Raw genomic sequence first — 103,666 nt, forward strand, 5'->3', positions numbered from 1 at the left:
TCGCCCACCTGAATGGATATAATGTTGGTTACAAGAAAGTTGTCGCCAACATATATTCTGGCATACATGCCATGTAACCCGAGTGATAGATTTTCGGCTGTAAAAGTATATGGAGCAGCTGTTGATGATCCCAAAAGATTTTTTCCATCATAAAACTCCACTTTAGTGATACCTGTTCCTGTTGTTTCTGCCAAAAGATTAACACTGCCGTTGGCGTAAGCCCTGTTAAAATCAGAACTGATGGTTCCGGAGGCATCAATATCTTTGCTGGTGGCCATGGTATTGGCAGGAACTAATAATTCATAACCATCGGAGAAAGTGACTGTTATCGGGCTGCTGGTGTAATTATGAGCCACATAGGTAATTTCGCCGTTTTTATCGAAAGCAACCGCGATTGGGTAATCAGCTGTTATGTTTGTATTTACAGTTCCCATCGCATTCATGTTGTGCAACCAGTGGTAGGTTTGTGCATCTGAAACACCGAACTTCAAAGTTCTATCGGGATACAAATTATACAAATCAATAGCGCCTTGCGGATCAATAAATGCCTGATACTCCCACATCACATCGTGCCACAGATTCGGATTTTCTTCATTGCTCAATATGCCGGTGTTGGCTTTTATCTCATTCCATAGCTTTTCAACATAAGCCTTGTTGTGACCAAGGTACAATGATCCTCCATGGATAGGGTACATTTCTATGCCATACGAAGCAGCTATATCAGAAGTCCAGAAAGTTCCATTATCATACGAATTGCCCCAAACGCGTGAAACCAGGCTGTATGGCTGATCGGGTTTAAAATTTCGATCATACATATCAAACCAGTATTCTTCAATTGCTGTTTGCTCTGTGGTGTATAGGTAGATACCCAAATCACGAATGGCGTCATTGCCGGTGATACTTCCCCAATGAATCAGCGAAGAGTTAAACTGCATACTTTCAGAAGTTGACTCCTGATCATTGCCTTGTGGAAAACTGGCAAAACCATTGGCCCAGCAATGGCCTGCATATGGACTAAAGTTACGTAAGAAAGGAAATTTATCATCGTTTCGATCCTGAGATGCGGCATCCCTGACTAAAAGGTTTATCATATCTCCCCATTGTTCAGCCCAACCGGGCTCGTATTGCTCCATAAAGGCAGCGGCGTGGATAAAATAGCCCCAGTGAAAATGATGATCGTTGATATTGGTATCCTGGCCATGACCGGCAGGGTATCCCAACATGGCTGACCAGTTACTATTATAATAGAATAAAAATGCTACTTCTCCGGATTGGTAAGTTAACCAGTCTTCCAAACGCTTCTTTATAGTGGCCACCATTTTATCCCTTGCCTCAGTATTACCCATCTGATCAGCAATACGAGCAGTTTGAATCAGTCGGTTCATCACCTGACCTTCGTTGTATGAGTCTGTCCAGGTGGCTAAACCATCATTTTCAATTAAACTAATTTTGTCCGCTAAATCAGAAGGGCTAAAACCTTCACTGTAATTGGCCAAATAAGGCAACGTCGGCAGAATTCCTTTAAAAGTGTTTTCAACACTGAAAGTATTACCGGCCAATGTTTTTAGTTCGCCTCTGACCGAAGGATAACTATCTCCGTTTGGTTGTGATGAGTCTGTGGCAAGATTAGCCCATTGATGCGGTAATAGACCTAAAAGCAAATCTGTTTCACTCCCCTCTTTTACTTCAGTTGCTACAGTAAAATCAGTACGCATTACTGAATTACTCTCATTAAATGACCAAGATGTGCTTGTGTTGGTAGGAAATACATAGGCATACTTCTTGTATTCCGCTGCAGTTGCAGGCACATCAGTCGTTGTTAGAGGCAGCATACACATCGACCAATAATTCTGGCCATTTAGATTTGATGTATAATCATTACCTGAGCTTGCCCAAGTACTTCCTGATGGTGCATATATAACAAAGTCGGCTCCGCTTGCCGCATCTGTTACCATTAGCATTTCATTGGATACAACTGCACTACCTGAGTTGACTGTAATTTTTACTACATCACCTGAACCCTTTGTGAAATAAAGAAATGGCATCCCAATACCGGCTGTTGCCTTCATATTATGGGTGCCATCATTCCAATCCATGGTCACAGTCCAATCGGAATAATCAGAAACAGTTGCCATGCTGGCATTCAGTGATTCAAGACCAACCACTATTGGAATCTGGTCGCCGTAAACACCCCATGGGATGTAGCTTACAACCAAGCCATCGTTTTTAGTTTGCAAGGCTAAAGGATAGTTAAACATATTGGCAGCATGATTCTCTTTAATCAGTTGTGACCACCATTCATTTGTTGGGACGGGTTTTCCAATGGTATTGCCCGTAAGCTGAGGTGATCCGCTGGGATAACCATTTCGTCCGGCTGCGTCAACACCTGGAAAAGATGTTGTATAACTTCCATTACCAATAGTAACAGTCTGTGCTTGAATATCAGGTATAAAAATATTTGCAATACACAGCATCAGAAACACTACTGTTACTTGTATACATCTGTTTCGAAGAATCATTAGTTGTAGATTTTTATTTTTTAATATTGGTTGAAACGATTTACGATTTCAGTCTCATTGCCAGGTATTTTGTAATGGCTGATTTTTGAAAGAATTGAAGGTTGGTTATATTCAATAAATTATTCTTAGGATGCCTGCTATCAATAGTTGACGATTAATTTCAGAGATTGTATTTACCTTGTTGTTTTGTATTTTAATAAATTAATAGGTGCTTAAATATAATTTAGAAATGTGATTGGTCGTTTGGATTAACATTTCATAAATTAACCCTAAGGCGGATACAATAATTTAGTTTAAGAATAAGGGAGGTATCAAAACCTCCCTTGAATGAAATATATTTAATGATTCTACTTCTTGATAATTTTTGAAGTCGATCCATTAACTGAAATAAAGTAAATACCTTTTGGAAGGTCTGCAATATTTACTGTACCACCAGATATTTGCACTTTTTTAGAAAGACTACCAGCAGCATTATAAATTTCAACAGGTTGTCCGGCTTCAGAACCTTGAATGTTTAAAACATCTATTACAGGGTTTGGATACACTTTAAGTGTGTTCACATTAACATGACTAATTGCAGTTGGAACATTTTCAGTAAGTGTAATGTCATCGAAAAGGAAAGTAGAGGTGGCAGAACCATCACCAACATTACCTAAATCAAATAAGAATGTAAGTTTAAAATTATCATTTGGTGTTCCTGAGAAATCCCATGATATTGTTTCCCATTCTCCTGTTTTTGTTGTGAAGGCTGGAACTTCTTTTAGCGTTCCTCCTTCGACTTTCATTGCAATTTTTGTACCAATTGGAGCTTGAGTAAAAACTTTCATTGAAATGATTTTATTGGTTGTGAAATCAATATTTCCACTTAAACCAAGCCAGCTGCCTGCCCAAACTGCTCCACCATTACGTACCATTTGACCTACTTTTCCCGAACCTTGAGGATTGTCAATAACTGTTGCAATACCTCCATCAAAATTATTGAAATCAGACGTTGTGGGAACAGATTCAAAATCAATAGGGAAGTTAATGTCAGCAGGAGGAACGGTTGGATCACCAATAACACCAGAAACATTATCAATATAGCTCACGCCATCAAAAGGATCATTTGCAAAGCCTGTAGAATAACAAGGGAAGAAAACCAATAACTTATATTGATCGTTTACTCCAACAGAAGTAAAATCAACTGTTACGGATTCCCATCCGCCACCATTTGTACTGAATGGAACTTCAACATTTCCACCGCCATTTAAAGACTGCTCCAGTTTCAGTAGAAAGTCCTGAGCGGATGCTGTGTAAATATCAAAAGTGATTGTTTTGGTTGATGTCAAATCAATGTAATTGGTAATTAATTGAAGTTGAGCGTTTTGCCACTTAAGGCCTGAGGATGAACTGGTAATTTCGCCAACTTTTCCATGTCCTGCTCCGGCAGGATCATCAACAACAGCAACAGAACTTAAACCACTATCTGCTTTCCAATTATCACCAACGGTAATATCAGATTCGAATGTTACTGGAATACTCTGAGCAAAAATTGTTGAATTAAATAATAAAACTAACAATAGACCTAGTAAAGCTTTTTTCATAATTCTTATTTTTAATTAGTTTCTACAATGATTTTGTTCTTTTTAATCATTGTTAACAAAACTATATCTGAATCTTTTTTTTGTGCTTTTTTTGACTACACTACCATTTACTTTGGACCTCATTATTACTACGTTTTTATTATCTAAATATTTTTAAATCAGATATTAATGACTTATTGCCTTATTTCATGTGCGATGGTTAATTGATAGTAAAATTTGTAGGTGATATTTTGAATAAAAAGCTCGATTAATATTGAGCTTAAATGAAGTATTGAGTAGTAGAGCAAACCTTTAGACAAAATTTATCAGATTGAATAGTAATGGATAATCTGAATCTATACCAATAGAATATAAGTTCTTATAGTTGGAATTGAATACAATATCTAATTCAAGTTGAGAATTTTTGGGAGAGTATTTTGTACTGAAAAATAAATACTAGTTGTTTTGAAGGAATTGATTTTTAACTACCTGAAAGGCTTTTTTGGGTTCTCTGTTAATTTTCACCAAGCCCCAGTACTCTTCGTTTGCAGTGCCGTCATAGGGTACACCACTACTATAAGGAGCAAATCCTCCAGGGGCTTGTGTATCCGGGTTGCCGGCTTTCCACCATTCGTCAATAAAAGAAAAAATTGTGAGACCGGAGCATATATCTTTTCTTGAAAATGTTTGTTTAAGAATATTTCTTAATGCATCAGCTTGAGCTGTTTCATTTTCTCCTTGTGTGTAGTTATCCCGAATGGTACTCATATAACTATCTGCACCAGCTTCTGAAAGGTACATTGGTTTTGTACTTAAACTATTCCATTCATCAAATACCTTAGCAGGATTATCCCATCTATACACATTTAGTCCCCAGATATCTATGTTTTTATTTTGCAAAAGAGTTATACTATCAGGCATTTCACCATGTGCTGTTGAAACAGGATGAGAAGGATCCGTTTCGTGTATAAGCTTTGCAGCATTATCCAATGCTTTGTACCAATTATTAATATCATTTTCAAACCATTCAGGATGATAATTGTATTCATTACCCAATTCCCAGAATAAGATTGCTTTATGGTTTTTATACTTCTTAATGTAATCGATAAAAGAACCTGAATGAATATCAAAAACGCCATTTTGGTTATATCCAAAACCTATTATGACTTTTATTCCTGCTGAATCAATTTTATCCAATACTTTAGTTGATGCTATTGGCGTATAGACTCGTATGGTGTTAATTCCAGCCTCTGTCATAAGCTTAAGGTCTTCTCTTAAATTCTTGAAATCTCTTGAAGTTTCACCTTTAGGTACTGGATTGTAGCATACTCCCTTAATAAAATAGGCTTTTTCGTTCAATAGTATTTGTCGGTTATCTGCTCTAACAATTTCTTTTTTTAGGGTTTCAGAACCTGTTAATATGAGTAAAGTGATTAAAAGTAGAAATTGAAATTTGAACATTTTTATAATGATTTATGAGTGAACGCCGGATATGTAAAGAAAAGTATCTGTTTGGATAAACTAATTTAAAGGATTACATAAACAATTACTTTTTACCTCACTTTTTCTACGTTTCAATGGAAGGTTCTTTATTATAGTGAAAGTAATTGTGATTTAGTCATCAGTAAATTTAAACTACAATACTTACTTTCTCATAAGTAACCATTCGGTTAAATTGATTGATGAATCGAGACCTATTCTTTTGCGTACTCTGTATCGTGCATTTTCCACACCGCGAACAGACATATTTAAAATTTGAGCTATTTCCTTACTACTCATATTCATTTTTAAATACGCACAAATCTTTAAGTCCTTGGGTGATAGGTTAGGAAATTCTTCTTTTAATTTCTTTAAGAAATTATTATGCGATTGGTCGAAACGTAATTCAAAATTCTCCCAATCCTGGTCTTCAATTTCATTTTCAATGAAGCTAATTAAACCATTTAGTTTTTTTGCAACTCTATCAGAAGCAAGAGAAGTGATACCGGATATTTTATCTTTTAATTCACTCAGCTTTTCATTTCTTAAAATTATTTGCATCCCAATTCCTGATAATTCCTCATCTTTACTAATCAGTTCTGCCTCGAGATTTTGTTCTTTTAAATGAGCTAATTCTAATTCTCTTAGCTGTAGTTGTTCATTGATAAATCTTTCTTTTTCCTTTTTAAATTTAGTCTTGTTAACTTTTAGAAATAGAATAACAATACCAGATAGCATGAAAAAATACAATAGGTATGCAAAAATGCTTTTATACCAGGGAGGAAGTATTGTAAAGCTAAAGGTTGATTCGTTACTAATTGACTGGTATATGTTTTTTGCTTTTACCCTAAATACATATTCACCTTCACTCAAATTTGTATATTCTTTAAATGACTCTGGTTTCCATTCTGTCCAGTCGTTATCAAAGCCTTGAAGAAATACCTGGTATCTAATATCGTTTGAATTTTCATAAAAAGCAGATGCATAGGAGAAAAGAAAACTATTTTTCGGAGAATATTTAAATTCATACTCATTATTAATGACAGTATCACATAAATATTCCAAGTTATCATTATAGATTAAGTTTTTACCTGGTTGAAGTTCAACTTTTCTTATCAGACAGTTCATTGGTAAAGAATGTATTAACCGAAAGTTAGAGTCATAAACAATAGCTCCATCTTTTGACCCGACGATCACTTCATCACTATTTGGGAAATAAAGATTTTCGAACCCGGGGATATAATGTTTGTTTAACTTATAAAATGGATTTTTATTAATTGAATAACTACCATTGGCATGTTTTGTAAGTAACCCGGTTTCACTACCCGTAATAAACCAAACATTTCCATTTTCATCTTCCTGTAATTTACGCCCTTGTTCCCAACCTATTAAATCTGATAATTCCTTATCAGGCTCCATTGTGTCTGATGTTTTATTGTATTTGTAATACCCGTATTGAGTACCAATCACTATTTGATCCCAAATTTTAAAAACAGAGTTATAGAAATTGGTAGGTAATCCTTTAAAACTATCATAGAAGGCATAAGAAGCTTTCCCTTCGAGATCATCTAAAGTAATACGAAATATTCCTTTATAACCGTGGGCCACCCAAATAGAATTGTCTGAATCGATTTCAATAATTCTGCTTGATTCGTTAAAACCATTGATTTTGGTTACATATTCATATTGATTGTTCTTCTTTTTGAATAGAACCAGACCGGAATAGGTTCCACCAATAAGCCATCCGGGATAATCAGGAAGTGTTTTTACCATCCATCCACCATCCTGATCAAAAAGAGGAACAATTTTGTTGTCAATAATTTGACTGAATCCACCAACATGCCCAATAATCAGTATGCTGTCAATAACATTAACCGACCAATTAATTTCGGGCAAACCAGGTAGTTTATTAAACTGATTCCTTCCATTGATCGGATTGGTTAAATCGCTAGTTGAGGTATATAAGACACCATTATGAGTTGCAAAATATAATTTGTCTTTAAAAATTGCAGTTGAGTAAACACCAATTGGATCTTTCGGATCAGGTATTATTCGTGAGAAAGGAGAGGCTAACTCTACTAAATCAATACCTTTTTTATTAGCAACCCATAAATTGTCGTTTTGGTCAGAAAACATACATCTTATTTCATGATTCTGAATGCCTTCTTTCGTTGATATCTGATTAATCAAATGACCATCTTTATCTAAAATACAAACACCGCCTGTTGATGTACCTATTGCATAATGACCATTGCGTCTTAAATGTCCGTTTAGTATATGACATTGATGATTAAAAATAACAGAGTTTGTCTGTAATGGATATACCTTATTATTTAATATGTAATAAATCCCGTTCTCATATGTGCCAATCAACAGTTGATCCTTCTTAAATGGCAATATAAAACGGATGTCCTTTCCTTTAAAAAAAGCACCTGCTTCAAATGGTATTAATTGGTCTGATTCTAAAAAATATATTTGTTCTTCATCATGAATGAGGATTTTCCCGTTTGCCTCAAAGATTCCGTTTATTTTTTTACCTGTTTGAAGAACATCAATTTTATGATCATGATAAATAAATATCGATTCCCGGGATTGAAAAATTACCCTGTTTTCCTGAAAAATAATATTAAAGATGATACCATAACTTTCATACCCTTTAGGTATGAGGTTAGTCAATGAAATAAAGTTTAAAGTTTTTGAATCACTACAATCAATGTAGCCAAAATCATCCTGCGCTCCGGCGTATAAACGATTATCTTTATTGATTGCCAATGATGTAATATTTGAACGGTTTGAGGCAATTTGAATAATATTCCAGTCTTGGCCATCAAACTCCAAAATACCAAATTCATTGGCAAAATACATTATGCCTCTCTGATCCTGAGTTATTGCAGAATTATTATTGGATACTTCATAATCATGTTCAGTGTAATTTGTGATAAATGGATGACCGGTTTTAATAGTGACAGCCTTAATTGATACTGAACTGAAAAGTATAAGTAAACTTAAAATATAGAACTTCATTATTACAATTAAAATGAACCTATTGGAATGATTCGAGCTGTAAGTTAATAAAGTTTTATGAATCCTTTAGTTTACAAAACAATTATACCGCATTCGTTAATAAATGACATTTGGGATGTTTAAGAAGATTGAAAATATTTATCTTTAATGATTTAAGTATTAGTAAATCAGCTCATTGATGGTGTGTTGATTTGGTTATGCTTATTTAATCAATAGAAAAATACTTACCAAAAGGGTAATGTACAAACTGATTTTCTTAAATAAAGAAGCAGGTAAAATTTGATTTAATCGCTTCCCAATAACAGTTCCAAGTAGTAATATAGGAGTTACATATAAGGAAGTGATCAGCATTTGGTTGCTTATCATTCCTAAATGATAATAGCCAATGATGGCTATTGTTGCCGAAACAATATTAAACCACGAGAATATCTCACGAAATTCCTGATTACTTACATTTGCCATATTCAGAAATAAGGCCAACGGAGGTCCGCTAACGGAGATGCTTCCGGTCAGGTATCCGATAAAGGCTCCAGCCAGCTTATACCATTTCTTTGAAATATTTAATGTGACGCTGCGGTTGATCAAGGTAATGATTGATAATAGAATAAAAAATACTCCTAACAGTTTCACCAAAAATCCTTCAGAAATTAATTTTAAAGTGATTACTCCAAGGATTGTAAAAACTCCACCATATATTATTAGTGTCTTAAACTGTTTATTCACCAGTTTCTTTTCTTTTTTCTGGAGGACAATCAGAATGGACGAAATCAGATTGCAGATCATCAATATCGGAATTAATTCTTTTGGCGAATACCAGATCATTAGCAAAGGCAATGATACCAATGCAAAACCAAAACCAGTGATGCCCTTCACTAGGCTGGCAAGTATTATAACCAGAAATCCTCCGACATTAAGCATAATTATGATGTTAAAACTATAAAAGAACCTACTCCAATTATTAACCACAATGTTATTCCCAGTACAAAGCTTCGATAGCCTGATTTTTTAATGCTTTCAAGTGAAAAACCTGAGCCAATTAAGAAAAGTGCCACTACAATTCCTCGTCTACCCAACCAGTTTAAATGAGTATAAGTTTCATTCATGGTAGGAAATAGATTAGCAATTGTAATGGCTAGGGCGAACAATACTATAAACCATGGGAAGTTAATTTTTCTTCCGCCCTCTTTCTTGTTAAATAGTGCAATAACTATCGATAATGGAATAATCCATAACGCTCTTATTAATTTTACTGTTGTTGCTATTTGTAAAGCTTCTGAACCGTAGGCAGCACCTGCACCTGTTACAGAGCTGGTATCATGAATTGCGATAGCAGCCCAGTTACCAAAAACCTCCTGACTCAGATTAAAATAATGACCAATAAATGGAAATATTAATAAGGCAACCGCATTAAGTATAAATACAACAATCAGTGCCATTGAACTCTCGTTTTCTTCACTTTTTAAGACTGGTGAAATGGCTGCAATAGCACTACCACCGCAAATGGCTGTTCCTGCGGAAATCAGCAATGCGATATTTCCTTTCACTTTTAATAAGCGTCCTAATAGAAGTCCGCTGGTCATCACAACTATTACCGAAATAGCTGTTTCAATAAAACCATTTTTTGATGCTTTGATTACTTCTGATAAACTCATGCCAAAGCCCATCAAAACAATGGAATATTGTAATACTTGTGGCGTATACTTATTAACTTTTTCGTGCCTGAAGCCTATGACTGATAATGCAATTCCTGAAACCAATGCTACAGCTGGTGTTATCATCGGAGTAAAACACAGGATGATAAAAAGAGGAAACAGAAATTGACTATATTTTTTGACATCCGTCATACGCTAAATTTTGAAACAAAAATAACGTTACGATATAATCAAAACAAATAGTAAAAATTTATAGTCAATAACTAAAAGTTATACTGATTAAGATGATTCATAAATAACTCTACTAAATGACTGGGTTGTCCCTGGTGAAGTGCAAAACGCAGTTTGCGGGGTATCTCAAAACCTTTAACCGATAATTGAACAAGCTGATTTAGATATATTTCTGTGGTAACCGCTTTATCAGATAAAACAGCAATGCCATCAAAGTCTTTTAAAAAGTTCTTAATGGCTTCTGTACTTCCCAGGTGTATAAGAGTATTTAAGTTTTCGATGCTTACACCATTATTTAGAAGTGCTTTTTTAATAACATCGAGAGTACCTGAACCTTTTTCACGAAGTACAAGAGGTATTTCTTTAAAATCAGCTAATGATATGCTTTTCTGTTTGGCATAAATGCTATCAGAACCTGTCACCACTATTAACTCATCATTCATAAATGGAAGGTACTTAATGCTTGATTGTGAAGATGCATTTTCAACCAGAGCCATATCAATCTCATTTTTCAGCAACAATTGCTCCATTTCAAATGAGTTCCCGTTTGAAAGATAAAGCTCAATTTTTGGATATCGTTTATGAAAACTGGCCATGGCTTTGGGTAGAAGATACTGAGAAATGGTTGAGCTGGCACCAACTTTTAACTCCCCAAGAAAACTGTCATTTATTCTGCCAATTTCAAATTCTAATTCTCTGTATTGTTGTTCAATTTTCTTAAGATGGCTATAGGTAAGTTTTCCTGCTTTTGTTAAATAAATTTTATTTCCCTTTCGATCGAATAAGGTAATATTATGTATGCGTTCTAATTCTTTAATATGTTTTGTAATAGCAGGCTGACTGATGAATAATTCTTCGGCAGCTTTTGAAAAGCTTAAGTTCTCAGCAACACTTATAAAAACTTTATCGCGGTAATCCATTCTTAATTTAACTAGGTAGTAAAAATACAATCTTTTTTAGGATTTGATCGTCTATATTTTTGATATTTTATTTATGTTATTTTATTTATGTTATATTATTTGATAATCATTATATTAACAATGAAACTAAGCATGAGAAAATTGTATGAATTTCCTTTGATAATATTGTAACCTTCTACCGTTCATTTCGAAGAAGGACTGTCAACTAAATTAAAAAAGTATAGGGGAAATGGTTAGATTTAAAAAGATGCAGAGTCAGTTATGGGTTACTCTGGGAGTACTGGTTCTAAGTATCATTCTGTTGGTTGGAGTTATCAATTATTACATGGTTCGAAATGCTTTGATTCGTGATGTGAGAGAAAAGCAGTTATTAAGTTTTGTTGAAGCTTCACAGAGTACAGTTCAATCGATGCTTGAAAAAGCACTTGAAACTTCCACTATATTAGCTGAAGATCCAACGATAAACAAATGGTTTATCAACAATGAATCCGATGATGAATTGAAGGATCTTGCATTGAAACGTTTGGATGATTTGCAAAAGAAATATGAATATTTCACAGTATTTGCAGTTAGTAATATTACCTATCATTATTGGCAGGAAGATTATAAATTATTGGATGTTGTTTCAAAAGAAGATCCAGATGACAGTTGGTTCTTTGGTTTTATTGACAATAAAGAAAAGGTAGCTTTGAATTTCGATTATAATCAGGAACTAGATCAGACTTTGTTATTCATAAATGTATTAATGGGAGATGGATCCAATCCTGTTGGAACTACAGGTGTCGGACTTAATCCTGAAATTCTTGTAAAGGAATTCCAGAATCGAAAATTAACTGCCAATAGTGACTTGTGGATGATTGATAGCAATGGTAAAGTGGTTATGGCTCAACATACCGAAGAAGTGAATTCATCCATTAATGAGTTTTTACCGGAAAGTATTGTAAAAGCTGTTTTAGGTGATTCGGAATCTGGTGTTATTGGTGATCAAAGCATTAACGGTACTAATAAAGAAGTAGCTTTTAGAAAAGTTGGTTCAACTGATTATAAGATTATTGCGGTAGCTCCAACTAATGAGTTAATTGATATTCTTGATCCAATCCGATATAATACCATGGTTTTTGGATTATTGTTTTTAGGTATTACTTTATTTATTGTAAGCTTTCTGGCAAAGAGTATTTCGAAGCCAATTGTTAATATTACAGGAGTAGCCAGGAATTTAGCAGATGGTCAATTAAATCAGAAGTTAGATAACAGGGTATTAAATCGTGTTGACGAGATTGGAGAACTGGGCAACGCTTTTGAATTGATGAAAATCAAACTTTCAGAAGTCATTGTAAAGGTTAGTAGCTCAGTAAATCTAGTTGCCTCGGGTGGTGAACAATTGAATTCATCTGCTATGCAATTATCTGAGAGTGCACAGGAACAGGCATCATCTACTGAAGAACTTTCAGCTTCGATGGAAGAGATGAGTTCTAATATTGAACAGAATGCCTTTAATTCGAAGCAGGCTGAAGAAATTGCACATCAACTATCAGAGGAAGCACAAAAAGGAGGGAATATCTTAAATGATGCAGTTAAGGCAATTATTGATATTTCTGAGAAGATTAAAATAATAGAGGATATCTCTAGACAAACTAATTTATTATCATTGAATGCAGCTATTGAAGCTGCCAGAGCAGGTGAGCAAGGTAAAGGTTTTGCAGTTGTGGCTTCGGAAGTGAAAAAATTGGCAGAAAGAAGCAGAGAGGCAGCTTTGGATATTGGTGATTTGTCAGGTTCTTCTGTAGAAATTGCTGAGAAAGCACAAGCTATTTTTAATGAGTTGGTGCCTCAAATACAAAAATCAGCATCTTTAACGCTTGAGATCAGTGCTGCTTCAAGTGAAATGGATAAAGGATCAGAACAAATAAATAACGCATTGATGGAGTTAGATAAGGTTACACAGGGTAACTCTCACGCAGCAGAAGGTATTTCTCAGTTAACTGATCAGTTTGCTCGCGAAGCTGAAGAGCTGCAATCAACAATTTCATACTTTAAAACCAAATAATATAGTTTTGATAATAGTTTCAGATTCGAGTAATATAAAAGTTTAAACGAATTGGAATGAAAGTATAATCTCCCGGATTACCATCTAGCATGTGATCCGGGAATTTTATTTTATCACGCTTCCTTTTTTCTTTGATACTTTTATTTTTGTTGTATGGATAAGCTAGTTGTTTTTGATCTGGACTTTACTTTGTGGGATGCCGGTGGTACCTGGTGTGATTGCACCAATCCACCATACAAAAGGGTAAATAATCATGTGGTTGATTCGTATGGTTCTCAAATCGTTTTGTATCCCGAAGTAAGAAGCATTTTGGAAGATTTGACGAGTGAGAATATAATAATGGCTTTAGCTTCAAGAACGAGTGCTCCATCCTGGGCTCGTCAACTTCTTGATTTATTTGAAATTGAAGACTTCTTTGCCTATCAGGAGATATATCCAAGTAGTAAAATAGCCCATTTTAATCAATTAAAAAAAGATAGCGGAATTCCCTTCAATAAGATGGTGTTTTTTGATGATGAAATGCGAAATATTCAAGAGGTTGGTTCACTTGGAGTGCATGCTGTGTATGTACGCGATGGAATAAATACTTCTATTGTAAAAAAGGCAATAGCCTCATTGAAATAGATAATTGAAAGATTTGAAGAATTTTGTCATTCGGGTAAAATGCCGACCTTTGCTTTACAATAAAAAGTGACTATGGCCACCGAATACAATCATATTGCAGAATTAACCAAAAGATATATCAATAATACCAACCGTTGTATTTTTCTGACCGGAAAAGCCGGAACGGGTAAAACTACTTTACTTCGCGAGATTACAGCAAATACACATAAAAATACAATTGTAGCGGCACCAACAGGTATTGCTGCTATAAATGCGGGTGGTGTCACACTGCATTCATTGTTTCAGTTACCTTATGGAACTTTTATTCCGGATAACAATATTCGTTTTTCTAATGAAACGTCAACGCAGATAAATACCCCGAAAAGCTTATTGAGTAAGATAAAACTTCATCAGGTAAAGCGAAATATGCTTAAAGAATTGGAGTTGTTGATTATCGATGAGGTAAGTATGCTTCGTTCCGATTTATTGGATGCCATTGATGCTATTTTGCGTTCGGTAAGACGGCAGCGCGACATTGCTTTTGGGGGTGTGCAGGTTTTATTTATCGGTGATTTATTGCAGCTTCCACCAGTTGTAAAAGAAGATGAATGGAGGTATTTATCCAATTATTACAATGGGTATTATTTCTTTCATTCTCTTGCCTTAAAACAACAGGCACCTATTGTTATTCAGCTTGAAAAAATTTACCGCCAGTCTGATGCACAATTTGTCAATTTATTAAATAACCTGCGCGACAATAAATTTACCAAAGCAGATGTTGATTTATTGAATAAATGTTATCAGCCCGATTTTGATCATTTGAGTGACAAAGGAAATGTTTTTTTAACTACCCATAATTACAAAGCTGATGATATAAATCGAAGAGCTTTGGGTGAACTTCCTGGTAAATCATTCGTTTTTAAGGCCCAAATATCCGGTGATTTTAATGAGTTTACTTATCCTATCGAAGAAAAACTGGTACTAAAGAAAGGGGCTCAGGTAATGTTTGTAAAGAATGATTACTCGGGCGAACAACGCTATTTTAATGGAAAGATTGGGACAGTAAATACGTTAAAAGATGATTTTATCGAAGTGACTTTTCAGGATGGATCACCATCAGCAATTGTGGAGACATATAGCTGGGAAAATAAACGTTTTTCGCTTAATGCTGAAACGGGTGAAATTGAAGAAAAGGTGATTGGAACTTTTACTCATTATCCAATAAAACTAGCATGGGCCATAACCGTTCATAAAAGCCAGGGATTGACTTTTGATAAGGCAGTAATTGATGTTTCGCAGGCATTTGCTCCTGGTCAGATTTATGTTGCCTTATCCAGGCTAACAAGTCTGGAAGGGTTGACTTTGACAGCTGCATTACCAACTCAAGGATTGGCTTGCGATCAGCAGGTAACCGAGTTTACCTCTCATGTTCAGCCAGCAGATACATTAACAAATGAATTGGAAAAGGCTACCATTCAGTATGTTTCGGAAATGGCCATGGATGCTTTTGATTTTGCATGGTTAAACAGTGGTTTGGCTTTTCATGTTGATTCGTATGATAAGGATGAGAAACGATCTGGAAAACAGCAATATAATCAATGGGCAGAGGATTTGTTACAAGAGTTTTTACCGTTGCGTAAAGTCGGTGATCAGTTTAAGCTTCAGATTAGAAAAATTGTTTTTGAGAATAAAACAGGCATGTTAGAACATCTTTATAAAAGAGTAGGAGATGCTAAAACATATTTTGAACCTCAATTAATGGCTTTATCAAAAAAGGTAAAAGAGCATGCTGAGGATTTGAAAGGAACTAAAGGATTAAAGAAATATCTGAAAGAATTGGATGAAGTAGATCGTTTATTCACCCGTCAGTTACAACATATATTTAAAGCCGAAATTCTCTTAAAATCTGCTATTGAAAAGAAAGAGGTTAACAAGGAATCATTAAAGGATATGCCTTTATTTGAGTCGACACAAAGTAGAACAAAAAGAAGTTCGACTAAACAGAGTAAAGAAACCAAGACTCCTAAAATATCGACCAAAGAAATAACCTACACTCTTTATAAGGATGGTAAAACCATTAAAGAAATTTCGGAAGAACGAGGTTTAACAGAGTCAACTATAGAAACCCACCTGGCACATTATGTGCAAATTGGCGATATAGATGTGTTTGATTTAGTAAGTGATAAAGTGGTTAAGAAAATTGTTAAGTACTGCAAAGAAAATGATATGCCATTGTTGAACGAAATTAAACATGCAATGGGATCGAAAGTTACTTATGGAGATATTAAGTTGGTATTGGCACATTTGAGTCAATAATGCGATTAGTTAATTTCTTTAAATATTATAGAGTTATTTATTTTTCCTTATAAGTGCCTATATTTACAGTCCCTTATATTATCTGACGATTTACGAAATCCAACTATGAAGAATAGGCTTCTTTTATTATTTGTTTTACTTCCTACGATTGTCTTCGGGCAATTGAACTACCAATATTATTCAAAAGCAGAAGTTGAATCAGATATTGATTATTTATCTCAAAAAGTTTGTGCCATTCATCCACTCATGTTAAAGGAAGATAAAATTAATTGGTGGAACAGTAAGGTACATGAGATTAAAAATGAATTGCCTGATAGTCTTACTCAGAATGAGTGCTATTTGTTGATGGCTAATCTAATGGCTCATTTGGAGGATGGACATAGTGGGGTTCAGATTCCTTTTGATCAACGAAAGATTTATACGGAAGCAGGAGGTTTGGTATTTCCGTTTTATGTAAAGATACAAGAAGGTTCAATGTATGTGGATTACTATTGTGGAAATGACTCTGCTTTATTTATTGGAGGAGAAGAGATTTTAAATATAAATGGCATTAATGTCAAAGAGATAATCGAGAGGATGGAAATTCTTTTTGGAGATAAATCTTCTTATTTAAGGCAAAAGCAGATTGCATCTTATTTTAGGTTTCTGATATGGATAGTTTATGGTTGGGAAGGTGATTATGATTTATTAATAACCAATAGTAAACATCGTATAAAACACGTAAAAGTTCAGGGTATTACCAGTGATGAGTTTTTACTTAATAAAAATCGTAATAGTCAGGTAAAAGAGAAACTTTTTGCATTAGAATTAGACGAATCAAATTCAATTGCCCAGATGACCATAAAATCATTTGGAAAACTGGATGAGTTTTGCACTTTTGCCGATAGTGCATTTACCTTAATAAATAGTAAAGGTATACGTAATCTCATCATTGATGTAAGAGATAATGGAGGTGGTAGAAGCGTAGTAGTAGATTCGCTAATGAATTATATTACCGATCAGAGTTATGCACAATATAAACTGATCGAAACAAGGGTAAGCGAGGAATTATTAAAATATTATCAACTAAACTATCCTGATAAGTACGAGATGCTAAAACAGTCAAAATCAGATAGCCTTAATCTGATTCCTGTACAAATAAAGATACCTCCTTTTAAGTCGAATCGTTTTATGGGAGACTTATATTTACTCATTAACAAAGGAACAGCCAGTGCAGCTTCTACTTTTGCCGGAGTCTTTAAGAACTGGAACCTAGGAACAATTGTTGGCGAAGAAACAGGAGGTAAATCAGAGTTCTACGGTGATTATTGGTTTCAGGAAACTCCGGTTACCAAAATATCATTTTTTGTTGCGCCTAAAAAGTTTACTCAGTTTGGCGGTGATAGCCCAGAAGAAGGAGTAAAACCGGACTATAACCTTGTTGACAAAAAAAATATGATTCTGAATTTCGCTTATGATTTAATCTTATATAATTAATTATTCAAGCTTGAATTCTCATTTCACTCAACTATATTTTATATTTTTTGTTCTAATTGACAGTTAAGAAAGATAGTAATAGTGAGGAATGCTATTTTAATGAATAGCGGATAAATAATATTGAAATGCAAAAAGATTACTTTTCATTTCCTAATAGTTTTACTAATATTTTACTCGAAATAAGGAGCTCGATTATTAATCAAGTTTGGATTGGGTTGGTAATTTTTATTTTGCCTATTACACTATACGATATTTACTTGTTCTGGGATGGTTTTAATATTCAATTTTTTTATAAACTTATTCAGGCTGTTATCATTATCGTAATTTCTATATGGAGGAATAGTTTTAATATCAGTTTTAAAGTTGGAGTTTTTTTGACTCTTCTTTATTTTTTGATTGTCTCAGGATTTTATCGATTTGGATTTTATAGTAGTGCAGGCATTTTTATTGTAGTTTTTGTAGCAATAGCATTCTTATTTCTGCGTTTTAAATTATTTGTTCTAACCGTTTTAATAATCTCATTTAGTTATATTTTTTTAGCATCATTATTTGTAAAAGGTGTTATAACGTTAGACTATACAAGAGCTTATTTTTCATATAGTCATTTAAATTGGATTGTTGATTTACTGATTATCTTTTTTATATCCTATGTTTCTGTTTTTTCGATGTTTAAGTTCTTTAATGCTTATAAGATTGAATTAATGAATCATATTAATACTGAAGAAAAGATTAAACATACTTTAGAGTACTTGCCTGTACCGGTTGCAACTTTTAATAAGAACCGGTAAATAACTATGGTTAATAAGGAGTATGAAAAGTATTTTGGATATAGTATAGATGAAACGCCAACCATTGAAGATTGGATGATTAAATTATATCCTGATGCTGATGAACGAAATAGGGTGTGGAAAGAGATATTAAATGAAGTTAAATCTTTTGAGGTTTTTCGTGAAAATGTCATTGAATATGAGATTACTACAAAATATAATGGTAAGAAAAATGTTCGTGCACATTATACTTTAACCGAAGATGAAGTCATATGCACCTTGATTGATCAAACGGAAAGGCTTAAAAAAAGACAGGAAATAATTGAAAGTATTATTACAACAGAGAAGAAGGAGAAAGAACGTATTGGTCGTGAGTTACATGATGGATTGGGGCCTTTATTGACAACTGCCAAAATCTATGTGCATAGTCTGAATGATGAGAAAGAAGTTAATGAGGAATATCTTAGCAGACTTAATCAATTGCTGAATGATGCGTTACATGAGTTACGAATGCTTATTAATAATGAGAGCCCACATATATTGAAACAATACGGTTTAGAAAAGGCCATACAAACATTTTTGCAAAATATTAATAGTGTGTCTGGTATTAAAGTTCACTTGGAGTCTTCAGCTCTAGAATTTAATAAGGAAATAATTGAATTTACACTGTATCGTGCTATTTTAGAGTTGATTAATAATACATTAAAATATAGCAAAGCCAGTCAAATTAGCATTAGTATCAAACAAATAGATGATAATGTTACTGTAACCTATTTGGATAATGGAATTGGTTTTGATTATTTTGAAGGAATAAAAAAGGGGAATGGTTTGAATAATATACACAATAGGATTGACAATGTTGGAGGCAAGGTTATCTTTGAAACAGAGCCAGGTAGGGGGGTGAAGGTTGTTATTCAAATGAATGTAAATAAAGATCTATGATTCGGATATTACTGGTTGATGATCACGCAATTGTAAGGGAAGGTATTAAGTTGATTGTTAATAAAATCAAAGATTTTATCATTGTTGGAGAATATTCTAATGGGTTGGAATGGATAAATAATTTTGATGCCGTTAAATCTGATATCGTTTTATGCGATATTGATATGCCTCAGATGGATGGAATTCAAGCAACTAAACAGGCGTTAGCAATGGATCCTGACCTGAAAATAATGATTCTTTCGATGCATATGGAAAGCGATTATTATTATGACGCTCTTTTAGCAGGTGTTAAAGGTTTTATTTTAAAACAGTCTTCTTCTACTGATTTAGAGAAAGGTATTCGTAGAGTTTTTAGTGGACAAACTTTTTTTTCTGAGGAACTGTTATACAAAGCCGTTATAGAGAATGAGGCTGATAGGAAAAAGAATAATAAAATTGAATTAAATGAAGATGATTTGATTTTGTTAACCAATATTTGTAAAGGATATTCGAATAAGCAATTGGCTGATGAATTGTGTGTTAGTATAAAAACCATTGAAAAGAATAAAAGTAAGCTAATGCGAAAAACTGACACTGTAAATAATGCAGGATTAATCGTTTGGGCAGTTAAAAGTAAGATAGTAAAATTATAACAATAGGGTTTACCCTATTTATTTTTAGGGGTATTCTTATATAGATTAGTGTTCTCTTCCAAACTATGCCATACTTCCATCGTTAAATTCAACATGGAAGAGAATAAAAATTTTTCAGTAATTATAGCTGATGATAATCAAGATTTTATAATTGGTCTTAAAATCCTTTTGTCAAAATTTAAACACCTACAGATAATAGGTGAAGCTAATTGTGGTATTGACCTTTTAAAGCATCCTAAATTATTCTTGGCCGATATAGCAATTATTGACATCAATATGCCTGATTTGAATGGTATCGATGTTGGTAAACAAATAAATTTTATAAATCCAAGAATTAAGTTGGTTGCAGTATCTCTTTATGAGGAAGAGGTTTATTTACAAGACCTAATTACTTCAGGTTTCAGAGGGTTCGTAAGTAAGGTTCATGTTGCGAATAAAATAGGCGATGTTTTAAATATAGTTAGTGATTCGCAATATGCATTTCCACATCAAATTAAACTAATGTCAGATAAATAATCAGGAGATAATTAAATATTTGAAAAAATGAATGAATTTATTAAACAAGGTATAATTGCCATTGCAACAATCCCTGTTGCTTATTTACTTTTAAGAATAATATTTCGTAAATCAATAATGTTTACGTTTAGTTTCTACATAGTATTATTTATTCTATTTATAAGTTATACATCCTATTTTAAACCTTTATTACAGGGTTGGCAATCCTTTATTGTTACGGTTATTAATATAACAATAGGATTTATTGTATTTAGTTATTTAAATAAATTGCTTCGTAAACCTTTGGATGAAGCTATCAAACAAGCAAATCATTTGGCAAATGGTGAAATCAATATTCATATTGAAAAAAGTGAATTGAAAAATGAGTTGGGTGTACTAACGAATTCACTATTTAATCTGAAATCTCAACTAATGACCATTATAACTGATACACACAAAAGTATTAGTAAATTTGAGGAATTGGCTAAACAGCTGAAAACTACATCTATTCATGTAACCAGTGGAATAAATGAGCAAGCATCTTCTTTAGAGGAACTTTCTTCAACAATGGAAGAAATGGCTAGTAATATAGCCAGTAACAATTTAAATTCTCAAAAAGCATCACAATATGCTTCAGAAACACAAGAGGAAGTTATTGCTGTGCACGATGCGTCCATGAAAAGTTTGACTGCAGTTTCTTCTATTGCTCAACAAATAAATATGATAACTGATATTGCTTTTCAAACAAATATATTATCACTAAACGCAGCAGTTGAGGCTGCAAATGCTGGTGCAAACGGAAAAGGCTTTTCGGTAGTTGCAGCAGAAGTTCGCAAACTGGCTGATAAAAGTAAAGAAGTAGCTGCATCAATCTCCAAAGAAGCTGAAAATAGTTTGCAACTTACACATTTTGTTGGTGATAGGTTTAAAGAGGTAGTGCCGAAAATAGAAAAATCAACTGAATCGATTCACGAGATATCATCTGCCGGTCTTCAACAAAATGCAGGAATTGAACAAATGAACGAAGCAATGCAGATTATATCACAAAAAGCTAACGGAGCAACTTTTATTGCAGATCAAATGATGAATAATTCGACTGATATTGAAGATGAAGTTATAATTATAAAGAAAAATATCTCCTATTTCAAAGTTTGATTAATTGTTTTACAAGGAAATTAGTATAAAGGTTAGTCTCGATCATTTTTGGGATTAACCTTTTTTGTTTTTTACAATTTAGTAAGCTTTATTTCATGAATAGTTGATTCATATTGTGTAATTTGCATTGTTGTCAATTACTGTTTATTATGAAATATATTAATCTAATTATTGTATTTTCTTTTGCGTTATCGTCTGTTGTTGGTCAGGGAAAAGAAAATTTAGTTGAGACAGGTACTTATCAAAAGACTGAATCTATTTTGCAGGCCAAAGGTTTTGTTTTTAACGATGCAAATAAGAATGGGGTAAAAGATAACAACGAGAAGGGAATTGGAGGTGTGTTGGTATCAAATGGAATTGATATTGTTAAAACCGATAAGAAAGGAAAATACGAGATACCTGTATCGGATGATGCGGTCATCTTTGTAATAAAACCTGCCGGATGGATGACACCATTGAATGAACATAATTTGCCCCAGTTTTATTACCTACGTAAAGAAAAGGGATCGCCTGATAATTATAAATATAAAGGAATAGCACCTACTGGAGAATTGCCCGATCAGATTAATTTTCCTTTATATCCGCATCAGGATTCTGACAATTTTAAAATACTTGTATTTGGCGATACGCAACCATATAATTTGGAGCAGGTTGATTTTTTAGCTGAGGATATCATAACAGAACTGGTTGATAAAAATGATATTCTTTTTGGGATGACAATGGGTGATGTGGTCGGAGACAATCTGGATTTATATAAACCACTAAATGAAACCATCAATCAGATAGGTATTCCATGGTATAATGTAATGGGCAATCATGATGTGAATTATATGTCGCCCGATGATAAACAGTCCGATGATACTTTTAAAAGGGTTTACGGGCCTTCAACTTATGCTTTTGTTTATGGTAAAGTGCATTTCATCGTTTTAGATGATATTCTTCATCACGAAGAAGTGGGTTCAACAAAGTATGAAGGTGGATTAAGACCAGAACAACTAACTTTTGTAAGTAATTATTTAAAAGAAGTTCCCAAAGAAGATCTGGTAGTGCTTAATATGCATATTCCATTTGATTTACAGGGAAGAAGTTTTCGCTCTGCCGATCAGGATCAATTATTTGATTTATTAAAAGATTTTCCAAACACTCTTTCAATTTCGGGTCACACTCATTTATTAAACAATTATTATTTTAATACAACTAATAGTAGCTGGCAACAAAATATGCCTCATCACCATTTTAATGCTGGCGCAACCTGTGGAAGCTGGTGGTGCGGATTACGTAACGAAAATGATGTGCCACATACAATGATGAGGGATGGAGTGCCCAACGGTTATGCTTTTGTCAATTTCAATGGAACGGATTATGTAATTGACTGGAAAGTCGCCGGAAGTGCTGAAGATCATCAAATGAACATATATGTACCACGAGGTGTAGTCGCACATTCATCAGATACAACATTACTAACCGTCAATTTCTTTAATGGTTGTGAACAGTCGCAATTGAGGTTTCGGATTAAAGGACAAACAAACTGGAAGGAGATGAGGAGTGTTGAAAAATTTGATCCTTATTACGAAAAGATAGCACAACGTTGGGTAAATTTTAAAAAGATTAATCTGGATAAAGTATGGTTGGCAGATTCAACACTGACTGTTCATGATTTTCCGGGATCTCCATTGATTGGGCCAGCTAATACGACTCATATTTGGGAGGCAAATATAGGAACTGATTTTGATGCAGGAAGGTATATTATTGAAGTAGAAGCAAAAGATCGATATGGAAGAATGTTTAAGGCATATCAATCATTACGTATTGAAGATAAATAGTATTCGAATGTTGTTATTAATGTTTTAGTTATCATTTGCTGCGACGGGAAGTTCCAGTGTAACTGTTGTTCCTTGTCCTGGTTCGCTTTCGAATCGTATTGAACCATTTGATCTTTTTACTAAATCACGGCACAATGCGAGGCCCAGTCCGGTACCTTTTTCATTTTTGGTACCCGGTTGAGATTCAACAATAATTGAATTTGAAATTTTATCTAATGTATCTTTCTTTATTCCTGAACCATAATCTTTTATTGACAATACTATCTTTTGATTTTTAATCAAAGTACTTATTTGAATTTCACCTTTAGGCTCTGAAAATTTAATAGCATTTGAAAGAATATTTCTTGTAATGGCCATGAAAGCATCTTTGTCAACAAATACAAGCTCGTCACTTTTTAGTTGAGTCTTTATTTTTATTTGCTTCTGTTCTGATGAAGGAAATACTTCAGAAAAAGCTTCCTGAATGAGTGTGTTGATTGAATAAGGTGAAGGATTTAATACTAAAGAGTTAGTCTGAGTTATTGACCAATGTAACAGATTCTCAAGAAGTTTATAGGTAGACTCAGATGCCAAGTGAATTTGTTTATGAAATTCTATCAAATCATCTTCCGTCAAGAACTTGCTATCTTCAACCAGAACTTTTGATAGTCCAATTAACACCGAAAAAGGTTGACGCAGATCATGTGCGATGATCGAGAATAGTTTATCCTTAGTCGCATTAGACACGGTTAACTCTGATAAAGCCTCTTTCTTAGCTTTATTTAAAGTAATAAGTTCGGAATTTTGATTTACAACTTCTTTATAAAGGTTATCGGTGCGGCTTTTTTCTTCAGCCAGTTTGGTTTTGTAGTAAAATTCTTTAAACCTCGCTTTTTCACTAAGAATACTAACAGCGATAACTCCGATATATATTACCAATGGGTTGATGAATTCAACAGGTTTGGCAGAGTATAGAGGTATACCGTAAACTAAAGCCAAAACGGATATGGTTAATGGTATTAAATAAACCAAAATTATGGAAAGAAAGCCTTTTATAAAGAAATATGAACCAACATTTAGCATTATGAAAGCTGTAATACCTGGATTTATTAGGTTATGCTTAATGGTGATGGAAATAATTCCTAATCCCATAAATAGCATACTTAATACATAGAGGTTATTACTAATAACAACAAGTTTTCTTTTTTGCTTAAGTGGTGAATATTGAATAACTATTAAGAAGATAATCATTACTATCGCAGGAATGCGTGTGTAAGTTAATTCCGGTATTTTACGAAGGTAATGATCGGTAAAGCAATAAGTTATAAATACTGTTAGCATAAAAGGCAGCAATACCTTATAATACTTAAGTATTAGTTGAGGAAGAAACTGATAATATTTTTCCAGAATAATCTTATCAGTTTCTTTATCAGAAAGATAAAATCTTCTGGCAAGACGTTTTAATACCATTTAAATATAATTCGATTTGAAACTGCGGCGTTGGGATGTCTTGTGGCATCAAAATTATAAAAAAATCAAATGGTATTTAAATTTATGGACTTTACTTTAAATTGTTTTGATTAATAAAGGTTTTACGTCGATTTTATGAGGCTATTCTTTTTTTACGAGTGATATTTTTGAGTTTTTAAGATTAGAAAAATCAATTGGAGCTTGGTATAATGCATGATGCAGCTCATTCAACATTTCACGCAATGGAAAATTGTCAGGAACTTTGGAGAAATCAATCTTATCGATGGCATCGGGGGTTGCATATACACCAGGTACCCAATGGTTAGGAGTCTTCAATTCTTTATAGCGATATTTTGCAAAGGCAAGCAAATCGTAACATTTCCATAGTTTACGCCAATGAAGAAGTAATGGAATGTCCAGTTCCGATGGATCCTCTTCCAGTTGGTAAGCGTCAAAAGATGCATAAGGATCATCGTTTATCATTTGATCAAGGTTGAATTTAATCTTCTGATCAGATTCTTTTAAAGGAACATGGGTTGGGAAGATTCCTTTCATTTCTTCAAAATGGGCTAATTCAGTCATCCCAAACGATAAAGTGTGAATGGCAGGATTACTCAAACAGAATCGGGCATTCCATTGAATAGGTGTAGTGTTGGGAATTGCTTTTTTTATTTTTTCAGGAGCCTTGTATAACTGACCACCTTTGTCGTTGGGAGAAATAATAAAAACACCCATATCTTTTTGCTGAGCTAGTTTTACTGCAGCCTCATTACGTTGATAGAAATAGTAATAGTGAAGATTAACAAATTCGAAATATTCAGTATTAATGGCATTTAGAATCGTTTGTAGAGGAGCATGAGTACTAAATCCAACATGTTTAATGATGCCCTCTTCTTTCATTTTAAGTAGCTCTTCAACCGGCCCACCTGATTTGCATGCAGATTTCAACAAATCGTCAGTGTTAATACCATGCCATGCGTAAAAATCAAAATAATCTGTTTTCAGCGTTTTTAGTTGTTCTTCAACCAGGCGTCGTGTTTCTTCTGCAGTATTCGGATTTCCTTTTGTCATCAGGTAATAAGAAGAGCGATCAATTTTTAGTTCATCGTTCAATGACCGACCAAAAGCAGTTTCACTTTTGATATAACCGTACGCTGTTTCAAAATGATTGATGCCACTTTTAATGGCTTGATCTACTAATTGATTACAATGATCCTGTGTATCAGTTGGAATTTCTTGTCTGGGGTTATCCCAAACATGCTTAAAACGCATTCCACCCAATGTAATCACACTAATATTCTTATTTGTTTTCCCGAATCTTCTGTATTCCATTCCTTCTTACCTGATTTTTGTGATGCAAAAGTACTTGAAACATCAACAAAACTGAAATATGAAGGTTCATATGTGTTATTTATTTGTGTTTATAAAAATCACTCTGTTATTTTTGTTAAAGTAAACTAACATCGACATTTATCATGCATATAGCTATAATAGGAACCGGAGGAGTTGGAGGATATTTTGGGGCTAAATTGGCACAGGCTGGTAATAAGGTAACATTTGTGGCCAGGGGAGAACATCTTAAAGCGATTCAGGATAATGGACTGATCGTAAGAAGTATTGATGGCGATTTTCGAGTGGAAGATATTAAGGCAACTGATAAGATTCTGGATATTAAAAATCCTGATTTAATTATTACAGCTGTTAAAGCATGGCAGATAAAGGAAGTTCGTGAGGATATCAATAAAATTATTCATTCTGATACAATGATCTTACCGCTGCAAAATGGAGTTTTAGCTGCTGAAGAATTATGTGAGGTGATTAATCCTTCCCATGTGTTAAATGGACTTTGTCGCATTATTAGTAAGATTGAGGCTCCCGGTGTCATTAATCATTTTGGAGTCAGGCCTGAAATTGTTTTTGGTGAGATGGATAAACCTGATAGCAAACGAATGAAAGGCCTTTCTGAATCGTTTGATAAGGCAGGTATTAATTATAAAGCCTCAAGAGATATTGAGGCCGATGTCTGGAAGAAATTCATTTCTATTTGTGTAAGTGCGCTGCTTGCAGTAACTAAAACAACCTATGGTGAGATGTGTGAATTAAAAGAAACACGTCAGATGATGATTAATTTGCTAAATGAGGTTTATGATTTATCACAAAAGAAGGGTGTAAATATTAAACCTGATTTTATTGATAAAACGGTATCCTTTATTGATTCCTTTCCATATAAATCAACTTCTTCTTTAACCAGGGATGTATGGGAAGGCAAACCATCTGAAATTGAATATCAAAACGGAACTGTTGTGAAACTTGCTCAGAAATATGGAATTGATGTTCCGGTTAACCGTTTTGTTTATAACTGTATATTGCCAATGGAGTTAAAAGCCAGAGGACTAGGTTTGAATGGGAGATGAATGTTTGAAATAAGGTAGAATATGAACAATTTTCCATGTTTAAAAATGGATTGACAACTAAAGATTTTGGGAAATAGGTAAGTTTATAACTAATCTAAGCTAACAAATTTCCAATGAAAAAAATCTACCTATTTCTGCTTTTGCAGGCCTCAATGTTATTTCTTACTATTAATGGTCAACAATTGGCCTTTCCCGGAGCTGAAGGATTCGGAAAGTATTCCGTTGGTGGCCGGTATGGTTCTGTTTATCATGTAACAAATTTGAATGATTCAGGAACAGGCTCTTTGCGAGATGCAATGAGTCAGAGTAATCGAATTATTGTATTTGATGTAGCTGGAGTTATCAAACTAAACTCTGTGCTAATTGCTAAATCAAACATATATATTGCTGGTCAGACAGCACCGGGGGAGGGTATAACTGTTTATGGAAACAGGGTTTCGTTTTCCGGAGCTGATAATAGTATTTGCCGTTATATGAAGTTCCGGATGGGAGAGAAGTATGGCGATAGTGGTAAAGATGCTCTGGGTGTTGCCAATGGCTCAAACATGATTTTTGATCACTGCTCAATATCCTGGGGACGCGATGAGACTTTCTCAGTAAGCTGGGATGGCAAGGGAACTGAACCAACCAATATAACTATTCAGAATTGTATTATAGCGCAAGGTTTGATGAGCCATTCTGCCGGTGGATTGATTCAGACAAATGGCGGTGTAACATTATACCGAAATCTTTATGTTGATAATGATACACGAAATAATAAGATAAAAGGTGTAAACCAATATGTAAATAATATGGTTTACAATTGGCGTAGTGCTGCGTATATCATGGGAGGAGATTCTGAAGGATTATCATATGCCAATTGTGTCAGTAATTATTTTATCAAAGGTCCTGATGATGGGAATGTTCCTTTAAGCGGAGCCAATGCTAACTTTAATATTTATGCCGATGATAACTGGTATGATGGAGATAAAGACGGAAATCTGAATGGTGCTCTGGTACCATATTCTGATTATGCGGGTGGTCCCACTTTTAAGGATGAGCGGTTCGACTATCCGGTTTTACCAACGATAACTTCACAGGAAGTACTTGAATCACTACTTCCAGATGTTGGGGCATCTTTACCTTGTCGCGATTATGTTGATTATTATTTGGTTAATGAGGTGAAGTCGCTTGGAGAGATGGGTAAAATCATTACCTCAGAAGAAGAACTTCCGTTTGGGGCCCCAGACGGTTGGAATTTATGGACAGGTGAAAGCAGAGTTGATACAGATGGGGATGGCATGCCTGATTGGTGGGAGAATGACAATGGTTTGAATTCCAGCTCAGCCTCTGATGCGATGAGTTTGGCAGCGAATGGATATACAAATATTGAGAATTATATTAATAGTATTGATGCTACACATACTCAGGCTTATCTGCGAAAGCCTTTAAATCTTCGTTTAGCCTCTTCAACACAAACATCTCTTACATTGGAATGGTATGACTATTCAGAACAGGAAGATGGCTATATTATTGAAAGGCAACTTAACGGTGTATTTACTCAGATTGGAACTACAAGTGTCAATGAGTTCGTATTTACAATTTCTGATTTACAACCCGAAGAGGAAGGTGTATTTAGAGTAAAAGCGTTCAATGCCAGTATTGAATCTGAGTATTCAACTGTTTTAACATGCAAAACAAAGCCTGTTCCGGTTGAAGTGTTGGATATCGATACTTTTGAAGAAGATATGAGCTGGAATGGAAATGAAAATCAGAATTGGAATACTGCTTCAGCTAACTGGTTGGCTGATGGTGCGCAAGTAAGTTATACCAATAATAGTTCTGTGCTTTTCGGCACGATGGAAGGAGATCAGGTGATCAATGTTTCAGATGAAGTTCAGCCTGCTGCCATAGTTGTAAATGCTGATAGTAACTATACATTTTCAGGAAGTGCGATTGCAGGAACAACATCAATGAATAAGACCGGATCAGGAACATTAACATTAACCGGTAGTAATAATTACACCGGAGCAACTGTGATTCATGATGGAGTAATGGAAATAAGCACTTTAGCTAATGGTGGAATAGCAAGTTCTATTGGTGCATCTCAGAACTATGATTTTAACTGGGTTTGGTTAGGAGGAAAGATCGATTATACAGGAGCATCGGTTTCTACAGATCGCAGTGTTGCTTTGGATGAAACAACTGAATTCTCAGTCAGAAACAGTAGTTCTACTGTTACCATTGCTGGTAATATTGGCGGACAGGGTAGTTTGATAAAATCAGGCGATGGAAACCTGGTTTTAACAAAAGAGAATTCATATATAGGTCAAACAGCGATTGTTGGCGGAACATTGGAATTAAATGGTATGACGGCTCTTACAAATACTGCTGGTATGGGAACATCGGGCAAGGTTGTGCTTGGTGGTGGAAGGTTGAAACTATGGGGTGGAGAGAGTGCCAATTATGAAACCTATACTTTTGATATGGAGGTTGAAGGTAATACAACCAGTTATTTCCAAATGGACAGAACCTGCTACCTCAAAGGTAATGTTAGTGGTCAGGGTATTCTTAATTATGATATTTATTACGTTCGTGAATACATACAAGGTGACTGGTCGCAGTTTAGTGGTACTTTATATGCCAATGGTTTAGGAACAACCAGCGATGGCAATCAGTTGATGTTGAATAATACAAATGGTATACCTAATGGAAGATTAGTGACAACCGGAACAACTAAAGTAATTTGTTGGAAAAATGCCAGTACCATGCGTTTGGGTGGTTTATCAGGTGACATAGGAACGAAATTATCGGGAGCTGATAAGCAAAACAATGCAGCCACCATGACATGGATTGTTGGTGGTGCCGGAACAGACGAAACTTTTAACGGTGTTATCAATAATGAGTGTTCGAATTACAAGTACAATGGAACAACAAGTATCGTGAAGGAAGGAACCGGATATTGGCGATTGACAGGTTATAATACCTATGCCGGAACAACACGTGTTACCGATGGGAAACTAATTATTAACGGAACACAAACTTCGTATGCCTATACTACGGTGGAAGGTGGAACTTTGGCTGGTACGGGTCGTTTATACGGGACGGTTATTGTACGGTCAGGTGCATCATTAGAACCTGGTGATGAGCGTATAGCAACTTTCAGGGTGGCCAGCTTAAATTTGAACAGTGGAAGTACTGCCAGCATGGATATTAATGCTACTGCGATGACATATGACAGAGTTAGTTGTACAGCTGGTGTAACTTATAACGGTATATTAAACCTAAATATAACAGGTCAATTAAGTGCGGGTGACTCTTTTACGCTTTTCACAGGTTCAAGTTATTCAGGAACTTTACAGGAGATTATTCCGGCAGTTCCTGGTGATGGACTTGAATGGCAATTCGAGAATGGAGTTTTATCAGTGGTTGCTTCAACCGGAATAGATGATTCAGATTTATCAGATATTCAAATTTATCCTAATCCTGTTGATGACATTTTAAACATCAATGTGGATAAAACATATGTAAATATTGAAACCAGAATTATGACTATAAGCGGTCAGGAATTGATAAAAGTAAGTAAAAAGGATAGAGGTGAGATCTCTATTCAGTTGGATCACTTAAAGTCAGGTTTTTATCTGGTTGAAATTATTGTTGACAAAAAGCAGCCTAGGATTATTAAAATTGTTAAAAATTAGATAGTTAAGAATTATTGATTCAAATGCAAAGGCCATTCTGAATCGTCAGAATGGCCTTTTAAGAAGAAGAGAGTAGTTATAATCAATGCTTCCACCACATAAATTGCGGTGAAGTGTTTAGTATGGTTTCATATTGATTTGCAATGTCAGCCCAGTCAATTAACTTAAAGTTTTGAGGTTTATCTATACCGTTTTCGGTATTAAAACCATCCTGGACAACTAAAAGTCCACTAGGAAAATCCCCACCTAATGCCATGTTTGTTACAGTAAGGCCATCGGTTTCTTCAACACCGTCAATTGAATTATTGCTTTTAATAATAAAGTTACCCAGGTAACGGTTATCGCCTTCTTTTTCAAAAATAGCGTACGAAAAGTTACCTTGAACCGAGCCAATCAGATAGCCTTTGTTATTGCCGGCATAATAAATATCCAATCCTTCCAGATCGTAGGTGATATTAACGTTGGTACTATCGCTGTTGGCAAGCATTGTCATTTGGTTATCGGCATCTTCTTCTGCACTCATCTTCCAGATGGCTTTGCCTTCTTCAGCTACATACAAAATGCCTTCCTCATCATCGGCAACCATGCCTTCACATTGCGACGATAAAGTGATGGTACGAACTACTGTAGTGTTTACTTTGCCCGATTTTTCGGTGATTTTGATTTGTTGAATGTTACCGTTTTTACCACAGATAAATGCATAAAAGGTATCTTTTCTGCGGCTGTAATACATGCAACATCCATATGCATCATCAATAATGGTTGTGTCCATAAGACTTGGTGAATCAAGTAACGAAATAAGGCTGTCAGCAGTCACCTCAAAAGCTACCAAACCATTTGATATTCTTTCTGAAGCTACAGCTATGGCAATACTTCTGTTGGCTAATTTAAAATTATACCTTAAATCAACATTGTTAACTTTTCCAGCCGGATTGAAAGAAACCAATTCACCTTTTAGATTGTAAAGTGCCAATCCTGATTTTTTATCAGTTCCAAGAATGCGAGATTCAGATGGATTTTCCTCATTATACCAGATAGCCGGATCATCAGCTGCATCTTCACCAGTTGCTGCATTAACCGGTTGAGTTTGAGCTTTAGGAGTTACAACTCTTTTAATTTGAGCTTGTAAAGCAAAAGCATTGGCTTTTTTAACCGAGTCTTCAATGGCTTCCAATTCTCCATCCATCTTTACAATAGTGGTTTCGATAGAGGAGGAGGTGTCGCTTTTATGACGACACCCCAATGTAATTAATATAAGTATTGCGAAAAATAATGTTGTTTGCTTCATCATTTCAATTAAAAGTTAAAACGAATACCGCCCTGCATTTTAATGCCGTAATACTCGGCTTGCATTGTATATTTTGTTTCTCCCTGATAGTAACGCAAAGGTTGATCAAGAAGATTGTTTACTTCAGCAAAGAACTTAAGATTTTTTGTAATATCATACGAACCGCTAAGATCTACCTGAGTTGCTTTGTCGTAGTAACGATCTTCGAATGCTTCGCCTCCGTACTCATCCAGGAAGTCGCTGGCATAATTTAATGATGCACGTAGGGTTAGTTTCTTGCTTTCGTAAAAGATTGAAGCATTAACAGTGTGTTCAGGTGTTCCAGGTAATTTGATATCTTCATCTTCACGATCTTCTAAATGTACATTGCTTACTGTGTTGTAATTGTAGCTATAGTTAGCATATACACCAAGGTGTTTTAAGAATCCCGGAAGGAAAGTCAACTGACGCTGAAAAGCAGCCTCAAAACCAAATAAATCTGCATCTCCTACATTGATCGGTTGGATGTATTCCCATCTTTCACCATCAATATCTTCGTAGGTTGTTTGCTTTTCAATAAAGTCAGTGATTCCCTTATAATATAATCCTCCAGATACCAGACCGATGGAAGTGAAATAATGCTCAATCATCAAATCCAAGTTCATTGATTTGGTGGCATTCAAATCAGGATTACCTAAGGCTACCTCTAAGTCATCGAGGCTATAATTGACATATGGTACCAAGTCGTAATATTTAGGACGAGCCATGGTATTGGTCCAGGCAGCTTTCAGTTTGGTGTTTTCACTTAAGTCATATTTTAACAAGATACTTGGAAGGAAGTTAGCATAGTTGCTACTTTCTTTATCAGTAGGTGTTAATTCATCATTGTCGGCATCGTAAATGAAACCAGAATACTCAATATTCGTTTTTTCGTAACGAACACCGGCAACGGCATTTAGTTTTGAAGTAATTTTTTGATCCCAACGAACATAACCAGCTGTTACATTTTCGGTAGCTTCAAAGTTTCCTGCAATTTCTTCCGGAACAGATCCTCCTTCAAAGTCAGCGCCTTTTAAATTAAGCTTTCCAACATATTCAGCAGAAACATAGTTGCCTGCAATATAATCTCCGGCATGAAAATTATCTTTGGTTTTATTAACCATATTAGCTGAGCTTGTTGCTTCTAAAATAAAAGCATCTTCGTCTGTAGGCTCATACTCGAAAAATTCGTTTTCGCGTTTTTTCTCTTTGCCTTTGTATTTGAAACCAAACTTAAGATTTGAATTATTCATAACTGGTAACTCAAAATCCATTTTAAAGTTTTTATCAATATCATCGGTATACTGAAACTCTTCAGTCAGTTCTTTAAAACCCCAGTTGCTGTTTAAATCCTTAGCATCTGCATCGTTAACAATTACGTTAGGACTATCCATATCGGTTAAGTCTTGACTAACACTCACATCTTTATAACGCATGGTTAAATAACGTTCGTTCGGACGATCTTCTTTGGCTTTTGAATAAGAAGCTTTCCAGTTGGCAGTTAAAATACCAAAGTGATGCTCACCCCCCAATGAAAAGTTAGTTGTTGACTGATCTTCTAAACGGGCATATTTATTATCTTCTGTACCAGCTTTTGTTTGACGACGAATTTCAGCAATCATATTTCCTTCATCATCTTCTTCAATGTCTTTGTATTGAAGTCGATAACGATTCTCCCAGTCTTTGCGATGGTTGTAAATTCCTTTGAATTCCAGAGTGTGATTTTCGTTGATTTCGTAATCGAAAGAAGCTGAATAACTTTGGCGCTCGCGTTGAACCTGGTAAGTTCTTACCTGAAAGTCAACCATATTTCCGTCTTCGTCCCATTCGGCTTCGATATTATCAGAACCCAATTGGTGGTTGAAATAAGATCCGGAAATAACCATTCCCAGTTTATCATTAAAGAAACGTTGTCCATACACAATTGATCCGATAGCCATTGGTTTTTGCGAAAGGAAATTATATCCGCTACCTAATGTACCAGAGATACGACGTGCTCCCGGCTTTGATCGTGTAACCAGATTAACAGATCCACCAATGGCATCACCTTCCATATCAGCAGTTACTACTTTATTTACTTCAATGGATTGCACCATGTCGGCAGGAATAAGATCTAATTGTACAGAGCGGGTTTCAGCTTCAGCGGATGGAACCCGATCTCCGTTAATAGTTACTGAGTTTAAATCTGGTGCTGTACCACGAATGTTACCAAAGCGGGCTTCACCCTGATCGTATTGAACATTTATACCAGGAATACGTTTCAGGGCATCGCCTATATTCGAATCAGGGAATCGTTCAACCTGGTCTGCAGCAATGATATTAGTAACATTAATACTGTTTTTTTGTTGGTTCAAGGCTTTTGTTTGTCCTTGCAACTGACCATTAATTTTTATTTCCTGAAGTTCAATCCCTTCGTTGAGTACAAAATTCGCTTGGGTACCAATACCTCCTTTAACTTCTATGGTTAAAGTTGTTCTTTCAAATCCAATGTAGTTAACGACTAAGGTGTAAATACCATCTTGAAGGCTTATTAAGCGATAAAAACCGTTGACATCCGTAATAGTGCCTATTTCTGTGTTGTTTTCAATGTAAACTGCAGCTCCTGGTAATGGAAAGTTTTTAGAATCGGTTACTCGTCCGTGAATAAATCCGTTTTGTGCATAAGTTGTGATGCTTACCAATATTAAAAACAGAGTAAGCCACTTCATTTTTTTCATGATGTTATAGGTTTAAGTAAATTCTCATGCAAATGTAGAGCGGCAGGATAAGCAGTAAATTAAGCAGATATGAAGTTTCAGTAATCAGAATACTGATTTAATGTTAAGATGTTAAAAGAAGGTTATGTGAACCAACAAGGTGATTCTGTTAAATGATAATATAATAAGATTATAAGGTAATTAAAGATTACTTAACATCTTGTTGGGGGAGTTTAGATAAAGACTTTTTAGAATAGAGATTGGTAATTCTGATTCTTATTAAAACGATGATGGAATTGAAATTTTATCTTCAGAACCACCTCTTCCTTCTGAAATATATAATCATCACAATGGTAAGGGCAATCATCAATATCCAAACACTCAGGTAGCCATATTTCCAACCTAGTTCGGGCATGTTTGTGAAGTTCATGCCATAAATACCGGCAACAAAAGTGAGAGGTATAAAGAATGTTGCTACAATGGTAAGGGTTTTCATTACCTGATTCATTCGATCTCCCTGAACAGAAAAGAAAAGATTAATATTACTTTCTAAACGAATATTTATCTGTTCGCATTCATCAATCAATGTCAGGCACAAGTCTTTTATCTCAAAATAATATTTAACGTGTTTGGGTTCAATCATTAAAAATTCTTCGCGTTCAATCATTGCCACAAAATCTTTGATCGGAGTCACCGTGCGCTTGATCTGGTAAATCTGACGTTTGAATGATTCGATATATTCCAAAAGATCAGGACTCAGGTCAACTTTTTTGGAAGTAATGGCAATATCATTTACTTTCTCTTCAATTTTGGCAATGGTTTTAAAATAGTTATCCAAAATTGATTCTAATAGTAGATAGAGTAAGTAATCGGTACCACGCTGACGGACAATTCCAATATCCTGTCTGATACGTTCGCGAATATGATCGAAGTGATCAGCTTTTTTCTCCTGGAACGATACCAGAAAGTTGGTTCCCAGAATGAAACTGATTTGTTCCAGGTTAACGTGGTTATTATCTGATGGCAGAATGGATTTTAATGAAAAGAACCAATAATCATCGTACTGCTGGAACTTAGGTCTTTGGTTTATATCAAGTATGTCTTGCAAGGCAAGCTGATGAATACCCAATTGGTTACAAATAAACTGAATGATTTCAGGTTCGTGTATTCCATGAATGTTTAACCAGTGAGATTGATGATCTTTAGCAAATTCTTTTACTGATTTGTAATCGTACTCAACGTCTTCTGTATAGCTTTCAGCATTGTAATCAAAAAGTTGAATGCTGATGTTTTCTTGTTGACCTTTGCCTGTGTATAATGCTATTGCAGGATTTAACTTTTTTCGGTTGAGTACTTGCATTGCCATTGTTTTGGTTCAATAAACTAACAATCAAATATAGGAAATGATTTTAGAATTTCGGCTAGAGTATGTAGTACAGAGTCCGTAGTCCGAAAAGTAGTGAAGCATTCTAAGATTATACATTTTTCTTCGGACTTTGTGCTTCGAGCTGTAGACTTAAATAAAAAAGGCCAACCCTGAATGAGTTGACCCTTTGAAATATAATTTGAGTTGTTACTCGTTAGTTATATTTTGAAGCACGAACAGCCTTAATATCTTCATCAGCAAGATACTCTTCAAAATCCATTAATTTATCAACAATTCCGTTTGGCGTTAACTCAATAACACGTCCGCAGGTTGTACGAATAAATTCGTGGTCATGAGATGCCATTAAAATCTGCCCCGGGAATGTTTTCATATTGTTGTTAAATGCCTGAATGGACTCCAGATCCAAATGGTTGGTTGGGTGATCCAAAATCAATACGTTTGGCTCTTCCATCATCATACGGGCAATCATACAACGCATCTTTTCACCTCCGGATAAAACAGTAGCATTTTTCTCAGTATCGTCATTTGTAAACAACATTTTTCCTAAGAAACTACGCATGTAATCTTCAGATGAGTCTTTCGCAAAATTTGCCAGCCAATCATATAATTTAATATCTTTTTGGAAAAACTCTGTATTATCCATTGGTAGATAGGCCGAGGTAATGGTTTGTCCCCAGGAATATTCTCCTGTATCTGGTTTTAATCTGCCATTGATAATTTCGAATAAGCTCGTTACAGCACGGTTGTCGCGCGAGATAAACACCACTTTCTCATCTTTTTCGATGGTGAAGTTTACGTCATTAAATAATTTCTGACCATCAATTGAATAGCTTAGGTTTTCAACTTTTAATATTTGATCACCCGACTGACGTGAAGGTTGGAAGATAATTCCGGGATAACGTCGTGTAGATGGTTGAATTTCTTCAATGTTCAGCTTATCAATCATCTTCTTACGACTGGTAGTTTGTTTCGACTTAGCCACGTTAGCACTAAAACGCGAAATAAACTCCTGAAGCTCTTTCTTTTTCTCCTCTGCCTTCTTATTCTGCATTGCCTGCTGACGAGCAGCTAACTGACTTGATTCGTACCAGAAACTATAGTTACCTGAGAAGTTACGAATCTTACCGAAGTCAATATCTACAATGTCAGTACATACATTATCAAGGAAGTGACGGTCGTGAGATACAACAATCACTGTATTTTCAAAGTTGGCCAGGTAATTCTCCAACCAAAGAACCGTTTCAAGGTCAAGGTCGTTGGTAGGCTCATCGAGTAACAGGTTATCCGGGTTACCGAATAAGGCCTGAGCAAGTAATACACGTACTTTTTCTTTACCCGAAAGATTACCCATGGTTTGGTAATGAAGCTCTTCTTTAATGCCTAATCCGCTTAATAATCCTGCAGCATCGCTTTCTGCTGTCCATCCTCCCATAGAAGCAAAGTCATCTTCCAGTTTGGCAGCTTTCATACCATCTTCTTCATTGAAATCAGGCTTTAGATACAAGGCATCTTTTTCCTGCATCACATCCCACATTTCTTTATGACCCATCAGTACTGTATTCAATACTGTGAATTCATCAAAAGCGTAGTGATCCTGCTTCAATACAGATAAACGTTCGCCCGGCTCCATTTTTACGGTTCCTCGGGTTGAGTCTAAATCACCTGCCAAAATCTTCAGGAAGGTTGATTTACCTGCACCGTTGGCTCCAATAAGACCATAGCAGTTACCTGGAGTAAACTTTAAATTAACGTCGGAGAATAAAGGTTTTTTGCCAAATTGAATGGCCAGATTTGATACTGTAATCATTGTTTATGCGTTTTTAAGCGGCTGCAAAATTAACACAATTAATTGACTTAATGAATTGAATGGTGTTAAGAAAGGCTAAAGATTTTAGTAAATAAGCAGTTAATCGAAATTAAAGTACAATTCAGGAATTGATATTTGTAAATTATAAAGTTATTGCAGCAATACTAAATTAGAAAATGATCAAGAATACTGCTTCTTAAGCAATATACTTTAATCGAAGATAAATGAATAAAAATGTACTTACTGAATCTTACTCTTCATCAGGCCAGATAACAACACCATCTTCATCATCAAAGAAAGGGCCGTACTGTATCTCTGTTAACAGGTCATTATCAAAAAATAGATTCAAACTGAAATCGTTATTAGTGGCTACCATTTGCATTGCACTACCATCTTCCGAAAGGTCTTCCATCTCAAATTCACCCAGATTAAATACTTCCATCTGTTCCATTACCTCTCCCTGACTTAGTCCAATTAAATCCAATCCTTCGAAAAGTACATCGGGTGATGCTGTTGTGATAGAAAGCAAACGCCAGTCGGCATCTTCTTCAAACGAAAGAGAAAGATCCTGATCATCGTAATGCCAGGCTTCCATGGCACCCGATTCATTATCCCCAGCCAATTTTTCTTTTTCACTTGGCTCACCCATTATTTTCAATACCTCGTCGCGATTCATTCCAAAAATTAACTGACCTAATCCTTGTCCAAGTGTTATTTCGTGCATGACTGTTTTTTTATTTGGGTCAAAGGTAAGCAATGGTTTTAAGATGTAAACCGCCTGTTGGCTTTTTTCTCAGCTTGCTTTTTTTTGCTGTTTAATCTTTTTTCAACCGACGATTTAGTTGGGCGTGTTGGTTTACGTTTTTTCTTTGGGGTTAAAGCAGCAGCCAACAGATTATAGAACCGTTCGGTTACAATCAGTTTGTTTCTTAGTTGAGAACGTTCTGTTTGAGCTGTTAAAATCAATTCTCCTTCCTGGTTGAGTTTGTTGGATAACTTATGCAGGAGTATCGACTTTTCATGCTCATTCAATAACTGTGATGATTCAATATGAAATCGTAATTCTACTTTTGAATTAACTTTATTAACATTCTGTCCACCGGGTCCACCACTGCGGGATGATGAATAACTTAGCTCCGATGCAAAGTCTCTGTTTTTAAGTCCTAACTCAGTCATCCGACTAATTTATGGGTTTAAACACTGAATCTTCGGAGTGCTGTAATAATCTCTTTTTGATGCGGATGTATAGGTAAACCATCAAAGGTGCAAATGTCAGTAACAGCCATTTGTTTTGCGACATCAGAATAAAATCGTAAATGCCGTGAAACAGGAATGGATAAAAAAATGCATTTATCAAATGATAGGTTTGTTTTTTACTGATAAAACGAGCCAGACCAAGATGATATCCCATCATAACACCAAACATGGCATGAGCCGGCACTGCGGTAAAGGCTCTTGCTAAACCTGTTTGAATACCGTTGTCGGTGTTTAATACATACATGATGTTTTCAATCAATGCAAAACCAAGCGATACAAAAACAGCATAAACAATGCCATCAAAACGTTCATTAAAATTTTTGTTTCGCCAAACCAAAAGCATTACGGCAGTCAGTTTAAAAGCCTCTTCCCAAAATGATGCCACAAAAAAAGCATCCAGAAATGCATTTGTCATCTGGTTGGTTTTTAAGGGGTGTAGAAAAGAACTGGTCCATTGTTCACCAATAATAATGGGGATGCAGATGATCATGCCTGCAATCAGCGATTTAATCAATAGTCCGAAAGGTTCCTTTTCGTACTTGTCGCGGTAATAGATATAAAAGAGTATGATTAAAACAGGTGCTGAGGCTATTAAAATAAGATTCATTCTAACGATAAAAGGTTTAACTTATAAGTTCGAAAATACAATTTTGAATCGATTTTATGCCAAATTATTTTCGAGCCATGTATGTTGAGGAATTTTTAATTTGCTGTTTCGGTTAAAGGAACCGATGCTATTTCTCAACTCTTTCTTTCAGTGTTCGATAATTAATTTTGCCAGTTCCCAGTAATGGTATCTCATCCACCTTTTCAATTCTTCTGATTTTGGCAATAGGTGCAACTCCATTGGCTATTAAATAATTATTAGCCTCTATAAGGTCAATTTCCTCGGTGGTAAACAACACTATATCAGCAGGCATAGTCTTATCACTTCCTTCAATAGCCAATACCTGTTCATCTTCTTTTCCATATTTCTCCAAAAGAATATGTTCTATGAAAGGAAGACTGATCATTTCTCCGGCGATCTTAATAAAACGCTTCAGGCGCCCTGTGATAAACAGGTATCCATCATCATCAAAATAACCTAAATCACCCGTTTTATAATATTGTTTGCCATCTATGGTTTTAAAAGGTCTTAGTTCAGGTTGGTTCAGGTATCCGGCAAAAACATTATCGCCGCTGATGTATATCATACCGGTTTCGTTGGGTGCCATTTTCTTCCCGGTTTCAATATCAACAATCAAACCTGACAAGCCTGGTAATAATTTTCCAACACTATTTATTTTTTGTAATTCAAAAGGATTCAATGAAATAACCGGCGAACATTCTGTAATACCATAGCCTTCCAGGATTAGTGCGTTTTGAGTCATGCTTTCGAATTTCTCTTTCAACTCCAGAGGCATGGCTTCGGCACCAGATATGGCATATTTTATCGATTTAAAAAAGTATGGCGTTCCTTGTGAAAGCAATAGCTTAAGAAAACCGGGGGTGCCAATAAGAATATTAGCCTGTACATGCTTGAGAACCCTCAGTACCTCACGTGCATCAGTAGGATTGGGAGTGTAGGCAATTTTAATTCCTGAAATCAGCGGTAAAATACTTAAAACAGTAAAGCCAAAGCTGTGGAAAGGTGGTAGAAATGAAAGAAATACCTCGTTATTGTTTATGTCTATCATATCGAAAGCTCCAGCCAGATCGCTTACAATGTTTTTGTGTGTTAGCGGAACTGCTTTGGGCAAAGCTTCGCTGCCTGAAGTAAACAGTATTACGGCTGTTTCATCGGGTTCGTTGATTTGTATTAACGAAGGGAAATACGATTTGATAACACCTTTCAGTTTTGTTAAAATGTCAATATTCGGAATTTCTCTTTCCAAAAGGATCAACTTCGAATGGATGCTTTCAGGCAACATCTCCTTTATTTTATCGATAAAGGAACCTGCAGAAAGGATGTTTTTAACTTCAGCGGTTTCTATGCAATGTTCAAGTACTTTGTTACCAACAGTCCAGTTAAGCATTACCGGAATCTTACCAGCCAGGTAACAGGCTCCAATCAGTAAGGTGGTACTTTGTAAAGCAGGTAACATTATACCCACATGCTTTTCGGGCACCTTGTCTTTAATTAATTCAGCTACTACGCATGCTTTTAAAAAGAATTCCTTACGGTTTGCTGATCCTAACATTGCATCGTAAGTAAACGGATCACTTTTATGCTTGCTGAAAGTGTTTACAAAAAGGTCTGATATACTTCTGTGAGGATTGATTTTAATGTTTTGGATCTGAGTTAGATTCTGATCCAGATTACATTCGGGCAAATCTGAATCACTCTGAAATTTACCCATTGCTGCCAAACATAAATCAGCAATAGTACGTATTTCGGTTATCTGAGGAGCTGAAAAAGTAGGGAAGTTGTTTTCTACTTCCGATAATATCTCCACTAAATTCAAAGAGTCAGCACCCAGATCAACCTGTAAATAGTCAGTTTCTTTTATTTGTTCTGACGGGATATCCAGAATTTCACCAACACATAAGCAAACCAATTTTAATGTGTCCGAAGGAATTGTTTCTTCCTCTGTTGCTTTTCTTTTGGCTTTGACTTTTTTCAGTGCATCTTTTATTATGGCAGGTAAATTACGGTTCAGTTTAGATGCCAGAAAATGTGCTTTGAGATAATTAACCGGTTCCTCGCCATGCAAATTATAAGTCTCTTCCAAAAATGTATTGAACTCTGATTTACCTATCTGACTGTTTGATTTTGCTTTTTCTGTTATGTTTTCAAATTCGATGGTAATCTTTCTTCGTGGCATAAAGAAGATTAGGTTGATCATTAAAAAGCCGATTGTTTTCAATATCATTCCAAAGAAACCAGGTGATTTACCTGTCCAGGCTTTTGACCATCTACTACCCCAAAAACCTCTTATACGTGCTGCTATCACTTCAACATCCTGTGGTAAATCTTTTACTACCCGGTAGGCACTTTGTTTGTTTAAGATCTTTTCGTACCCCTGGGTGGCAATATGACCACTGGGATAGATTACAATATTCTTTTTAAGAGAAAATCCATGATTCACAGAATGAACAATCTCTTCCAACACATTGGTATTACGACTACCTGCTTCCAGATCGCTTACCCGAACTGCACCCCATGACGAAAACATGGTTTTAGCCAGTGGCATATCATAATATCCTGATGTCACTACCGGAACAGCCGTTGTGTATTTATATAAATGAGCAAACAGTACAATAGGGTCCATGATTGCCTGATGGTTGGGCAGAATCAGTTTGGGAGATTGCTGACTGAATACTTCTTCACCTTTCACCTCAATTGTATAACGAAGGCTTAATATGGCTCTTAACCAACCAAAAAGTACCTTGACAATTTTTAATATAATTGGATGATGTTGCTTCATTTGTTGCAAATTACAATATTATTTTTCTGCATTTAATTGTCTGGCACCCGGTATCTTCAACCAGGTAATAAGGGTTATTAACCATATGATACCGGCAATTGTTGCAAATACTGTTACAGAATTAGTTGTTGATTCAACCAATCCAAATATCCCCGCTGATGCTAAAATAAAAGAAAACAAAACAAGGTTGTTATAGGCCAGAATGACTCCAAGTTTTCTTCCTTCTACTTTCGATTGAATAAACGAATTTAATGGTATTTTAAAAATACCTGCAAAAAAGGCAGTTAAAACAATTAAAATTGTAAATAAAGTTGTTGAAGGATTCATCAGATAAATGAGTGTTACGCTGATTCCCATTCCTAATCCTCCAATGGGTACCAGATACATTTTTAGTTTATGGTTTGAAATGACTCCTGTAACATAACATCCGGCTCCAATACCAATGGCAACCAACGCCATTATAGTTCCGGTTGCGGTATCTGATAGCTGCAAAACCTGTCGGCAATGAGGTATGATATTCATTTGTAAAAGAGATCCAATAGCCCAAAAAGTTGCCAATCCAAATATTACAGTGTTTAATCCTTTAACCGATTTACTCAAAATGTATGAATCACGAATAAATACAAGTGGATTCAATGATGTAGGTTCTTCATCAGGTACTGTTTCTTTGGGATGAATTTTTAAACTGGTTAACCAGCCTAATACAGCAAACAAAACAAGTGTTGTGCAAACAATAAGGATTCTATATTGGGCCAGCATCTCATTTTGGATGGTGTCCGACACAATTCCGGCTGCAAATGTTCCGATTAAAACTCCAATGAAAGTTAACATTTCCATGGCTCCTGTACCGTAAGGTATTCCTTCTTTTCCTCCAATGTCACGAATAATTCCGTATTTGGCAGGAGAAAACAAGGCACTTTGTAAACCCATCAGAAAAATGCCAGACATGGCAACAGGCACATTTTGCAGAATAAAGCCTACTGCGGAAATGAGCATGATAGGAATCTCAAATAGCTTAGCCTTCTGAATTATTTTTGCTTTGGAATGATCACGAGCCAATTTACCTGCTAATGGTGAAAAAAGGATATAAGGTATTACAAACAATCCTGAAGCCAGTGATATGATTATAGATTCTTTATCAGCAGCCAACCATGTTGTACCAATGAAAAATATTAGATATTTCAGATAATTGTCGTTTAGTACACCTAAGAAATTGGTTATAAATAAAGGTATCCATCTGAATTTAGAATGTTCCATAACATTTGTATTATGCTGCTAATGTTTTGTAGAGCAAGGCGACTAATGTTACAACCGCCTTGCATACTCAGCTAAAATATGAAATTACCCTTTAATATGCTTAGGCTTCTTCAGTATTAGCATCAGTTTTTTCTGAATGTTCAGGAAGATCTTTTTCTTCCTTGTCCAGCCAGCGCTTATTGATATGTGCGATTCCAAGAGTCAGTAAGCCAATAATCATTAAGAAAATCATTTTACTGATGTTGGCTGATCCTGACAGATCCCAGAAAAATACTTTGGCTGATGTAAATAGGATTACGATCGTTCCCAATATTCTGAATGTCTTTGCTTTTGTATGTGCTCCCCAAAGGAATATCAACAAAGCATAAACGATGTAAGAGATTGAAATTGCCAATGGTCTGCTGAAATGATCAATGTTATAGGCTGTCCATATATTACGTATCTGAACGGTAAATAAGGCCGCTACAATAATATTGGAAACAATGGCAAACAAGTTACTTAGTACCGGATTATCCTTCTGTTCTTTTTTACCCATGTAAAAACCAAATGCAGCCAGAATCATCCAGGTAAATGCACCCGCATTAATAAAAGGTATATACCTGATTCCCCAAATGGTAATCCATTGTACATCCCATGCTACGGTGAACCAGTAAATAATAAGCATCATCCAGGCTGCATAGCTAACATATCGTAGTTCGTATGATTTTACAAACTGACCGATGGAGTATGCTCCTGTAATGACCATAAACCAAAGAAGTGTGGTTGCAACATACTCCATTCCGTATATGTTCATAGGTTTAATGTTTGCTGCCGAAATAGCAAAAAGAACCAAACCTAAGCAAACATATATCAGTCCCGGGAAGATGTTTCTACCCGATAGAAGATACACAAATACAGAGGCAATCATAAAGGTAAAGCCAACTACCAACAAAGGAACCGTAAACGTGATATCAAAACTTCCAAGAATATAAATCGACCAGAAGATAAACAACATGGCATTTAGTAAACTCAAATAAAGGTTCCAACCGGTAAACTGATCTTTTTCTTTATGAGAAGCAAAAATAATTCCACCCATGTAAACCATAAACAATGTTGCAGCATAGAAAAATGGTCTGCCCCACGAAGTTGGATCGAAATAGATGTAATAGGTAGCATAGACCAAAACGGTAGCTACAAAAGTCATTATGCGAAGTTCCTGCCATTTTTTAGCAATACTCACATAAAGCGATCCAAGATTAATGATTAATACATAGCTGAATAAAACCATGTCGTGTTTTGCCTCAGCCTTCATTAAAATAGGAGAAAGTAATCCGCCCAGTACACTAATAAATATCAAACCTCTCAGTTCATATTTATAACTGATTAGTGTAGTAAGTGCTGAAAGAGCCAGAACAGAAATCAACATAACGTTGTAAGGCCAGTTTAAATCATCGGTAAAGGCTACATAGGTAAAGGTTGCATAAATAATGCTGATGCCTGAGCCTGCCAGAATCTGACATGTGTAAAGAGCGCTTTTGCGGTAATAGGTAAATCCGCTGAAAAGCAGGGTCACTCCAATGGCAAAGCCCGAAAGGACGCGAATCTCAGGAGGAAACCATCCGTTTTCGAAAGCAATTTTCAGGAAATATGTAAATGCCGAAAACAAAAACAGAATTCCCAGTGACGTAATCCAATGCTTTTTTATCAGGTCAATCATGATTAAAAATTTAGGTTACTACTTAATTGACGGAACAAACTTAGGCACGGTTTTACTGTTTATTCAAACCAACTTTGTTAATAAACGTACTTTTGAAAAGTGTATAAATATTGTAAATTGCATAATATATAATGGATATATAATGTCAATACGGACTTTTGAAATACTATAAATGGATGCCTTAGTTGAATTGATAAATACCTTTACAAAGAGTGATGTAAATGACTTCACATCCTTTATTCATCGGATGAAGCAGAAGGAAGGGCGCAAGGATTTGCAACTGTTTCAATATCTGTATAAAAACAGGGAAGCTTCGCCTAATGAGATAATCAAACATATCTATCCCGATGATAATAAAGAGGCTTACCATGCTCTTCGAAAGAAATTATATAAACATCTGAATGATTTTATTTATCATCAACAGGTTCGGAATGATTATACGTTAGAATCACAGATAAATGCCCAGGTGAGCATGGCCCGATACCTGAAAGAGCATAATATTATGGGATCGGCCTGGAAGTATTTGCAAAAAGCCGAAAAGATGGCGGTTGGGGCGGAACATTTCGCACTAGCCAATAATATAGTGAGTTTGCAACTGGATATGCCGATTAAGGATTTGAAGCAGGATTTAAAAACATTATTGGCACGTAAACAACGTTACTTACGTTTGGCAGTTGAAGATGAACATGCTGATACCGCCTATAAAATCATTAAGCATTTGTACAGAGAAGCCAAGGTTTCAACTGAAGATGTCGATCTGGAGAAAGAAGTGGAATGGATTTTTGAACAGTACCAGTTAAACAAAGCTCTTTCGAATCGTCCGTCGGTAGTTTACAAGCTAATGTCAATTCTACGAAGTGTGGCGGCATCCAACAAAGATTATTATCACTTCGAGCCATTATTGTTGAGTTATTATAATCAGATTGATGCGGAGGCAGCGGAAAAAAAATCGAACCGGGTGATTATGGCTCGTTTGCAATACATGGTTGCACATACTTTATTCAGAAATAAAAAATTTGCAGAGTCGATACAATACCTTAAAATATTGCGCGAAAGCCTGCGTACATTGGTTAAAACAGAGTATGTACGTATGTTGCCCAAGCTGACACAATTGTATGGTGCTAACTTGTTTTTTACAGGAAAAATTTCTGATGCCATAAGAATAGTTGATGCTAATTTTACAGAAAAACTGAGTATTCAACAGGAGGACAGTTTAAACCTCAAACTGAATCAATCGATCTATCATTTTTTTAATCATGATTACAGGCAGGCTGCCAAAGTGCTGGCTTCTGTTGGTCACTCCAATGCATGGTGTGCAAAGGTGGCAGGCATTGAATGGGTGGTAAAGAAAGATATGCTGGATGTGTTCATTCAGTTTGAACTGGGGCATTACGAGATTGCCTCCAACAGGGTAAGAGCATTGCTTCGACAAAAAGGTTTGTTCAGAAATCAACCACAATATGAAAGGGTAGAGGTTTTTATTAAACTAATCGGAAAGATTGTTGAAGATCCGGAAGTGGCTCAATCAAAAGATTTTTATGATGAGGTTGAAGAGTCGTTCGACTGGCAACCCATTGCCGAAGAAGATTTGCATGCATCGGTGTTTTATACCTGGCTGAAAGCTAAGTTGCTGGGGCGCGATTGCTACGAAGTGTTGTTGGAATTAATTTCCATTTACCAATAATAAACTGTTGCTTTGCAGTATGGAATTTGAATTGAATGTTCAGAACAGAAACAAGGAAGTGACCTTACCAAATGGAACTACGAAAGTGAAGATTGAAGTTTCGCGCAATAGTTGTAAAGATGTACTTCTGGAAGTGGTGGATGCTGATGGTCAGGCCAAAGGAAAACCTTTGGAAAAATGGTTGCCCGAAGTAAAATCCAAATCAATGAGTGGTATTCGGTTTATGATGAATGATTTCAGTACGAAGCCAATTGTGATTAAATTAGACATCAGGTAAGTGGTTAGTGTGTTGATTGTAAGAAATCAAAATGGTTTATTTCAAGATTCTTATTCGAATAGATTAAAATGAAATACGTAATAATTTTAATGGCAATTTTTTTAACGGCTTGTCAAAGTTTAACATACATCCAAAGCGGAGATATTCTTTTCAGGGGAAGGAGTAACGGAAGTTTATCATCTGCCATTGATGATGTGACTCAAACAGGGCATGACTTTCATTTTACTCATATGGGTGTTGTTGAAATGATAGACGGAAAGGTGATGGTTTGGCATGCTGCACCTGAAAAAGGTGTTGTCTGTGAAAGTCTTAAGCAGTTCAGCTCGGCCAATAAAGAAGATTCATTGATGATAGGTCATTTCAGGATTAATGGGATAAACCAGCAAAAGATTGATGAAGCATTAAAAATGGCTAAAAAATTTAAAGGACAGCCCTACGATTATACTTACATCATGGAAAGCGAAGGATTTTACTGTTCGGAGTTTGTATATACCCTGTTTGAAAAGGATAGTATCTTCACCCTCGATCCCATGACGTTTAAAGATGCACAAAGTGGCGAATATCATCAGGGTTGGATTGATCACTATGAAAAAATGGGGATTGAAATTCCGGAAGGAAAACCAGGGTGTAATCCTAATGGCATGGCAGCATCAGAAAGGCTTACTTTTTTAGGCTATTTATCCAACTAAACATACCAATAATGGCTTTGGAAACAGGAAGTATCAGTGTAATAAAAAATGAATTAAAGCGCTTGCCCAAAGAGGTGTTGGTCGATCATTTATTGCGTTTAGCTAAATACAAGAAAGAGAGTAAAGAGCTGCTGAGCTATCTTTTATTTGAAGAACATGATGAGGCTAATTATATAAAAGAGGTCAAGGAAGAAATTGAAAGTGAATTTGCGTCAATAAATTATTCGTCGGTGTACTATGCTAAAAAAGGGATTCAAAAAGTATATCGAATGGTAAGTAAATATATCCGGTATTCGGGTAAGAAAACTACACAGGTTGAATTGTTAATTCACTTTTGTAAGCAATTGAAAGGCTGTAAGGTAAATTACAAAAGGAGCAAGGTTTTAAAGAATTTGTATGACCGTCAGATAGTGGCCATTTCAAAAGCGATGAATTCACTACATGAGGATTTAAGATTAGATTACGAGAACGAACTGGAAGAAATTTTATAAAATGGGAATACTAAGAACCATAAAGAGCGATTACGAAATGTACGAAAACCACAGCCTGGAGTGCTTTGTGGCAATAGAACGTGATGATTGTAAGCAGATCAAAGCTTACCATAAAGCTAATAAAGGTAAAAAGCCCTTACCCAGTCAAAAAATAAAAGGTTACCAATTTATAATGGATGAAGAATTTGAGTCACTCAAAATTGACTTTTCAAAAGAAATGCGATTCGAAATCAGAGATTTGGTAAAAGTAAAGATGTAAAGTCTTTCTTTTATCCTCATCAATATTATTCATCTTTAATACATCTAACAGATAAACCGGTTTGTTTGAGATATGATTGTTGATTAACGGCCTGGTACGAATCAAATAAATAGTAGCCATAGGCATTTTGTTCATCAATCATTGTTGTACTCCAGAACATACCAAGGCTTTGGGCAGGATAAGAATAACCCTGTAAGGCACTTTGTCCGCCGCCAGGCAATGCTGTAAAGCCACTGCTGTTATTTGCATAATCATTTCCTGTTGCCCAATGGGCAGCTCCTGTTTCTTTTAATGCATTTCCTGCATTTTCAATTCCTCCCAGATATGTAAAAAGTGTTTGCCATTCAGTATCGGATGGAACATGCCAACCTTCGGGACAAACGTTTCGGGAATCAGTTATGCTATACCAATTATAAAGTCTTCCATAGGGAACTTCAAATTCAGATAAGTTCCCAAAAAAACACCAGGCGCCAGTTATTGTATTCTGCCATTCATTACCATCGCTTATATGCAGAATTTCATCACCATTGCTATATTTTGTTGTATTAAGATTCTCTGTCAGCCAGGTTTGGGTGCCAATGGTAACTAAAGAATAAGGATTACCATCGATATCATAAACAGTGGCTTCGGGCATAGTAAAAACTATTTCATTTCCATAACCTGTACCCACCAGATTTGTTGCATAACTTCTTAAATAGTAGGTTGTGCCCGGAAGTAAATCATGAGGGTCACTGTAAAAAGTGGAATAGATTAAATTATCTTCCGTTTTATTATCATCTATTGTTGGAGATGATTCAGTGCTCCAGCATACACCGGCATTATAAATGATACCTGTTGATAGAATATCACCACCCGTGGAAATGATAAAAGTGCCTGAGTTTCTGATTTCATGGGTTGTTAACTGCGGGTAATCCTTTGTCGTGAATTCAAAATTGGAACTGTAATAAGTTTCAGAGCCGGATATGGCATAAGCACGAGTGTAATATGTTGTACCCGGATTAAGTCCGGTTAAAGTGGTTTCAAAAATTCCGGTTCCGCTTCCCGATTCTAATTTATAATCGTTGATGGTAGGGTTGTTACTGGTGCTCCAGCACGCTCCTCTTGCTGTAACTGTTTGGTTTGATTCAACCCGGGCTCTCATAAAAGCTTCAGTGCCGGTAATGTCTCCAAAATCAATAATAGTTGCATAAGTGAACGGTAGAGGATCCAGTTTTACTGTAAGTATATCTCCATATCCAATACCAGCTCCATTAATTGCATAAGCCCTAATGTAATAGGTAATCTCCGGTTCAACATACAGTATTGTTTTAAAATCGGAATTTCCGGTTCCATCAATTGTATAAGAGTCTTTTACAGTTGGAGTATTACTTGTGCTGACACAGATGCCTTTCTGAAAAATATCCGTTCCCCCGTCATCACTTATTATTCCCCCACTAATAATAGTAATGCCGTCAACTATTTCTATTTGCTCTGTTTTTAGTATTGGTGGAAAAGGATTTTTAAGACAACCACTCATCAATGGTATGAGACAAAGCATAATAAGAAATGTAAATTTTCTGTTCGTATTGTCCTTATGTGGCAATCTGTGAGTAAGCATTTGCATAACTTTTAAAATTTGATGTGATAACCAATACAAACAGCCACTGGCAAAGGATCCTTTATTTCGAATCCAACCAACTCAAGATCATCTACCGCATCTTTATAGACCTTTGGTCGAATGGGTAAAAGTACTTCAAACGATAAAAATGACTTCTCTTTTAATCGGAATGTAGTGCCCAAACCTGTTGAAATACCATAATAAGTTGTTCGGGTTTCCATTGATTCGGCATCAATAATAAGGACCGTATTGTATCCATACATACCAGTTAAGTATGGGTTAATCTTTTTGTCAGATTTGAAGTTTAATTTAACTCCCAGGTTGTAACACACTCCATCCAGATTATATCCCAGCGAGCCAAAGATGCCTACAGTTTCAATTGGTCTATAGGTGAGTTGAGCCCCTATTCCACCATAACTTATTCCTCCACCAACACCTATATCACCTTTTATTGAAGTTTGAGCAGTTAAAAGTGTTGGTGTTAGAAATGCAATTAATAAAAGGCGGATAATAAACCTTTTATGTTGAAATTTAAATAGTGACCTTTTCATAATGAAATGGCTTTAAAGTACACTAAAAGTTAGTGAATAATTCTTCCGAAATCAAGATGTTTTGTGCATTCCAGTATCAGGAATATTTTGATAGATTGGATTGATTTATTGCAAAGATTTTAGAAACTATAAACTGTTTTGAACTATCACAATTAATAATTGTCTTCATTAGAAATTAATAAGAGTTTGGAATGAAAAGAATCGTATTAATAGTTGCCTCTGTATTCGGCGCACTATCAGTTGTTCTTGGCGCATTAGGTGCACATGCCCTAAAGAGTATTTTAAGTATAGAAAAATTGCAAAGTTTTGAAACAGGTGTACGTTATATGATGATTCATGCTTTGGTATTATTGATAATTGGTTTTGTTTTTGAATTCAAAAGCCGGTTGCAAAAAGGTATGGCATGGAGTTTTATAAGTGGTACTATATTATTTTCTGTTAGTATTTACTTTCTAAGCATAGCCGATTTAATTGGTTTACAATTAAGTTTCCTGGGGCCTATTACACCTGTGGGAGGATTATTGATGATAACGGGGTGGATACTTTTGTTGGTAATTTTATCTAAAACCAAACTGGGTGATTTAACAAAGTTGTAATTCATAAATATAAAACAACTATCCAACAGGCTAATAACTTTCTTGTCTAGATCTCTATTGTGCTATGAGAGCATATTTCGTAACTTTAATAGGGTATAAAAAGAAGGGTTAGATGAAGTGGGTTGTTTCAATAATACTCATCTTAATTGTTATTAATATTGATGCACAGCAGAGCGATCAGAGGTGGTATCAATCAAGATATAATGTTTCTTCTTTGGATGAACTTGGAATTGAAAAGTTACAGATTGAGAAAGATTATTACAGCAAGTACCGTAATGCCGGAGTTATCTTTACTATTCTAGGGCCGTGCATTTCCATTATTGGAGTCAATCAGGCTCTTAATGATTTTTCTCCATTCTCGACAGAAAAAAGTAGTGATTTAGAAAGTGCTGATGGTGTTATTCTTGTTGGCGCAGTTATGTTTATTGGAGGCATCTTAACGTGGGCAATATGTGGATCACGACATCATCAGATTAAAAAGTCAATGTTTAATCTTAATATGCAATTAAGTACTGTCAATGCAAATAACTCAATTGATAGCAATATCTTGCAAGTGGGATTTACCATCAGGTTTTAATATGTATTGCAAGTTTTTGCGAGTCGTTGTCTCACCTTAATATTTATCTTTGAGCAAAAATTAAAAGATGAGTATTGACGAGCGTTTGGCAAATACTAGTTTCCCGTTGCCTGCCATAAGACAGGTAAATATGGCAAAGCATCAAACAGGGATCAGTTTGGGTTTGGGTGAATTGAAGGGTTTTGAGATTGATGAGAGGATAAAACAATCAATGACTGCAAGTTGGGGAAATGGAGCAGCTTGCTATACTCAAAATGCAGGATTACCTCAATTACGTTCTGCGGTCGCACAACACCAGCAAAAAGAAGATGGATATAACTATACAGTCGAAAATGTTATTGTAACTATTGGTGTTCAGAATGCTGTGTATTCAAGCATAAAAACTCTTGCCAAACTAGGTGCCAAAAGAGTTTTGATTCCTTCAATACATTTTGGCATTTATAAAAAAATACCTTCTGAATTTGGTCTGGAGGTAAATACCTATCCATTAAATGATGATTTCAGTATCAATCTGAAGGAACTGGAAATCCTCTTGCAGAAGGATGATGTAATGATTTTGAATTCACCGTCTAATCCAACAGGTAAGGTGTATTCAAAGGATGAATTGATTTCTTTATCAGAACTGTTAAAGTATAAACTGACTGATGGTTATGTGATTTCTGATGAGATATACGGACAATTAGTATACGATGGAGAAGAATTTACTTCTTTTTCAAAATATTTTGACAGAACTATAGTGGTGGATGGCATTTCAAAAAGTGGAGCTGTGGCAGGATTACGTGTTGGTTGGGTTGTTACTCAGAATGAAAAACTTGCAAAGGCAATTACGTCAAATAATGCAACAGTTATCAGCACACCCCCTACACCTAATCAGTGGGCAGCAATTCCGGTAGTTAATAGCGAAACAAAAAATACTATTGAGAAATATAACAAGGTACTATTAGAAAATAGAGATAAGGTTGCCTTTTTTCTTGAAAAGATGAATATACCTTTTAACAAACCAAATGGTAGCTTTTATATTTTCCCAAAGGTATCATCCTTTTTGGGTGACAGAGTCAAAGAATTTTGTATTGAGACAGCCGGAAAAGAAAACGGGGTAGTGGTAATTCCCGGAGTAGCCTTTGGGGCTCCTGAATACCTTCGGATTTCTTTGGCTTCATTTGAATTGGAGGAAGGTTTAGTTCGACTGGAGAAGGCTCTGAAAGAATGGAAATAAGAGATAAGGATCGGATCTTGATTTACTTCTTCTAAATCAAGATTCGATCCTTTGAATAAAAATATTCTTATGCGTTGAAATGGTATAAGAAAACGATCTCGCCTTCGTAAGCAGGTTTACGACCTCCTTCTATTTCAAGCTTAATACCAATAGTTGCTTTAGTAACACCTCTCAGGTTTTTAGCATCTACAACAGTAGCTACAAGACGAACTTTGTCGTTTACTTTTACTGGAGCATTGAATTTAAGTTTTTCAATTCCGTAGTTAACCTGCATCTTTAAGTTTTGAACATCAACAATCTGATTCCAAAGGTGAGGAAGGATTGAAACTGTCAGGTAACCATGTGCAATGGTTGAACCGAAAGGACCTTCTTTTGCTTTTTCTTCGTCAACGTGAATCCATTGGTGATCCAAAGTTGCATCGGCAAAAAGGTTAATTTGCTCCTGTGTAAACTGGTGGTAATCTGAAATTCCCAATTCACTTCCAATCAGTTTTTCCAGTTCATCGAAACTTTTGATGATTACTTTACTCATCTTTTTTTATTTTGAACGTTGTTATTTCTATCATAAATATCAGCGCAAATATAGAATAATCATTTAAAATGTGCCTGATCATTAATACTTGAGGATTGAAACTGTCTTTTGTTTTATTAGCATACTGTACAGTAATTTTTTCGGTAAACCTTTATTTAATGGGGTGAATCCAATCTTTCGAAAACGTTTTCGAGTTGAGGGATTAAAGAATTTTAACTGAAATATAAGCTATTTAATACCTATTCATCAGTTTTGTTTTTTGTTGCCGCTCCTTGTTTGGTAAGGGATGCAGCAAGGGTGCTATTGTATGAAAGCTAGGAAACATGTATTGTACTCTTTTCCATTTCATCAACATGCTTTGTAACTTGCCAACTGATATTTACCCGAATCAGATTAATAAATAAATCCCGTTTGTATGAAATTCAGATTACTATTCAGCCTGATCTTAATTAGTGTATTCATTAGTTGTAATACGGCCCCAAAAACAACAACTGATGATTTTGAAGGAAAAGCTGTCGTATACCAGGTCTTTACCCGTTTATTTGGTAACACCAACGAAACCAATAAACCATGGGGAACCATTGAGGAAAACGGAGTTGGTAAATTCAATGATTTCACTGATAAGGCTTTAACCGAAATTAAAGAACTTGGAGTAACTCATATCTGGTATACGGGTGTTCCGCATCATGCAGTGGTTACTGATTATACTCAATATGGTATTTCATTGGACGATCCGGATGTGGTAAAGGGAAGAGCTGGATCACCTTATGCCGTTAAAGATTATTATCAGGTGGATCCTGATATGGCTGTTGATCCGGCAAACCGATTGCTGGAGTTTAAAGCATTGGTTGATCGTACTCATCAGCATGGTCTGAAAGTAATAATTGATATTGTGCCCAATCATGTGGCCCGTCATTACCAAGGTATGAATAATCCTGAAGGAGTTAAGGATTTTGGGGCTGATGATGATATTACAGTTGAATATTCAAAAGATAACAATTTTTACTATATACCTGGTCAACCTTTTGAGGTACCTGAACCTTTAAATGGATATTTGCCATTAGGAGGGGAGCAAAATAGTTTGGTAGATGGTAAATTTGAAGAGAATCCTGCTAAATGGACCGGGAATGGTTCAAGAAAAGCACAGCCTCACTTTTACGATTGGTACGAAACCGTTAAAGTCAACTATGGGGTTCGTCCTGATGGTACAAATGATTTTGATACTCTTCCTGAAGAATATGCTACGAAGGGTACAGAAGAGCATTATCAGTTTTGGAAGGATAAAAAAGTACCTGATTCCTGGATTAAGTTTCGTGATATAGCCTTGTTTTGGACTGATTTTGGAATTGATGGATTTAGGTTTGATATGGCGGAAATGGTTCCGGTTGAATTCTGGAGCTATATGAATTCATCAATTAAACATGCTAATCCCGATGCGTTTTTATTGGCAGAAGTATATAACCCGGGTTTATACCGCGATTACATTCAAAAGGGTAAGATGGATTATTTGTATGATAAAGTGGAGTTTTATGATACATTAAAGCATGTGATGCAGGGATATGGCTTAACTGATAATATCCCACAAATTCAAGAAGGTTTATCAGATATTGAACATCATATGTTGCATTTTCTTGAGAATCATGATGAGCAGCGTATCGCTAGTCCTGAATTTGCCGGAGATGCCGAAAAGGGCAAGCCTGCCATGGTCGTTTCTTCATTAATCAGTTCTTCACCAACTATGATTTACTTTGGTCAGGAAGTTGGGGAACCCGGGGCTGAAGATGCCGGTTTTGGTGATCCTTCACGTACATCTATTTTTGATTACATTGGTGTGCCACATCATCAGCGCTGGATGAACGGTGGTGCATTTGATGGGGGAAGACTATCTGCAGAAGAAAAAGCCTTGCGCGATTTTTATAAACGATTGTTGAATTTTACCATTAGCAGTGAGGCATTAATGGGTAAATACAAAGAGATTCATGATTATAACCGTAAAAAAGTGGAAGGTTATGATGCTAAAGTATTCTCATTTGCCAGATGGAGTAAGGATGAACAACTAATTGTGATTTCAAATTTTGATTCGATTAATTCAAAAACATTCTCTTTACAATTACCTGAAGATTTGATTGAAGATTGGGAGCGGACGGACAGTTTTTATATTTTAACTGATCAGCTTTATGGTCAGGAATATGAGATGGAAGTAACCGAAGGAATTGGTCTTATTGAAGTAGACTTAAAACCATTGGAATCGTTGGTTTTGAAAGTGGAATAGAATCTGATTAATAATGAAAAAGGCCGCGAACAGCGGCCTTTATTATGCTTGATATAATGTTTTAAAGACTTATTACTCCTTCTATCGAAGCAATTTGGTGTGTTACTTTAATAATGGCATCCGCATTTTTCATACTGGCTTTGCAGGTAATGGCTACATGACTGAAACTTTTGGTATGGTTAAAGCTTAATGAACCATGCTTGGGTAACATATCCTTAACCCTATCAACCATTCCATCTTTGTTTGGTACAATAAACTTAAACATATATAACATTGGCCATTTCTTGTTCTCAAGTAACAGCTCCCTTAATTTCTCATATCTTTCTATATCTAACGACATACTAATCTGATTTTTTGAGAGTGCAAATATATTAATTTAAGGTTTGATTGAAAAAAAGGTTCAACACCATAGGACATATAAAATGCTTGATGCGGATAAAATATGGTGATTAAACATTTTCTTTGATTTGCACATCAATATTGTATTCATCCAAAAGAGCCAGTGATTTTGAACATATGTTAGATGTGCAAATCAGGCTAACTTTATATTTGGGTTCAACCTGTTGAATAGTTTTTGCGATTTCAATAATTTTTTGAGCATCCTTTCTGATAATCCGACTTTTAATCAGTTTTACTATTCCAATATGGTTGTTGCCAAGCTCTTTTAACTGGATGCGTGTATGTAAACCGTAATATTTAGAATCGAGGTTCATATAAATAGTTTGTGATCTTAGTTTTGCTCTGATTATTTAATCAATATATTTTCAAAGGCTTGTCTGTTTCATAGTTTACTCTGATGATTCTCACTTCTGCCTAATATCAACAGACTCACTTTACTGATGTTGTCCGGAAATATAATACCACTTACCATTTTCCTTTACAAAGCGCGAGTTTTCATGGATCGTTTCTATTTTTCCTCCCTCCGAGAAATAGGCTATAAAAACCACCCAACCTTCGGTGTCATTCTCGGTGCCAGCAATACTGTTTTTAACTTCCAGCTTAATCCATTGTACCGATTTTGTCCAGCGCAGAATGTCTTTTCGTTCTTTTGTTGGACGAGTTGAAGGATGATGGCTGTTCATCAAATAATTAATATCTGCCAGAACATAGGCCGAATAACGTGAGCGCATTAATGCTTCTGCAGTAGATGCTGACTGTTTACCGGTTAATATGGGTTGGCAACAATCTTCGAACGATTTCCCTGAGCCACAATAGCAATTCGTCATTCTACTTCAATTAACATTGGATTCTTCATGATGCGCTCTTCCATATCGTCAAATTTAAAATACCATGAATCTGACGATACCACTAACTGTGTATTTTTTATTCCATCAACGATGCGATATAGTATTGAATGACTTGAATTTTTGAAAAAATCAATGGCGTCATCCACCATTATTAACTTAACCTTGGTTAATGGAATGCCGTTAATATTAACCAGTTCCTGTAAACGTTTGGTAGTTACAAAGAGTACATCCAAACCATCGTAAATTTCGTCTTTCTGATATTGCAATAAGCCATGGTCAAAAGCAACAAAACTGCGAAGTTCTAATCCTTTTGCCAGTTTTTGGAATTGCTCTTCAGCTTCGAATGCTTTTTCTTTTGATGAAACAATAACGATAGCTCTGGGAGCTTCTTCAAAAGGTTCTTTTAATTGTTGAATCAGGCCAATTAACAAAGCAGTTGTTTTGCCACTTTTTTCAGGCGCAATCAAAAATAAATCGGCGCCCGATTTAATTTTAGGTATAGCTAAACTCTGTATCTCCCGAGGTTCTTTATCTAATCCCAGATTAATAATATTTGAAACCAGTTCAGGAATCAATTTTTTCAATTTCATATTGGCCTGTTTTGCGGCAAAGTTAATAAATCAGTATTGAAGAAAGAAGTCTGGATCTATAGATGTCGAAAAGACTTTTATGTATTATTGATTGTTTTAATTTTCAATTAATAAAGTTTAGGGTACTACTACTTGGATCAGTTAATTGTATCTTACCTTGTGTCGATCAAATAAAAATTACAATAGCTATCTGTTTCTGTATTATATGATACGGTATTTTCTTTGACGACTCCAATTTTTTATCTCCTTAAAAGTTGTTGGATTACCAACAGCATTTGCTATTTTTGAAAGATTGACCAATTTCTAAAATACCGGATAGTGGAGCAAGCTAAAATAGACTATTTACAAAAGCAGATTGATCTTTATGCTAATGAGGAAATTAAGGCGAAGGGCAAAAAGCTGTACCTCGATGGTAAAGTCAATTACAGGCTGTACAATAAAGAAACGGATACATACATATACTCTGTAAAAGGAGGACAGAATTACAAAGTTCAATTGAGTAATTTGACTACTAATAATTTAAAATGTAGTTGTTCCTGCCCTTTTATCTGGGGTAATATCTGTAAGCATGGTATTGCATCCATCTATCATTTAATGGATTTTGGTGGTGCACAGGCGACTACACAGCTGTCAGATGTTAAAACAGAAGAGTTAAGTCTGCGCACTCCCGATGGTTACTTGCTCAAAGGATATAAGCAAATTACACTGGATGTTATTCGTGCCAATACTTTACCCAGTTTATTTAGTCGTTTTCGTTATGCGTATGGTTCTATCCAAATGGAAATTGGTGAGATAGAGAATAATAAGGTGGAGTTTGTGTTGAATTACGGCTACAAAGAAGATACAGTTTGGTTTGATAAAAAGGGTGATAGTGTATTTATCAATTCCGAGAATCAGACAACGGGAAGAGGCTTAAGTGAATCAGAGATTATCTGTCTGTTAAAAATAGCAAAGTGCAAAACTTCAGATCTTCTGGATGAACTGTTAAATCAGAAATACATAGATAACAGTCGTGAGTTAATGGAACAATATGGATTGCCATCCAATTCCAGTTTTCACCAGTTCTTTAAATTTCAGTTTCATCAGGATAAGGGATTGATTCCTGTAAACAAGGATACAACAATAGGTTTGTTGCCGGTTAATAATCCGATCAACAGCTTTTTACAACCATTAATCAGTGGTATTCAACCGCCAAAATTAAAGTTGCAAAGCACTGAGATTGATCTGAAGCAGGAGCGAGTGGTTGGTTTTTTAATGGAATTGCGTGAAGAAACTTCAGAATGGGATAAAGATCCGTATTTCGAAGTAAAGGCAATCATTGGTAAACCTAATAAGGCACGCACTCAAATATCATCAAATCTCGATTTTTATGATGGTAACGATGGCGCGTTCAATGTAGAAAAGCAATCCACTACCGATGAACTTCTTGCATTACTTGAGCAGGAAAAATTGAAGGATAATCCCTATGAGTATTATATGTGGCAGAGTAAGGTTATGCAATTGCTTGCTCTTGAGCCATATATTTACATGCAAACCAGCAATTCCTATAAAATCAGAAAAACTGATTTAAGAAACATAAAGATTGCAACCAAGCCAATCGATGCTTTTTATAAAGTAGTCGAAGACAGCGACTTTATCATGCTTCAGTTAAAGCTGAGGATGGATGGTAAAGTTTTGCCGAAGGAGGTGATTAGTCATGTTTATAAAGGTCAATATGTATATGAAATAAGCAATCAGTTTTGCATCCCACGTGATTTTAGGGTGGCTAACCTGATTAATAATCATTTGCACGATGTGAAAATGGTTCGTACCCAGAAAGCATTATTCTGGGAAAAGGTGGTTCGCCCGTTAGCACAACATGTAGAAATTGATTTTTCTTCAGGAGCATACGATGTAGAGGTTATCGAGCTTGATTTTCATAATAAAAGGGTTTACCTGAGTGAGAAAGAAAATTACCTGATTGTGACACCCGAGGTTGAGTACCATCACATGGTTTCTGTACCCTTGATAAATACAGGTGATATTTTAATTGAAGAAGATGGTAAATGGATTCAGTACAAACGAAACTTTGAACTTGAAGAAGGATTTGCTGAGTTTTTAAGTTCATTGCATCCGCAGTTTGAAGAACAGATAGCCGAACGTAAATTTTATCTGCAATTCAACGAGTTTGTAGATGGATTATGGTTTTACCGATTCTATGATTCGTTGGTTAGGAACGATGTGGAAGTGTTTGGCCTGAACGAACTGAAGAAGTTTAAATATTCACCCCACAAAGGTAAAATCAGTACTACTATATCTTCAGGAACAGACTGGTTTGAAGTGGATGTGCAGGTTAGCTTTGGAGATAACTTTGTACAATTGGCTGACATACGAAAGGCAGTTAAAAACAACCAGCGCTATATCCAGTTAAGCGATGGATCAGTGGGTATTTTGCCCAAGGAATGGTATCATAGGTTCGAAAAATACTTCCGTCACGGGGAGGTGCAGGATAATAAGCTGACAGTTTCGAAACTTGGATTCTCTATCATTGATGAATTGTTTGATAGTATCGATAACAATGATGTGTTGATGGAGTTAAGTGAGAAGCATCGTCGTTTATCAAATTTTACCAGAATTGAAGAAACCAGCATTCCAGAATCCATAACAGCAGAATTACGTCCTTATCAGAAAGAAGGTTTAAACTGGTTGAACTTTCTGAATGAGATGAAATGGGGTGGTATTCTTGCCGACGACATGGGTTTGGGTAAGACATTGCAGGTACTTACCTTTTTACAACATGTACTTAAGAAAAACAGAGATACCAACCTGATTATTGTTCCTACATCGTTGCTTTTTAACTGGGAAAATGAGATACGTAAGTTTGCTCCCGAATTAAATGCTTATTACCATTATGGTGTTGGGAGGGCAACTGATTCAAGCGTATTTAATGGGTATGATGTAGTAATTACCAGCTATGGAGTATTACTTCGCGATGTACAGATGTTGAGTAGCTTTCATTTTAACTATATTATTCTGGATGAATCACAGGCTATTAAAAACCCTTCATCACGCCGTTACAAAGCTGCTTGTTTGTTAAAAGGCTATAACCGACTTGCATTGACTGGTACACCTATTGAAAACAGTACTTTTGATTTGTATGCACAGATGAGCTTTGTGAATCGTGGTTTTTTGGGAGGTGTAACCGCTTTTAAAGAAAACTATTCAAATCCGATTGATAAGGATAGTGATGATATCCGGGCAGCAGAACTTCAGAAGTTGATCAATCCTTTTGTATTACGTAGGACTAAAGAGATGGTAGCAACCGAGTTGCCCGATAAAACAGAAGATGTAATTTACTGTGAGATGGAACCTGCACAGCGAAAGGTTTATGATGCTTATCGAAATCATTTTCGTAACAAACTGATGGGACAGATTGAAACAGATGGTTTGGCTAAGTCTAAGATGATGGTGTTGGAAGCATTAACCCGTTTGCGTCAGATTTGTGATTCTCCACGATTGTTAAATGATGAAAGCATTGATACCAATGCATCGGTTAAAATTGATGAATTGGTTCAACATATTACCGAAAAAACGGCCAATCATAAATTGCTAATTTTCTCCCAGTTTGTAAAGATGCTTGGCTTAATTCGCGATGAACTTCAAAAACGAAATATCAAGTTTGAGTATCTGGATGGACAAAGTTCAACCAAACAGCGTGAAGCTTCGGTTAACAATTTTCAGGATGATCAGGAACTACGTGTTTTCTTAATAAGTTTAAAGGCAGGAGGTACAGGTCTTAATCTTACTGCCGCTGATTATGTTTACATTGTTGATCCATGGTGGAATCCGGCAGTGGAGAACCAGGCCATCGACCGTTGCTATCGTATTGGACAGGATAAAAAGGTTTTTGCTTATCGAATGATCTGTAAAAATACAGTAGAGGAAAAAATACTGAAACTTCAGGAAAAGAAAACAAAGATTGCCAATGATATTGTTCAGACTGATGAAAACATTATGAAGAACATTGGGTTGGATGATATTCAGGATTTGTTTTCGTAATTAATCTTTCTTGGCATTGCAATTGTGTTACATGTAAGAGTAAAGTATTGTCCAGGCTATAACTGCTGATAAATGGGCAATTAAACTTTACTCTTCCTACTTAAATGTAGGATTTTTGGAAATGTGTCAAACAAAAATGTAAAACAGTAGCCTATGTCAATCGGAAATGCAATTAAATTTATTAAAACAGTTGATACAGACGATAGTTTTCGCAAGTCACTGTACCGTGTTAAGGGTGGTTGGGAAGGATTGAATAATTTTCTGCACCAGCGAGACCTGTTTTATTCACCTGATGAGTTTGAAGAGGCGTTTAATCACTTGCATACACAATGCCAGTTTGAAGAGCAGGCCGACAGATTATACAATGTTTTGAACCTATTAAAACTTGTATTGCAGGAGCAGTAAGCATTATTAATCTAAAAACAAATGGAAAATGACTAATGTAACATATCGTTCACTTACAGAAATTAAAGATTTAATTGAAGATTTGGGATTCGCCATCTCGTATCCGTACGATGATTTGATCTTTATCGACAGCAATGCATTTTTGGTTCAGTTCGATGATTCAAAGAAGTTTAGTTACTTCATTCATTTTAATAGTGAGTTAAAGGATGGAGCTAAAGAGAACCTTAAGCAACAATTGCTTGAGAGTAAGAAGGCCAAAAATCTTAAGATTGAATTTAAAGGAAGTTATACTATCAAACAGTCTTCTGAAGACGAACAGATAGATATTGTTTTTGGAAATTAAGTTGAGTAAAAATAATATGTGTAGGCCTCGGTTTTTCCGGGGCTTTTTTTGTGTTTACGTAATTGGATTGTATTTATATGGATCCTGAGCAATGGTTATAATTGATTGACAAAAATGTTTTTTGTATCTTTTAATAGATAAAGGCCGACGTACAGTGAACGGGGATATTTTGAACGACTAAATCAAATGTCATGAAAAAAAATCCATTTGTACTTGCCATATTTGTATTTGTAATTATTGTAGGTGCAGTTAATACCACTCTCAATGATTATTTTTTAGCTGGTTCACAACCCGGAGAATCAGGGAATTTTGAAAGTCCAAATCAATGCAACAACTGTCATGGAGGTTATGATCAGTTGGTTGAGCCGGTTTATAACTGGCGTGGGAGTATGATGGCACAGGCGGCCAGGGATCCTTTATATCTTGCAAGTTTGGTAATTGCAAACCAGGATGCTCCAGAGTCGGGTGATTTATGTATTCGCTGTCATGCCCCGGTTGGGTGGTTAAGCGACCGTTCGGAACCTACTGATGGTTCAGCATTAACCGATGGGGATATGGAAGGTGTGCAATGCGATCTGTGTCATAAGATAGTGAAGCCAACCCCATTAGGTGTTAATCCTTTTCCGGATGATGTCAATTATACTGATCAGACTTATGTGGCAGATCAGGATTACCTTTCAACTATAACAGATATTCCACCCCATGAAGGTAATGGTATGTATGCAGTACATTCCGGTGTAGATAAAAGAGGCCCATTTATAGATGCGACAGCTAAACATCAAATGGGATATTCACCCTTTCATTCTCAGGCAGCATTATGTGGTACCTGCCATGATGTTAGCAATCCGGTTTTTAACAGGAGCGAAGACGGTAGTTATGTGCCCAATCAGCTAAATCAATCTGTTTCTGACTTTTCGAAGTATACGATGTTTCCCAGTGAACGTACTTATAGTGAGTGGTTAATGAGTTCTTTTAATTCCCCGGAAGGAGTTTATTCCGAAGCATTTGGTGGCAATAAGGCTAATGTTTCTACTTGTCAGGATTGCCATATGCAGGATGTATCTGGTTACGGAGCCAATAAAAGTGGAACTCCATATCGTAATAATTTGCCATTACATGATTTTACAGGAGGAAATACCGTTGTTTCAAAAATGGTAGCCCAGTTATATCCTGATAAAATAGACCCATTAGCTTTGACTGCAGGGGAAATAAGAACCAACTACATGCTAAATAATGCTGCATTGCTTCAATTGGAACTTATTAATGAAGAGGATGCAATAAAGGCAGAGGTGATGGTGATTAATCAATCAGGTCATAAATTACCTTCAGGCTATCCCGAAGGAAGGCGAATGTGGATTCAACTTCAGGCTTTCAATGCATTGGGGGCGTTAGTATACGAATCGGGTGCTTATGACAATACAACCGGGGTTTTAACTAAGGAAAATACAAAGATTTATGAAATTAAGTTAGGAATGAGTGAAGATGTGGCAACACTGGCCAGTGAAGATGGAATAAAAGAATATCAAGCGGGGGAATCTTTTCATTTTGTTTTAAATGATATGGTAGTGAAAGATAACAGAATGCCACCCATGGGATTTACCAATGCCAACTTTGAAGCCATTCAGATTCCTGTTGTGGATTACGAATACGATGATGGCCAGTTCTGGGACGAGACTGAATATATTTTGCCGCTTGAAACAGATCGTGTGAATGTAAAACTGATGTATCAAACCATCTCAAAGGAATATGCTGATTTTTTAAGGGATGAGAATACTTCTAACAATGCAGGTCAGGTATTTTATGATCTTTATGTCGAGAATGGAATGTCAGCACCTGTAACAATGGTCGAGGAAGATATGTATGTTGATAATTCAACGCAGACAGATAATTGTACTTTTGATGATGTAACATTAAGTATATATCCAAATCCAACCAGAGGCCAGATACAACTAAAATTGAACCTCCAGAAAGAAGAAAAAATTGATGTAAGAATATATAACATGTCGGGCCGCTATATAAGAACTTTAATAAACAGACAAATGTCGCCGGGTCAATATGTTGAAGATTTTTATTTGTCGGATCTTAACAAAGGAATGTATTTGATTCGTTTACAGGAAGGGCAGAAAGAACTCTCACAGAAGATAATTATTAGATAAAGTTGGGATAAAGATCCTTTCACAGGGCATCAGATTTATCGGGTGCTCTTTTTTGTGAATTACATTAAACAGACTGATTGGTCTACCCGTATTTTTCCTGTTTTAATGTAAAAAATAACCGTTTCCACCTTAACTAATGATTAGGATTGAAAATAAATATTAGTTTTGACTTCAATTAAAAATACCCTTCGTTTAATAAAATCCAGATCTAATCAAATTGATTTTTTAACGAGAGTCTTGAAGTAAATGCTGTATCAATGAAATGTAAAAAAATCAAGATTGGCCTTTATGGGTTAATTGCGTCTTTTTTGTTTTTATACTCGTGTGAACGAGATGAAGTGAATCTGAATGAAAATGAAACCAATGAGCAACAAGTTGATGCCTCTGTAATGGTTCAGGGAATTGTTCGGATAAAACTGCAAAGAACAACCTCAAAATCAATGAATGTTTCCTTGAAGTCGGGTAAGGTAAAAACTGACATTAGTAATATGGATACATTGTTTAATTCCATTGGTGTAACTTCTTTCAAACGTACCTTTCCTTATGCAGGTAAATTCGAAGCCAGAACGGTTGCCAGTGGATTGGATCTTTGGTACGATGTAAAATACGATACAACACAAGTTAAGTTGGCCAGTGTATTGAACAGGTTTACGAATTTAAGTGAAGTTTCCATTTCAGAAGGTGTGCCAACCGTCAAATCAACAGGTTATAAATTTAAGTCACTTCAGAAAGTTGTTGAAAAAGCAGCGGTTCTAAAATCATCTGCAGCAACTTATCCTTTTGATGATTATTTTCTTGGATTACAATGGCATTACGATAATGATGGTAGTCTGGATGATGCAATTGCAGGTTGTGATATTAATCTGTTCGATGCATGGAAAATTCAGACAGGAACCTCAGATGTTATTGTGGCTGTTGTAGATGGAGGAATAGATGTTTCTCATGAGGATCTAGTAGATAACATTTGGATTAATGAAAATGAAAGCGAAAATGATCTGGATGATGATGGAAATGGATATGCTGATGATTTACATGGATATAATTTCGTAAGTAATACAGGAACCATTGCTGCTCACGAGCATGGAACACATGTTGCCGGTACGATAGGAGCTGTAAATAATAATGGTATCGGGGTTTGTGGAATAGCCGGTGGAGATGGTACAACACCCGGAGTTCGTTTGATGTCGTGCCAGGTTTTTGAAAGCGATGAAAACGGTGATGATATAAGTGCTGATAATTTTGCTGCAGCCATTAAATATGGGGCAGATAATGGTGCCATCATTTCGCAAAATAGTTGGGGTTATGATGGGATAACAACCATTCCTACACACATGAAGGATGCCATTGACTATTTTATTGAGTATGCAGGTGTGGATGAGAATGGAATTCAGGTAGGACCAATGAAAGGTGGTGTTGTGATTTTTGCTGCAGGAAATGAAGCTTCCACAGTTGGTATACCTGCAAGTTATGAGCCTGTTGTGGCGGTTGCAGCTATTGCACCTGACTATAAAGCTGCCTATTATACTAATTATGGCACTTGGGTGGATATTTCAGCCCCTGGAGGTACTTATGATGATAATGGAAGATATCAGGAAGCTAATTATATGATAGCAAGTACTTACCCTGATAACAGTTATGTTTGGAGTATGGGAACGTCAATGGCTTGTCCTCATGTTTCAGGTGTTGCAGCTTTAATTGCCTCAGAGTATGGAGGTGAAGGCTTTACTCCAACCAATCTTAAAAAGAGGTTGTTGAAAGGTGCTGTTGATCTTGATTCATACAATGCGGATTATGTTGGACAATTAGGTGCAGGCTTAATAAATGCTGCAGCTGCTTTAAAATCTGAAACGCCACCTGAAAATAATCAGGCACCTGTAATAAGTTCAGAAAGTGGATCTGCATTTACACAAAAAGCTCACGAAACTAAACAGTTTAAATTTACTATTGATGATCCCGAAGGACATGATGTAAGCTGGAATTTAAATGATGAATCCGGATATGCTGTTGCTTCCGGCAACGATACAGAAGCCCTTATTACAATTGTTGGATTAACAACTCCTGCTGGTACTTATTCAGCAACTATTACAGCTCTGGATGAATGGGGAGCTTCTTCAACTTTCGATTTTTCATATACTGTTGAGGAGAATCATGCGCCTGAAGTAATTAAACAGTTTGGGGATACTTATCTAGGAGATCCCGGAGATAGATATACGTATTATTTAACTGAATTCTTTAGTGATGAAGATGGTGAGACTCTTTCGTATACCTTATCCTATGATGAGTCTATGATGTCGGCCAGTGTTAGTTACGGTGCATTAACAATTGAACCGGATTCATACGGATTATCAACCTTTACAATAAATGCTTCAGATGCATTAGGAGAAACTGTTTCATTAACGTTTCAATTGATGATAAGGGATGATTCAAATGAGATTGATCTTTATCCAACGCCTGTGGTTGATAAATTAAATATCCGAATGGGTGAATCTGTCGATGGAAATGTAAATGTGGAGATATATAATAGTAATGGTGTATTGAAAGATACCAAAAATGCTGCTATTTCTACTTTCTCACCGGCTCAGATTGATATGAGTAGCCTTATAAGTGGCACATATACCTTAAAGATAAAATACGACACTCAAACCTTTGAAAGAAATATTGTGAAGTTATGATAAGATCAATAATAGTAGCAGCATTGCTAACCCTTTTTATCAGTACAATTAATGGGCAGTCAGGATCGTTTGTATCAGTACCTGTCGATGCCAGAAGTGTGGCTTTAGGTAATACGTATATTACTTCTTCACACTCCAATGGTATTTATACCAATATGGCAGCGTATGCTTTGGAAGATAATAAACTGGATGTTGGATACACCTATCGACCATGGTTGAATGATTTGTATGATGGTTATTCGTTAAATAGTTTTACTGCAGCCTATTCATCTGGATTTAAGCATTATTTTTCTGTTGGTTATAAGAAATTTACAATGCCTTCTTTCCCTGTAACTGATGCCAATGGCAATATTGATGGTGAGTATTCTCCGTTTGAGTCTTCAATAGGAATAGGTTATGCTTATAAAATAAATGAAGTAACTGCTTTTTCGGTAACTCTGAATTATTTGAATAGTGATTTGTATGAAAGTTATTCAGTCAATGCTTATTATGCTGATTTAGGTTTTAAAAGTAAATATAAGCAGTTGAATTATGGAGTTATGATTCGTAATATAGGTTCAAAATTAAGTTTTTCGCAAGGTGAGAGCAATCTGCCGTTGACTTTTGCTGCCGGTGTTGGGTATGAAAGGAATTTATCTGAAAATCATTCTCTTGCAGGTCAGTTAGATGCTGCTTATTTAAGTGGAAACGAAAATGAAAAAGGGCAAACTCTTGGACTTGGTGTTGAATATAGTTTCAAGACACTGATTAATTTAAGAGCCGGATATCATAATAGTAATGAAGATGTTGGATTGAGTTTTTACAGTGTTGGTTGTGGCGCTCGATTAGGAGGATTTCATCTTGATTTCGCCTATCTGTTAGGGGATAATGCTCTGAATAATAACTATTGTTTTTCAATTTCCTGGAAAATGTAAAGAACTAAATTATAAATGATTATAAAGGACATGATTCTGCTAAAAAATCATGTCCTTTTTTTTATTTTATTTGGTAGATAATCTAACAGGTTCGGCTTCTGAGATTAACTTCGGATACATCTCTCTTACGGCATCCTTCTCTTCTTTCTTCAGCTTTTGATATTCTTTACCAAATTTGTTTTTAGCCAGATCATTACGTAACTCATTAAAAGCTCTTAATATTTCATTTTGAACAGTCAGATAGGTTTGATATTGAGTATCGTTGGCTGTTTGCAGCGAAATAACTCCTTTGCTAACTTCACTTGGTCCAAAGAATGCAATTGTTTTAGTTTCTTTTTCCGATAATTTCGGATCATTCTCATGGTTGAGGATGAATTTTTTGGTGGCTTCAGTTAATTGCGAAATATCCATTAATTGTTTTTCAACCATTAACTGATTATCGGCATTTACCAAAACTTCAAATACATTTCGGTCGTTTTTGGCCTGATTGGTAGGATCAGGCTCTTCCTGATAGGGTGGAAGTAATGTTCCAATTCCTGTGTCGGTATCCATGGTTGTAGCTACCAGGAAGAAGATTAATAACAAAAACGCTATGTCAGCCATTGACCCAGCGTTTACTTCTTGTGTTTCTCTTGTTTTCATAATGGTATCATTAATTATTGTTTGTAATTAATGACCCTGCAAATGAATTTGCGATTACACAATTGTAATATACAAAAAATATTCTTTTATGATAAGAATAGTCAGGTTAGTTTTGTGTGAAATAAAAAAGAGACTCATTCAAACGAAAGAGTCTCCGGGCATATTCAACTTAATTCTTTATAGTATAACAAGTTCATTTACTTCAGCAGCCTGAAGCATAAAATTATGTAACTCATAATTTTTAATAAAGGGGGTAAGCTTTTCACTTCCCGGACCAAACATGGCCAATTCAACAAAATCGGCAGAGTGATTCATGCCCGACCAGCCAACAGATGTATAATTTTTCTGTATCTGTGCTAAAGGTTCGAAAGGAAGGTTATAAGCATTATATAATCCTTCTTCATGCGAATCATATGCTTTTAGAAGTTGTCTGGCTTCATCTTCAGAAATCACAATGTTTTGGGCATGTTGAATTCGTTCAATCACATGCGATGGTTTATCGTTTTTAGTGATGCCAAATAAAACCCAGTCGTTGGTGTGTTTTACATTAAACAAAGTTTCAAATTTAGCATCCACCTTATCACTTTTAATAAGCCCCGGATTGGCATTCCCATGGTCAGACGTAATGATTACCAAAGTGTCGTCACGTCCTTCAGCAAATTTGATAGCTTCAGCAACTGCATTATCAAAGTCAATTTGCTCATAAATCAAGCCAGTTGTATCGTTTGCATGAGCTGCCCAGTCAACCTTACCACCTTCAACCTGTAAAACAAATCCTTCAGGTTGATCGCCCATAAGTTCGATAGCTTTTCGGGTCATCTCAGCTAATGTAGGTATCTTTGCCTTTAGTTCAGCATCATTCTCCAAATCCAGGCTGTATGGCAAACCATCTTCATGAAAAACACCTATAACTGGTTTTCCTTTAGTAGCTTTAGCCATTTGTTGCTTGTTTCTAATCACTTGAAAACCGGCATTTTCAAAATCGCCAAATATATCTTTTTTATCTTCCCGTTTACTGCCATCGAAATACTCAGTTCCTCCACCCATCATAACATCAAATTGAAGCTCCAGGTATTTAGAGGCAATTTTATCCTGCATGTTTCTGTGTTTGAAATTAACAGAAAACCCTGCAGGGGTAGCGTGAGTAATGGGAACGGTTGTAACACATCCAACCGCCTTACCGGCATCTTTAAATTTCTGCAGAATAGGTTTATTAAACGATCCGTCGGGATTAACATTTAATGTGCTGTTATTTACTCTTCGTCCACTTCCCCAGGCCGATGAACCTGCTGCTGAATCGGTAACCAGCGAATTAGCGGAAGCTGTATCTACAAAGGCTTTGGTGACTCTGTTGTTGCGATATAAATCAATCCATGTACTGCCTCTTCCTTCTTTTTTCTGTAGAAGCAGATCAGCCATATTTAATGTCCCCGAACTCATACCATCACTCACCATAAAAATGATGTTACGGGCTTTTTTTGAAACAGTATTTTTACAACTCGAAAGTATTGTAGGCGTTGCCAGTGCTCCGGTTAACGCTGCTAGTAATCCGGTATTAATAAAATCTCTTCTTTTCATTTTTTTCTTTTGAAAGGGTGAAAATAGAAAAATCGATCTAACTATACTTTAAAGAATGATTAAGAATTTAAAAATAATTGTAATCAGACAATTAGTTGGTTGATTCATTATTAAGTATGATATTTACCTTAATTAATCTGGGTATCTGCAAAATCAGAATTAATAAAACTTATCATTTTCATTTATCCTTGTATATAACCTTAATACCCTAAATCCATGAGACTCACAAAAATCAAACTTAATTTTATTATCGACATTGTTATGTTCATCGTTATGATGATGGTGGTAGGTGTCGGTTTTTTAATGGAATATATGCTTATTCCAGGTTCACAACGACATGAAGTTTACGGTAGAAATGTAGAGTTGTATTTTTGGGGTTTCGATCGACATCAATGGGGTGATGTACACCTTATTTTGGGTTTGATACTTGTATTTTTACTGATCCTTCACATTGTTTTTCACTGGAAATTAATTGTAGCTATTTACAAAAGAATGTTTGAGGGTAGAATTTTAAGAGTCTTACTAACGATAGCCATTATAATTATTACTGTTCTGCTTGTAATTGCTCCTCTTTTTCTTAAACCTCAGGTTGTGGAAGGTAGCAGTAGTCATGGGCGTGAAGATAGGAATGAATTAAGACGTAATGATCATTCAATAAATGAAGGAACTACATTTCATACATCCGAACACGAAGATTACTCCGTTGAGATTTATGGTTCAATGTCACTTCAGGAAGTTGCAGATAAGTACGTTATCCCTGTTGAAGACCTGGCATCGGCAATTGATGTGCCAGTAACAATGAGTGGAGAACGTTTGGGCAGGTTAAAGAAAGATTATGGCTTTGATATGAATGATTTAAGAGACTTTGTTGAAGAGAAAATAGCAAAAAAATAAGTTTATTGACTTTGTAGAAATACATTCATTTTATATCTATAACGTAAAGTTTTGCATTCAGTCAAAAAAACTTAATAACTAGTGAATTATATTGTAATTATACTTTCCATATCGTATTTGTTTTCGTAATTTATATATTAGGGAAATCAATCATCTAACTGGATCAGACAAATGAGCGATTTTTTTGATATTGTACTTGAAAACGATATGGATTTGTCTGTGGATTATCCACATTGCCTTGCTCAGCTTATTTTCGAGGATCAGGAGCAAAGAAATGAGAATGCGGATATCATACTGAGTCATATTGGTAATTACTACAAAGAGATTAACCTGCCAAAGTTTCGGCATATACTTTTTGAATTATATAAGCATATCAAAGATAAAGGTTTATCTGCTGGAGATACCGTGCTTTTAGCCAGTATAGCCGGGAATAATGAATTGTATATCGCTTTACTGTTTGCTGCTCTTACTTCCTATGGAATAAGGGTTTTGTTGCCTATGTTCGTTGAGGTTAGTGATGTAAAGGACTGGATTCAACAAACCAATTGTAAGGGTATTGTATTACCGGAATCAGAAATAGACGGACTACCTCAACATGACAACGAAAAAAAGCAGGTAAAAAGTTTAAAGGGTATTGCCAATGAACTCGGATTATTATTTTTAGATATCAACAAGGATCTGAAGTTGAACAAGCTGATTGATGAAGAACCTGGTGATTCTGATTTTACCTGTAGTCCAATCTATGATGAAATCAAAGAAAAGACATCGCTAAAAACAGAGGCTTTATTAATTACAACTTCTGGTTCGTCTGGTAAATCGAAACTGATCCATTATAACCAGCAAGGATTCATCTTTAACTGCTTAAGTTGGCAACAAGCTGGTTTTTATAATCACAATGTTATGGGTGGCAGGTGTTTTACGCCAATGTTCAACCACACCATGGGCATTCGTTCATTTTTTAATGCAATATGGACTGGAAATCCGATCTGTATCATTAATACAGAATGGTTTGTTGAAAAGCCTGAAATTGTAAGGTATTTTCTTTTACAGATGAAACCGGAACATATTACCGGAGGTCCTTCAGTATATAAACTTTTTCTGGAGTTGATGCGATTCTTTCCCGAGTTAAAGGAAGTATTGTCGAAATCATTTAAAACTTTAATATCCAGTGGTGCAAGGATTGATGAAAATACAATTCAGGAAATTGAATCTGCATTTGGTATAAAAATGCACAATGCTCTTGGTACAACTGAAACACAGCAAGTACTAAATACTTTGTTACTAAAGAATGATAGTCTTAAGGATCGTGAGTCATTGGGTGCTCCCCTGCCTGGTGTAAAACTGGGACTTAAGAAGATGGAAGGATCGAAAGATGAATATGAGCTTTTTCTGAAGTCAAAATTTGGGATGAGTTGTATTAGTGATGATGCTTTTGATGATTCTGTTGCACCTGTTGGCTACTTCGAAACCGGTGACGTAGTAAGTTTAAAAGCTGACAACCTGATTTATTATGAGGGAAGAAAAAAATCTGATTTTATTAAAGATGGTTTTGGCGTTAAGATTCCGGTTAAGATATTATACAGGTATTATCAACCACTTGAATCGATATGTAAACATATTGAGTTTTTTCCTATCAAAGGAATTACCGGATTAGCTGCCTTACTTTTTATAGACGATAATAATTTAAACAGAGGCAAGGTAGTTGAGAAAAAAATAATTGATGAGTTTTCGGCTCGAATTACAGAATTGAATAACCGGCTTAGCAGCACATTGGAGCCTTTCGAATTTCGACATCGGACAATTATTCGGTTTGTATTGATTAATGATATTGTTCCGGCAACGGTAAAGGGAAATGTTTCGAGGTTTTTGCTACGCAAGCATTACGCAAAGGAGATTAGTAGTCTAACCGAGATATTTACAAACGGAGAAATAATAAACTACGTTAAAAATAAAAAAGAGCAGGTTACCTCGTTTTCCTATTATCATAATCCAAGGATGGGAGAGATGCTTAAGGCATTAGGTATGGATTATACTTATCACAGGGCAAAGAAGGATTCGTTGTTTACGATGAGAAATGATGAGGAAGTGGAGATTCTTGATTTTACAGGGGGCTTTGGAACCAATTTGCTTGGTCACAACAATTCACAATTAAAAGAGACCTTAGCGGACTTTATTAGTCATGATCAAATACCTTTATCTGATCAGGGAAGTATTCAAAGGCCCATTGGTGAATTGGCCCGAAAACTAAATGATATTGTTGGGAAATCTACCGGTAAAGTGTTTAATGTTTTATTTGGATCAACAGGTTCGGAAGCCGTTGAGATGGCCTTGCATCATGCTTATTTGGAATGGATTAATCAATTGGATAAACTAAAGGAGAATCAGTACCGACAATTTGGAGCGGAAGCGGGCTCCTTACTTTCCGAAATTTGGGATGATAATTATACGATTATAAAAGAAACCAAACCATCCTTTATATCTTTAAAAGAAGGTTTTCATGGTCATACACTTGGTTCGCGCAATTTCTTAGGTAATAATAAAAAGAGACAAAAATTTTCGCCTATTTTAGGTTTCAATACAATCTTTATTGACGATCAAGCTGAAAATTGGAAAGAAAGATTGGAAGATGCAATAAGCAACAATTCCATTCAACTTAAACGAATAGTATATCGTAATAAGGAACTGATTGTCGAAAAGTTTGCTTTTGACTCTGTGGTTGGTGCTATTGCAGAGCCTGTTGTCGGTGAAGGCGGTATCCGTTGTGTGGATAATAAGGTATTACAACAACTTTCAGAATATTCATTTCCCCTGATTATTGATGAGATACAATGTGGCTTGGGGCGCTCGGGTTCATTTCTGGCGTCCGAAGGTATCAAGGGCGATTATTATCTTTTTGCAAAAGCGCTCGGAGGCAATTATCAGAAGATTTCAGCTGTTTTGATTGATAAGCAACATTATTATGAGAAGTTTACTGATTATTATAGTTCAACTTTTGCTAATTCGGGTTTGGCTGCTTCATTGGCTATTGCCACTCTTGATATAATCGAAAAAGACCAGTTAGCTGATAAATGTGCTGAAAAGGGAGCTTTCATCCGAATTGAATTGGATAAACTTAGGCATAGATATCCCGAAATCATTCAAAAAATAGAAGGAAAAGGATTAATGCAGGGTATCTGGTTTTGCGATTTCTCAAAGCATAGCAATTTTCTTTTACGATGTTTTTACAATGAAAAAGATTTAGGTTTACTCTTATCATCCTATCTGTTAAACAGGTTTAATATTCGTGTTCTGCCTTCTTTATCAGCACCCAATGTTATAAGGGTTGAGCCATCTGCCTATATTACCCATGAAGAGGTTTTAAAACTGGTTGAGGCTTTTGGTCATTTGTGTCAAGATATTCGTGACAATAACACTTATAGTCTGGTAAAGTCATTGATGAGTGATGATCCATTTTCTGACAACAAAGGAATGGCAGTTTCTGATTTTTTAAATACTGATTTGGAAGAACCTACCGAAGGAGCTGAAAAGGTTGCTATGATTGCTCATTTTGTGCATCCCACACTTGAACTCCGTAATCTGGGTGAGGAGTATTGCAAGGCTTCTGATACAGGTTTATGGCTTTTGTTTAATAAACTTCAGGTTTTAATGCAGATGAAACCGGTCGTGTTGTTTTCAAAAAACATTCTCAAAGACAAGATTCATTTTAGTCTAATATTATTACCCGTTGATTCAGCCATTCTTGAAAAGTATTACCGTCAGAATAAACAGAGTGAGATCATTAGACATGTTCAGAAATGTGTTGATCTGGCTGTGTCGTTAGGCATTAAAACCATTAGTCTGGGAGCATACACCTCAATCATAAGTAATAACGGATTGTCCTTGGTGAATTCTAATGATATTAAGATTATTACCGGAAACACTCTTACGGCAGCCTGCGGAATTACGCGAATCGTTGAAACTATTCAGAATCTGAATTTGAATGAGGGAATCAGGTGTGCCATAATTGGTGCAGCCGGTAATATTGGATCTATTATTACCGAGAGCCTGCTTGGAGAAAATATTAATTGGGAAGAGATCATATTGCTAGGCAGAAATCAAAACAAGTTGAATCATTTATTGGGTGATCTTAAAACTGAGTTAAATGATAATGCCTATAAAGTAAGACTCGGATTAGGGATGGAAGAATTGAAAAACTGCAATCTGATTATAACAGCTTCCAACACCAATGATCCTTTGGTTTATCCACATCATGTAAGTACCAGCGAAAAGATTGTAATTTGTGATGTTTCAGTTCCTTCTGCAATTTCTGAAGATGTGCAGAAAATGGAAAATGTTACCTATCTTTCTTTTGGTTCAAGAATTACATTACCCGGAGAAAAGGATTTTTTTATGGGCTCTAAAACAGCCAAAGGTACCATCTATTGCTGCGGTGCTGAAGCTATACTTAATGGTCTGGAACCTATTTATTCATCATTAACAGGCAAAATAAGCAGAGAAGGAGTGGAAGAAGTGACACGGTTAGCCCGCAAGTATCATTTCTTGGACAAGATAGAGGATGCCGAAACATTTAAAACAACGTAATATGAATCCTCTTTTTGATTTTGGATTATCTCAGGAAGACGTTGAGTCAGAAGAAAAGGCACTGAAACTGAAAGATGGTGATCATCTTTTATCAATTTCCAGTGCAGGGGATGTAGCCTTAAATTTATTGGCCCGAAATAGTGTTAAAATCAAATGTATCGATATAAATGAGAATCAGAATCAATTACTAAAGCTTAAAATTAAAGCACTTCAATATCTTGAACCTGCAGAAGCGGCTGGTTTTTTAGGGTTTATGCCTCAACAAAAGGACGTCAGGTTAAAATATTACAATAAATTATCAACCTCGTTTACCACCCAGGAATCAGAATTTTGGGAAAGAAACAGATTGGCGATAGAAAAAGGAGTCATTAATGCGGGAAGATTTGAGCAATACATGGCGCGTTTTAATTCTATTGGTTTGGCCATTGTAGGAAAGAAAAAGATACAAGGATTACTGGAGTTTGATAATGTAAAAGATCAATATTCATACTTCGATAATAAGCTCAATACAAAACGACTCAATAAACTGTTTCAAATAATATTTCACCCCAGAATTTATAAGGGAAATGCAATAGCTGAGCAAGGATTTAAGAATTCAGGGAAGAATAATATTGCTGAGTTCTTTTTTCAAAGATTCAGAGATTTTTGTTGCTCTACTCTGGCTTATAAGAATTACTTTTTGCAATATACATTCTTTGGAAAGGTTTTATTTAAAGATGCTTTACCAGATTATCTGACAGAATCAGGAGTGAAAAATATCAAAAGAAATCTCTTGGATTTAACCATTGAAACGATAGCACTAAAACAGTTTCTTGAAAAAAGTCAGCCGGGAGATTTTAATAGGTTTCATCTCTCCAATATTAGTGATTGGGTTAATAAAGAAGAGTTTGATGAGCTAATGAAATTGGTCTTTCAAGTATCTGCAAACAATGGAAGAATCAGCTCAAGGTTTATTCATCATTTACATCCAATGCCGGATAAATTAACAGAGACTGTTATCTCAGAGACATCTTTAGGGGAGGAAATTATTAAAACAGATCGTTATCCTTTTTATAATATTGTACCTTATATGATTATAAAATAATAGGATACTTTGTGTCGCATCTTACTAATTATCATGTAATTGAGATCCGATCCGATTAACAGTATTGAAAAAAAGGATGGAGTCAAAGAAATCAGATATGATTAAAAACAAATCAAAATATACAGTAGCTCTTTTGGATCGTTCCTATAATCAGCAGATGCTTGATATTTTGAAATCGTGTCCGATAAAATCTGGTGGTTTTGAGATATGTTTCGACAGGGAACCTGATGTTTTTAAATTGGCAGAGTTAAAGTATAATCCTGCCAAATACATTGGGTTTTTTAAGGATGAAAAATTAGTTGGATTTATCCTGATGGGGTATCATCAGGCCTATATCAATGGGAAAACCCGTGAAGTTTATCACTTTACCGATTTTTACGTGTTGGAAGAAGCCCGTAATAAAGGATTCTTTTACAAGGCTTCTGAGTTGGTTTTTAAAAATGCTGAGGTGGGTTATGCAATAATTATGCAGGGTAACAATGATGCATTGAGTCATGTATCACGACGACATAAGAAATTTCCATACGTTCCTTTTTCAAAAACAGTTGGAACACTGGATGTACGAAATATTCTGGTTACTTTTAAAAAGAAAGAATCACGGAAGTATGAAATTAGAAGGGCAACCATAAAAGATATACCAACGATTATTGAGTTATTAAAAACTGAATATTCAAATCGTCTTTTCGGACAATATGTCGATGAATCAACATTCAAAGCTAATTTAAATAAGAAGCCTGGATTAACAATTGAAAATTATTATCTGGCGGAGAAAGATAATAAAGTGGTTGGTGTATGTGCAGCATGGGATACAGGTTCTTTTAAGCAAACACGCGTGTTAAAGTTGAGTTTGAATCTTAGAATGACCAGGTTTGTCTATTCCGTTTTGGCATACTTGTTTGGTTTTCCAACCCTTCCCGATGAGGGAAAATGTTTTAAGGAGGTTTACCTGACTGATTATGCTGTAAAAGACAGAAATTCGGGGATCATGAGAGCTTTGCTTGTACGAATTTATAATGAATACAGAACGAAGAAGAACAATAGTGTTATTTTTGGTAGTAGTGAAGATGATCCTTTACTAAAGGCAACAAAAGGATTCTTTAGTCAATCAGTTAAGTCGCATATTATTCTGAGTGTAGCTGATGAGAACATGATTAATGAAACGAAAGTCAATTTGCCATATATTGATGTAGCCATGTTATAAAACGATGTTAGAACGAACTAAAAACATACTTATCGACTTATATAATTTTTTTCTGATCGTTATCTATTGGACTATAGGAGTAGTTTTGTTACTGATGGCTCGCTTCATTGATCGTTTTATGGGAACCAGGTTGTTCAGTTTTTTAGATAAAATAGTAAGAAAAATAGCCTGATATTGAAATGATTATAGTTGGTTTAATAGTATTGTTAATCGTTATTCTTTTTATTGTGTGGCGCTTCTGGTTTTTCTTCCGGAATCCTAATCGTACCATTCAATATAATGAAAACTATATTCTTTCACCTGCTGATGGCTTTATTGTTTACATACGCAAGGTAATACCGGGGGAAGATATTTTCGCAATTAAAAAAGGCAGAAAGATTCTGTTAGACGAACTAATGTTTCTGGATGATCAAGAAATGCTAAATCAACCAGGTTGGCTGATTGGCATTTGTATGGGACCTTTTAATGTTCATTATAACAGGGCTCCAATTGAAGGATATATCACAAAAATTAAACATGACTTTCCTACAACCGTCAAAAGCAATAAAACGATGTTTCCTGCATTGCAGAATCTGTTTTTTAATTTGTATCCCTATTATGAAGGCTGCGATTATATTCTTTCTAACGAAAGAGCTTCTTATACTATATCCAATCATCGATTCAAAGTCTATGTAACTCAAATTGCAGACAACTGGATTAGAAAAATAGTAACCTTCAGGAATAAAGAAGAAATAAAACAGGGTGATGTTTTTGGTCTGATAAGAATGGGATCACAGGTTGATTTATTCATTCCCGATCAGGAAAAAAGCATTGAGATTCTTGTAAACGAAAGGCAAAAAGTAAGGGCCGGGATTACAATTTTGGCTAAACTAAATGATTAGCTATATTAGTTATAATGTAATTTCGACTTTAGTACCTGTTCCTTCACCCTTAAAATTGTATTTATCAGTAATTTCAAATTTTATATGTCTTTTTTTCTGTTGATTAAAAAGGTCTATGTATTCATTCATTACATGTAGTCCTTTGCCAGTTGATTTAATATTATACGATTTAGCTGCTGCCCTGCCAATACCATTATCTTCAATGGTGGCTTTTATCGTTTGATTTTTATTGATGATTGAGATGCTAATTTGACCATTTCCATCTTTTGGGGTTATACCGTGCTTCAATGCATTTTCAACGAAAATTTGAATAAGCATTTTAGGTATCTCGATCTCTAAATCGATTGATTCATCGAACTCAATATTGTAATCTAATTTTGAACCAAAACGGAATCTTTCAATTTCAAGATATTTCCTCACAAAGTCGATTTCTTCTTTAAGTGTTCTGGCTGAATCTTTGGCTTTTATTAAAGTCATTCTAATTAATTCCGAAAGATTGGCAAAGTACTCATAGGCATCTTCTTTTTTACCTAACATAATTGATCCGCCAATAGCATTTAATACATTGAAAGTAAAGTGTGGATCTAATTGGTTATAGGTAGATGATAATTCTAACTCTCTTAACCGTTCTCTCTCGTTATAAATTTTAGTAATACGTTTCTTTTCAATGTTAAATAGAAATGAAATAGTTAGAAATGAAATAATTAGTATTAGTAAATAATAGGGAAATTTAAAGATATAGTATTTATTTGGATGAATTGCAATTATATACTCATTCCCATCCATAAATATACATATGTCTGGTATTGATTTATTGTTTTTTATGAATGATATTTCAAATATCTTTGGTGTTGATGGAGGTATTCCTTCTATTGGGATAAAGTCTTCTTTATTGAGCCATAAGTTATAAATGCCGGAGTTAGTATTGTAAAGTAATAGACTTGGGGTTGTCTGCTCATTAAACTGTAACTCTCTAAATCCAAATTTAGGAACAGGTATATTGATTGTATGTAATGTATCAAATGAAGAATTTAAAGTAACAATGTTTGACCTATCTCTATTTATGAGCCATATCAAGCTATCCTGGAAAGTATTATTTAAGGCAAGTGTATTGGATCTTTTTTGTTTTGGAAGAAATGTTCTTTTTATACGTTTTCCTTTGACATCATAAATACTTATTATTTGGCTTTTCTTTTTATTTGTTGCAAACGATTCTAAAACTGCTATATAAGGGTTCTCTGGTTTGTCTAATATTTGAACGTTAACTGAAGTAAAACCTCCATAGTTTATAATGGGATCAAAGAAGAATTCTAATTTTCGATTAAAGGCCATTGCATAACTGTTCTGATCATGAAAATGATAATCAGTGGTATCTTTTATGTTCCATGGAGCATAACAAGCTCCAAATAATTCATCATATCCATTATTATCAAAATCATAGAAACACACATTTCCATTGCCGCATGATCCATCTGTTTTGGATTTAAACAACTTTTGAGTTAATGGATCATACTTGTAAAATTTTCTTGGTTTTATAGAGTATCCAGCATTCAACGAAATATAAATTTCTGGTCGGTTATTCTTATCTGCATCGTGAAGAAAAATACCATAAGTAAAATCATAAGATCCATATTTGTTTTTTAGAATTTGATCAAGAAAAATATATTGAGTTTTCCCATCTATATTATTATCTTCCTGATAATATGAGATGTCTGTAAGAGCAAGAAATATAGAATCTTCTCTAATTATTAATAATGAGATATCATGGTATTCATTATCAAAAATAGGACCTAAAGCGAATGTATTTAAAGAACCATTTAGTTTTCCTTCAAGATTAACCTGACCCAGTAGATTATAGTTTGTATCATTAATTTGAAAACTTGCATTTTTTGTGTAGTTATCTGTTTGAACAATTACTCTTTCACTAATTCCATCATTATTAAGATCATAATATTTAACTCGACCATGATCTCTGTCGTCAGCCATATTAATGTGAGATACATTCACATGATACTGATTAAAGTTTATAGGAATGGCAAGTATTATAAGTAAAGTTAAAGGAATGGCTATAACTAGGTTGAATAACCATAGAACATTCGATAATTTTTTTCTCATATTTTATTGGTGAAAATATTCTTCCAATAGGTCAATGCCTGATTTACTGATTTTTACTTCCTGAGCATACCCATTTATACCTACAATGCAAGTTCTTTTTTTACGGGATACTTCCCTAAGGTAATTAATGTTTATAAGGCTGGATCTGGAACTTCTAATAAAAATATTATCATCAAGCATTGTTTGTATCTTCCCTATATTAATGGATACATGATGCTTTTTATTATCAAATGTGTGAATAGTAGTATAAACCTGATCCGCAACTAAACAAATTATATCGTTGGGCTTTACAATAATAAATCCTTGCTGAGTATTAAAGCGTAGTGTGTTATTAACTAATTTTTCTATTTGAATGTCATTATGTTTATGTTCTTCAAAGTGTTTTAGTGCTTTCGAAAATCGACTAATAGAAATTGGTTTCATTAAATAATCGCAAGCCTTACAATCAAATGCATCTAACGCGTGCTCTGCATATGCTGTTGCGAAAATGATCTCAGTATTCAATTCAAGTTGATTTATTTCTTTAGCCAAATCTATACCATTGTCCTTGCCAAAATTAATATCAAGCAATACCAGATCCGGTTTGTTTTTAAGAATGGATGGTAGCAATTTTATTGAATTAGTCACTTTATCTACCACAATGTATGTAGGAAAGGACTTTAGCAACTCAACCATTAGATTAATGGCATGTTGCTCATCATCAGCGATAATTACTTTATACATGGTTTAGGTTTATAATGGCTATCTATTTGCAAACTACGCAAAAAATTGAAAAAGTGGAAGTTTTATTGGTTAAATGAATTATATCATTGGTTAAATATACATAACGGTTTATTAATTGTCTTTGAATATGCGTGATTCAGAGTTGGTTAATAATCCACAACAGCTTAATTTAGGATATCGCTGTCAAACTCAAAATTTATACAATGAAAAGAATATTATTTGCGCTATCCCTTTGTCTTTTAATGGGATTAACAGGAACTGTTAAGGCAGAAAGAGTATCTCAGATTTTAAACAATGCCTCTCAAAGAGTGGGAGAAATTGTTGAAGTTGATGGATTAGTTACACAACTTCAAGATGCAAACAAATCTAACTTCAAAGATTATTGGTTGAAGGATAAATATGGAGGTATCATAATGGTACATACTGATGGTACTGAAGATCCAATTACAAATAAAAAATATAATGTAAAAGGATACTTGACTTATAATGCTGATAACGGACTTTACTATATAAGTGAAACCTATAGAAATCAGTTAAGCGATGATGCCTTTATAATTGTAGAGCCCTCGAATCCTTTTACTCCAACACCAGCAATACCTTGGTGGAAAGAAAACTTTTTAATATTGGTGATTGCTGGAGGTGCAATAATATTAGCTCTAATTATTATAGCTTTTGTTGTTTCTTCGAAAAAGAGTAAAAGTATACAGAATGTAAAACCTTCATATACTTCTCATATGACTGCAAATTCAGCAGAAACCAAGGTTTCAATTTCTAATATTGAAACCGTACAAAATAATACCGAGGAGCTTAAAACAATGATCATACCTAAAGCTGATCCTAAAACAATGAAATTCATACCGGGAGAACTTGAAATATTGAAAGGAGCAGATATTGGTAAAAAGTTTAAGATTGCAGGATCTCCTCAGAGTGATGGAACAAGCATTGTTACAATCGGTAGAGAAAATTCAAATGAATCAAATATGTTTTCTCATATTCATTTAAAAGAAAAAACTATTTCCAGACAACAAGCTCAGATTATACAAAGCAATGGTAACATTAAAGTCAAAAACCTGAGTAAAACAAACTTGACTAAAGTAGATGGAAAAGAATTAATGCCTGATGAAACAATAGAACTATCTCCAAATGCAATAATATCATTAGGTGAGGTTGAAATTAAGTACTTATTGAATTAGAATACTAAATAAAGTTACCCTCATTTATTTCTAATGAGGGTAATTCTTTATATGAACATATGGCAAAATATGAACTTTATTATTCTGCAGAAACGGATGCAGGACTTCGAGGAAATAATGAAGATAGTATATGTGCATTAGCGTTAGATGATTTGTTTGTATTTGCAGTGGCAGATGGAATGGGGGGAATGGATGCTGGCGAAGTAGCCAGTGAAATTGCAATTAATGCTATTGTCGATTGCGTAAAGGAGAGCATTGAATCAATTGTAAAAGGTAGAAAGACATTAAAGGAAATTATTAGATATTCATTTTTGGTTGCGCAAACAAACATTGCAGATGATATTGTTGAAAATCCTGCACGATCAAGTATGGGTACCACTCTGACAATGGTTCTAATTTATAAGGGGAGATATGCAATAGGGAATATTGGAGATTCAAGGATTTATCTGCGTCGCAGAGGAAAACTGAAATTACTGACTATGGATCATAGTTATGTTTTTGAAGAACAGAAAAAAAAAGGGAAAAATCTGTCTGAGAGCATGATTAAAAACTATGGACATCTGGTAACAAAAGCAGTAGACGGTAAAAATATTACACCTGATTTATTTCCTAAGAGAAGAAAGAGTTATAAGTTGAAAAATAGAGATGGACTTCTTTTATGTTCTGATGGATTGATAACGGCAGATGTGTTTAATGACTCAACAAAAATACAAGCTGCTATCAATACATGTAATTATATAGATGATGTTAGTAGGACATTGATTAAATCAGCAATGGAAAATGGTTCAAATGACAATATTAGTGTTATCTATCTTAGTCAGAAAAGCAAGGTTAAGTGATAAATTATTAATTGAATATGCATACAATAATCTGTCCATTTTGTAAAGAAGTAATAAAGGAAGGTGCTGTTAAATGTAAGCATTGTGGAAGTATATTGTCGCAATTGCCAATATACAATAACCAGAATGTTGATACTATCATAAAACAAGAATTAAGTAATCATTATCAGATTATAAGTGCCTTAGGAAAAGGGGGTATGGCAACAGTTTATAAAGCTATTCAAAAGAACCTGAATCGATACGTAGCACTTAAAGTTGTGCATCCCAATTTGGTTCATGATCAGGAGTTTCTAGCCAGATTTCACAGAGAGGCACAAGTTTCAGCATCCCTAAGACATCCTAATATTGTTACTATTTATGATGTAGGATCGATAAAAGGAATTCATTTTATATCGATGGAATTATTGGATGGCAAGGATTTACATTCAATAATCAGATCAGAGGGTAAGCTTACTCCAAGTGATCTTGTACTGACAATTGCCCCTATTGCAAATGCTTTAGGATATGCTCATGAAAAACATTTGGTTCATAGAGATATAAAAAGTTCAAATATATTTATAACTAAGGAAGGTAGGCCGGTCTTAACAGATTTTGGTATTGCCCATTTAGAACAAAATACGCAATTGACACAGGCTGGTGCAATTCTTGGGACACCAGATTATATGAGTCCTGAACAGGCGAATGCTGAAAATATTGATGGAAGAAGCGATATTTTCAGTCTGGGAGTAGTGATGTATGAATGTTTAACAGGGCAGTTACCTTTTAAGACGGAAAATCCACTAAGCACGATAAATGCCATTATAAATAAGAAACATAAACCAGTATCTCATTTTAATAAAGGAATTCCAAACTGGATTGAAGACTGTTCAAATATGTGTTTGGAGAAAAATCCTGATTTGCGTCCCAAAACTGCCTATGATTTAGAGTTGCTCTTAAAAAATGGCGATAAAAAAGTTTTTCTGGCAAAGAGAAATCTGTTTAATACTAAGGTTGTAAATTCTGCAGTTATCGCATTAAGTAGTGTTGCTCTCCTAATTTTTGTAACATTAATTGCTATTGGTTTTTTAATTAAATCAGATGCATCTGTTACTACTCCCAAAGCTTTAGTTAATCAGTCTGACATTAAAAATGAACCTATTCTTGAAATTTCAAATAAAGGAACAGACCTCCTAATTGTTACAGGAAATGAGGTTGATTCTACTAGAGGCAAAGTAGGTGGATTAACAACAACTAACGATGACCCACAACCCAAAGATGAGGACAAGAAAGAATCGGTTGTTAAAGTAGAGAAAAATTTGGAGTATTTTATTAACCAGGCTAATACTGCCTTTGATAAAAGAAGTTATCAAAAGTGTCTAAACCAATGTATTGAAGCACTAACATTAGATCCAGATAACAAAACTGCATTAAAATTAAAAGAAAAAGCTACAAAGGCAATTGAAGATTCCAAGATTTTAAAAGGATTGAAATTTGATAAACTTGTTGAATTGGCTGATTATCATTATTTGGAATCAAATAGTGATTCGGCTCTGTTTTTTTATCAACAAGCACGGAAATATAAACCAAATGATGATCATGTAAATGGACGTATTATACAACTTAGTGAAGAATTAAGTTATGTCAAGGAAAAATTAAATCAAGATATCGTAAAAGCCAATGAAGCAATTGCCGGAGGAGACTTAGAAAGAGCTTTTGATTTATTTTCTAAAGCTTTTAAGGAGGGATATCAGTCATTTGATTTAAGAGATCAGATTAGTAAAATCAAAGAAAATCTTGCTCAATATTGGATAAATGAAGCTCAGAACAAGATGGTAATGGTTGATGGCGGCATTTTTGAAATGGGAAGCGATCAGTCAAGTCAGGATCAAAAGCCGAAACATCAGGTACAGGTTTCTTCATTTCAAATGGATGCTTATGAAGTAACTGTAGAAGAGTACAGAAGGTTTTGTAAGATAAATGGACTGAAGATGCCAACTGAACCTTCTAAAGGATGGAGTGCAAATCAACCTATTGTTAATATTTCCTGGAATGAGGCTATGCGATATGCACAGTGGGTAGGCAAAAGACTCCCGACCGAGGCAGAATGGGAATATGCAGCAAAAGGAGGAAGAGTATCAAAAAGTTATAAATATAGTGGTAGTGACATCGCTAATCAGGTAGCCTGGTACAATACCAGTAGTATACACACTATTAAATCAAAAAATCCTAACGAGCTAGGTTTATATGATATGAGTGGAAATGTTTGGGAATGGTGTTATGACTTTTATGATGCTGAATTTTATAAAAACAGTTCTTCAAATAATCCTTTGGGGCCACAATCTGGTGACAAGAAGATTATTAGAGGAGGAGGATATAAAAGCCCGACAAGAGAATTACAGGTTAAACACAGGGGCGCAGAAAAACCACAAAAAAGATCTGTTGAGATAGGATTTAGATGTGTGAAAAGTAATTAATAAAATATCAATTTTTCAACTATGAGTCACTACAAGATTGGCACCATTTTATTCTTAATTTTATTTAGTACATATTCAGTATTTGCAGCCAGAGGACCAAAGATATTAAGTCCGGTAAATAATAAGTCTATTACACAAACCTCAGTGGTACTGATTTGGGAAGAGCTAAATAGAACAAATATTATTTACGAAGTTAAAGTCTCAGAATCACCGGATTTTCTAGATGACTTAAGCCTGGTTTTACAAACAACTAAAAATAAAATCACCATTAACTATCCATTCTTTGAATTGGGTAAAAGGTACTTCTGGACTGTCAAGGGGATGTATACAAATAATGGCACTGTATACATTAATACAGATTGGTCTCATGAGAAGCAAAAAATACAAAGTGATTATTCATTTGTAATTGCTGAGGATGCGATTGATTTGGCAGGTGAGCAACCCAAAATGTTATTGGATGAGGAACAAATGGCTTATGATACGCTTCAGCCAGTGTTGAAGTGGGACTTCTGGAAACTTAAGAATGAACCATATAAAATATTAAACAAAGATGGTGTTTTTGTGGAGCCTATTCTTAGTAAGATAAGTTATGACTTTCAAATTTCAGAAGCATCTGATTTTTCTGTTGGTACGAGAACCTATTCACCTATATTAGGTGACAGTATCATTATTAAAATGCCTATTCTATATCCTAATCATGAATATTTTTGTAGGGTGCGTGCAAAATATTATGATCCTATTCTAAAAATAGTTAGGACTACACGATGGTCAAGTGAATTTAATGGTTGGCACTCGTTTAAAACTTCTATAGATGCATTAGGGACTTTTTCATTTTCAGAAGGTTCTATACTGGAACAAAACATGGGAGATCTCATCAATTATAGTTTAGAATTGTTGGTGTCAGGTAATTACAATAATATTAGTCCAAGTGTGTCGATGAATGGTCAGATGTTATCATTTATAAGTGATAGATCTGGTAATCGTGAATTATATCTTAAAGATACTTATGCAAGACGTAATGGGGGAGAAACGCAAAAAACTCAAATAATGTCTGGTCGTTCAATCTATAATCCATTTTGGTTAAATGATGATGAAAGAGTCGGTTTTTTTGCTAATTTATATAATCCGATGTCCTGGCATGTGTTTTCAACAAATAGGGGGTCTGGATTGACTATTATGACTTCAGGTATGGAAATGGCTGAAAAGAATCCTGACTTTAGTTTAAGTGGTTCTTGTTCTACGGATGGTAGGGTGATTTTTAGTGCTAAAATGTATGATAGTGATCCGTACATGATGTATTTACTTGATTTATCTGATGATAGCCGTACACAATTACGACCTGGTTTATTTCCTGATATCAGGGATGATGATAGAATCGTATTCTGTTCAAACGAAACAGGTAATTATGAAATATGGATTGTAGAGTTGGAAGGGAAAAGTGTTTTTCGTCCAACTATATTAAACTCACATCAGGCAGATGATTATGAACCTGCTTTTTCACCTAATGGTGAACGCATTTTATTTACTTCAAACAGAAGCGGCAATAGTGATATCTGGGTTATGGATGTGGATGGAAGCAATCTGCAACAATTAACTACACATCCTATGGTTGATCGTCATCCTCAATGGATTGATGCAAGTACTATTGTATTTCAATCGAATAGAGATAAAGATGATAGGGGGAACCCGATCTATGGAATTTACTTATTAAGATTATCTAATTGAAAATAGTTAAAATACTTTCTTATGAATCGGATCATTTTCTTTATTCTGATTGAGTTTTTTTTCATATTTTGTTTAGTAGCACAAAATAACAAAGGTATTAAGCTTATAGACAATGTTTTTACAAATAAACTCTTATCAAATGTTTTAAATGTAAATGATGAAGTAGCTTACTTCGGTTTATACTGGAATGATCTGACAAAGACATATTTAGAGCAAAGTAATTTTGAAAACAGGTTACTTCAAAAAACTTCAGCAAATATTCATATAAAGGATCCTGAAATTCTTATTTCTGAGTACAAACGACTAAGTAGAAAGTTATCTGAAGAAATAGCAGAAGAAACGGAAATTAATAAAGAAAGGATAGATCGTGATATTAGATATTTGGGAGAAAGTCTTGCTAAGCTTGCTGCAGACAATAAAATTACAACGAATAATAGTACGGTAGATTTTTTTCTTAAGGAACTGGTTATATCATCTGCTCAAGAAAAGCAAAAGCAAAAATATGAAGCAAAGATGAGAGATATTGAAATAAAAGCGGAAGCTGATTTAAGAATGAACCTTAGTAATAAACTTGAACCCATTAAAGAATCAATTATTAAAGAAAATAAGGATTCTAAAGATCAATTTTTTAGAGCTTTTGCATATGAGAAGGATGAAAGTAAAGAGGATTATTATTATGAATGTTATAAGTTTCATGATTGTTTTATTAAGGAAGTAAATAAGAATTATAATGTCTATAATAGCGATTGGTTATATCCAAAATGTGCTAAACCAGTATTGTCTTTTCAAACAACTTATACGAATGGTAATTATCTCTCAATCGCGAAAAGAAAGAAAGGTTTGTATGATAAATTTGGAAATAAGGAATTACTTGATGCAACCAATCTCTTTCTAGATGCAGCATTGTCTGAAAAGAATGACGATGCTCATGCTTATTTGTTTAAATCGGAGTTAGAAGAGAATATCATAAAAAAAATGTTCTATGTATTGCTTGCTGATAAATTTGATCATGATGATCCAGAAGTAGAAATGTCTAAAGTAGAAGTAGAGGATGTTTTTTTGAATGAGTTCTTTAAATCGATTGAACAAGGAGACGTGTCTTTTATTAGGGAAAGTGTCGAAAATAATTTTCATTTAGGACTTGAGAAGAATGGGAAAACGCCAATAATAGTTTCAATCGAGAATGATCAGGATAAAATACTTGATTTATTAATTGACAATCATCCCAATAAAGAAACTATATTAAAAAATGGTCATTTATTGCTTTTTCATATGGCTGCAGTTGATGCTGTTAAATGTACTAAGTTAATGCATTCAAAAGGATTAGATCTGGGATTTGTGGATTCTTCAAATAATGGTATAACAGCCTTAAATATAGCATTGGATAATGGAAATTATAATGTTGCATCATACCTCTTAGCAAATATAAAAAGTCCTGATAAAGCCCTTAAGTATGTGAAGAAAGTAGAACCTGATCAACTAAAAGAAGCATGTTTGTTTATTTATGATAAATCGGATAAATATCTAAATATTATTGAGAAATATGATAAAGCTTTTCTTAAGGATAACTATAGCCGAATAAATATCACCGCATTACCAGATGATGCTTTTATTTATATTAATGGAACATGCTACGGGCAAGGTAATTGTTTATCAGCTTATCTTAGATTAGATAAGAGTTATCTGGTTGAGATTCAGAAAAAGGGTTTTAAAACAGTTAATAAGAATATTTTACTGAAAAAAGGCCAACTGGCAAATGTAAGGGTTGTGTTAAAAGAAAATCCAAAAACACTTATTTCACTTAAGTCTCACAATGATGTTGGTTACCAATTAAAAGATTGGCACGATTTCTATGTAGGTCCATCAGGGTTGAAAAAGGAAAATAAGAGAAACAATGAATTTAATGAAGAACTTAAACAAGTTGCCAGGGATAAGGCCAAAGCAGAGGCAGATGCCCACAATAAAAGAATTAAATTAGAATTGGATAAGATAAATAGTTCTATCAGAATGCAAAATGAAGAGATTAAACTTTCAAATGAACAACTGAATAAAGAAAGACTATTTGAAGTCTCCTATGCAAGTGCAAAATCTATCGCTGATACTAAAAATTCAAACCCTAAGGTTAACAAAGAAATTGTATATGAAAAAATAAATCAACTGTCGAATAATGCACTTCAGGAAAGCAATGTTGAAGAAGAGAAAGAAACAGAAACCTTGAAAGAAGATGTTATTGTAGCCAAAGAGCAGGAGAGTATTATGGCGTTGGATAATAATAGAAATGAGGAAAATAAAATCCTGGCAATTGTTCAGCCAAAAATAATGAAAGATGGCATAAATGTCATTGATATTGTTGGATATGATGGAGCGCAGTTGAGGGTTGATTCAATCGTATTTGTAAATCCTGAAAAAGAAGGAAACAGGTCGATTAATTATCAAATAACTGAAAACGCCATTGAGTTTTTTCCGGTTTATGGCGAGGGTAGCTATCAATTTACAACTACTATTAATGAGAAGGATACTATTCAGATCATAGAAGTAAAAGCAGAGGATATTCCAAAAGAATATATTGGTTTTGTTATTGCTGAGAATGGAGGTTTTTTAGAAATGGAGATAATCAGTAATCGGGAGATTATAGCCGGATCTCACGTTACTATTAAGCAAATTAAATCTGATCAATTAGAAGTGGTCGCCAGTGGTAATATTATTTCAGGGAAAGGTAAAAGATACCATATTGAACTTTCCAGAAAGTTTTTTGAACCCTCTTATGGTACTTTAGTAATGTGTGATATTGAGTAATGATATTTAAGATGCAAAAATTTAGAAATGATGATCATATGAAATGGATATTATTACTGATTATTGTTTTTTTAGACCTTACCATTGCATTTACTCAAAACACAATGGTCGATGCACATAAAAACAGTAAACTTAATCTTATTGAAGTTTATCAATATCTCTCTTTAATTGTATAATAATTAAACTCTAATTATTAAAATTGATTACAAACAGTAAATCTAGGTGATTGCTGCACAAATCAATACGAATATTACATAGAATGATTGCTCTAAAAACCTTGTTTTATTTCGAAAATTGTATTGTTTTGCATCGTAAAACATATAATTACGAAACATGTTAGGAAAATACATTCGATTAATAATAGCTACACTTTTAGTATTAACATCAGTCTTTCTATTTATTTATGGCTCTATTGGCTGGGGAGTAATTTCGGTTATTGTTGGCTTGCTGTTTGTATTGTTTCATTTTAAAAATGAAAATAATCTGCTGGCATTCTATTTTATCAGGAAGAACAAGTTTGCAAAAGCAGAAAAAGTACTATCGAAGGTGAAGAGCCCGGAAAATATGATAAAACGTCAAACGGCATATTATTATTATCTGTTAGGTTTATCGCAAGCTCAAACTCAACAATTATCCTTGGCTGAGAAAAGTCTGAAAAAGGCCTTGTCGACAGGATTACATTTGAAAGCTGATCAGGCAATGGCAAAATTAAGTCTTGCAGGTTTCTATTTATCAAAGAGAAATAAGAAGCTTGCTAAAATTCACTTGATGGATGCCAAGAAACTGGATAAACAAAAGATGCTGACAGCTCAGATTAAAGAAGTTGAAAATATGATGAAAAGAATTTAAAAAAAAATCTTTTCATCATATTTTCAAATATTGCTGAGGTTGATGATAGTACACATTAAACTATTTAGTAATTACCAATATCTGCTGTTTCTATAATTAATTTATTTGATCTTACTTTAAAGTAATACATTGGTAGTAATACAATTGGCTTTTATTGAGTATATTCCAATTTGGTCATGATAAACTGTAGCATTACTCAAACTAATGACTACACAAATATGATCATCTTACCTCAATTTCTTATGCAGCCAGGCTCTTATTGGTTCATCATAAAACGTTAGACTTACATAAGCTAATAATATGGCCCCTGTAAATGTCAATAATGCAAATGGCATGGCTTGCAATAATGTAATACCACTATGATTGCTTACCCATGCAACATAAAAATAAACAAGAACATAATGTGTCATGTATAACGGGTAAGAAAGATCACCTAAGAACTTAGAGATTCTTTTTGATATTTGATTATGTAATACACCTCCAGCGCCAATAAATACAATGATTGGAAATATAATGATGATGCAAAATGATTCATATAATCCATTCATCCAAAGATATTCTGTTCCTCCGATTCTTGGCACAAATAGTGTTACAGCAAGCAAGAGACTACACCATAAAAAAGCATTTTTAATGTAGATTGGTTTAGATACACGAGATAATAACAAACCTCCAAAAAATGGGAACAAAGTGCGGATTATTCCAATACGCATATGTTCTGTATTTAGTGTCCAACCGCCAGCAATGTCTCCATTGGGGCTTGTTATAGCTAAATGTATTAGCAATCCAGCGGCCAACATAACAAACAAGGCTAATGCTTTATTCGATAGTTTTCTTATTCCTATTGCATATAAGATATTAGCTATATACTCAAATAACAATGACCAGCCAACACTATTGAGAGGATGCATTTCTTCCCAACCACGTATGTCCATTGAAAGAGGAATGGGTAAAATCGTATAACCTATAAGCATTACAATGATTAATTTCCAAACAGGTACAGTATGAATTAGTGGCCAAATCGTTGAATCAGTAAAGTAAAAGCCCATAGCTCCGAGAGTCATGCCCAATATAACGAGTGGTTGCAGGCGAACAAGTCGTCGACGAAGAAAACCACCAAAGGTTAATTTTCTCCATCTGTCGTCATATGCATAACCGATCACAAAACCAGATAAGAGAAAAAAGAAATCAACTGCCAGATAACCATGATTTACAATATTGTCAAGATGACCGCTGGCAAGTGGCTCTGTAAGGTGAAATATAACCACAATAATAGCAGCTATCCCTCTAAGTCCATCCAATATCTGATAATGTGGCTTTGTTTCTATCTTTATAGTTTCCATTTTTTTTATATTATCTTAATTAATCCCACAGCTGGTTTTAAGTTCTTTCATTTCAAGTTAATCGTAGTTGAATAATTATAACTTCAACTACGATTACATTCGTTGTGATTCAAGAAATCGCCTAAATGAATATTTGATTTTTTATGAATTATATAAAAGTCCACCTTGCTTTTTACTCATACGAAGGAGACTAATTTTTAAGGAAGTATCGAAAGATTGCAGTTTATAGCATTTATGAAATTGAATATTTTCATTTCCATATATTCCTGAGATTATAATTCAACCTCCTAAATTTGTTTCAAAATGTTTCATAATTTGACCTTATTTGTACCTCGTTTAAATTAAATGCAACTGAGGTACAAATAGTGACCAAACTTATGTCCAAAAATGCTAATGTGTGCTAAAGTGGTAATATGAAAAGTGGCTGTAATACTTATTAAGACTAGGATTTTTAAATTAACTCTTCATGGTTTGTCATTTGTTTTCCCTACCTATTTGCCGATACAGAATTTTCTAAATGATGTAAATCAGGTAAATACAATATTTGAGTTGTAAAAATGATGTAAGGAAATTCAGGTATTTCCAGAATTTCTGAATGACTTTACATCGGTGATAATTTGGCCGGTTATTTATCCTAACTTTCAAAAATAGTTATTATTCAATTCAATATTCTCCTTCTTTGTATATTAATTATATTCCTTTGCATATAAATCATGTAAAAATCCTTTAATTATATGAGAAAACATATAAAATTGACTATATTTGAGTAGTTATATTGAAATGCATATAATGAAAAAGCTGGCAGAATTTGTAAAGCAAAGAAGAAAAGAAGTGAATCTTACCCAGGAAGAGTTTGCAGATAGGGCAGGAGTAGCTTTGACTGTTGTCAGAAAAATTGAACAAGGTAAAAGTAATTTGAATCTCGACAAAGTTAATCAGGTTCTAGCAATGTTTGGGCATGAACTGGCTCCGGTAAATACAAAGGAATTGGAGAAAACTTCAGATGAATGAGAAAAGCAAAAGTATTATACAACGATAGACTTGCAGGTATTCTGGTTGAATCAGATGAAGGAGAGTATACTTTTACCTACAATAAGGAGTATGTAATAAATTATCCTGACTTCTTTTTGACTTTTACAATGCCTGTCATTGATAAGGTGTACAAATCCAATAGACTATTCCCATTCTTTGAGTGTTTAATACCTGAAGGTTGGTTGTTAGAGATAGCCTCAAATAGCTGGAAGATAAATAAAAATGATCGAATGGGGCTTTTGTTGGCTTGTTGTCAAAATTGTATAGGAGCTGTTAGCGTTTTACCAATAAGAGAAGAAGATGACTAAAAAGTGCCTGTATTGCTATGAAGAGGTGGAAAAAGGAGGTGAGTTCCATGAATCTTGTAGTCAACTCTTTTTTGGAACTGCAAAACCTCCTGTTATTCCTTATGGGTTGGATAAAATGGCGGAGTTGGCAAAAAATGTAGTTGAGCGGAGTGTAACTGTTCCCGGTGTTCAGCCAAAGCTTTCAATGAGTGTAGTTGAAGAATCTAGGGATAGAACGGATAAAAGATTGACTGTTGTTGATGCCTTAGGAGGTAATTATATTTTTAAACCAGCATCATTAGATTATCCTGAAATGCCGGCAAATGAACACTTGACAATGCGTATTGCTGAAAGTTTTGGAATCAATGTAGTTCCATCCAGTTTGATTAGATTACAGTCAGGTGAACTTTCATATATCACCAAGCGGATTGATCGAACAGAAAAAGGAGAGAGGATACATATGTTGGATATGTTTCAAATAACAGAAGCCTTTGATAAATACAAGGGATCAATGGAAAAGATTGGTAAGGCTCTTAATGAATATTCAGCTAATCCACTCCTGGATAAATTGTATTTGTTTGAGTTGACTTTGTTCAGTTTTTTGACTGGCAATAATGATATGCACTTGAAGAATTTCTCAATGGTATTATCAAATAGAAAGTGGATTTTATCTCCTGCTTATGACTTATTAAATGTATCTATTATACTTCCTGAAGATACAGAAGAACTGGCATTGACTTTAAGTGGAAAAAAGAAAAAGTTAACCAAAGCTACCTTTGATGCATTTGGTTCTGATCTTGGTCTCAATAAAAAGCAAATCCAAGGAGTTTATAAGCGTTTTATTAAGAATCAATCAACAGCCTATAAATGGATTAATAAATCATTTTTATCTGAGGAAATGAAAAAGAGTTATAGAGATATGCTTGAAAACAGGTATTCTAAACTTTTTGAATAATATTAGTAATGCTTGTAAATATTCCCGCAAATTACATTTTTACTTCATAAAGTATTGGAATAAATGCCTAATTTAGTACATTTGAAATGTTTATAAAACATTGAATGTTAAATATTTAAATTACTTTCCGATATAGAAACACTAAATATCAGAAAAAGAGTGATTAATGGTAAATGAGGTTCATATGGGGTACAAAAATGAATTGTATTGAAAGTGATTGATATTTAGTTGGATATAGGGATTTTGTTGCTGAAAAATGATAAAAGATTTGACATGTTGATGTATCAGTCAATATATACGAAATATATTATCTAGAAAGTAATTTCAACCTTCGTTCCGATTGCTACGCCTTCAGTATCATATTTATCAGTTATATTAAAATTGATTTTTCTTTTATTCTGATCATTGAATAAATTAATATACTCCTTCATCACCTGCAAACCTTTACCAGTTGATTTGATATTATACGATTTAGCTGCTGCCCTGCCAATACCATTATCTTCAATGGTGACTTTTATCGTTTGATTTTTATTGATGATTGAGATGCTAATTTGACCATTTCCATCTTTAGGGGTTATACCATGCTTCAATGCGTTTTCAACAAAAATTTGTATAAGCATTTTGGGTATCTCAATCTCTATATCGATTGATTCATCTAAGTCGATACTATAATCTAATTTTGAACCAAACCGGAATCTTTCAATTTCAAGATATTTCCTCACAAAGTCGATTTCTTCTTTAAGTGTTCTGGCTGAATCTTTGGCTTTTATTAAAGTTAATCTGATAAGTTCTGATAAGTTGGCAAAGTACTCATACGCTTCTTCCTTTTTGCCCATCATTATTGATCCTCCTATTGCATTTAAGACATTGAATGTAAAATGTGGATCGAGTTGATTATAGGTAGAAGCCAGTTCTAATTCCCTTAAACGCTCCTTTTCTTCAAATCGTTTGATTATTCTTTTCTTTTGATCATTCAATACCCAATAGACAAGAAAGAAGGCTACAATAGCAATTGTTAGATAGTACGGAAACCTATATATAAAATATGGATTTTTGTTAATTGTTATGATGTGTTCGTATCCATCTTCAAAAATACAAATCTTAGGTATTTTTAAAGAAGGATGTTTTATTAATGAGATTTCAATTGCTTTTGGTGTGCAAGGAGGAATATTATTAATTGGAATAAAGGTCTTCTGTTCAAACCATATGTTAACAATCCCATTTGCAAGATTTGTGAATAAAATACTTTGTTTTTGATCAGTCAAGGAGAGGTGTTTAAGTCCAAATCCCTCAACAGGAATATCAATTGTCTTTATAGTATCAAATTGTATATTTAATATGGTGATATTAGACGATTTGGGATTAAGGAGCCAGATAATACTGTCTTTAAATTCAGGTAATATAGCAATTGAATTATTACGATCCTGTTTGGGTAAGTTGGTTTGTCTTACAACTTCGCCCTTATGATTATACAATTTTAAGGATTGAGGTTCCCTTTTATCAGATGCTGAAGTCTTTAATAAAGCAAAGATGTTGTTTTTGTTGTTTTCAATAGTTTGAAAGTTAAATGAGGTATAACCTCCGTGATTAATAATTGGGTCAAAATGAAAGGTTAAGTCGTTATTAAATACCATACAGTAACTATTCTGGTCGTGATATTTATATCTAGTTGTATCTGATATATTCCACGGAGCATAGCATACTCCTATCAGTTCATCAATTCCATCTCTGTCTAGATCTGTAAACCAAATATGATTGTTACCACATGAACCATCTGTATTGCTCTTTAGTAGTTCTTTATTATGAACATCATACATATATAATTTACGAGGTTGTATGGAATAACCGGAAAAGATTGCTATATAGATTTCAAGTTTTCCATCATTGTTTGAATCATGTAGTTTTATATTATAAGTAAAATCATAAGCTCCGAATTTGTTTTTTCGAATCTGGTCTATAAAGATAAACTGTGGTTGACCTTCAATGTTACCATGTTTTTTATTGATGGTTATATCACAGTAGTTTAAAAATATTGAATCTTGTTTGATGGTTAGTAATGCTATATCATCAAAATCATTGTCAAATATTGGTCCTAATGCAAAATTGTTAAAGTTATCATTGAGATTACCTTTTAAGTTAATTTGTCCTAATAGGTTAGAATTATAATCATGCATCTGGAAACATGCCGATTTTGATAAGTTATCAGTATGAGCTACAATTCGCTCACTAACACCATCATTATTGAAATCATGATACATAACACGTCCATGGTCTCTGTTGTCCTTTTTGTTCAAATTGGACACCTGAACATTATACTGATCAAACTTAATTGGGATAGCAAGAATGATGAGTATTGCAAGAGGAATTGATACGAAAAGATATATAAACCAACTATTGCGATCTAGTAGTTTTTTCATAATCTATTGTTGAAAATATTCCTCTAACCTTTCTGTACCTGTCTTACTTAGTTTAACTTCTTGGGTGTATCCGTTAAGCCCGACAATGCATGTTCTCTTTTTTCTGGATACCTCTCTCAAATAGTTAATATTAACAATACTTGATCTGGAACTTCTAATGAATTTCTTTACATCTAGCATAGATTCAATTTTTCCAATATTTATTGAAACATGGTATCGTTTATTATCAAGAGTGTGAATTGTTGTGTATACCTGATCCGCAACCAAACAGATTATATCGTTGGGTTTTACAATAATAAATCCTTGTTGAGTATTAAAGCGTAATGTGTTGTTAACTAATTTTTCTATATTAATGTCAGTATGCTTATGTTCTTCAAAGTGTTTAAGAGCTTTCGAAAATCTACTAATAGAAATTGGTTTCATTAAATAATCACAAGCCTTACAATCAAATGCATCTAACGCGTGTTCAGCATATGCTGTTGCGAAAATGATTTCAGTATTCAATTCAAGTTGATTTATTTCTTTAGCCAAATCTATACCATTGTCCTTGCCAAAATTAATATCAAGCAATACCAAATCCGGTTTGTTCTTAAGAATGGATGGTAGCAATTTTATTGAATTAGTCACTTTATCTACCACAGTGTATGTAGGAAAGGACTTTAGCAATTCAACCATTAGATTAATGGCATGTTGCTCATCATCTGCGATAATTACTTTATACATGGTTTAGGTTTATAATGGCTATCTATTTGCAAACTACGCAAAAAATAGAAAAAGTGGAAGTTTAATTGGTTAAATGAATTATATCATTGGTTAAATATACATAACGGTTTATTAAATGTCTTTGAATATGCGTGATTCAGAGTTGGTTATTAGTCTATTGCAGTTTAATTTAGATTATTATTTAAGACTCAAAAATCATACTATGAAAAGAAAATTGTTGCTCCTTCTACCTATGCTAATTCTTCCATTTTTTTATAGGTTGTGAAGAGGAAGATAAGAATGAAGAACCTCAGAATTATAGAATATTTGTAAAAGCGCTAAATGATGATACAAGTGAAGCTGCAGGATATGTAAAAATTAAGCTTAGCACAAATGATTCTGTGATTTCTAGAACCTTTGAACAAGGCTGTACAAACCTAGGTACTAAAGCAACAGACTCAAATGGTGAATGTGTTTTTGATAATACGTCTTTTGCAGGTGAACCTGAAATATGTAATGTTCAATCCTTCGATTTGCAAGTAAATGAATTAGAGTGTGCCTATTATTATGCTAGTCATATTCGAGTATTAAAAATATTTATAACATCTTAAATATGAAAAAGATTACCTTTCTAATATCAATATATTTGATAACTACTTTATCAGCAATTTCTCAATATAAAGAAAATGCTCTAATACCTAGATGTGGTTATAGTATGTCTACAGGAATTGGAGGTTTCGAATATAAAAATGGAGCCGGAAGCTTAAGTCTGGGGTATATGGATGGTGTTATTTTTTGTGGAACTATTTACTTCAAAAAGGCACAGGCTAATGATTTTTATATTTCAGTTTTTGGCAATCTTTCACAATCAAGAGAGGATTCCAATGACGATTCTGTTTCAGATTCTATGCCTATAGGAGGAATATTAGGGTATCGATTTGCACAAGTCGGAATATTTGATATAAAAATTGGAGTTGGCTTAACTGATTTAAAAACATTCAGCAGTGATATAGCTTTTGATTTTTCTATTGGAGTACCAATAAACTTTTAAAATAATTATCGTCTACTCACCCTTTATCAATTATTATAAATATGAAAAGCAATTTATCACGTATAGTTCTATTTGTAGTTCTAATTTTTACATATACTACTACATATGGACAAAAAGAAATAAGACATAACCAAGGAAATTCTATTGCAGAACTAATATTTATGAGAAAACATATTGTATGGGGAGATGGTGTATACGGCTATTTTTATATACATAAACTTATAGGTAATCAGTATGTTGGTGAAAAATATAAAATTAAAGCTGGGCAAAGAGTTAAAATTAACTTACAAGAGGAAGGTACTTATCGTCTGAAGATGAAGGGAGGACGAAAAGTATTTTTGGAAATAAAAAGAGGCGATAAATATTATTACAGAATTTTATCCGGTTCAATAGGTTGGCATATGAAGCCATTAAATGAGGAGAAAGGTGTGAGATGCTACAACAGTACTAATGATAAAAATGATGAAGTTTATGAGTTTTAAGAAATCTTTATTATTCTTCTTTCTAGTCGTTGCCGTAAGTAATATGAATTCACAAGAAAAAGAGTACTCTATTAGAAGTAATGGTTATTACAAATGTTATATTTCTCATGGCCATAAATCGGGTAAAGTAGATGTGAAACGTAGCATTGCTATGACCTTAAAATTTAACATTGATGACGTGTATTTTTGCCTATTTGCTGTTAGCAAGAATATCAATAAAAAACCTTATAAGCTACATGAATTAATATCCCAAACATATACAGTTAAATCAAAATTAGCAGAGGCCTTGTTTAATAGCATTGTTATTAAGGGAAAATATAAAGTTGTTAACAATAAAATAGAGATTACATTTCCTGATAATCCTGATCCAAATCAAAATGGAATACCAACATTTACTGGGTCGATTAATAATGATAAAAATGAACTTTTATTAAAGGCCTCCTATTTTAGTGAAGACCTGTTTAATTTTGATGAAATTTACTCAATGGAGTATAATAAATTTTAAAATCTTTTCTTAAAATAATCTAAAAACAATTAGTATGAAAAGCCTATTAAACTATTTATTAGTAACTATTATATCTTTTACATTTATATGCTGTGAAGAAAATGATGATAAACCAGAATGTGAAGTTAATAATACTGGAGAAGTTGTTATTATCAATAATACAGGAGCCGCTACAACAGTGTATGTTATTAGCATGGCCAATGCACGAGTCCTAGGGACAAGCAGTAACAAAATTACATATAAAGATGTTCCTGCCGGAGATGTTTTAATTGGTTATTGGGTTAGTGAAGGTGTATGGAATACAGTTGTAAATCATGTAACATCATGTAATACAGTTACCTATGTAATAAAATGATTTTTGCTAAATAATATACCTATATATGACAAATCAGTGTTTTTTTCGATAAAACTGATGATTATGAGTTCAATTAAAAATTATTATAAATATCTACGCTTGAAAAACATTATATTACTTTTAATCCTATTCACAGTAATTTCATGTGAACCAGACAAAAGAGAAGATTGGGAAACTAATACTTCATTGGAAGAAGATAGCGCAAATGACTATGGTCACTCGCTAACAGGTGATTTTACAGGCACAGGTAGTATCCTTGATTATGTCGATGATTCAAACTCAAATAATGGAGATGCATCTGTTCATGTTAGTCAAAGTTCATCAGGTTATACTATAAGATTAACAATTGGTGATTATAACAAAACATTTTCATGCAGCGGTTCTGGTGATTTTACAATACAAGGTATAAATAATAAAGTGAGTGGTACAATTAACTTGAATCCTAATTCAAATTCTGGCAATTATACCAATTATAAACTAGTAGAATTTGAATATATAGAACAGCAAAAATATAGTTGGAATTGCTCACGTTAAATAGATAAGAAACATTAAATAACTAAAAAAAAATGAAACATAGCATTTTTAAATTAACTTCTACATTCATGTGTTTTGTATTATTATCTGCGTTACTTTTCGCATGTGAGCAGATTGAGGAAGCACTCGATGAACTTGAATCTTCGTCAATTAACGAGGACTATATTGGCAGTTTTACAGTCGGTGTTGGTGATCTTATCGAATATAGTACAGGAAAAGAATATAATAATTGTTATACAAAGGTAATTGTAGCCACTAACAATGATCAATACGATATTGATTATGAAATATCCACTAATCCAGCTTATGGGTTTGGATATGAAGGTAGCTTTAGATGTACATCCGGTAGTGTGGATTATAAAAGTGGGTCATACCACTATGTTGGCACAGTTAATTTTGGAAAATCAACAAATACAGGTAGTATTAAAAAATACAAGTTAACTACAGATGGAGGAGAAGAGTTGAAATACAAAATAACATGGAATTGCTCCAAAAAGAACTAAGTTCCATATCGCACACATTTAAACTTAGCTTGGGTTTAAGATAAAGATGCAATATACAATGCAATAGATTAAAACATAGTGTCAATAGTCTTTTGAAATACTAATCATGAAAACTATTAATTCTTTAATTATCTCAATAACCACTTTATTACTAATTCAAATTTTTATAGTTGTTGTAAAAAGGCCAAAAATGATCCAGAACCAGAATTGGAAGATGAAATTCATTATAGGACAAAGGAAATAAAATACCTAAGATTAGATGGAGAAGGAGAAGATAGCCAAACTAGCTATAATAATGATAATAAACTTGAGACTGTAAGTGTTACTAGAATTCCTTATGATGGAGAAAGTGAATCATATTCAGATTCATTTAATTATGATGATGATGGTACAATTACAAGTTATCGACATGGGGAAGTAAGTCAATCTTTTTTGTATTATAATAGCAATCAAATCATTGAATGCCTCTATCAAAATGACTTTAAAGAAGAAGTAACATATATAAATGGATTGATTAATAAAATTGTATAAATCAGATTTGATGAATTTGAAGATGATCCCGCAAATTACATTTTTACTTCATAAAGTATTGGAATTAATGCCTAATTTAGTATGTTTAAAATATATTCAAAGTATTGAATATTAAGTATTTAAATCATTTACCGATACAGAATTTTCTAAATGATGTAAATCAGGTAAATACAATATTTGAGTTGTAAAAATGATGTGATGAAATTCACTGAATGATTTGTAAGCATCCGGTAAACTCCGCCTAAAATATCCCCATGTCAGTTTTTATTTTTCGGAAAACTAAAAACGAACGACATGCTAAACGCTAAGAAAT

Annotated in this window: 82 protein-coding genes (1 of these 82 running past the window's edge); 49 read left to right on the forward strand and 33 right to left on the reverse strand. The window is 34.5% G+C overall.

Annotated features, from left to right (window positions below; all coding sequences use genetic code 11):
- From ACRD62_RS02390 to ACRD62_RS02420, 7 genes are all read right to left on the reverse strand, one after another.
- Positions 1-2,519, reverse strand: the 5' portion of a protein-coding gene (locus ACRD62_RS02390; protein WP_430818517.1) for a glycosyl hydrolase. The gene continues 2,245 nt to the left of window position 1, outside the view; 2,519 of the gene's 4,764 nt are visible here — the first part of the coding sequence; it begins with the start codon at positions 2,517-2,519; its stop codon lies beyond the left edge, outside the window.
- A 347-nt stretch (positions 2,520-2,866) separates the two neighbouring features.
- The gene (locus ACRD62_RS02395; RefSeq protein ID WP_430818518.1) at positions 2,867-4,102 is read right to left on the reverse strand and encodes a T9SS type A sorting domain-containing protein; all 1,236 of its coding nucleotides are present in this window, start codon (positions 4,100-4,102) and stop codon (positions 2,867-2,869) included.
- 435 nt (positions 4,103-4,537) lie between these two features.
- Positions 4,538-5,542 (reverse strand): glycoside hydrolase family 2 TIM barrel-domain containing protein, encoded by a 1,005-nt coding sequence (locus ACRD62_RS02400; protein ID WP_430818519.1) that lies wholly within the window; start codon positions 5,540-5,542, stop codon positions 4,538-4,540.
- A gap of 183 nt (positions 5,543-5,725) precedes the next feature.
- On the reverse strand, positions 5,726-8,584 hold the full coding sequence (locus tag ACRD62_RS02405; protein ID WP_430818520.1) for a ligand-binding sensor domain-containing protein: 2,859 nt from the start codon (positions 8,582-8,584) through the stop codon (positions 5,726-5,728).
- Between the two features lie 201 nt (positions 8,585-8,785).
- Entirely contained in the window at positions 8,786-9,502 is a 717-nt protein-coding gene (locus tag ACRD62_RS02410; protein WP_430818521.1) for a sulfite exporter TauE/SafE family protein, read from the reverse strand.
- Positions 9,503-9,504: 2 nt separating this feature from the next.
- Complete coding sequence (locus ACRD62_RS02415; protein ID WP_430818522.1) at positions 9,505-10,428, reverse strand: YeiH family protein; 924 nt, start codon at positions 10,426-10,428, stop codon at positions 9,505-9,507.
- A gap of 71 nt (positions 10,429-10,499) precedes the next feature.
- Positions 10,500-11,387, reverse strand: a complete 888-nt coding sequence (locus ACRD62_RS02420; protein ID WP_430818523.1) for a LysR substrate-binding domain-containing protein — start codon at positions 11,385-11,387, stop codon at positions 10,500-10,502.
- Positions 11,388-11,616: 229 nt separating this feature from the next.
- Here ACRD62_RS02420 and ACRD62_RS02425 point away from each other — a divergent pair, with 229 nt between their 5' ends.
- From ACRD62_RS02425 to ACRD62_RS02470, 10 genes are all read left to right on the forward strand, one after another.
- Positions 11,617-13,434 carry a methyl-accepting chemotaxis protein gene (locus tag ACRD62_RS02425; protein ID WP_430818524.1) on the forward strand — a complete coding sequence of 606 codons (1,818 nt, stop codon included), beginning with the start codon at positions 11,617-11,619 and terminating at the stop codon, positions 13,432-13,434.
- A 153-nt stretch (positions 13,435-13,587) separates the two neighbouring features.
- Positions 13,588-14,058 (forward strand): magnesium-dependent phosphatase-1, encoded by a 471-nt coding sequence (locus ACRD62_RS02430; protein ID WP_430818525.1) that lies wholly within the window; start codon positions 13,588-13,590, stop codon positions 14,056-14,058.
- Positions 14,059-14,130: 72 nt separating this feature from the next.
- Positions 14,131-16,353, forward strand: coding sequence for a helix-turn-helix domain-containing protein (locus tag ACRD62_RS02435; protein WP_430818526.1), 2,223 nt, complete (start codon positions 14,131-14,133; stop codon positions 16,351-16,353).
- A gap of 105 nt (positions 16,354-16,458) precedes the next feature.
- Positions 16,459-17,829 (forward strand): S41 family peptidase, encoded by a 1,371-nt coding sequence (locus ACRD62_RS02440; protein ID WP_430818527.1) that lies wholly within the window; start codon positions 16,459-16,461, stop codon positions 17,827-17,829.
- Between the two features lie 125 nt (positions 17,830-17,954).
- On the forward strand, positions 17,955-18,617 hold the full coding sequence (locus ACRD62_RS02445) for a hypothetical protein (protein ID WP_430818528.1): 663 nt from the start codon (positions 17,955-17,957) through the stop codon (positions 18,615-18,617).
- A gap of 6 nt (positions 18,618-18,623) precedes the next feature.
- Complete coding sequence (locus tag ACRD62_RS02450; protein WP_430818529.1) at positions 18,624-19,538, forward strand: sensor histidine kinase; 915 nt, start codon at positions 18,624-18,626, stop codon at positions 19,536-19,538.
- Entirely contained in the window at positions 19,535-20,170 is a 636-nt protein-coding gene (locus tag ACRD62_RS02455; RefSeq protein ID WP_430818530.1) for a response regulator transcription factor, read from the forward strand. Before ACRD62_RS02450 ends, ACRD62_RS02455 begins: the two co-directional genes overlap by 4 nt.
- Positions 20,171-20,263: 93 nt before the next feature.
- Positions 20,264-20,686, forward strand: a complete 423-nt coding sequence (locus tag ACRD62_RS02460) for a response regulator (protein WP_430818531.1) — start codon at positions 20,264-20,266, stop codon at positions 20,684-20,686.
- A gap of 27 nt (positions 20,687-20,713) precedes the next feature.
- On the forward strand, positions 20,714-21,820 hold the full coding sequence (locus ACRD62_RS02465; protein WP_430818532.1) for a methyl-accepting chemotaxis protein: 1,107 nt from the start codon (positions 20,714-20,716) through the stop codon (positions 21,818-21,820).
- Positions 21,821-21,969: 149 nt separating this feature from the next.
- The gene (locus ACRD62_RS02470; RefSeq protein ID WP_430818533.1) at positions 21,970-23,643 is read left to right on the forward strand and encodes a calcineurin-like phosphoesterase C-terminal domain-containing protein; all 1,674 of its coding nucleotides are present in this window, start codon (positions 21,970-21,972) and stop codon (positions 23,641-23,643) included.
- Positions 23,644-23,667: 24 nt separating this feature from the next.
- Here ACRD62_RS02470 and ACRD62_RS02475 read toward each other — a convergent pair whose 3' ends face one another.
- Positions 23,668-25,092, reverse strand: a complete 1,425-nt coding sequence (locus ACRD62_RS02475) for a sensor histidine kinase (protein WP_430818534.1) — start codon at positions 25,090-25,092, stop codon at positions 23,668-23,670.
- Between the two features lie 141 nt (positions 25,093-25,233).
- Entirely contained in the window at positions 25,234-26,424 is a 1,191-nt protein-coding gene (locus ACRD62_RS02480; RefSeq protein ID WP_430818535.1) for an aldo/keto reductase, read from the reverse strand.
- Between the two features lie 143 nt (positions 26,425-26,567).
- Here ACRD62_RS02480 and ACRD62_RS02485 point away from each other — a divergent pair, with 143 nt between their 5' ends.
- Entirely contained in the window at positions 26,568-27,506 is a 939-nt protein-coding gene (locus ACRD62_RS02485; protein WP_430818536.1) for a ketopantoate reductase family protein, read from the forward strand.
- A 113-nt stretch (positions 27,507-27,619) separates the two neighbouring features.
- Positions 27,620-31,186, forward strand: a complete 3,567-nt coding sequence (locus tag ACRD62_RS02490) for an autotransporter-associated beta strand repeat-containing protein (protein WP_430818537.1) — start codon at positions 27,620-27,622, stop codon at positions 31,184-31,186.
- Between the two features lie 82 nt (positions 31,187-31,268).
- Here ACRD62_RS02490 and ACRD62_RS02495 read toward each other — a convergent pair whose 3' ends face one another.
- The 10 genes from ACRD62_RS02495 to ACRD62_RS02540 all read right to left on the reverse strand — a co-directional run bounded on the left by ACRD62_RS02495 (position 31,269) and on the right by ACRD62_RS02540 (position 45,999).
- On the reverse strand, positions 31,269-32,477 hold the full coding sequence (locus ACRD62_RS02495; protein WP_430818538.1) for a phytase: 1,209 nt from the start codon (positions 32,475-32,477) through the stop codon (positions 31,269-31,271).
- Between the two features lie 5 nt (positions 32,478-32,482).
- Positions 32,483-35,209: a TonB-dependent receptor gene (locus ACRD62_RS02500; RefSeq protein WP_430818539.1), complete on the reverse strand. Its 2,727-nt coding sequence runs from the start codon at positions 35,207-35,209 to the stop codon at positions 32,483-32,485.
- A 289-nt stretch (positions 35,210-35,498) separates the two neighbouring features.
- Positions 35,499-36,548 (reverse strand): magnesium/cobalt transporter CorA, encoded by a 1,050-nt coding sequence (gene corA / locus ACRD62_RS02505; RefSeq protein WP_430818540.1) that lies wholly within the window; start codon positions 36,546-36,548, stop codon positions 35,499-35,501.
- Between the two features lie 220 nt (positions 36,549-36,768).
- On the reverse strand, positions 36,769-38,382 hold the full coding sequence (locus tag ACRD62_RS02510; RefSeq protein ID WP_321411804.1) for an ABC-F family ATP-binding cassette domain-containing protein: 1,614 nt from the start codon (positions 38,380-38,382) through the stop codon (positions 36,769-36,771).
- 250 nt (positions 38,383-38,632) lie between these two features.
- The gene (locus ACRD62_RS02515; protein WP_430818541.1) at positions 38,633-39,106 is read right to left on the reverse strand and encodes a hypothetical protein; all 474 of its coding nucleotides are present in this window, start codon (positions 39,104-39,106) and stop codon (positions 38,633-38,635) included.
- A gap of 38 nt (positions 39,107-39,144) precedes the next feature.
- Positions 39,145-39,558: an alternative ribosome rescue aminoacyl-tRNA hydrolase ArfB gene (arfB, locus tag ACRD62_RS02520; protein ID WP_430818542.1), complete on the reverse strand. Its 414-nt coding sequence runs from the start codon at positions 39,556-39,558 to the stop codon at positions 39,145-39,147.
- A 4-nt stretch (positions 39,559-39,562) separates the two neighbouring features.
- Positions 39,563-40,246, reverse strand: coding sequence for a PrsW family glutamic-type intramembrane protease (locus ACRD62_RS02525; RefSeq protein WP_430818543.1), 684 nt, complete (start codon positions 40,244-40,246; stop codon positions 39,563-39,565).
- Between the two features lie 127 nt (positions 40,247-40,373).
- Positions 40,374-43,046 carry an AMP-binding protein gene (locus tag ACRD62_RS02530; RefSeq protein WP_430818544.1) on the reverse strand — a complete coding sequence of 891 codons (2,673 nt, stop codon included), beginning with the start codon at positions 43,044-43,046 and terminating at the stop codon, positions 40,374-40,376.
- An 18-nt stretch (positions 43,047-43,064) separates the two neighbouring features.
- Positions 43,065-44,303 carry an MFS transporter gene (locus ACRD62_RS02535; RefSeq protein WP_430818545.1) on the reverse strand — a complete coding sequence of 413 codons (1,239 nt, stop codon included), beginning with the start codon at positions 44,301-44,303 and terminating at the stop codon, positions 43,065-43,067.
- 100 nt (positions 44,304-44,403) lie between these two features.
- Complete coding sequence (locus ACRD62_RS02540; RefSeq protein ID WP_430818546.1) at positions 44,404-45,999, reverse strand: DUF2339 domain-containing protein; 1,596 nt, start codon at positions 45,997-45,999, stop codon at positions 44,404-44,406.
- 172 nt (positions 46,000-46,171) lie between these two features.
- Between ACRD62_RS02540 and ACRD62_RS02545 the strand changes: the two genes are divergently transcribed.
- The 5 genes from ACRD62_RS02545 (at position 46,172) to ACRD62_RS02565 (ending at position 49,399) form a co-directional block, all read left to right on the forward strand.
- A complete protein-coding gene (locus ACRD62_RS02545; RefSeq protein ID WP_430818547.1) occupies positions 46,172-47,683 on the forward strand; it encodes a hypothetical protein in 1,512 nt (503 codons plus the stop codon).
- Positions 47,684-47,702: 19 nt separating this feature from the next.
- Positions 47,703-47,960: a hypothetical protein gene (locus ACRD62_RS02550; protein WP_430818548.1), complete on the forward strand. Its 258-nt coding sequence runs from the start codon at positions 47,703-47,705 to the stop codon at positions 47,958-47,960.
- Between the two features lie 68 nt (positions 47,961-48,028).
- Positions 48,029-48,649 carry a YiiX/YebB-like N1pC/P60 family cysteine hydrolase gene (locus ACRD62_RS02555; RefSeq protein ID WP_430818549.1) on the forward strand — a complete coding sequence of 207 codons (621 nt, stop codon included), beginning with the start codon at positions 48,029-48,031 and terminating at the stop codon, positions 48,647-48,649.
- 11 nt (positions 48,650-48,660) lie between these two features.
- The gene (locus tag ACRD62_RS02560) at positions 48,661-49,140 is read left to right on the forward strand and encodes a hypothetical protein (RefSeq protein WP_430818550.1); all 480 of its coding nucleotides are present in this window, start codon (positions 48,661-48,663) and stop codon (positions 49,138-49,140) included.
- A gap of 1 nt (position 49,141) precedes the next feature.
- A complete protein-coding gene (locus tag ACRD62_RS02565; RefSeq protein ID WP_430818551.1) occupies positions 49,142-49,399 on the forward strand; it encodes a hypothetical protein in 258 nt (85 codons plus the stop codon).
- Between the two features lie 25 nt (positions 49,400-49,424).
- On the opposite strand, the gene ACRD62_RS02570 is transcribed toward ACRD62_RS02565, so the two are convergent.
- Complete coding sequence (locus tag ACRD62_RS02570) at positions 49,425-50,936, reverse strand: FISUMP domain-containing protein (protein WP_430818552.1); 1,512 nt, start codon at positions 50,934-50,936, stop codon at positions 49,425-49,427.
- Between the two features lie 71 nt (positions 50,937-51,007).
- Positions 51,008-51,547 carry a hypothetical protein gene (locus ACRD62_RS02575; RefSeq protein ID WP_430818553.1) on the reverse strand — a complete coding sequence of 180 codons (540 nt, stop codon included), beginning with the start codon at positions 51,545-51,547 and terminating at the stop codon, positions 51,008-51,010.
- Between the two features lie 191 nt (positions 51,548-51,738).
- On the opposite strand from ACRD62_RS02575, the gene ACRD62_RS02580 reads away from it, so the two are divergent.
- From ACRD62_RS02580 to ACRD62_RS02590, 3 genes are all read left to right on the forward strand, one after another.
- Entirely contained in the window at positions 51,739-52,143 is a 405-nt protein-coding gene (locus tag ACRD62_RS02580) for a DUF423 domain-containing protein (protein WP_430818554.1), read from the forward strand.
- A 112-nt stretch (positions 52,144-52,255) separates the two neighbouring features.
- On the forward strand, positions 52,256-52,720 hold the full coding sequence (locus ACRD62_RS02585; RefSeq protein WP_430818555.1) for a hypothetical protein: 465 nt from the start codon (positions 52,256-52,258) through the stop codon (positions 52,718-52,720).
- A gap of 67 nt (positions 52,721-52,787) precedes the next feature.
- A complete protein-coding gene (locus ACRD62_RS02590) occupies positions 52,788-53,936 on the forward strand; it encodes a pyridoxal phosphate-dependent aminotransferase (RefSeq protein ID WP_430818556.1) in 1,149 nt (382 codons plus the stop codon).
- A gap of 67 nt (positions 53,937-54,003) precedes the next feature.
- Here ACRD62_RS02590 and ACRD62_RS02595 read toward each other — a convergent pair whose 3' ends face one another.
- The gene (locus ACRD62_RS02595) at positions 54,004-54,468 is read right to left on the reverse strand and encodes a MaoC family dehydratase (RefSeq protein WP_430818557.1); all 465 of its coding nucleotides are present in this window, start codon (positions 54,466-54,468) and stop codon (positions 54,004-54,006) included.
- Between the two features lie 415 nt (positions 54,469-54,883).
- On the opposite strand from ACRD62_RS02595, the gene ACRD62_RS02600 reads away from it, so the two are divergent.
- Positions 54,884-56,740: an alpha-amylase family glycosyl hydrolase gene (locus ACRD62_RS02600; protein WP_430818558.1), complete on the forward strand. Its 1,857-nt coding sequence runs from the start codon at positions 54,884-54,886 to the stop codon at positions 56,738-56,740.
- A gap of 61 nt (positions 56,741-56,801) precedes the next feature.
- Here ACRD62_RS02600 and ACRD62_RS02605 read toward each other — a convergent pair whose 3' ends face one another.
- The 4 genes from ACRD62_RS02605 to ACRD62_RS02620 all read right to left on the reverse strand — a co-directional run bounded on the left by ACRD62_RS02605 (position 56,802) and on the right by ACRD62_RS02620 (position 58,577).
- Positions 56,802-57,080, reverse strand: a complete 279-nt coding sequence (locus ACRD62_RS02605; protein ID WP_430818559.1) for a hypothetical protein — start codon at positions 57,078-57,080, stop codon at positions 56,802-56,804.
- 109 nt (positions 57,081-57,189) lie between these two features.
- Positions 57,190-57,453 carry a hypothetical protein gene (locus tag ACRD62_RS02610; RefSeq protein ID WP_430818560.1) on the reverse strand — a complete coding sequence of 88 codons (264 nt, stop codon included), beginning with the start codon at positions 57,451-57,453 and terminating at the stop codon, positions 57,190-57,192.
- 120 nt (positions 57,454-57,573) lie between these two features.
- On the reverse strand, positions 57,574-57,966 hold the full coding sequence (locus tag ACRD62_RS02615; protein ID WP_430818561.1) for a YchJ family protein: 393 nt from the start codon (positions 57,964-57,966) through the stop codon (positions 57,574-57,576).
- Positions 57,963-58,577, reverse strand: a complete 615-nt coding sequence (locus ACRD62_RS02620; RefSeq protein ID WP_430818562.1) for a DEAD/DEAH box helicase — start codon at positions 58,575-58,577, stop codon at positions 57,963-57,965. Before ACRD62_RS02620 ends, ACRD62_RS02615 begins: the two co-directional genes overlap by 4 nt.
- A 318-nt stretch (positions 58,578-58,895) precedes the next feature.
- On the opposite strand from ACRD62_RS02620, the gene ACRD62_RS02625 reads away from it, so the two are divergent.
- The 6 genes from ACRD62_RS02625 to ACRD62_RS02650 all read left to right on the forward strand — a co-directional run bounded on the left by ACRD62_RS02625 (position 58,896) and on the right by ACRD62_RS02650 (position 69,105).
- Positions 58,896-62,615 (forward strand): DEAD/DEAH box helicase, encoded by a 3,720-nt coding sequence (locus ACRD62_RS02625; protein ID WP_430818563.1) that lies wholly within the window; start codon positions 58,896-58,898, stop codon positions 62,613-62,615.
- 153 nt (positions 62,616-62,768) lie between these two features.
- A complete protein-coding gene (locus tag ACRD62_RS02630) occupies positions 62,769-63,020 on the forward strand; it encodes a hypothetical protein (RefSeq protein ID WP_430818564.1) in 252 nt (83 codons plus the stop codon).
- Positions 63,021-63,048: 28 nt separating this feature from the next.
- Positions 63,049-63,363 (forward strand): hypothetical protein, encoded by a 315-nt coding sequence (locus ACRD62_RS02635; RefSeq protein WP_321411760.1) that lies wholly within the window; start codon positions 63,049-63,051, stop codon positions 63,361-63,363.
- A 191-nt stretch (positions 63,364-63,554) separates the two neighbouring features.
- Entirely contained in the window at positions 63,555-65,519 is a 1,965-nt protein-coding gene (locus ACRD62_RS02640; protein ID WP_430818565.1) for a T9SS type A sorting domain-containing protein, read from the forward strand.
- Positions 65,520-65,776: 257 nt separating this feature from the next.
- On the forward strand, positions 65,777-68,191 hold the full coding sequence (locus tag ACRD62_RS02645; protein WP_430818566.1) for a S8 family peptidase: 2,415 nt from the start codon (positions 65,777-65,779) through the stop codon (positions 68,189-68,191).
- A complete protein-coding gene (locus tag ACRD62_RS02650) occupies positions 68,188-69,105 on the forward strand; it encodes a PorV/PorQ family protein (protein WP_430818567.1) in 918 nt (305 codons plus the stop codon). The genes ACRD62_RS02645 and ACRD62_RS02650 overlap by 4 nt, the downstream gene beginning before the upstream one ends.
- Before the next feature lie 66 nt (positions 69,106-69,171).
- On the opposite strand, the gene ACRD62_RS02655 is transcribed toward ACRD62_RS02650, so the two are convergent.
- Together ACRD62_RS02655 and ACRD62_RS02660 are read right to left on the reverse strand one after the other, a co-directional pair.
- Entirely contained in the window at positions 69,172-69,747 is a 576-nt protein-coding gene (locus tag ACRD62_RS02655; protein WP_430818568.1) for an ExbD/TolR family protein, read from the reverse strand.
- 177 nt (positions 69,748-69,924) lie between these two features.
- Complete coding sequence (locus tag ACRD62_RS02660) at positions 69,925-71,325, reverse strand: alkaline phosphatase (RefSeq protein WP_430818569.1); 1,401 nt, start codon at positions 71,323-71,325, stop codon at positions 69,925-69,927.
- A gap of 216 nt (positions 71,326-71,541) precedes the next feature.
- On the opposite strand from ACRD62_RS02660, the gene ACRD62_RS02665 reads away from it, so the two are divergent.
- The 5 genes from ACRD62_RS02665 (at position 71,542) to ACRD62_RS02685 (ending at position 79,966) form a co-directional block, all read left to right on the forward strand.
- Positions 71,542-72,219, forward strand: a complete 678-nt coding sequence (locus ACRD62_RS02665) for a DUF4405 domain-containing protein (RefSeq protein WP_430818570.1) — start codon at positions 71,542-71,544, stop codon at positions 72,217-72,219.
- Between the two features lie 171 nt (positions 72,220-72,390).
- A complete protein-coding gene (locus tag ACRD62_RS02670) occupies positions 72,391-76,800 on the forward strand; it encodes an aminotransferase class III-fold pyridoxal phosphate-dependent enzyme (protein WP_430818571.1) in 4,410 nt (1,469 codons plus the stop codon).
- A 1-nt stretch (position 76,801) separates the two neighbouring features.
- Positions 76,802-77,884, forward strand: coding sequence for a DUF3419 family protein (locus ACRD62_RS02675; RefSeq protein ID WP_430818572.1), 1,083 nt, complete (start codon positions 76,802-76,804; stop codon positions 77,882-77,884).
- Between the two features lie 97 nt (positions 77,885-77,981).
- Complete coding sequence (locus ACRD62_RS02680; RefSeq protein WP_430818573.1) at positions 77,982-79,085, forward strand: GNAT family protein; 1,104 nt, start codon at positions 77,982-77,984, stop codon at positions 79,083-79,085.
- A gap of 179 nt (positions 79,086-79,264) precedes the next feature.
- Positions 79,265-79,966, forward strand: coding sequence for a phosphatidylserine decarboxylase (locus ACRD62_RS02685; RefSeq protein WP_430818574.1), 702 nt, complete (start codon positions 79,265-79,267; stop codon positions 79,964-79,966).
- Positions 79,967-79,975: 9 nt separating this feature from the next.
- Here the strand turns inward: ACRD62_RS02685 and ACRD62_RS02690 are convergent, their stop codons facing one another.
- Complete coding sequence (locus tag ACRD62_RS02690; RefSeq protein ID WP_430818575.1) at positions 79,976-82,081, reverse strand: sensor histidine kinase; 2,106 nt, start codon at positions 82,079-82,081, stop codon at positions 79,976-79,978.
- A 3-nt stretch (positions 82,082-82,084) separates the two neighbouring features.
- A complete protein-coding gene (locus ACRD62_RS02695; protein ID WP_430818576.1) occupies positions 82,085-82,804 on the reverse strand; it encodes a LytR/AlgR family response regulator transcription factor in 720 nt (239 codons plus the stop codon).
- Positions 82,805-83,007: 203 nt separating this feature from the next.
- Here ACRD62_RS02695 and ACRD62_RS02700 point away from each other — a divergent pair, with 203 nt between their 5' ends.
- From ACRD62_RS02700 to ACRD62_RS02730, 7 genes are all read left to right on the forward strand, one after another.
- Entirely contained in the window at positions 83,008-83,997 is a 990-nt protein-coding gene (locus ACRD62_RS02700) for an FHA domain-containing protein (RefSeq protein WP_430818577.1), read from the forward strand.
- Between the two features lie 59 nt (positions 83,998-84,056).
- On the forward strand, positions 84,057-84,836 hold the full coding sequence (locus tag ACRD62_RS02705) for a PP2C family protein-serine/threonine phosphatase (protein ID WP_430818578.1): 780 nt from the start codon (positions 84,057-84,059) through the stop codon (positions 84,834-84,836).
- 17 nt (positions 84,837-84,853) lie between these two features.
- Entirely contained in the window at positions 84,854-87,289 is a 2,436-nt protein-coding gene (locus tag ACRD62_RS02710) for an SUMF1/EgtB/PvdO family nonheme iron enzyme (protein ID WP_430818579.1), read from the forward strand.
- A gap of 21 nt (positions 87,290-87,310) precedes the next feature.
- On the forward strand, positions 87,311-89,014 hold the full coding sequence (locus ACRD62_RS02715; RefSeq protein ID WP_430818580.1) for a TolB family protein: 1,704 nt from the start codon (positions 87,311-87,313) through the stop codon (positions 89,012-89,014).
- Positions 89,015-89,035: 21 nt separating this feature from the next.
- On the forward strand, positions 89,036-91,810 hold the full coding sequence (locus tag ACRD62_RS02720) for an ankyrin repeat domain-containing protein (protein ID WP_430818581.1): 2,775 nt from the start codon (positions 89,036-89,038) through the stop codon (positions 91,808-91,810).
- Positions 91,811-91,821: 11 nt separating this feature from the next.
- Entirely contained in the window at positions 91,822-91,986 is a 165-nt protein-coding gene (locus ACRD62_RS02725; RefSeq protein ID WP_430818582.1) for a hypothetical protein, read from the forward strand.
- A 157-nt stretch (positions 91,987-92,143) separates the two neighbouring features.
- Positions 92,144-92,659: a tetratricopeptide repeat protein gene (locus tag ACRD62_RS02730; protein WP_430818583.1), complete on the forward strand. Its 516-nt coding sequence runs from the start codon at positions 92,144-92,146 to the stop codon at positions 92,657-92,659.
- Between the two features lie 227 nt (positions 92,660-92,886).
- On the opposite strand, the gene ACRD62_RS02735 is transcribed toward ACRD62_RS02730, so the two are convergent.
- Positions 92,887-93,999: an acyltransferase family protein gene (locus tag ACRD62_RS02735; protein ID WP_430818584.1), complete on the reverse strand. Its 1,113-nt coding sequence runs from the start codon at positions 93,997-93,999 to the stop codon at positions 92,887-92,889.
- A 789-nt stretch (positions 94,000-94,788) separates the two neighbouring features.
- On the opposite strand from ACRD62_RS02735, the gene ACRD62_RS02740 reads away from it, so the two are divergent.
- From ACRD62_RS02740 to ACRD62_RS02750, 3 genes are read left to right on the forward strand one after another with little or no spacing between them, the layout of a single operon-like run.
- Entirely contained in the window at positions 94,789-95,010 is a 222-nt protein-coding gene (locus ACRD62_RS02740) for a helix-turn-helix transcriptional regulator (RefSeq protein ID WP_430818585.1), read from the forward strand.
- Positions 95,007-95,339 carry a HipA N-terminal domain-containing protein gene (locus tag ACRD62_RS02745; protein ID WP_430818586.1) on the forward strand — a complete coding sequence of 111 codons (333 nt, stop codon included), beginning with the start codon at positions 95,007-95,009 and terminating at the stop codon, positions 95,337-95,339. Before ACRD62_RS02740 ends, ACRD62_RS02745 begins: the two co-directional genes overlap by 4 nt.
- Positions 95,332-96,273, forward strand: coding sequence for a HipA domain-containing protein (locus tag ACRD62_RS02750; protein ID WP_430818587.1), 942 nt, complete (start codon positions 95,332-95,334; stop codon positions 96,271-96,273). The genes ACRD62_RS02745 and ACRD62_RS02750 overlap by 8 nt, the downstream gene beginning before the upstream one ends.
- Positions 96,274-96,584: 311 nt before the next feature.
- Here the strand turns inward: ACRD62_RS02750 and ACRD62_RS02755 are convergent, their stop codons facing one another.
- A complete protein-coding gene (locus tag ACRD62_RS02755; protein WP_430818588.1) occupies positions 96,585-98,690 on the reverse strand; it encodes a sensor histidine kinase in 2,106 nt (701 codons plus the stop codon).
- A 3-nt stretch (positions 98,691-98,693) separates the two neighbouring features.
- Entirely contained in the window at positions 98,694-99,413 is a 720-nt protein-coding gene (locus tag ACRD62_RS02760) for a LytR/AlgR family response regulator transcription factor (RefSeq protein ID WP_430818589.1), read from the reverse strand.
- A 592-nt stretch (positions 99,414-100,005) separates the two neighbouring features.
- Between ACRD62_RS02760 and ACRD62_RS02765 the strand changes: the two genes are divergently transcribed.
- The 7 genes from ACRD62_RS02765 to ACRD62_RS02795 all read left to right on the forward strand — a co-directional run bounded on the left by ACRD62_RS02765 (position 100,006) and on the right by ACRD62_RS02795 (position 103,353).
- The gene (locus tag ACRD62_RS02765; protein ID WP_430818590.1) at positions 100,006-100,443 is read left to right on the forward strand and encodes a hypothetical protein; all 438 of its coding nucleotides are present in this window, start codon (positions 100,006-100,008) and stop codon (positions 100,441-100,443) included.
- A gap of 161 nt (positions 100,444-100,604) precedes the next feature.
- Positions 100,605-100,925: a hypothetical protein gene (locus ACRD62_RS02770; RefSeq protein ID WP_430818591.1), complete on the forward strand. Its 321-nt coding sequence runs from the start codon at positions 100,605-100,607 to the stop codon at positions 100,923-100,925.
- Complete coding sequence (locus ACRD62_RS02775) at positions 100,915-101,430, forward strand: hypothetical protein (RefSeq protein ID WP_430818592.1); 516 nt, start codon at positions 100,915-100,917, stop codon at positions 101,428-101,430. Before ACRD62_RS02770 ends, ACRD62_RS02775 begins: the two co-directional genes overlap by 11 nt.
- Before the next feature lie 34 nt (positions 101,431-101,464).
- The gene (locus ACRD62_RS02780) at positions 101,465-101,785 is read left to right on the forward strand and encodes a hypothetical protein (RefSeq protein WP_430818593.1); all 321 of its coding nucleotides are present in this window, start codon (positions 101,465-101,467) and stop codon (positions 101,783-101,785) included.
- Positions 101,786-101,848: 63 nt separating this feature from the next.
- Positions 101,849-102,319 (forward strand): hypothetical protein, encoded by a 471-nt coding sequence (locus ACRD62_RS02785; RefSeq protein ID WP_430818594.1) that lies wholly within the window; start codon positions 101,849-101,851, stop codon positions 102,317-102,319.
- A gap of 32 nt (positions 102,320-102,351) precedes the next feature.
- Entirely contained in the window at positions 102,352-102,822 is a 471-nt protein-coding gene (locus ACRD62_RS02790; RefSeq protein WP_430818595.1) for a hypothetical protein, read from the forward strand.
- Positions 102,823-103,029: 207 nt separating this feature from the next.
- On the forward strand, positions 103,030-103,353 hold the full coding sequence (locus ACRD62_RS02795) for a hypothetical protein (RefSeq protein ID WP_430818596.1): 324 nt from the start codon (positions 103,030-103,032) through the stop codon (positions 103,351-103,353).
- The last annotated feature ends 313 nt before the right edge of the window (positions 103,354-103,666 follow it).

Origin of the sequence: Carboxylicivirga caseinilyticus (assembly GCF_050589785.1) — a bacterium.
Classification (GTDB): domain Bacteria; phylum Bacteroidota; class Bacteroidia; order Bacteroidales; family Marinilabiliaceae; genus Carboxylicivirga; species Carboxylicivirga caseinilyticus.

What these genes read in the sequence shown, in the direction of transcription:
- ACRD62_RS02450 (WP_430818529.1), top strand. Translation starts at nt 18,624, where the DNA reads ATGGTTAATAAGGAGTATGAAAAGTATTTTGGATATAGTATAGATGAA.
- ACRD62_RS02555 (WP_430818549.1), top strand. Translation starts at nt 48,029, where the DNA reads ATGAAATACGTAATAATTTTAATGGCAATTTTTTTAACGGCTTGTCAA.
- ACRD62_RS02530 (WP_430818544.1), bottom strand. Translation starts at nt 43,046, where the DNA reads ATGAAGCAACATCATCCAATTATATTAAAAATTGTCAAGGTACTTTTT.
- ACRD62_RS02650 (WP_430818567.1), top strand. Translation starts at nt 68,188, where the DNA reads ATGATAAGATCAATAATAGTAGCAGCATTGCTAACCCTTTTTATCAGT.
- ACRD62_RS02685 (WP_430818574.1), top strand. Translation starts at nt 79,265, where the DNA reads ATGATTATAGTTGGTTTAATAGTATTGTTAATCGTTATTCTTTTTATT.
- ACRD62_RS02700 (WP_430818577.1), top strand. Translation starts at nt 83,008, where the DNA reads ATGAAAAGAATATTATTTGCGCTATCCCTTTGTCTTTTAATGGGATTA.
- ACRD62_RS02785 (WP_430818594.1), top strand. Translation starts at nt 101,849, where the DNA reads ATGAGTTCAATTAAAAATTATTATAAATATCTACGCTTGAAAAACATT.
- ACRD62_RS02730 (WP_430818583.1), top strand. Translation starts at nt 92,144, where the DNA reads ATGTTAGGAAAATACATTCGATTAATAATAGCTACACTTTTAGTATTA.
- ACRD62_RS02570 (WP_430818552.1), bottom strand. Translation starts at nt 50,936, where the DNA reads ATGCTTTGTCTCATACCATTGATGAGTGGTTGTCTTAAAAATCCTTTT.
- ACRD62_RS02695 (WP_430818576.1), bottom strand. Translation starts at nt 82,804, where the DNA reads ATGTATAAAGTAATTATCGCTGATGATGAGCAACATGCCATTAATCTA.
- ACRD62_RS02445 (WP_430818528.1), top strand. Translation starts at nt 17,955, where the DNA reads ATGCAAAAAGATTACTTTTCATTTCCTAATAGTTTTACTAATATTTTA.
- ACRD62_RS02565 (WP_430818551.1), top strand. Translation starts at nt 49,142, where the DNA reads ATGGGAATACTAAGAACCATAAAGAGCGATTACGAAATGTACGAAAAC.
- ACRD62_RS02660 (WP_430818569.1), bottom strand. Translation starts at nt 71,325, where the DNA reads ATGAAAAGAAGAGATTTTATTAATACCGGATTACTAGCAGCGTTAACC.
- ACRD62_RS02635 (WP_321411760.1), top strand. Translation starts at nt 63,049, where the DNA reads ATGACTAATGTAACATATCGTTCACTTACAGAAATTAAAGATTTAATT.
- ACRD62_RS02605 (WP_430818559.1), bottom strand. Translation starts at nt 57,080, where the DNA reads ATGTCGTTAGATATAGAAAGATATGAGAAATTAAGGGAGCTGTTACTT.
- ACRD62_RS02545 (WP_430818547.1), top strand. Translation starts at nt 46,172, where the DNA reads ATGGATGCCTTAGTTGAATTGATAAATACCTTTACAAAGAGTGATGTA.
- ACRD62_RS02560 (WP_430818550.1), top strand. Translation starts at nt 48,661, where the DNA reads ATGGCTTTGGAAACAGGAAGTATCAGTGTAATAAAAAATGAATTAAAG.
- ACRD62_RS02415 (WP_430818522.1), bottom strand. Translation starts at nt 10,428, where the DNA reads ATGACGGATGTCAAAAAATATAGTCAATTTCTGTTTCCTCTTTTTATC.
- ACRD62_RS02510 (WP_321411804.1), bottom strand. Translation starts at nt 38,382, where the DNA reads ATGATTACAGTATCAAATCTGGCCATTCAATTTGGCAAAAAACCTTTA.
- ACRD62_RS02395 (WP_430818518.1), bottom strand. Translation starts at nt 4,102, where the DNA reads ATGAAAAAAGCTTTACTAGGTCTATTGTTAGTTTTATTATTTAATTCA.
- ACRD62_RS02490 (WP_430818537.1), top strand. Translation starts at nt 27,620, where the DNA reads ATGAAAAAAATCTACCTATTTCTGCTTTTGCAGGCCTCAATGTTATTT.
- ACRD62_RS02440 (WP_430818527.1), top strand. Translation starts at nt 16,459, where the DNA reads ATGAAGAATAGGCTTCTTTTATTATTTGTTTTACTTCCTACGATTGTC.
- ACRD62_RS02575 (WP_430818553.1), bottom strand. Translation starts at nt 51,547, where the DNA reads ATGAAAAGGTCACTATTTAAATTTCAACATAAAAGGTTTATTATCCGC.
- ACRD62_RS02460 (WP_430818531.1), top strand. Translation starts at nt 20,264, where the DNA reads ATGGAAGAGAATAAAAATTTTTCAGTAATTATAGCTGATGATAATCAA.
- ACRD62_RS02430 (WP_430818525.1), top strand. Translation starts at nt 13,588, where the DNA reads ATGGATAAGCTAGTTGTTTTTGATCTGGACTTTACTTTGTGGGATGCC.
- ACRD62_RS02400 (WP_430818519.1), bottom strand. Translation starts at nt 5,542, where the DNA reads ATGTTCAAATTTCAATTTCTACTTTTAATCACTTTACTCATATTAACA.
- ACRD62_RS02715 (WP_430818580.1), top strand. Translation starts at nt 87,311, where the DNA reads ATGAGTCACTACAAGATTGGCACCATTTTATTCTTAATTTTATTTAGT.
- arfB (WP_430818542.1), bottom strand. Translation starts at nt 39,558, where the DNA reads ATGACTGAGTTAGGACTTAAAAACAGAGACTTTGCATCGGAGCTAAGT.
- ACRD62_RS02420 (WP_430818523.1), bottom strand. Translation starts at nt 11,387, where the DNA reads ATGGATTACCGCGATAAAGTTTTTATAAGTGTTGCTGAGAACTTAAGC.
- ACRD62_RS02550 (WP_430818548.1), top strand. Translation starts at nt 47,703, where the DNA reads ATGGAATTTGAATTGAATGTTCAGAACAGAAACAAGGAAGTGACCTTA.
- ACRD62_RS02500 (WP_430818539.1), bottom strand. Translation starts at nt 35,209, where the DNA reads ATGAAAAAAATGAAGTGGCTTACTCTGTTTTTAATATTGGTAAGCATC.
- ACRD62_RS02760 (WP_430818589.1), bottom strand. Translation starts at nt 99,413, where the DNA reads ATGTATAAAGTAATTATCGCAGATGATGAGCAACATGCCATTAATCTA.
- ACRD62_RS02480 (WP_430818535.1), bottom strand. Translation starts at nt 26,424, where the DNA reads ATGGAATACAGAAGATTCGGGAAAACAAATAAGAATATTAGTGTGATT.
- ACRD62_RS02675 (WP_430818572.1), top strand. Translation starts at nt 76,802, where the DNA reads ATGAATCCTCTTTTTGATTTTGGATTATCTCAGGAAGACGTTGAGTCA.
- ACRD62_RS02595 (WP_430818557.1), bottom strand. Translation starts at nt 54,468, where the DNA reads ATGAGTAAAGTAATCATCAAAAGTTTCGATGAACTGGAAAAACTGATT.
- ACRD62_RS02740 (WP_430818585.1), top strand. Translation starts at nt 94,789, where the DNA reads ATGAAAAAGCTGGCAGAATTTGTAAAGCAAAGAAGAAAAGAAGTGAAT.
- ACRD62_RS02615 (WP_430818561.1), bottom strand. Translation starts at nt 57,966, where the DNA reads ATGACGAATTGCTATTGTGGCTCAGGGAAATCGTTCGAAGATTGTTGC.
- ACRD62_RS02620 (WP_430818562.1), bottom strand. Translation starts at nt 58,577, where the DNA reads ATGAAATTGAAAAAATTGATTCCTGAACTGGTTTCAAATATTATTAAT.
- ACRD62_RS02690 (WP_430818575.1), bottom strand. Translation starts at nt 82,081, where the DNA reads ATGAGAAAAAAATTATCGAATGTTCTATGGTTATTCAACCTAGTTATA.
- ACRD62_RS02720 (WP_430818581.1), top strand. Translation starts at nt 89,036, where the DNA reads ATGAATCGGATCATTTTCTTTATTCTGATTGAGTTTTTTTTCATATTT.
- ACRD62_RS02765 (WP_430818590.1), top strand. Translation starts at nt 100,006, where the DNA reads ATGAAAAAGATTACCTTTCTAATATCAATATATTTGATAACTACTTTA.
- ACRD62_RS02775 (WP_430818592.1), top strand. Translation starts at nt 100,915, where the DNA reads ATGAGTTTTAAGAAATCTTTATTATTCTTCTTTCTAGTCGTTGCCGTA.
- ACRD62_RS02425 (WP_430818524.1), top strand. Translation starts at nt 11,617, where the DNA reads ATGGTTAGATTTAAAAAGATGCAGAGTCAGTTATGGGTTACTCTGGGA.
- ACRD62_RS02455 (WP_430818530.1), top strand. Translation starts at nt 19,535, where the DNA reads ATGATTCGGATATTACTGGTTGATGATCACGCAATTGTAAGGGAAGGT.
- ACRD62_RS02705 (WP_430818578.1), top strand. Translation starts at nt 84,057, where the DNA reads ATGGCAAAATATGAACTTTATTATTCTGCAGAAACGGATGCAGGACTT.
- ACRD62_RS02470 (WP_430818533.1), top strand. Translation starts at nt 21,970, where the DNA reads ATGAAATATATTAATCTAATTATTGTATTTTCTTTTGCGTTATCGTCT.
- ACRD62_RS02535 (WP_430818545.1), bottom strand. Translation starts at nt 44,303, where the DNA reads ATGGAACATTCTAAATTCAGATGGATACCTTTATTTATAACCAATTTC.
- ACRD62_RS02680 (WP_430818573.1), top strand. Translation starts at nt 77,982, where the DNA reads ATGATTAAAAACAAATCAAAATATACAGTAGCTCTTTTGGATCGTTCC.
- ACRD62_RS02410 (WP_430818521.1), bottom strand. Translation starts at nt 9,502, where the DNA reads ATGCTTAATGTCGGAGGATTTCTGGTTATAATACTTGCCAGCCTAGTG.
- ACRD62_RS02665 (WP_430818570.1), top strand. Translation starts at nt 71,542, where the DNA reads ATGAGACTCACAAAAATCAAACTTAATTTTATTATCGACATTGTTATG.
- ACRD62_RS02735 (WP_430818584.1), bottom strand. Translation starts at nt 93,999, where the DNA reads ATGGAAACTATAAAGATAGAAACAAAGCCACATTATCAGATATTGGAT.
- ACRD62_RS02640 (WP_430818565.1), top strand. Translation starts at nt 63,555, where the DNA reads ATGAAAAAAAATCCATTTGTACTTGCCATATTTGTATTTGTAATTATT.
- ACRD62_RS02710 (WP_430818579.1), top strand. Translation starts at nt 84,854, where the DNA reads ATGCATACAATAATCTGTCCATTTTGTAAAGAAGTAATAAAGGAAGGT.
- ACRD62_RS02780 (WP_430818593.1), top strand. Translation starts at nt 101,465, where the DNA reads ATGAAAAGCCTATTAAACTATTTATTAGTAACTATTATATCTTTTACA.
- ACRD62_RS02770 (WP_430818591.1), top strand. Translation starts at nt 100,605, where the DNA reads ATGAGAAAACATATTGTATGGGGAGATGGTGTATACGGCTATTTTTAT.
- ACRD62_RS02540 (WP_430818546.1), bottom strand. Translation starts at nt 45,999, where the DNA reads ATGATTGACCTGATAAAAAAGCATTGGATTACGTCACTGGGAATTCTG.
- ACRD62_RS02585 (WP_430818555.1), top strand. Translation starts at nt 52,256, where the DNA reads ATGAAGTGGGTTGTTTCAATAATACTCATCTTAATTGTTATTAATATT.
- ACRD62_RS02655 (WP_430818568.1), bottom strand. Translation starts at nt 69,747, where the DNA reads ATGAAAACAAGAGAAACACAAGAAGTAAACGCTGGGTCAATGGCTGAC.
- ACRD62_RS02600 (WP_430818558.1), top strand. Translation starts at nt 54,884, where the DNA reads ATGAAATTCAGATTACTATTCAGCCTGATCTTAATTAGTGTATTCATT.
- ACRD62_RS02630 (WP_430818564.1), top strand. Translation starts at nt 62,769, where the DNA reads ATGTCAATCGGAAATGCAATTAAATTTATTAAAACAGTTGATACAGAC.
- ACRD62_RS02750 (WP_430818587.1), top strand. Translation starts at nt 95,332, where the DNA reads ATGACTAAAAAGTGCCTGTATTGCTATGAAGAGGTGGAAAAAGGAGGT.
- ACRD62_RS02645 (WP_430818566.1), top strand. Translation starts at nt 65,777, where the DNA reads ATGAAATGTAAAAAAATCAAGATTGGCCTTTATGGGTTAATTGCGTCT.
- ACRD62_RS02745 (WP_430818586.1), top strand. Translation starts at nt 95,007, where the DNA reads ATGAGAAAAGCAAAAGTATTATACAACGATAGACTTGCAGGTATTCTG.
- ACRD62_RS02525 (WP_430818543.1), bottom strand. Translation starts at nt 40,246, where the DNA reads ATGAATCTTATTTTAATAGCCTCAGCACCTGTTTTAATCATACTCTTT.
- ACRD62_RS02465 (WP_430818532.1), top strand. Translation starts at nt 20,714, where the DNA reads ATGAATGAATTTATTAAACAAGGTATAATTGCCATTGCAACAATCCCT.
- ACRD62_RS02590 (WP_430818556.1), top strand. Translation starts at nt 52,788, where the DNA reads ATGAGTATTGACGAGCGTTTGGCAAATACTAGTTTCCCGTTGCCTGCC.
- ACRD62_RS02515 (WP_430818541.1), bottom strand. Translation starts at nt 39,106, where the DNA reads ATGCACGAAATAACACTTGGACAAGGATTAGGTCAGTTAATTTTTGGA.
- ACRD62_RS02790 (WP_430818595.1), top strand. Translation starts at nt 102,352, where the DNA reads ATGAAACATAGCATTTTTAAATTAACTTCTACATTCATGTGTTTTGTA.
- ACRD62_RS02755 (WP_430818588.1), bottom strand. Translation starts at nt 98,690, where the DNA reads ATGAAAAAACTACTAGATCGCAATAGTTGGTTTATATATCTTTTCGTA.
- ACRD62_RS02670 (WP_430818571.1), top strand. Translation starts at nt 72,391, where the DNA reads ATGAGCGATTTTTTTGATATTGTACTTGAAAACGATATGGATTTGTCT.
- ACRD62_RS02485 (WP_430818536.1), top strand. Translation starts at nt 26,568, where the DNA reads ATGCATATAGCTATAATAGGAACCGGAGGAGTTGGAGGATATTTTGGG.
- ACRD62_RS02405 (WP_430818520.1), bottom strand. Translation starts at nt 8,584, where the DNA reads ATGAAGTTCTATATTTTAAGTTTACTTATACTTTTCAGTTCAGTATCA.
- ACRD62_RS02580 (WP_430818554.1), top strand. Translation starts at nt 51,739, where the DNA reads ATGAAAAGAATCGTATTAATAGTTGCCTCTGTATTCGGCGCACTATCA.
- ACRD62_RS02435 (WP_430818526.1), top strand. Translation starts at nt 14,131, where the DNA reads ATGGCCACCGAATACAATCATATTGCAGAATTAACCAAAAGATATATC.
- ACRD62_RS02495 (WP_430818538.1), bottom strand. Translation starts at nt 32,477, where the DNA reads ATGATGAAGCAAACAACATTATTTTTCGCAATACTTATATTAATTACA.
- ACRD62_RS02725 (WP_430818582.1), top strand. Translation starts at nt 91,822, where the DNA reads ATGCAAAAATTTAGAAATGATGATCATATGAAATGGATATTATTACTG.
- ACRD62_RS02610 (WP_430818560.1), bottom strand. Translation starts at nt 57,453, where the DNA reads ATGAACCTCGATTCTAAATATTACGGTTTACATACACGCATCCAGTTA.
- ACRD62_RS02475 (WP_430818534.1), bottom strand. Translation starts at nt 25,092, where the DNA reads ATGGTATTAAAACGTCTTGCCAGAAGATTTTATCTTTCTGATAAAGAA.
- corA (WP_430818540.1), bottom strand. Translation starts at nt 36,548, where the DNA reads ATGCAAGTACTCAACCGAAAAAAGTTAAATCCTGCAATAGCATTATAC.